The organism is Asanoa ishikariensis, assembly GCF_900107455.1.
GTDB lineage: Bacteria > Actinomycetota > Actinomycetes > Mycobacteriales > Micromonosporaceae > Asanoa > Asanoa ishikariensis.
Window position 1 is genome coordinate 57,672 of the sequence record NZ_FNQB01000003.1, and the last position, 111,832, is coordinate 169,503.

General features: G+C 71.3%; 107 protein-coding genes (2 of these 107 only partly in view). 50 read left to right on the forward strand and 57 right to left on the reverse strand.

Annotation, left to right across the window (positions count from 1 at the left end):
- On the reverse strand, nt 1-164 hold the start of the coding sequence (locus BLV39_RS24345; protein ID WP_090797902.1) for a glycosyltransferase. Its footprint begins 1,117 nt before the window's first position; 164 of the gene's 1,281 nt are visible here — the first part of the coding sequence; the start codon lies at nt 162-164; the stop codon falls past the left edge of the window.
- A 108-nt stretch (nt 165-272) separates the two neighbouring features.
- Here BLV39_RS24345 and BLV39_RS24350 point away from each other — a divergent pair, with 108 nt between their 5' ends.
- The 5 genes from BLV39_RS24350 (at nt 273) to BLV39_RS24370 (ending at nt 4,183) form a co-directional block, all read left to right on the forward strand.
- Complete coding sequence (locus tag BLV39_RS24350) at nt 273-863, forward strand: TetR/AcrR family transcriptional regulator (RefSeq protein ID WP_176985062.1); 591 nt, start codon at nt 273-275, stop codon at nt 861-863.
- Nucleotides 864-981: 118 nt separating this feature from the next.
- Entirely contained in the window at nt 982-1,881 is a 900-nt protein-coding gene (locus tag BLV39_RS24355; RefSeq protein ID WP_373315228.1) for an RNA polymerase sigma-70 factor, read from the forward strand.
- 2 nt (nt 1,882-1,883) lie between these two features.
- The gene (locus BLV39_RS24360; protein ID WP_204082653.1) at nt 1,884-2,276 is read left to right on the forward strand and encodes a cupin domain-containing protein; all 393 of its coding nucleotides are present in this window, start codon (nt 1,884-1,886) and stop codon (nt 2,274-2,276) included.
- A 2-nt stretch (nt 2,277-2,278) separates the two neighbouring features.
- Nucleotides 2,279-3,094 carry an NAD-dependent epimerase/dehydratase family protein gene (locus BLV39_RS24365; RefSeq protein WP_090797912.1) on the forward strand — a complete coding sequence of 272 codons (816 nt, stop codon included), beginning with the start codon at nt 2,279-2,281 and terminating at the stop codon, nt 3,092-3,094.
- A gap of 12 nt (nt 3,095-3,106) precedes the next feature.
- Nucleotides 3,107-4,183, forward strand: a complete 1,077-nt coding sequence (locus tag BLV39_RS24370) for a lipocalin-like domain-containing protein (RefSeq protein ID WP_090797914.1) — start codon at nt 3,107-3,109, stop codon at nt 4,181-4,183.
- Nucleotide 4,184: 1 nt separating this feature from the next.
- Here BLV39_RS24370 and BLV39_RS24375 read toward each other — a convergent pair whose 3' ends face one another.
- The 7 genes from BLV39_RS24375 to BLV39_RS24405 all read right to left on the reverse strand — a co-directional run bounded on the left by BLV39_RS24375 (nt 4,185) and on the right by BLV39_RS24405 (nt 13,127).
- Nucleotides 4,185-6,530, reverse strand: coding sequence for a caspase, EACC1-associated type (locus tag BLV39_RS24375; RefSeq protein WP_090797917.1), 2,346 nt, complete (start codon nt 6,528-6,530; stop codon nt 4,185-4,187).
- Nucleotides 6,527-7,891 carry an NAD(P)H-quinone dehydrogenase gene (locus BLV39_RS24380; RefSeq protein ID WP_090797920.1) on the reverse strand — a complete coding sequence of 455 codons (1,365 nt, stop codon included), beginning with the start codon at nt 7,889-7,891 and terminating at the stop codon, nt 6,527-6,529. Before BLV39_RS24380 ends, BLV39_RS24375 begins: the two co-directional genes overlap by 4 nt.
- Nucleotides 7,888-8,274, reverse strand: coding sequence for an effector-associated constant component EACC1 (locus tag BLV39_RS24385; protein WP_090797923.1), 387 nt, complete (start codon nt 8,272-8,274; stop codon nt 7,888-7,890). The genes BLV39_RS24380 and BLV39_RS24385 overlap by 4 nt, the downstream gene beginning before the upstream one ends.
- A gap of 53 nt (nt 8,275-8,327) precedes the next feature.
- A complete protein-coding gene (locus tag BLV39_RS24390) occupies nt 8,328-9,173 on the reverse strand; it encodes a hypothetical protein (protein ID WP_090797926.1) in 846 nt (281 codons plus the stop codon).
- Nucleotides 9,174-9,176: 3 nt separating this feature from the next.
- Nucleotides 9,177-9,758, reverse strand: coding sequence for a hypothetical protein (locus BLV39_RS24395; protein ID WP_090797929.1), 582 nt, complete (start codon nt 9,756-9,758; stop codon nt 9,177-9,179).
- Entirely contained in the window at nt 9,752-12,475 is a 2,724-nt protein-coding gene (locus BLV39_RS24400) for a CHAT domain-containing protein (RefSeq protein ID WP_143049866.1), read from the reverse strand. The genes BLV39_RS24395 and BLV39_RS24400 overlap by 7 nt, the downstream gene beginning before the upstream one ends.
- A 79-nt stretch (nt 12,476-12,554) precedes the next feature.
- Nucleotides 12,555-13,127 carry a TetR/AcrR family transcriptional regulator gene (locus BLV39_RS24405; RefSeq protein WP_090797935.1) on the reverse strand — a complete coding sequence of 191 codons (573 nt, stop codon included), beginning with the start codon at nt 13,125-13,127 and terminating at the stop codon, nt 12,555-12,557.
- An 88-nt stretch (nt 13,128-13,215) separates the two neighbouring features.
- Here BLV39_RS24405 and BLV39_RS24410 point away from each other — a divergent pair, with 88 nt between their 5' ends.
- Nucleotides 13,216-13,581: a DUF4267 domain-containing protein gene (locus tag BLV39_RS24410; protein WP_090797939.1), complete on the forward strand. Its 366-nt coding sequence runs from the start codon at nt 13,216-13,218 to the stop codon at nt 13,579-13,581.
- Here the strand turns inward: BLV39_RS24410 and BLV39_RS24415 are convergent.
- The 3 genes from BLV39_RS24415 to BLV39_RS24425 are packed head-to-tail and all read right to left on the reverse strand — an operon-like array spanning nt 13,574 to nt 15,648.
- Nucleotides 13,574-14,485, reverse strand: coding sequence for a serine hydrolase domain-containing protein (locus tag BLV39_RS24415; protein WP_090797942.1), 912 nt, complete (start codon nt 14,483-14,485; stop codon nt 13,574-13,576). The genes BLV39_RS24410 and BLV39_RS24415 overlap by 8 nt on opposite strands.
- A gap of 26 nt (nt 14,486-14,511) precedes the next feature.
- Nucleotides 14,512-14,892: a hypothetical protein gene (locus BLV39_RS24420; protein WP_143049867.1), complete on the reverse strand. Its 381-nt coding sequence runs from the start codon at nt 14,890-14,892 to the stop codon at nt 14,512-14,514.
- Between the two features lie 45 nt (nt 14,893-14,937).
- Complete coding sequence (locus BLV39_RS24425; RefSeq protein ID WP_239083496.1) at nt 14,938-15,648, reverse strand: response regulator transcription factor; 711 nt, start codon at nt 15,646-15,648, stop codon at nt 14,938-14,940.
- A 261-nt stretch (nt 15,649-15,909) separates the two neighbouring features.
- Between BLV39_RS24425 and BLV39_RS24430 the strand changes: the two genes are divergently transcribed.
- Both BLV39_RS24430 and BLV39_RS42450 read left to right on the forward strand, forming a co-directional pair.
- The gene (locus tag BLV39_RS24430) at nt 15,910-16,893 is read left to right on the forward strand and encodes a hypothetical protein (protein WP_090797947.1); all 984 of its coding nucleotides are present in this window, start codon (nt 15,910-15,912) and stop codon (nt 16,891-16,893) included.
- A 4-nt stretch (nt 16,894-16,897) separates the two neighbouring features.
- Nucleotides 16,898-17,086 carry a hypothetical protein gene (locus tag BLV39_RS42450; protein WP_143049868.1) on the forward strand — a complete coding sequence of 63 codons (189 nt, stop codon included), beginning with the start codon at nt 16,898-16,900 and terminating at the stop codon, nt 17,084-17,086.
- Nucleotides 17,087-17,129: 43 nt separating this feature from the next.
- Here BLV39_RS42450 and BLV39_RS24435 read toward each other — a convergent pair whose 3' ends face one another.
- Complete coding sequence (locus BLV39_RS24435) at nt 17,130-18,110, reverse strand: polysaccharide deacetylase family protein (RefSeq protein ID WP_090797951.1); 981 nt, start codon at nt 18,108-18,110, stop codon at nt 17,130-17,132.
- Nucleotides 18,111-18,215: 105 nt separating this feature from the next.
- Nucleotides 18,216-18,833 carry a class I SAM-dependent methyltransferase gene (locus BLV39_RS24440; protein ID WP_090797954.1) on the reverse strand — a complete coding sequence of 206 codons (618 nt, stop codon included), beginning with the start codon at nt 18,831-18,833 and terminating at the stop codon, nt 18,216-18,218.
- A 26-nt stretch (nt 18,834-18,859) separates the two neighbouring features.
- Between BLV39_RS24440 and BLV39_RS24445 the strand changes: the two genes are divergently transcribed.
- Nucleotides 18,860-19,195 carry a VOC family protein gene (locus BLV39_RS24445; RefSeq protein WP_090797956.1) on the forward strand — a complete coding sequence of 112 codons (336 nt, stop codon included), beginning with the start codon at nt 18,860-18,862 and terminating at the stop codon, nt 19,193-19,195.
- On the opposite strand, the gene BLV39_RS24450 is transcribed toward BLV39_RS24445, so the two are convergent.
- Nucleotides 19,196-19,789, reverse strand: coding sequence for a CGNR zinc finger domain-containing protein (locus BLV39_RS24450; protein ID WP_090797959.1), 594 nt, complete (start codon nt 19,787-19,789; stop codon nt 19,196-19,198).
- A gap of 21 nt (nt 19,790-19,810) precedes the next feature.
- Between BLV39_RS24450 and BLV39_RS24455 the strand changes: the two genes are divergently transcribed.
- Nucleotides 19,811-20,197, forward strand: coding sequence for a RidA family protein (locus BLV39_RS24455; RefSeq protein ID WP_090797961.1), 387 nt, complete (start codon nt 19,811-19,813; stop codon nt 20,195-20,197).
- On the opposite strand, the gene BLV39_RS24460 is transcribed toward BLV39_RS24455, so the two are convergent.
- Nucleotides 20,194-20,889 (reverse strand): alpha/beta fold hydrolase, encoded by a 696-nt coding sequence (locus tag BLV39_RS24460; RefSeq protein WP_090797964.1) that lies wholly within the window; start codon nt 20,887-20,889, stop codon nt 20,194-20,196. The genes BLV39_RS24455 and BLV39_RS24460 overlap by 4 nt on opposite strands.
- Nucleotides 20,890-20,999: 110 nt before the next feature.
- Between BLV39_RS24460 and BLV39_RS24465 the strand changes: the two genes are divergently transcribed.
- Both BLV39_RS24465 and BLV39_RS24470 read left to right on the forward strand, forming a co-directional pair.
- Nucleotides 21,000-23,741, forward strand: a complete 2,742-nt coding sequence (locus tag BLV39_RS24465) for an AAA family ATPase (RefSeq protein ID WP_090797967.1) — start codon at nt 21,000-21,002, stop codon at nt 23,739-23,741.
- A gap of 132 nt (nt 23,742-23,873) precedes the next feature.
- Nucleotides 23,874-24,632 (forward strand): EAL domain-containing protein, encoded by a 759-nt coding sequence (locus BLV39_RS24470; RefSeq protein ID WP_090797970.1) that lies wholly within the window; start codon nt 23,874-23,876, stop codon nt 24,630-24,632.
- Here the strand turns inward: BLV39_RS24470 and BLV39_RS24475 are convergent.
- From BLV39_RS24475 to BLV39_RS24485, 3 genes are all read right to left on the reverse strand, one after another.
- Nucleotides 24,629-25,657, reverse strand: a complete 1,029-nt coding sequence (locus tag BLV39_RS24475; protein WP_090797973.1) for a LacI family DNA-binding transcriptional regulator — start codon at nt 25,655-25,657, stop codon at nt 24,629-24,631. The two genes, BLV39_RS24470 and BLV39_RS24475, sit on opposite strands and share 4 nt — an antisense overlap.
- The gene (locus tag BLV39_RS24480; RefSeq protein WP_090797976.1) at nt 25,654-28,428 is read right to left on the reverse strand and encodes a glycoside hydrolase family 3 protein; all 2,775 of its coding nucleotides are present in this window, start codon (nt 28,426-28,428) and stop codon (nt 25,654-25,656) included. The genes BLV39_RS24475 and BLV39_RS24480 overlap by 4 nt, the downstream gene beginning before the upstream one ends.
- A gap of 150 nt (nt 28,429-28,578) precedes the next feature.
- The gene (locus BLV39_RS24485) at nt 28,579-29,688 is read right to left on the reverse strand and encodes an ROK family transcriptional regulator (RefSeq protein WP_239083495.1); all 1,110 of its coding nucleotides are present in this window, start codon (nt 29,686-29,688) and stop codon (nt 28,579-28,581) included.
- Nucleotides 29,689-29,802: 114 nt separating this feature from the next.
- On the opposite strand from BLV39_RS24485, the gene BLV39_RS24490 reads away from it, so the two are divergent.
- The 5 genes from BLV39_RS24490 to BLV39_RS24510 are packed head-to-tail and all read left to right on the forward strand — an operon-like array spanning nt 29,803 to nt 35,865.
- Nucleotides 29,803-31,458 (forward strand): extracellular solute-binding protein, encoded by a 1,656-nt coding sequence (locus BLV39_RS24490; RefSeq protein WP_239083494.1) that lies wholly within the window; start codon nt 29,803-29,805, stop codon nt 31,456-31,458.
- Nucleotides 31,455-32,411 (forward strand): ABC transporter permease, encoded by a 957-nt coding sequence (locus BLV39_RS24495; protein ID WP_090797979.1) that lies wholly within the window; start codon nt 31,455-31,457, stop codon nt 32,409-32,411. Before BLV39_RS24490 ends, BLV39_RS24495 begins: the two co-directional genes overlap by 4 nt.
- Nucleotides 32,408-33,289, forward strand: coding sequence for a carbohydrate ABC transporter permease (locus tag BLV39_RS24500; protein WP_090797981.1), 882 nt, complete (start codon nt 32,408-32,410; stop codon nt 33,287-33,289). Before BLV39_RS24495 ends, BLV39_RS24500 begins: the two co-directional genes overlap by 4 nt.
- A 5-nt stretch (nt 33,290-33,294) precedes the next feature.
- A complete protein-coding gene (locus BLV39_RS24505; RefSeq protein ID WP_239083493.1) occupies nt 33,295-35,235 on the forward strand; it encodes a beta-galactosidase in 1,941 nt (646 codons plus the stop codon).
- Between the two features lie 9 nt (nt 35,236-35,244).
- On the forward strand, nt 35,245-35,865 hold the full coding sequence (locus BLV39_RS24510) for an L-threonylcarbamoyladenylate synthase (RefSeq protein WP_090797984.1): 621 nt from the start codon (nt 35,245-35,247) through the stop codon (nt 35,863-35,865).
- A gap of 4 nt (nt 35,866-35,869) precedes the next feature.
- On the opposite strand, the gene BLV39_RS24515 is transcribed toward BLV39_RS24510, so the two are convergent.
- The 4 genes from BLV39_RS24515 to BLV39_RS24530 are packed head-to-tail and all read right to left on the reverse strand — an operon-like array spanning nt 35,870 to nt 39,492.
- Nucleotides 35,870-36,898, reverse strand: coding sequence for a DUF4034 domain-containing protein (locus BLV39_RS24515; RefSeq protein ID WP_176985063.1), 1,029 nt, complete (start codon nt 36,896-36,898; stop codon nt 35,870-35,872).
- Nucleotides 36,899-36,940: 42 nt separating this feature from the next.
- Nucleotides 36,941-37,852: an NADP-dependent oxidoreductase gene (locus BLV39_RS24520; RefSeq protein ID WP_090797989.1), complete on the reverse strand. Its 912-nt coding sequence runs from the start codon at nt 37,850-37,852 to the stop codon at nt 36,941-36,943.
- Nucleotides 37,853-37,879: 27 nt separating this feature from the next.
- On the reverse strand, nt 37,880-38,740 hold the full coding sequence (locus BLV39_RS24525) for a DNA/RNA non-specific endonuclease (protein WP_090797991.1): 861 nt from the start codon (nt 38,738-38,740) through the stop codon (nt 37,880-37,882).
- Nucleotides 38,737-39,492, reverse strand: a complete 756-nt coding sequence (locus tag BLV39_RS24530; protein ID WP_090797993.1) for an LLM class flavin-dependent oxidoreductase — start codon at nt 39,490-39,492, stop codon at nt 38,737-38,739. Before BLV39_RS24530 ends, BLV39_RS24525 begins: the two co-directional genes overlap by 4 nt.
- Nucleotides 39,493-39,557: 65 nt before the next feature.
- Between BLV39_RS24530 and BLV39_RS24535 the strand changes: the two genes are divergently transcribed.
- The 4 genes from BLV39_RS24535 to BLV39_RS24550 all read left to right on the forward strand — a co-directional run bounded on the left by BLV39_RS24535 (nt 39,558) and on the right by BLV39_RS24550 (nt 43,973).
- Entirely contained in the window at nt 39,558-42,167 is a 2,610-nt protein-coding gene (locus BLV39_RS24535; RefSeq protein WP_090797995.1) for a winged helix-turn-helix domain-containing protein, read from the forward strand.
- Between the two features lie 97 nt (nt 42,168-42,264).
- Entirely contained in the window at nt 42,265-42,948 is a 684-nt protein-coding gene (locus BLV39_RS24540) for a hypothetical protein (protein WP_090797997.1), read from the forward strand.
- Nucleotides 42,945-43,160 carry a hypothetical protein gene (locus BLV39_RS24545; protein ID WP_090797999.1) on the forward strand — a complete coding sequence of 72 codons (216 nt, stop codon included), beginning with the start codon at nt 42,945-42,947 and terminating at the stop codon, nt 43,158-43,160. The genes BLV39_RS24540 and BLV39_RS24545 overlap by 4 nt, the downstream gene beginning before the upstream one ends.
- Before the next feature lie 45 nt (nt 43,161-43,205).
- Nucleotides 43,206-43,973, forward strand: coding sequence for a DUF427 domain-containing protein (locus tag BLV39_RS24550; protein WP_090798001.1), 768 nt, complete (start codon nt 43,206-43,208; stop codon nt 43,971-43,973).
- Here BLV39_RS24550 and BLV39_RS24555 read toward each other — a convergent pair.
- A complete protein-coding gene (locus BLV39_RS24555; protein ID WP_090798004.1) occupies nt 43,970-45,139 on the reverse strand; it encodes a serine hydrolase domain-containing protein in 1,170 nt (389 codons plus the stop codon). The two genes, BLV39_RS24550 and BLV39_RS24555, sit on opposite strands and share 4 nt — an antisense overlap.
- Nucleotides 45,140-45,203: 64 nt before the next feature.
- Here BLV39_RS24555 and BLV39_RS24560 point away from each other — a divergent pair, with 64 nt between their 5' ends.
- Nucleotides 45,204-45,935, forward strand: a complete 732-nt coding sequence (locus BLV39_RS24560; RefSeq protein ID WP_090798007.1) for a class I SAM-dependent methyltransferase — start codon at nt 45,204-45,206, stop codon at nt 45,933-45,935.
- Here the strand turns inward: BLV39_RS24560 and BLV39_RS24565 are convergent.
- The gene (locus tag BLV39_RS24565; protein ID WP_090798009.1) at nt 45,932-46,960 is read right to left on the reverse strand and encodes a LacI family DNA-binding transcriptional regulator; all 1,029 of its coding nucleotides are present in this window, start codon (nt 46,958-46,960) and stop codon (nt 45,932-45,934) included. The two genes, BLV39_RS24560 and BLV39_RS24565, sit on opposite strands and share 4 nt — an antisense overlap.
- A gap of 144 nt (nt 46,961-47,104) precedes the next feature.
- Here BLV39_RS24565 and BLV39_RS24570 point away from each other — a divergent pair, with 144 nt between their 5' ends.
- On the forward strand, nt 47,105-49,441 hold the full coding sequence (locus BLV39_RS24570) for an AbfB domain-containing protein (protein ID WP_090798010.1): 2,337 nt from the start codon (nt 47,105-47,107) through the stop codon (nt 49,439-49,441).
- 60 nt (nt 49,442-49,501) lie between these two features.
- On the forward strand, nt 49,502-50,128 hold the full coding sequence (locus BLV39_RS24575; RefSeq protein WP_143049870.1) for a hypothetical protein: 627 nt from the start codon (nt 49,502-49,504) through the stop codon (nt 50,126-50,128).
- Here the strand turns inward: BLV39_RS24575 and BLV39_RS24580 are convergent, their stop codons facing one another.
- The 3 genes from BLV39_RS24580 to BLV39_RS24590 are packed head-to-tail and all read right to left on the reverse strand — an operon-like array spanning nt 50,129 to nt 52,822.
- Complete coding sequence (locus BLV39_RS24580; RefSeq protein WP_204082651.1) at nt 50,129-51,028, reverse strand: hypothetical protein; 900 nt, start codon at nt 51,026-51,028, stop codon at nt 50,129-50,131. It lies immediately after the preceding gene.
- A gap of 13 nt (nt 51,029-51,041) precedes the next feature.
- Nucleotides 51,042-51,536: a GNAT family N-acetyltransferase gene (locus tag BLV39_RS24585; RefSeq protein ID WP_204082650.1), complete on the reverse strand. Its 495-nt coding sequence runs from the start codon at nt 51,534-51,536 to the stop codon at nt 51,042-51,044.
- Between the two features lie 47 nt (nt 51,537-51,583).
- Complete coding sequence (locus BLV39_RS24590) at nt 51,584-52,822, reverse strand: beta propeller repeat protein (protein ID WP_090798016.1); 1,239 nt, start codon at nt 52,820-52,822, stop codon at nt 51,584-51,586.
- A 124-nt stretch (nt 52,823-52,946) separates the two neighbouring features.
- Here BLV39_RS24590 and BLV39_RS24595 point away from each other — a divergent pair, with 124 nt between their 5' ends.
- Complete coding sequence (locus BLV39_RS24595) at nt 52,947-54,515, forward strand: MFS transporter (RefSeq protein WP_275414242.1); 1,569 nt, start codon at nt 52,947-52,949, stop codon at nt 54,513-54,515.
- A 10-nt stretch (nt 54,516-54,525) separates the two neighbouring features.
- Here the strand turns inward: BLV39_RS24595 and BLV39_RS24600 are convergent, their stop codons facing one another.
- Nucleotides 54,526-54,909: a TIGR03618 family F420-dependent PPOX class oxidoreductase gene (locus BLV39_RS24600; protein WP_090798020.1), complete on the reverse strand. Its 384-nt coding sequence runs from the start codon at nt 54,907-54,909 to the stop codon at nt 54,526-54,528.
- Nucleotides 54,910-54,918: 9 nt separating this feature from the next.
- The gene (locus tag BLV39_RS24605) at nt 54,919-55,512 is read right to left on the reverse strand and encodes a dihydrofolate reductase family protein (RefSeq protein WP_090798022.1); all 594 of its coding nucleotides are present in this window, start codon (nt 55,510-55,512) and stop codon (nt 54,919-54,921) included.
- A gap of 91 nt (nt 55,513-55,603) precedes the next feature.
- Between BLV39_RS24605 and BLV39_RS24610 the strand changes: the two genes are divergently transcribed.
- Nucleotides 55,604-56,083 carry a winged helix-turn-helix transcriptional regulator gene (locus BLV39_RS24610; RefSeq protein WP_090798024.1) on the forward strand — a complete coding sequence of 160 codons (480 nt, stop codon included), beginning with the start codon at nt 55,604-55,606 and terminating at the stop codon, nt 56,081-56,083.
- Nucleotides 56,084-56,115: 32 nt separating this feature from the next.
- Here BLV39_RS24610 and BLV39_RS24615 read toward each other — a convergent pair whose 3' ends face one another.
- Nucleotides 56,116-57,531 carry an FAD-binding oxidoreductase gene (locus BLV39_RS24615; RefSeq protein WP_090798025.1) on the reverse strand — a complete coding sequence of 472 codons (1,416 nt, stop codon included), beginning with the start codon at nt 57,529-57,531 and terminating at the stop codon, nt 56,116-56,118.
- Nucleotides 57,532-57,668: 137 nt separating this feature from the next.
- Between BLV39_RS24615 and BLV39_RS24620 the strand changes: the two genes are divergently transcribed.
- On the forward strand, nt 57,669-59,522 hold the full coding sequence (locus BLV39_RS24620) for an AfsR/SARP family transcriptional regulator (RefSeq protein WP_176985064.1): 1,854 nt from the start codon (nt 57,669-57,671) through the stop codon (nt 59,520-59,522).
- A gap of 66 nt (nt 59,523-59,588) precedes the next feature.
- Here BLV39_RS24620 and BLV39_RS24625 read toward each other — a convergent pair whose 3' ends face one another.
- The 3 genes from BLV39_RS24625 to BLV39_RS43125 all read right to left on the reverse strand — a co-directional run bounded on the left by BLV39_RS24625 (nt 59,589) and on the right by BLV39_RS43125 (nt 61,451).
- A complete protein-coding gene (locus BLV39_RS24625; protein ID WP_090798028.1) occupies nt 59,589-60,356 on the reverse strand; it encodes a hypothetical protein in 768 nt (255 codons plus the stop codon).
- Nucleotides 60,357-60,364: 8 nt separating this feature from the next.
- Entirely contained in the window at nt 60,365-60,874 is a 510-nt protein-coding gene (locus tag BLV39_RS24630; RefSeq protein WP_275414245.1) for a papain-like cysteine protease family protein, read from the reverse strand.
- A 73-nt stretch (nt 60,875-60,947) separates the two neighbouring features.
- Nucleotides 60,948-61,451, reverse strand: coding sequence for a hypothetical protein (locus tag BLV39_RS43125; protein WP_176985066.1), 504 nt, complete (start codon nt 61,449-61,451; stop codon nt 60,948-60,950).
- A gap of 392 nt (nt 61,452-61,843) precedes the next feature.
- Here BLV39_RS43125 and BLV39_RS24635 point away from each other — a divergent pair, with 392 nt between their 5' ends.
- Nucleotides 61,844-62,725, forward strand: a complete 882-nt coding sequence (locus BLV39_RS24635; RefSeq protein ID WP_090798032.1) for an oxidoreductase — start codon at nt 61,844-61,846, stop codon at nt 62,723-62,725.
- Between the two features lie 23 nt (nt 62,726-62,748).
- Here the strand turns inward: BLV39_RS24635 and BLV39_RS24640 are convergent, their stop codons facing one another.
- A complete protein-coding gene (locus BLV39_RS24640) occupies nt 62,749-63,240 on the reverse strand; it encodes a hypothetical protein (RefSeq protein WP_143049871.1) in 492 nt (163 codons plus the stop codon).
- A 46-nt stretch (nt 63,241-63,286) separates the two neighbouring features.
- Complete coding sequence (dapA, locus tag BLV39_RS24645) at nt 63,287-64,177, reverse strand: 4-hydroxy-tetrahydrodipicolinate synthase (RefSeq protein WP_090798036.1); 891 nt, start codon at nt 64,175-64,177, stop codon at nt 63,287-63,289.
- 73 nt (nt 64,178-64,250) lie between these two features.
- Between dapA and BLV39_RS24650 the strand changes: the two genes are divergently transcribed.
- The gene (locus tag BLV39_RS24650; protein ID WP_090798039.1) at nt 64,251-65,135 is read left to right on the forward strand and encodes a LysR family transcriptional regulator; all 885 of its coding nucleotides are present in this window, start codon (nt 64,251-64,253) and stop codon (nt 65,133-65,135) included.
- Here BLV39_RS24650 and BLV39_RS24655 read toward each other — a convergent pair.
- The 8 genes from BLV39_RS24655 to BLV39_RS24690 all read right to left on the reverse strand — a co-directional run bounded on the left by BLV39_RS24655 (nt 65,122) and on the right by BLV39_RS24690 (nt 74,441).
- Nucleotides 65,122-66,123 (reverse strand): phosphotransferase family protein, encoded by a 1,002-nt coding sequence (locus tag BLV39_RS24655; RefSeq protein ID WP_090798041.1) that lies wholly within the window; start codon nt 66,121-66,123, stop codon nt 65,122-65,124. The genes BLV39_RS24650 and BLV39_RS24655 overlap by 14 nt on opposite strands.
- Nucleotides 66,120-66,866, reverse strand: a complete 747-nt coding sequence (locus tag BLV39_RS24660) for an SDR family NAD(P)-dependent oxidoreductase (protein WP_090798043.1) — start codon at nt 66,864-66,866, stop codon at nt 66,120-66,122. The genes BLV39_RS24655 and BLV39_RS24660 overlap by 4 nt, the downstream gene beginning before the upstream one ends.
- A complete protein-coding gene (locus tag BLV39_RS24665) occupies nt 66,863-67,474 on the reverse strand; it encodes a TetR/AcrR family transcriptional regulator (RefSeq protein ID WP_090798046.1) in 612 nt (203 codons plus the stop codon). The genes BLV39_RS24660 and BLV39_RS24665 overlap by 4 nt, the downstream gene beginning before the upstream one ends.
- Entirely contained in the window at nt 67,471-69,435 is a 1,965-nt protein-coding gene (locus BLV39_RS24670; RefSeq protein ID WP_090798048.1) for an acetoacetate--CoA ligase, read from the reverse strand. Before BLV39_RS24670 ends, BLV39_RS24665 begins: the two co-directional genes overlap by 4 nt.
- Nucleotides 69,432-70,634 carry a sugar ABC transporter permease gene (locus tag BLV39_RS24675; protein WP_090798051.1) on the reverse strand — a complete coding sequence of 401 codons (1,203 nt, stop codon included), beginning with the start codon at nt 70,632-70,634 and terminating at the stop codon, nt 69,432-69,434. The genes BLV39_RS24670 and BLV39_RS24675 overlap by 4 nt, the downstream gene beginning before the upstream one ends.
- The gene (locus tag BLV39_RS24680) at nt 70,631-71,395 is read right to left on the reverse strand and encodes an ATP-binding cassette domain-containing protein (RefSeq protein WP_090798053.1); all 765 of its coding nucleotides are present in this window, start codon (nt 71,393-71,395) and stop codon (nt 70,631-70,633) included. Before BLV39_RS24680 ends, BLV39_RS24675 begins: the two co-directional genes overlap by 4 nt.
- Nucleotides 71,396-71,450: 55 nt before the next feature.
- The gene (locus tag BLV39_RS24685; RefSeq protein ID WP_176985067.1) at nt 71,451-72,596 is read right to left on the reverse strand and encodes a substrate-binding domain-containing protein; all 1,146 of its coding nucleotides are present in this window, start codon (nt 72,594-72,596) and stop codon (nt 71,451-71,453) included.
- Between the two features lie 108 nt (nt 72,597-72,704).
- A complete protein-coding gene (locus tag BLV39_RS24690) occupies nt 72,705-74,441 on the reverse strand; it encodes a flavin-containing monooxygenase (protein WP_090798057.1) in 1,737 nt (578 codons plus the stop codon).
- 138 nt (nt 74,442-74,579) lie between these two features.
- Between BLV39_RS24690 and BLV39_RS24695 the strand changes: the two genes are divergently transcribed.
- A complete protein-coding gene (locus BLV39_RS24695; protein ID WP_090800539.1) occupies nt 74,580-75,740 on the forward strand; it encodes an acyl-CoA dehydrogenase family protein in 1,161 nt (386 codons plus the stop codon).
- A 60-nt stretch (nt 75,741-75,800) separates the two neighbouring features.
- On the opposite strand, the gene BLV39_RS24700 is transcribed toward BLV39_RS24695, so the two are convergent.
- Together BLV39_RS24700 and BLV39_RS24705 are read right to left on the reverse strand one after the other, a co-directional pair.
- Nucleotides 75,801-76,601, reverse strand: a complete 801-nt coding sequence (locus BLV39_RS24700) for an SDR family NAD(P)-dependent oxidoreductase (RefSeq protein ID WP_090798060.1) — start codon at nt 76,599-76,601, stop codon at nt 75,801-75,803.
- Nucleotides 76,598-77,878, reverse strand: coding sequence for a flavin-containing monooxygenase (locus BLV39_RS24705; protein WP_090798063.1), 1,281 nt, complete (start codon nt 77,876-77,878; stop codon nt 76,598-76,600). The genes BLV39_RS24700 and BLV39_RS24705 overlap by 4 nt, the downstream gene beginning before the upstream one ends.
- Before the next feature lie 95 nt (nt 77,879-77,973).
- Between BLV39_RS24705 and BLV39_RS24710 the strand changes: the two genes are divergently transcribed.
- From BLV39_RS24710 to BLV39_RS24720, 3 genes are all read left to right on the forward strand, one after another.
- Nucleotides 77,974-79,332 (forward strand): MFS transporter, encoded by a 1,359-nt coding sequence (locus BLV39_RS24710; RefSeq protein WP_090798065.1) that lies wholly within the window; start codon nt 77,974-77,976, stop codon nt 79,330-79,332.
- Nucleotides 79,333-79,487: 155 nt separating this feature from the next.
- Nucleotides 79,488-80,657: an MFS transporter gene (locus BLV39_RS24715; protein ID WP_239083491.1), complete on the forward strand. Its 1,170-nt coding sequence runs from the start codon at nt 79,488-79,490 to the stop codon at nt 80,655-80,657.
- A gap of 2 nt (nt 80,658-80,659) precedes the next feature.
- Nucleotides 80,660-81,820, forward strand: a complete 1,161-nt coding sequence (locus tag BLV39_RS24720; RefSeq protein ID WP_143049872.1) for a magnesium transporter — start codon at nt 80,660-80,662, stop codon at nt 81,818-81,820.
- Here the strand turns inward: BLV39_RS24720 and BLV39_RS24725 are convergent.
- Nucleotides 81,804-82,814: a hypothetical protein gene (locus tag BLV39_RS24725; protein WP_090798071.1), complete on the reverse strand. Its 1,011-nt coding sequence runs from the start codon at nt 82,812-82,814 to the stop codon at nt 81,804-81,806. The two genes, BLV39_RS24720 and BLV39_RS24725, sit on opposite strands and share 17 nt — an antisense overlap.
- Complete coding sequence (locus BLV39_RS24730; RefSeq protein WP_090798074.1) at nt 82,811-83,305, reverse strand: SigE family RNA polymerase sigma factor; 495 nt, start codon at nt 83,303-83,305, stop codon at nt 82,811-82,813. The genes BLV39_RS24725 and BLV39_RS24730 overlap by 4 nt, the downstream gene beginning before the upstream one ends.
- A 154-nt stretch (nt 83,306-83,459) precedes the next feature.
- Here BLV39_RS24730 and BLV39_RS24735 point away from each other — a divergent pair, with 154 nt between their 5' ends.
- Nucleotides 83,460-83,858, forward strand: coding sequence for a histone-like nucleoid-structuring protein Lsr2 (locus tag BLV39_RS24735; RefSeq protein WP_090798077.1), 399 nt, complete (start codon nt 83,460-83,462; stop codon nt 83,856-83,858).
- Here BLV39_RS24735 and BLV39_RS24740 read toward each other — a convergent pair.
- Complete coding sequence (locus BLV39_RS24740) at nt 83,855-85,102, reverse strand: aspartate aminotransferase family protein (RefSeq protein ID WP_090798080.1); 1,248 nt, start codon at nt 85,100-85,102, stop codon at nt 83,855-83,857. The genes BLV39_RS24735 and BLV39_RS24740 overlap by 4 nt on opposite strands.
- 140 nt (nt 85,103-85,242) lie before the next feature.
- On the opposite strand from BLV39_RS24740, the gene BLV39_RS24745 reads away from it, so the two are divergent.
- The 3 genes from BLV39_RS24745 to BLV39_RS24755 are packed head-to-tail and all read left to right on the forward strand — an operon-like array spanning nt 85,243 to nt 86,460.
- A complete protein-coding gene (locus BLV39_RS24745) occupies nt 85,243-85,689 on the forward strand; it encodes an SRPBCC family protein (protein WP_090798082.1) in 447 nt (148 codons plus the stop codon).
- Nucleotides 85,686-86,024 carry an ArsR/SmtB family transcription factor gene (locus tag BLV39_RS24750; RefSeq protein ID WP_090798084.1) on the forward strand — a complete coding sequence of 113 codons (339 nt, stop codon included), beginning with the start codon at nt 85,686-85,688 and terminating at the stop codon, nt 86,022-86,024. Before BLV39_RS24745 ends, BLV39_RS24750 begins: the two co-directional genes overlap by 4 nt.
- On the forward strand, nt 86,017-86,460 hold the full coding sequence (locus BLV39_RS24755) for an SRPBCC family protein (RefSeq protein WP_090798086.1): 444 nt from the start codon (nt 86,017-86,019) through the stop codon (nt 86,458-86,460). The genes BLV39_RS24750 and BLV39_RS24755 overlap by 8 nt, the downstream gene beginning before the upstream one ends.
- A 62-nt stretch (nt 86,461-86,522) precedes the next feature.
- Here BLV39_RS24755 and BLV39_RS24760 read toward each other — a convergent pair whose 3' ends face one another.
- Together BLV39_RS24760 and BLV39_RS24765 are read right to left on the reverse strand one after the other, a co-directional pair.
- Nucleotides 86,523-87,041, reverse strand: a complete 519-nt coding sequence (locus BLV39_RS24760; protein WP_090798088.1) for a COG4315 family predicted lipoprotein — start codon at nt 87,039-87,041, stop codon at nt 86,523-86,525.
- Between the two features lie 61 nt (nt 87,042-87,102).
- Complete coding sequence (locus tag BLV39_RS24765) at nt 87,103-88,203, reverse strand: sulfite oxidase (RefSeq protein WP_239083490.1); 1,101 nt, start codon at nt 88,201-88,203, stop codon at nt 87,103-87,105.
- Nucleotides 88,204-88,320: 117 nt separating this feature from the next.
- Between BLV39_RS24765 and BLV39_RS24770 the strand changes: the two genes are divergently transcribed.
- The 4 genes from BLV39_RS24770 (at nt 88,321) to BLV39_RS24785 (ending at nt 94,130) form a co-directional block, all read left to right on the forward strand.
- Nucleotides 88,321-90,198: a lectin gene (locus BLV39_RS24770; protein ID WP_090798092.1), complete on the forward strand. Its 1,878-nt coding sequence runs from the start codon at nt 88,321-88,323 to the stop codon at nt 90,196-90,198.
- A 113-nt stretch (nt 90,199-90,311) separates the two neighbouring features.
- Nucleotides 90,312-91,952 (forward strand): lectin, encoded by a 1,641-nt coding sequence (locus BLV39_RS24775; protein ID WP_090798094.1) that lies wholly within the window; start codon nt 90,312-90,314, stop codon nt 91,950-91,952.
- 10 nt (nt 91,953-91,962) lie between these two features.
- Nucleotides 91,963-93,156 carry an epoxide hydrolase family protein gene (locus BLV39_RS24780; protein ID WP_090798096.1) on the forward strand — a complete coding sequence of 398 codons (1,194 nt, stop codon included), beginning with the start codon at nt 91,963-91,965 and terminating at the stop codon, nt 93,154-93,156.
- Nucleotides 93,157-93,164: 8 nt separating this feature from the next.
- The gene (locus tag BLV39_RS24785) at nt 93,165-94,130 is read left to right on the forward strand and encodes an acetylxylan esterase (RefSeq protein ID WP_090798098.1); all 966 of its coding nucleotides are present in this window, start codon (nt 93,165-93,167) and stop codon (nt 94,128-94,130) included.
- Here BLV39_RS24785 and BLV39_RS24790 read toward each other — a convergent pair.
- From BLV39_RS24790 to BLV39_RS24805, 4 genes are all read right to left on the reverse strand, one after another.
- Nucleotides 94,127-94,861, reverse strand: coding sequence for an alpha/beta hydrolase family protein (locus tag BLV39_RS24790; RefSeq protein WP_090798101.1), 735 nt, complete (start codon nt 94,859-94,861; stop codon nt 94,127-94,129). The genes BLV39_RS24785 and BLV39_RS24790 overlap by 4 nt on opposite strands.
- A gap of 169 nt (nt 94,862-95,030) precedes the next feature.
- On the reverse strand, nt 95,031-95,723 hold the full coding sequence (locus tag BLV39_RS24795) for a hypothetical protein (protein WP_090798103.1): 693 nt from the start codon (nt 95,721-95,723) through the stop codon (nt 95,031-95,033).
- Nucleotides 95,724-95,733: 10 nt separating this feature from the next.
- Nucleotides 95,734-96,627, reverse strand: coding sequence for an amidohydrolase family protein (locus tag BLV39_RS24800; RefSeq protein ID WP_090798107.1), 894 nt, complete (start codon nt 96,625-96,627; stop codon nt 95,734-95,736).
- Nucleotides 96,628-96,663: 36 nt separating this feature from the next.
- Complete coding sequence (locus tag BLV39_RS24805; protein WP_090798110.1) at nt 96,664-97,437, reverse strand: M23 family metallopeptidase; 774 nt, start codon at nt 97,435-97,437, stop codon at nt 96,664-96,666.
- 101 nt (nt 97,438-97,538) lie between these two features.
- On the opposite strand from BLV39_RS24805, the gene BLV39_RS24810 reads away from it, so the two are divergent.
- Both BLV39_RS24810 and BLV39_RS24815 read left to right on the forward strand, forming a co-directional pair.
- A complete protein-coding gene (locus BLV39_RS24810) occupies nt 97,539-99,251 on the forward strand; it encodes an ABC transporter transmembrane domain-containing protein (RefSeq protein WP_090798112.1) in 1,713 nt (570 codons plus the stop codon).
- The gene (locus BLV39_RS24815) at nt 99,248-100,981 is read left to right on the forward strand and encodes an ABC transporter ATP-binding protein (protein ID WP_090798115.1); all 1,734 of its coding nucleotides are present in this window, start codon (nt 99,248-99,250) and stop codon (nt 100,979-100,981) included. Before BLV39_RS24810 ends, BLV39_RS24815 begins: the two co-directional genes overlap by 4 nt.
- On the opposite strand, the gene BLV39_RS24820 is transcribed toward BLV39_RS24815, so the two are convergent.
- A complete protein-coding gene (locus tag BLV39_RS24820; RefSeq protein ID WP_143049873.1) occupies nt 100,978-101,652 on the reverse strand; it encodes a hypothetical protein in 675 nt (224 codons plus the stop codon). The two genes, BLV39_RS24815 and BLV39_RS24820, sit on opposite strands and share 4 nt — an antisense overlap.
- Nucleotides 101,653-101,695: 43 nt before the next feature.
- On the opposite strand from BLV39_RS24820, the gene BLV39_RS24825 reads away from it, so the two are divergent.
- A complete protein-coding gene (locus BLV39_RS24825) occupies nt 101,696-102,640 on the forward strand; it encodes a YihY/virulence factor BrkB family protein (protein ID WP_239083489.1) in 945 nt (314 codons plus the stop codon).
- On the opposite strand, the gene ppk2 is transcribed toward BLV39_RS24825, so the two are convergent.
- Nucleotides 102,627-103,559, reverse strand: a complete 933-nt coding sequence (gene ppk2 / locus BLV39_RS24830; RefSeq protein WP_090798122.1) for a polyphosphate kinase 2 — start codon at nt 103,557-103,559, stop codon at nt 102,627-102,629. The two genes, BLV39_RS24825 and ppk2, sit on opposite strands and share 14 nt — an antisense overlap.
- A gap of 67 nt (nt 103,560-103,626) precedes the next feature.
- Between ppk2 and BLV39_RS24835 the strand changes: the two genes are divergently transcribed.
- On the forward strand, nt 103,627-104,409 hold the full coding sequence (locus BLV39_RS24835; protein WP_090798125.1) for an SDR family NAD(P)-dependent oxidoreductase: 783 nt from the start codon (nt 103,627-103,629) through the stop codon (nt 104,407-104,409).
- Entirely contained in the window at nt 104,409-105,587 is a 1,179-nt protein-coding gene (locus tag BLV39_RS24840) for a low temperature requirement protein A (RefSeq protein ID WP_090798128.1), read from the forward strand. The genes BLV39_RS24835 and BLV39_RS24840 overlap by 1 nt, the downstream gene beginning before the upstream one ends.
- Here the strand turns inward: BLV39_RS24840 and BLV39_RS24845 are convergent.
- A complete protein-coding gene (locus BLV39_RS24845; RefSeq protein ID WP_090798130.1) occupies nt 105,539-106,267 on the reverse strand; it encodes a Crp/Fnr family transcriptional regulator in 729 nt (242 codons plus the stop codon). The genes BLV39_RS24840 and BLV39_RS24845 overlap by 49 nt on opposite strands.
- 332 nt (nt 106,268-106,599) lie before the next feature.
- Here BLV39_RS24845 and BLV39_RS24850 point away from each other — a divergent pair, with 332 nt between their 5' ends.
- The 4 genes in view from BLV39_RS24850 to BLV39_RS24865 are tightly spaced (at most 28 nt apart) and all read left to right on the forward strand, a layout consistent with a single transcriptional unit that may run on beyond the window.
- Nucleotides 106,600-108,375: an HSP90 family protein gene (locus BLV39_RS24850; RefSeq protein WP_090798133.1), complete on the forward strand. Its 1,776-nt coding sequence runs from the start codon at nt 106,600-106,602 to the stop codon at nt 108,373-108,375.
- Nucleotides 108,372-111,137, forward strand: a complete 2,766-nt coding sequence (locus BLV39_RS24855; protein ID WP_090798136.1) for a hypothetical protein — start codon at nt 108,372-108,374, stop codon at nt 111,135-111,137. Before BLV39_RS24850 ends, BLV39_RS24855 begins: the two co-directional genes overlap by 4 nt.
- Before the next feature lie 28 nt (nt 111,138-111,165).
- Complete coding sequence (locus tag BLV39_RS24860) at nt 111,166-111,489, forward strand: hypothetical protein (RefSeq protein WP_090798140.1); 324 nt, start codon at nt 111,166-111,168, stop codon at nt 111,487-111,489.
- A gap of 19 nt (nt 111,490-111,508) precedes the next feature.
- On the forward strand, nt 111,509-111,832 hold the 5' portion of the coding sequence (locus tag BLV39_RS24865) for a Dyp-type peroxidase (protein WP_090798142.1). 606 nt of this gene lie beyond the right edge of the window; 324 of the gene's 930 nt are visible here — the first part of the coding sequence; its start codon is at nt 111,509-111,511; its stop codon lies beyond the right edge, outside the window.

The following is a 111,832-nucleotide window of genomic DNA, read 5'->3' on the forward strand; positions in this document are numbered from 1 at the left end:
GGCAGCGGCAGGAACTCGGCGCCGGTGCCTTCGACGGCGGCGCGGTAGCGGGCGCCGGTCAGGAAACGCACCCGGTGGCCGGTCGCGACCAGGTGGCTCGCCACGCTGAGTAGCGGGGACACATGTCCGTGCACGGGGGCGCTGCAGAGCAGGACCGACGACATCGACGTTCTCCTCAGGTAACATTCGGTGTTGTCACGAAGGATTCACTACGGCCCGACTGGATTCAATTGAAATCCGAAACCCGACAGCCGCGCACCTACCGCTCACCGTTGCGCAGCCGGCAGGCCGCCGAGACCCGCGACCGGATCCTGGACGCGGCGGCCGCCCGCTTCGCCGCCGACGGCTACGGACGCACGACGCTGGCCGCGATCGCCGAGCAGGCCGGTGTTTCCGTGGAGACCGTCCAGGCCAACGGACCCAAGCGGGCGCTGCTCGTGGCGTCGTTCGAGCGGGCGTTCACCGGTGACGAGGGCGCACACCAGATCGCCGAGCGCGAGGTCGGCCAGCAGATCCTCGCCGCACCGGATCTGGCCACGATGCGCGCCGGCATCATCGGGTTCGTGGCCGCGGCCAACGAGCGGACGGCGGCGCTCTGGCGCGCGTACGCGTCGGCCGCGGACAGCGACCCCGAGGTGATGGCCACCCTCGACGACATGTACGCCCGACGCCGGACCGACCTCGCCGCCGCCGTTGCCGGCCTGGTCGCACGGGGCGCACCGATCGCCGACCCCGCCCGCGCGGCCGACGCGCTCTCCTTCCTCCTGTCGCCGGAGGGCTACGAGCAACTGGTGCTGCGTGCCGGCTGGTCGCGCGAGGCGTACGCGGCCTGGCTCGACGAAGCGGTCGCCGCGCTGCGCTGACCCTAAACCGGACAAAACTCCTCCCGCGCGGCTGTCACGAATCGGCTCGCCATCCGGTCCCTCTTGAAGAGGACTTGGTCATCCAGACCACGGAGGCGAGCGAATCATGATGGGGCTGGTGCAGGACGCGACCCTTGGCGACGCGTTGGCGGCGTTCGCCGTGGTCCGGCCACGGCTGTTCGGTATCGCCTACCGGATGCTGGGTAGCGTCGCGGACGCGGAGGACGTCGTCCACGACGCCTGGCTCCGGTGGCAACAGACCGATCGGGCGGCGGTACGGGATCCGGAAGGGTTCCTGATCACCACCACGGCCCGACTGGCGGTCAACGCGGCGACCTCGGCCCGCGCCCGGCGGGAGGTCTACTCCGGGCCGTGGCTGCCCGAGCCCGTCGACACCTCCACCGACCCGGTCGCCCGGGCCGAGCGCGACGAGTCGGTCGAGCTCGCGGTGCTGCTCCTGCTGGAACGCCTCAGCCCGGCCGAGCGGGCGGTGTACGTGCTGCGCGAGGCGTTCGACTATCCCTTCCGGCGCATCGGCGAGGTGCTCGACACCAGCGAGGCCAACGCGAGGCAGCTCGCCCGGCGCGCCCGCACACATTTGGACCAGGAGCGACACGATCCCGTGCCGCGCGCGGACCACGTGCGCCTCCTGCGGTCGTTCCTCGCCGCCGCGCGGGCCGGCGACCTCCATCAGCTCGAGGACCTGCTGGCCGACTCTGCGGTGTCCTATGCCGACGGTGGCGGCACCGTCCGGGCGGCTCCCATGCCGATCGTCGGACGCGAGAACGTCGCGCGGTACATCGTGGGGCTGATGGCCAAGTTCGGACGTGACCTCGAACTCGAGATCGTCGAGGCCAACGGCGGACCCGCGGTTCTCGCCTCCCGCGACGGCGCGGCGGTCGCGCTGTTCACGCTCGACGCCTCGGCCGCCGGGATCGAGCAGATCCAGATAGTCCTCAATCCCACCAAGCTCGGCCAGTTCAAGCCGACCGTTCATGGAAAGTCAGATCAAACATGAAAATGGGCAACAACGAGATCGAGGTCCTGGACACCGCGTCGCCGCCCGCGCTGCCGGCCGGCTCGCACGTGATGACCGCGACGATCGCACTGCCGCCGGGCGACCCCGGTTCGCCGCCGCACCGCCATTCGGGTCCGGTGTTCGGCTACATGCTCGAAGGCGAGATGATCTTCGAGCTGGAGGGTGAGCCCGAACGCGTGATCAAGGCCGGAGAGGCGTTCTGGGAGCCGGGCGGGGACGTCATCCACTACCAGGCCGCCAACAACCTGGCCGACCGGCCGAGCAAGTTCGTCGTCGTCATGGTGTGCGCGCCCGACCAGCAGATGCTGGTGCTGGTCAGCCCAGAAGAGCTCGACGCGCGCAAGGACCGCCGAGCCCCGCGACCGGGAGCCTGATCATGCGAATTCTGCTCGCCGGTTCCACCGGCGTCATCGGCCGCCGGCTCGCGGCGTTGCTGACCGCGCGTGGGCACGAGGTCATCGGACTGGCCCGCAACGGCCCGGTCCCCGTCGACGTGCTCGACCGCGACGCCGTGATCTCCGCTGTCCGCGCCGCCCGACCCGACGTGGTGATGCACCAGCTCACCACACTGAGCACGGGCGATCTCGCGGCCAACGCCCGGCTGCGCCGGATCGGGACCCGCAACCTGGTCGACGCCGCGCTCGCCGCCGACGTACGCCGCATCGTGGCGCAGAGCATCGCGTGGGGCTACGCCGCCGGCGACGAGCCCGCGACCGAAGAGACCCCGCTCGACGTCGACGCCCCCGACCCGCGGCATACCAGTGTTGGCGGCGTCACCGCGCTCGAGTCGGCCGTCGCGGAGCTGCCCGAGTGGGTCGTGCTGCGCTACGGCACGCTCTACGGGCCGCAGACCTGGTACGCCCGCGGCGGCCGGATGGCCGAGCTTGCCGCCGCGGGCGCGATCCCCGCCGACGCCAACGTGAGCAGCCTGCTGCACGTCGACGACGCCGTCGTCGCGGCGGCCGCCGCGCTGCGGTGGCCTACCGGCGTGGTCAACGTCTGCGACGACGAACCCGCCCCGGCCGCGCAGTGGGTCCCCGAGTTCTGCGCGGCGGTGGGTGCGCCGCCGCCCCCGGTCGGCGCCGGCGAGCGCAACTGCTGGGCCCGCGGGGCGAGCAACCGCTACGCCCGCGAAGACCTCGGCTGGTTCCCGGCCTATCCGTCCTGGCGAGCGGGCTTCGCCACCCTGTAGCGAGGAGGAGTCATGGCAGACCGACTGGCCGCGATGAGCGACGACTACGGCCGCTTCGGGATCTCGCCCGAGGTGGTGGAGGAGTGGGAGGACGGCGCTCGCACCGACGGCAGCGCCGGGTCGTACGAGTGGTGGTACTTCGACGCCCACCTCGACGACGGTGCCAAGGTCGTCGTTGTCTTCATGAACAAGGACCTCGGCGCGGCCACCGCCCCGCTGTCACCGCAACTGCGGCTCAACCTGGAACTGCCCGATGGCACGGCGTACGACCACGCGGTCGCCATCCCGGCGGGGCAGTGGTCGGCCGCGAGCGGGCGCACGGACGTGCGGATGGGGCCGGGCAACCGGTTCGCGGGCGACAACCTGCGCGAGTACCGCATAGAGGCGACCGTGGGCGACGTCCGCGTCGACCTCACGCTGACCTCGCAGGTGCCACCGTGGCGTCCGGCCACCGGGCACATGCTCTTCGGCCCGGACGACCTCCAGTTCAACTGGTTGCCCGCCGTGCCGCAGGGAGCCGTGCGCGGCTCGTACACGGTCGGTGGGGCGCGGCACGAGACCACCGGTGTCGGCTACCACGACCACAACTGGGGCACGATCGGCCTCCAGAAGATCATCCACGACTGGTACTGGGGGCGCGGGCAGGCCGGGCCGTACACGGTGATCGCGTCCTTCATCACCAGCGTCGAGAAGTACGACTTCGCCGAGATCCCCATCTTCATGCTGGCCCGCGACGGACGCATCATCGGCGACGACCCGGCGAAGATGTCGTTCGAGCGGCAGGGCGTCTACACCGACCCGAAGACCGGCAAGCCCGTCGCCGGAGTGGTTCGATACACCTATGTGGATGGTGACGACACCTACGTGGTGACCTTCGACCGCGGACGGGACCTGGTCCGTAACCCGCTGACCAAGGACCTGCCCTGGCTCAAGCGGGCCGCGGCCCGGCTGGTCCGGTTCGACGGCGCCTACCTGCGCTTCGCTGGTGAACTCACGATCGAGCACCGTTGCCGCGAAGAGACGGTCGATCAGTTCACGGAGGAAGCGATCTGGGAGCTCATGTACTTCGGGCACGCCCGCCCCGCCTAGATCAGCGGCGGTTGGCCTCGCGGTAGTCGGCCAGGCTGACGGTCACGTCCTCGTCGTCCGGGCCGAGGTGGCGCCGCTGGTCGTCGATCAGGTCCGCGAGCAGCAGCGCCGCCTCGCGCGTGCTGCCGCCGCGCGCGAGGTATACGGCGTGCAGGTGGCGGGAGCGAAACGTCTCACGGTGGTATTCGCCGATGACCCGCTCGCGTGCGGTGATCGCCTCGGACAGCAGCGCCACGGCGCCGAAGAGGTCACCGGTCTCGCCGGTCCACCGGGCGATGTCGTGGCCGGCGGCCAGGGTCAGCGGATCGTCCACTCCGGACAGCAGGACGAGTGTGTTGCGTACCCGCTTCAGTTTTTCGATCGCCAGTGTCGGATTGCCGGCCTGCCCGTACCATCTGGCGCTCGCCCATTCGCTGGCGGTCGTGTCGCGATGCGAGGCGCCCAGCCGCACGGCGCGGGACCGCGCGTTCGCTGCGAGAGCTTCCGCCACCTCGAGCGCGCTCATGCCATCCTGCCGACCCAGGATCCGCCACCGTTCGAACTCGGTCGCCAAGGTTTCGGGATGGTGACTGCCGATCGTGGCCGACTGGATCCGTTGGATGTCGGCGAGCTCATCCGTCACGTCCGCGCCGCTCCCGCGATCGCGACACAATGCCAGGACACGTCGGGTGACCAGCGTGTCCGGGTGGTCCGCGCCCAGCACCTCGGACTGGACGGCCACGACTTCGGACAGGTCGGTCTCGACCGGCCGCAGATCGCCGGCCCGCGGTGCCGCGCAGGACCAACGGCCGTGAAGCTGACGGGCGAGCAGGGCATCCGGATGCCGTGGGCCCGCTGCCTCGGTCAGCTCAGCGACACGAACGGCAAGACCGGTGGCCGCCGCTTCGGTGTCCCCGGCGATACCCGTCCAGTGGTCCAGGTCCCGGGTCAGCAGGAGCGTCCAAGGATGGTGCTGGCGGTGCTGGCGAGCGGTGGCGTCGACGTACGCGGTCAACGCTGTGCACGCGTCCCGCGCGAGACCAAGGTCCGCTTCGTACGCCCAGATTGCGTGCTCCGACGCGATAGCTGAGGCGAGCAGGTCTCCGGATCGGGGCAACTGGCTCGCCAGTTGGGAGGCCAACTCGTATGCCCGCTGAGGGAAACCGGATCTGCCGGTCCATCGGACCAGCCCCAGCTCACTCGCCGCGGTGTCGGGGTGGTGTTGGCCGAGGACCGCCCGTCGACGCTCGGCGACCTCGGTCATCGCCTCGGCTGCGGCCAGGGCACCGCCGGCCCGCCCTGCCCACAGCGCGTGTTGATGACGCACGCTGAGCGTCGCCGGGTCGTCCTCGCCCAGCCGGCCGGCCCGCTCGGTAGCCATGGTGGCCAACCTTTCAGCGGCCGTGGCGGGATCACCGGCGAATCCGGTCCAGACGGCCCACTGGAATCTGGCGTCGTCGGCTGCTTTCGTGTCGGCCAGGCCGGCAGCCGCGAAAGCGTCGAGGATCTCGCCGAACATCGCGGCGGCGCGCGTCAGTTGGCCCTGGGCTCCAACTTCGTTGGCCAAGGCGACCCGGCGTGCCAGCGTTTCCGGGTGGTGCGGGCCGAGTGGTTCGATGATCGTCTCGCGATAGGCACGGTTGCGGGCGAGCGCCAGGTCGGCGCCAGAGTCCGTGCCGCTTCGGTGGGGCGGCGGCAGACCGCGCCGGCGGTGCGCCGTCCGCAACGCCGTGAAAAGCGAGTCGAGCGTCAACAGTGGAGTCGCGCCGTCGATGCCCTCGCGGAGCAGGCGAATCAGCTCGCCGGTGAAGGCCGTGTGAGGCTCCTCCGGAGGTGCGTGGGCGATCTCGGTGCGGCTGGTCGACGTGAGGATGTAGGTGCCCGCGATGTCGAACTGCGCGGTGAGCGCCTCGTCGCCGCCGTCCAAGGCGTCTATCGCGCGACCGGAATAGCAACAATCCATGATCAGCACCCGGGTCGCGGCCCGGGACGACAGGATCTGCCTGCGCAGCACGGTCCACGGCAGCGCGGTGAACCAGGGCAGGTTCGGTCGCGTGCCGGGCAGGGCCAGCATCAGCTCGCCCGTCTCGTCGACGAGGCCGTGGCCGACGAAGTAGATCAGCAGGACGTCGTCCGCGGCCTCAACCGCCTCCTGCAGTGCCACACCGACCGCGGCCAGGTCGTCGGGATCGGTCAGGATGCGGCAGTTGTCCGGCGTGAAGCCGCCTGCGTCCTGATCGGTGAGGGCGCTCGCCAGATCGGCCAGGTTGGTCTTGGCAGCCGGCACCGGCGTCAAGCCCGACTCCGGGGGATAGTCGGCCACGCCGATCAGCACCGCCTGCGAGACCGCCGCGTTGGGTAGCCTCATCGCCGACTCATGAGCAACTGGGCGGCTTCCGTCACGCCGTTGGACAGTGTGGGAAACACCGAGAACGTGCGGGCGACCTGGTCGACGGTCAACCGGGCCGCGATCGCCATGCTGATCGAGGTGATCAGCTCGCTGGCCCGCCGGGCGACGATGACGCCACCGACGACCGTGCCCTCGCGCTTGTCGCAGATGAGCTTGATGAAACCTTCGTCAACCTGCTGGATCTTCGCGCTCGCGTTGCCGCCCAGCGGCAACACCACCAGGCTGCGCTCCTTGAACCCCGGGTCCGCGTACGTCTCACCGACGTACGCGATCTCCGGCGAGGTCTGGACCGCGCGCGGCAGATGGGCGAGCCGCAGTGGTGTCGTCGGTGCGCTCAGCGCGTGGCGGACCGCGATCTGACCCTGGATCGCCGCGACGTTGGCCAGCGCGGGGGCGGTGCTGCACGAGCCCGCGGCGTAGATCCCGCGCGCGGTGGTCTGCGCGAATCCGTCCACCTTGATGTGTCCCGAGGCTGTCAGCTCGACCCGCGCCGCGCTGAGCCCAAGACCGCGCGCGTTGGCGACCAGACCCGCCGCGACCAGGACGCGGTCGCCGTCGACCTCGGTGCCGTCGGCGAGCACCACGCGCGCACCGTGCTCGCCCGCCACGACCCGCTCCATCGGGGTGCCCTGCACGATCGTCAGGCCGCGGGCGTGCAGGGTGTCCTCGATCAGCCGAACGGCATCGGGGTCGATACCGGGCAAGATCCGGTCATTCGCGATCAGCGTCACCTGTACGCCCATGGCCAGGTACGCGTGCGCGAGCTCGACGCCCGAGACGCCGGCGCCGACCACGACCAGGTGGTTCGGCAGCTCGGGCAGGTCGTAGAGGTCGCGATAGGTCAGGATCCGCTCGCCGTCCGGCTCGGCCATCGGCAACACCCGGGGCCGGGAACCGGTGGCGACCAGGATGACATCGGCCGGGAACTGTTCGTCATCATCCGTCACCACGGCATGACTCGTCTCGCCGCGGACGATCTTGGCCCGACCGTTGACCACCCTGACGTTCGCCTTGTGGAGAACCGTCGACATGTCGGCGGACTGGGCGCCGGCCAGGAGCTTGACACGAGAGTGCAATGCCGCCGCGTCGACGGTGACGTCCAGCCCTCCGCTGTGCACACCGTGCGCCTCAGTGTCCCGATATCCGGAAACCACCTCCGCCGACGCCAGCAGCGTCCGCGACGGCACGCAGTCCGCCAACGTTGTCGCGCCGCCGACGGCGTCCATCTCCACCACGGTCACGTCCGCGCCGAGCTGCGCCCCCACCAGCGCGCCCTGGTAGCCGGCGAGTCCGCCGCCCAGGATGACCAGCCGGGTCATGCGGGATCGGAGTCAGGACCGCCGTCGGGTGAAGGCGCGGAGAGCGCCCGGCTCAACCGCTCGGCCTCGATCGCGAGCGCCGAGGCGTCGACCGGTCGCAGCCGCTTCGCCGAGATCTCACAGGTCGCCCCGGACTCCGCGGTGACCTTGATGGTGACATCGGAGTGCCGGTTGCGGAGCCACGTCACCAGCGCCACGGTGAACGCCCCGAGGCCACCGGGCCCGACGATCACGGCGATGTCGGTGATCGTGCCGAGCTGCCCTTCCACCGGCGCCCTATGCCGCAGCGTGACACGGCCACGCAGGCTCTCGACATCGGCGAGCCAGGATCTGGCGCTCAGCAGGTCGTCGGGGTCTCCGTCAGCGAGCGCGATGAGGTACACGCTTCCCAAGATGCCGGGTGTGCGGTCCGGCCGCGTCCCCCGTACGGATGGTGTCACCAGATCACGACCGCCAGCGCGCCGCTGGCAACCACGGTGGCCGCCCAGGCGACCGAGAGTCGCAACGCCGGAGGCGCGGAGGCGACCGGCGGCGTCACCGGCGGTGCGGCGGGGGCGACGGCGGCATCGAGGGGAATGTTGCGATGCCAGAAGAGTGCGAGCCGCTGCCAGAGCTCGGGCGTCTCCGAATCGGTGTTTCCGATCTGGCGGAGCAGGTCGCGTCGATAGAGGTCGAAGGTCGTGGCGGTGTAGACGGCGTACGTCCGGGCGTTGGCGACCGCCGCCCGATACGCCGTCCACGCCGCGGCGGCCGGTGTCCAGTACCAGGCCAGGACCAGCCACCAGGGTGCGTCGGTGGCCACCAGGAAGACCGCCGCGGCGATGCCGAGGGCGCCCGACAGCACGGCGAGGGTCAGGTGGAAGGTGATCGCCGCGCGGGTGGCGGCGAGCAGGGCCGCCCAGGGCTCGGGCACGACGGCGTACAGCCTGGGCCAGGTCACCGCTGGGTCGATGCCGTACCGACTCGTGGGGTAGCGGTCGGCGCCGCGGAGCACGGTGCCCAGCACGGTGGGCCGGAACCACCGCCAGCCCCCTCGCGCGAACCTGAGGACGGCCGGAGCGGACGCGCTCAGCACCGCCGCCACGACGACGCCACTGACCAGGAAGCCGGTGGTGAGCACGGCTTTGGCACTCCCACTCTGCCGGTCCCAGACCACCAGCGTCTCGGCCAGGCCGTATCGGGTCATGGGTACGACCAGGAGCAGGCTCAGGAACGCCAGCGCGGGCAGGAGGGCGTTGACGACGAAGCGCCGGTCGAACGCGCCGGTAAGGGTTTCCAGCAACGGTCACCGCCGGCCGAGGACGAGGTCGTGGCGGGGCGCCTCGGGGCTCGCACAGGCGATGGGCGGGTCGGTGACGTACTCGACCAACTCGTTGAGATAGCCGCATCCGGCAGCCGCGCAGTGCAGCCTGGCCAGCGGCACCCGCGTCGCGGTGGGCCACGTGCCGTCCGTGGTCGGGCCATGTGGTCCAAGGCGCCGCTGTGCGGCCGCGTATCCGGGATCGGCCAGGTAGTCCACTATCGCCGACACGAGCAGGATCGCGACCGGCTCGCCGGCCGGGTCGACGAGCAGCGCAGCGGGACTGTCCAGGTCGAGCAGTGTGATCGCGGGGGAGCTGACGAGGTCCGCCATGGCCAGGTCCGCCGGAAGGATCACCAGCGGCGGCAGCAGCGCGCGGGTCGCCGCCGACGTCACCGGCAGGGGCGGGTCCGGCTCTGCGGCGTCCAGGAGCGCGATGACCAGGCCGGCCTCGGTGACGGCCACGTACCCGTGTCCGTCGGCTGCCCTGAGCAGGTCCGCCGGGGCCGCGTCGGACGGCACGGTCGCGGGCAGGCCGGTCGCGTAGTCGCGCAGGGTCCCTACCACCAGTCGCCCGCCAGGACGAAGCCCGCCCAGTAGTACGGGTGGGCGAACGGTCGCAGGTCGTCGCGACGCGGCGTGGGACGCCGTCGCGCCAGGCGGGCCCGGGCCGCGCCGGTGTTGGCGATTCCGCGTCGCTCCAGCGGCAGCCGGAGGGCAAGCTCGTCGTACGTGTTGATCGCCTCCGCGTAGTGGCCGGCCCGGTGGTGCAGGTCGGCGATGTCCTGGAGCAGCAGGAGCTCGGCCTGCTCGTCACCGTCTTCGCGGGCCGCCTGCCGGGCCGTCGCACATGCGGCGAGGACGGTATCGACGGGAAGATCCCTGATCATGAGCGCGGCGGCGCGCAGGGCGGCGGCCGCCGCCTCGCCCCGTCGCAGCCGCAGGTAGAACTCGTGCGTCAGAAGCCCGGTAGAGACGTCCTCCACCGACCACAGTGCGATCAGGGCCGTGGCGGCGCCGGCGTAGAGCACCGATCGCGTCAGGCCGATCAGCTCGTCTCCCGGCCGATTCTGGCTCAGGCCGGTGCGGCAGGCGCTGAGGGTCACCAGGCTCACGTCCAACCGTGTGTCGAGCAGATCCGCCGCGCTGAGCATCTCCAGCTCACCCTCGGCCTGGCCGGCGAGCCAGATCCCGGACGCCAGCGGGTCCTCGCTGTTGAACTCGCCGTGACACGCCAGGTGCAGGACATCAGCATCGGCCGCCGCCACGACGGCCGCGCGGTTGGCGTCCCGGCCGAGCCGGACCTCGTCGCCGCCGAACAGGTCGACGATGGCGCGTGCTTGCAGCCTCGAGTAAGGCAGCGGCGATCGAGGATCAGCGTCGGCGAACGCCGCGATCCGGTCGTAGCGGCCCGTGCGCCGCCGTTGGCAGTGGGACATCGTCGAAGCGCTCGGCGTGTACGACACCGGATTGCGCTGCAGCAGCGGCACACCGTCGACCTCGACGGCGTGCAGCGGCACGTGGTGGAGTGGGCCGTGCGGCACGATCCACACCACGTCGCCGGGCTCGGACCAGGCGCTGATCGGTGCCACGAGCGGGGCCAGACTCGTCTGCCAGTCGGCGCGCACCTCGGCACCCGGCCGGATCGTGTCCCCGGTGATGGAGGCGGCCGCCGCGGTGATGTATTCCTCGGAGATCGTCACGGTCACGAGCTCGGGGACCTTCAGGTCCTCGCGGCCCACGAGCACCACCACTAGCTCGCTGTTCATCAGGTAGTAGGAGAACAACACCGCGCGCGGCCTGGCCCCGTTCGCCGAGGCGCCCAGCAGCCGGCGCACCGCGTCGTATCCACGCGGAACCCCGTGGCGCAGCTCGGCGTAGTCGGCCTCGCGCGCGCTGCCCCGCGCCAAGCGCTCCACGACCGCATCGAGTTTCGCCCGGGTCGACCGGGCTCGGGTCAGCGCCCGCTGCCGGTCCCGGCCACCCGTCTCGGCGGCCGCCGCCAACTCCGCGGTCAGCCGCTCGCGCAGCCGCGACTCCTTGCGGACGATCCTGGACCCGGTCAGCGGCGCGACGGTGTCGCCGAGCATCTCCAGGAACGTCCGCGAACGGGCGCTCTCGCCCAGCTCGAAGGCGCGGTAGAGGGCGAGGGCCCGCAGCTTTCCCTCGGATCGGGCCGCCACGCCGAGCATCATCGTCATCGCGGTCATGTGCGGCGACAGCGCACCTCCCACATGAGACCGCGCGTCGGCGTCCAGCACCGCTCCCCGCAACAGCTCAGCGACGTCCACCGCCTCGAGGGCCGCCTCCATCGCGCCCGGCAGGTCGGTGTCTGCGAGCTCCCACGCGAGCCCGTCCCGTGCGATGAGGTGCCACCACAGCAGACCCTGCTCCGCGGCGGTGTCACCGGCGCTACGCAGCAGGGTGATCGCTTCGTCCGTCCGGTCCGCTTCGGCGAGCGCCAATCCACGCAGGACACTGTCGCGGACCGGGTTGTCGCCGAGCATGGGCGGTTCGAGCGGTCGTCCGTCGAGAGCGGCAGCACGGGCCAGCGTCGGCAAATCCCGGAACCCGCTCAGAATGGACTGCACGACGGGATGCGCCTCGACGTCCGGGATTTCCTCGTCGCCCTCCTCAGCGCGGAGCGCCTGCCACCTCGTGCGCTCGCCCGCCGGCCCGACCAGGTCCTGCGAGAGCCGCGCGAGGCGCGCACTCTCGCGCTGGTCGCCGGTTCCCAGCGCCACGAGCGCCGCGAAGTTCAACGCCTCCCGGCGGATCTCCGACACCACCGCCTCGTTCTCGTACAGGACCGCGAACTCGCGCAGCGCCCCGGCGTTGTCGCCGAACACCGCGAGGAGGCTGGCCAGGTTGATCCGCTGCACGGCCGCCTGGTTGGTGCAGCCGAGACGCTCGTACCGCGCGAGGTTGTCCTGCCAGATCGCGCGCGCCTCGTCGTCGCGCCCGATCCGCTGGAAGATCAGCCCTCGCCCGGTCTGACATCCGATCCTGGCCAGCTCGATCTTGCGGCGCACGACGGTCGCGACCGGTGGGTGGCATCGTGGCAGAAAGTCGCGCTCGAGTAGGTCCAGCACCTCCTCGCCGACCGTCACCGCGTGCAGTCCGTCCCGTGGCGGCAACATCGGCGTCGCGCTGGTGAGGTACAACGCGGGCACCAGCGACAGGTCCGGATCCGTCGTGGACAGGCCACGCAGCCACGTCTCCACCATGCGCCGCCGCTTGCCGGGCGACGCGGACAGGACCGACATTGCCGCAGCTGTGGTCACGGTCGCACGTCACCTCCACACCGGAACTGACACAGTAAGGGCGCGCTGTGCCGTCCGCTGTCCGATACGGGACAGCGCCCTATCGGGAGACGCGGCTGAGCAGCAGGGCGAGCCTGCGCTCGTGGTCCTGGCGGGGGAGCCGACCGCCCCGCGTCAGTGACACGAGCCCGTGCAGGCCGCTCCACAGCACCTCGGCGAGCAGGTCCACGTTGTCGTCCCCGGCGATGGGACGGACCACCTGACGCAGCTCGTCGAAGCCGGCGTGCAGGGCCGCCGGTGCCTCGGGGGTGGCGAACGGCAGGCTGACCAACTGGTTGAACATCGCGTCGTAGAGCGCCGGGTGCTGCTCGGCGAACGCGACATAGGCGGCCGCGACGTTGGCGAGGGCCTTCTGCGGGCTGCGGGTCGAGCCGCGGGCGGCGCGCATCTTGGCTGCGAGGTCGGCGAACCCTTCCACCGCCACGGCCGCCACGATCGCGTCCTTGCCCTTGAAGTGGCTGTAGAGCACGGGCTGGCTGTATTCGACGCGTTCGGCGAGGCGCCGGGTCGTCACGGCCTCCCAGCCCTCGGTCTCGGCCAGTTCCCGGGCCACGCTGACGATCAACCGTTCGCGGTCGGCCCGCTCCCGCTCCCGGCGCGCTTGGATGGACATGACAGCGATCCTAGCATCGCTAGCACCCATGCCGACGCTATGTTAGCGTCGTTCTTGTTCCTAGCGACGCTAGATTTTGGAGAGACTCATGCTCACCCCCATCGCGTACGGCCTGGCCATCGTCCTCGACCTGCTGGTCGTCGTGATCGGCGCCCGGTTCCTGCTGCAGCCCGAAGCCGCCGCCACCGGCTACGGCGTGCCCGCCAGGCCCGGCGCCTACCTGACGATCAAGGGCGTGCGCGACCTCAGCTACGGCATCCTCGGGCTCGCCCTGATCGCCTTCGTCGGGCCGTTGGCGGCGGCCTGGTTCATGCTCGTCGTGGCCCTCAACCCGCTCGGCGACACTCTGATCGTGCTGCGCAACGGCGGCACCAAGGCCGTCGCCTTCGGCATCCACTTCGCCACCGCGGTCCTGGTCCTCGTCAGTGCCGGACTCCTGTTCGCCGTCAGGTGAGCACCTGCGCGAGCGCGTCCTCCCACCGCACGGCGTCGTCATTGGACAGTGCGACGATGACGACGTCGTCGGGGAACCAGCCCACCAACGACTTGTAGCCAGGGTTGTCCCCGGTGTGCAGGACCGCGGGCCGCCCGTCGAAGGTCCCGACGTAGTGGCCGTAGCCGTAGCCGACGATCTCCAACCGGCCGTCGGGGCTGCGGTCGGGTTCCGGGAAGGCGACGTGCGGCGTCCGCATCAGCGCCAGCGAGGCCGGCGAGACCAGCGAGCCGTCGCGCACCGCGTGCGCGTACGCGACGAGGTCCGCGGCCGTCGAGAACATGTCACCCGACCCGATCATCGACCGCAGATCCCACGGCGCGACGGGCGTGCCCTGGTGATGACCCGGCGCCACGCCCAGCGGGGCCACGCCACTGCCGGTCGCGGCGAGACCGAGCGGCTTGAGGATCTTCTCGACCAACAGCTCGGTGTACGGGCGCCCGGCGGCGCGCTCGGCGACGACGCCGGCCAGCAGGAAGGCCGGACTGGAGTAGTGGAACTCCTTGCCGGGCGCGGACAGCAACGGCGCGCGGACCACGAGCGCCAGCCGCTCGTCCCGCGTCGCCGGGGTTTTGGGGTCCATGCCAGGCACGTCCTGCCAATGACCGATGCCGGACGTGTTGCTGAGGATGTGATGCAGAGACACGGACGGCTGCGCTTCCGGCAGCCAACGGGTGAGCGGTTCGTGCAGGTCGAGCACGCCGTCCTCGACCAGCATCAGCGCGAGCGTGGCCGTGAAGTTCTTGCTCACCGACGCGATCTGAAACGGCGTGGCCGACGTCCAGGGTCCGCGCGTGGTGGTCGCAACCGGATGCCCACCCCGCGTGACGGCGATGACACCCGAAAAGTTCTCGATCTCCGGCATCCGCCGATGCTAGCGGGCTTTCCTGGTCAGCCGACGAAGGTGTACGGGCGATCGACCGAGATGATGCTGGACGCGGACGATCGCAGGACCACGTGGTCGTCGACCCCGAACCACCCGAGCCAGCCCGGGGTGCGGAGGGTGCACCCCACGGACGAGGTCACGGTGCCGCCTCGGTGGAAGTTCGACGTGTCCGTCTCGACGGCCAAGCCGTCGCAGCGGACCGGCATGCTGTCGAGCGCGGGCCGGGTCGCGGGTTGCCCTTGTGCTGACGCCGTCGCGGCCGCCTCCGCGGCGTTGTCGATGCCCGCAGCCGCCCTCGCTATCGGGAGGCAGGTGAACCCGGCGTACACAACAAGAAGGACAGCCAACGCCACCATCGGCCTGATCCAGCGACGTCGCGCTCGCACGCGGTGAGGCTAGCCCATACGCGGCGTGTGGTGTTGCCCGTGCGCCTACTGCTCGACCGTCCCACGCGCCACCAGGCCGGCCTCGTACGCCGCGATGACGGCCTGCACGCGGTTGCGGCATTGGAGTTTGCGCAGGACCTCGGACATGTGGGTCTTGACCGTCTCCTCACCGACCAGAAGCTCGGCGGCGATCTCGGCGTTGGACATGCCCTTGGCGGCCGCGCGGAGGACGTCGAGCTCGCGTCGGGTCAGCGTCGCGACCCGGTCCGCCCAGGGTCCTGACGCGTCGACGACCGCGGCTACCGCGGTCTCCGGCTCCACAGGCGAGCCAGCTTCTCGGCGGCGGAGCACGGCTCGCAGGAGCATGGCGGTGAGCACGACGGCGGCCAGCGCGCCCAGGTACGAAGCCAAGTAGAACTGCCTCGTGCTGTCGAGCCACCGGACCGGGTCGCGGGATTCCAGGTTGACCGGCCCGACGAAAGGCACGTTCCAGTGCACGTCCGTCGTGCAGTAGACCATTGCCAGAGCGGTCACCAAGGCCCCGATCAACACCGCGTGCCGGCGTGCGCCGTCGAAGACCGCGACTCCCAACACGGCCAGGCTGGCGAGCCACCATCCCCAGGTCATCGCCCCCGGCACTGGTGAGAGCAACCAGGGAGCAGCGACCAGCCAGCCGGCCAACCCGAGCCGGTAGCGGGACAACGCGACCGCCGCCGTTGCGGCCAGATTGGCGATCCAGAACGGGAGCTGAACCACATCGTCCCTGCTCTGTGGGGTCGCCAAGAGGACCAGCCCCACCAGGACCGCGAGGGTCAGCGGTGCAACCCACGCGCCTACGGCGGATCGTAGGTCGCGCGGCGAGGTGGTGGCAGCTGCGGTGGCCATGGCTGGGAGCATGCCAGCGCATCGGCGTTCGCCACCTCCCTGGCGAGGGGGACTGGCCGTGCGCGCACCTCCCACCCAAGGGGGAGCGGTAGGGGCAGACAGGGGGTTGCGTCAATCTCTAGGATCGCCCGCATGTTCGGACTCTTTCGCAAGTCGTCCCGTCCAGACACGGACGCCAGCCAGGCCGACCTGGAGCTGCGCGCCGTGCGTGACCGGGCGTTGGCGGGTGACTGGGCGGCGGCCCGTGACCTGATCGGGGCCACCGGCCGGGATTGGGAGCTGCGTGGTCGCCGGCTCTCGGTGCTGGGCGTCGCCGCCGGGCAGTCCCCGCAGTGGCTGGACGCGTGGGAGGCCGCCGCGCCCGGCGATCCGACCGTCGCCATCCTGCGGGCGGACGCCCTGATGGACCAGGCCGGCAGGGCGCGGGGGTACGCGTCGGCAAGCAACACCAGCGAAGAGCAGTTCCGGGAGTTCGACCGCCTCTCCACCCTGGCGGCCCGGCAGAGTCAGCGCGCGGTGGACCTCAACCCTGACGACCCGTACCCCTGGGTGACCCGCCTGGCCTCGATGCTCGCCGACGGCCACCGGCAGCACGGCGAGTTCCACGCGGCGATGACGGAGTCGGTCAAGCGCGACCCGTACAACTTCGAGACCCATCTCATGGCTGTGACCTTCCTCTGCCAGAAGTGGTACGGGTCCCACGAGCTGATGTTCGAGGCCGCCCGCGAGCCCGCCGCCGCCGCGCCCGCCGGCTCGTCGGTGGCGATGCTGCCGTTGCTCGCCCACTTCGAGTACGCACTGCGCGAGTACGGCTTCGACACGCGCAAGGAGTCGCTGAGCGCGAAGGCGAACTACTTCCACCGGCCCGAGGTGATCGGCGAGATCGAGGCGTGCGCCGCCAAGTGGCGTGGGGCGGGCGAGCCTCGGCTGATCGGTCGTGGCATCACGCTGCGGCACTGGCTGGCCCTGGCCAACTTCCTGGCCGGGCATGACCGGGAAGGCACCAGGGCGCTGGTCGCGCAGATCGGCCCGTACCTGGGAAGCACGGCGACCTACGGCTACTTCTGGATGCGCCAGTCCGAGGGCTTCCGCGCCGTCGCGAACTGGGCCGGCTAGGTCCATGCCCCGACTCGTGATCGAGCGCGGCCGCACCGTGGTCCTAGCGGACGTCGCCGCCATGGTCGGCGCACCCGGTGCGGCCGCGGCAGGTCTGTGGTTCGCGGCGCGCGAGGCGCACGGCGCCCTGGTCGGGCAGTGCGACCTGACCGCCGCACACATCGCCGCCGCGATCGCGGACCTGGTGGCCTGACGGGTGGCAGGTCGGCCGAGTGGCCGACCTGCCTGGTGTGCCGTCAGCCGGCGGTGCAGGAGCGGACCTGCGCCCGGCCGCCGCTGTTGCCGTTGAACATCGTCGTGAAGCCGAACGTGTTGCCGCTGCCGTTGGAGCGCATCGTCAGCACCGTGCCGCTGCCGTCCACGCTCGCCGTGCCGTTCCAGGTCGTGGTGATTCGCTGCGGCGACGACACGGCCACGACCACCGTCCAGGAGCTCGCGCCGCTGACCGTGACCGACGTGTTGTAGCGGTCGCCCCAGACGTTCGGGTACGACAGCGACGCGGAGCAGGAGCCGCCACCGCCGGGTGGTGGAGTGCTACCGCCGTCGGGTGCGACCGCGCGACCCGTCGATGCCGAGATCATGCCGGGGCACAGGTTGCGGCTCGTCAGGTTGGCCATGATCTGCGGGATCGCGTCGCGGGTGTTCTGGATGCCGTCGTGCATCAGGATGACCTGGCCCGACTGCAGGCGGCTGGCGTTGGAGACGATCTGGGAGACGCTGGCGCCGTTCCAGTCCTGCGAGTCCACGTCCCAGATCACCTGGCGCATGCCGAGCGACGAGGCGACCGACTGGAGCGTGCCGTTGGTCTCGCCGTACGGGGGCCGGAACAGTTGCGGCCGTACGCCGGTGGCCGACTGGATCGCCGAGCTCGCCTGCGACAAGTCCGACTGCATCTGCGACTGGCTCATCCCGGTCATGTGGGCGTGGTTCCAACTGTGGTTGCCGACCCACATGCCCGCCGACACCTGTGCCTGGGCCGCCGAGCGGTTGTTCTGCGCGTTCTGGCCCGTGTTGAACATCGTGGCCCGCACGCCGTTGGCGCGCAGCACGTTCAGCAGCGTCCCGGTGCTGCCGGTAGGCCCGTCGTCGAAGGTCAGCCCGACATAGCCGTTGCACGTCGCGGCGCCGGCCGGTGTCGCGGTGACGGTGATGGCGACACCTCCGAGTGCTACCGCGGTGGCGATCACCGCCAGCCGGGCGGTGCGGATACCGAACATACCGAGGTCCTCCTCCGGTCACTGCCGCTCGGCCCGCGGTCGTGGTGAGGTCGGTGGTCCCATCGACCTCAATGGATGGAGTATTGCCACGGTGTTTCGGGCGGGTCAACGACTTCCGGAAAGTTTCGGAAACATCCGGGTGGCGTGCACCGCGAGCCAGTCATGGTAGGCCCGGTGGCGCCCGATGCGGCCGACCTCGAACCCGGCAGCGGCCAGCAGCGCGGTCAGTGCCGGCTCGCGGTGATAGGTGAACCAGCGCCGGTGTGCGGAGTTGTAGTTGCGAGCGACCTCCCAACCCTCGCTGTCGCCCTCGGCCACGTTCAGGTAGAGCGCACCGCCGTCCCGCACGACCCGGGCGAACTCCGCGAGCACCGCCGGCACCTCGGGATGGGGGATGTGCAGCAGCGCGGCCTGGCACCAGACCGCGTCGGCCGACCCGGTCCGCAGCGGAAGCCGGCGCATGTCGGCCTGCGCGACATCGGGCACCCCGCCCGCGCGGAGCTGGCCGAGAGAAAGGTCGACGCCGACCACCCGGAAGCCGGACGAGCGCAGCAGGCCGAGCTCGCGGCCGGGCCCACAGCCCGCGTCGACAACGACACCACCCGGCGGGAGCATGGCACGCATCGCGTCGAGGTCGCCTTGCAGACGGGCGTCGACGGGCGCCTTCCGCCTGGCGTACTCGGCCGCGATCAGGTCGTACGTCTCCCGGGTCTCGTCAATCATGAAGAGACCCTAGCTAGCATGGCCAAATGGACCTGTTCGCCGGAATCTCCGTCCGGGACTTTCCCACAGCGCTGAATTGGTACGAGCGGCTGCTCGGCGCCCCGCCGTCGTTCAAGCCGAACGACGTCGAGGCGGTCTGGGAGCTCGCCGAGCACCGCTTCGTCTACATAGAACAGCGGCCCGACCACGCCGGCCACGCGCTGCAGACCGTCTTCGTCGACGACATCGCGGCGCGGGTCGCCGACATCGCCGGGCGGGGGCTCATGCCCGCCGTCGACGAGACCTACGACAACGGGGTACGCAAGGTGACCTACCGTGACCCCGAAGGCAACGAGTTCGGCTTCGGCGGCGCCACGACCTGACTAGGCCCGCCGGGCGCGCAGGGCGCGGAGCTTGTGGCGGTTGCCGCACCGTTCCATCGCGCACCAGCGCCGAGCGCCGGGGCGCGACGAGTCGACGAACACCAGCGGGCAGTTGTCGCTCGCGCACTCACGGATGCGCGAGGCGAGCGGTCCGGACAGCAGGTCGATCATCTCCCGCGCGAGGCTCGACAGCGCCTGCGTCGCGCGTACCGGCGACGCCCAGAGCGCGGTCGTCCCGTCAAGGGCCAGCGATGGCTGCAGCGGCGCCCCCGCCGCGGCCCGGTTGATGGTCGCCACCACGTCCTGAGGCAACGCCTCACCGGAGGCCCGGGCGTGTGCCGCGACCCAGATCGCCTGGCGCAGGGTCTTGGCCGCGGTGAGCTCGCGGGCCGACACCGGGACCGTGACGACCACCGACAGCGGCGGCGTGGCCAGCCACGCGGCGAGATCGGCCGGCTCGTGGAGGGACTCGAACACCGCGTACTGGCCCTCGCCGCCCGTGTGGGCGAAGTCCAGGCAGACCGCGCCGGCGTCGAACCAGAACGACCCTCCCTTGGGGTCGATCAGTCGTCTTCCGGTTGCGGTCACTCGCATGACACCACTATAACTGGTGTCATGATTCGACACATCAACCCCGAGGGAATGCATCGCAGCCCGGCGTTCAGCCAGGCGGTCGTGGTCGAGCAGCCGACCAAGACGATCTACATCGGCGGGCAGAACGGCGTCGACGCCGACGGCAAGGTCGTCGGTCCCACGGTGGGGGAGCAGTCCCTGCAGGCGTTCCGCAACCTCGCGACGATCCTGGAGAGCGAAGGCGCGACCCTGGCCAACATCGTGCACTGGCGTATCGCCACGGTGGCGGGTCAGTCGTTCGACGACGGTGTGGCCGCGTTCCAGCAGGTCTGGAACCGGGAGGACCCGCCGCCGGCGATCACCGTCCACGTTGTCGCCGACCTGGCCCCCGGCGTGCTCGTCGAGATCGACGCCGTCGCCGTCGTCTAGGAGCGCTCGACCTGGCGCACCGCGTCCATCACGATGTCGACGACCGTGGCCGGCGAGGTGAGCATGGGCAGGTGGTCGACGGGTGCGGTGTGCACGTGCGCACCCATCCGCTCGGCCATGAAGCGCTGCGTCTCCGGCGGGATCATCCGGTCCTCCTCGGCCACCAGGTACCAGCTCTGGGTGTCCTTCCAGGACGGACGTGCCACCTGGACGCCGATGGCACCCGCCGCGATCGGCCGTTGCGTGGCCGCCAGCAGCGCCTGCTCCTCTTCCGTCGCGTGCTGCGCGAACGCCGACGCGAAGGCCTCCTGCGGCAACCAGATGAGGCCGTGGCGGTCGGGACCCAGCTTGGGCGCCTGCGGGTGCGGGTCGGCCCGGTAGAACACGTCCGCCACGGTCTCGCCCTCGTCCGGGGCCAGCGCCGCTACGTACACCAGGGCCGCGACGTTGCCCTCGGTCGCCGACGAGATGACCGCTCCCGCGTACGCGTGTCCCACCAGCACCACCGGGCCGTCGACCACCTCGAGCGTGCGGTCGAGCGCGGCGACGTCGTCCGCCAGGGACGTCAGCGGCAACGGGGCGGCGACCGCCCGCACGCCCTGCGCCCGCAGTCCGGCGATCACCTTGTTCCAGCTCGAACCGTCGGCCCAGGCACCGTGCGCCAGCACCACCGTGACATCAGTCTCGGACATCTCTGTTCACCTCCGGGATGGCTAATGGACGAAGCCTGCGCCGTAACGTGTGTGCCCCGCATCCGCCACTGGCCAGCCGGGAACGCCAGGCCGGGCTAGCGTGGAGGTTGATGTATCGCGGACCTGGACTCCACGGTCGGCAGGCCGAGTGTGAGGTGCTCGACCAGGTCGCCGCTGACCTGTCGGCCGGCAAACCCGTGGTGCTGGTGCTGCGTGGAGAGGCCGGCGAGGGCAAGACCGCCCTGCTCGACTATCTGGCCGCCCAGGCGGCCGACACGCGGATCATCCGGGTTACCGGCGTGGAGTCCGAGATGGAGCTGCCGTACGCCGGCCTGCACCAGTTCTGCGTCTCGATGCTCGACCAGACGGACGACCTCCCGGCGCCGCAGCGGGACGCGCTGCGGGTCGCGTTCGGGCTCGTCGAGGGAACAGCACCAGATCGGTTCTTGGTCGGGTTGGCAGTGCTTACCCTGCTCTCGGAGACGGCGCGTGGCGGGCCGCTCGTCTGTCTCGTCGACGACGTCCAGTGGCTCGACCGCGCCTCGGCCCAGGCGCTGGCCTTCGTGGCCCGGCGACTGGTCGCGGACCCGGTTGCCCTGGTCTTCGCCCAGTTGGCGCCCAGCACGGACGACGAGCTGCTCGGGCTGCCGGAACTGCTGGTGACGGGCCTGGACGACCACGCCGCGCGCGCGTTGTTGGCGTCGGCGGTGCCAACCCTGCGCGACGAGCGGGTGCGGGACCGGATCCTGGCCGAGGCGCGGGGCAACCCACTCGCGCTGCTCGAGCTGCCGGCCGAGCTGACCTCGACGGAGCCCGAGCGGCCGGCGGAGAACCGGGCCGGTCGGGTCGAGCAGAGCTACATCCGTCGGGTACGCGCCCTGCCGGTGCAGACCCAACAGTTCCTGTTGCTGGCCGCCGTCGAACCCGTCGGCGACCCGACCGTGCTGTGGAGTGCGGCGGCCCGGCTCGGCCTCGGCGAGGACGCCGCCGCGCCCGCGGAAGCCGACGGGCTTATCACCCTGGGCGCCCGGGTCAGCTTCGCCCACCCGCTGGTGCGTTCGGCCGTGCACCGCTCGGCCGGGCGGGCCCAGTTGCGCCAGGCGCACCGCGCGCTGGCGGAAGCGACCGATCGGCGGACCGACCCGGACCGCCGCGCCTGGCACCTCGCGGCCGCCGCCGCGGCACCCGACGAGGAGCTGGCCGGTGAGCTGGAACGGTCCGCCAACCGGGCGCGGGCGCGCGGCGGTGCCGTCGCGGCGGCCGCCTTCCTGCAACGGGCCACCGAGCTGACACCGAGCCTGGCCCGCAGGGGCCTGCGGGCAGTCGCCGCCGCACAGGCCGCACTGGCCGCGGGCGCGTCCGACGCGGCCGACGAGCTGATCGGCACAGCGGAGATGGCCGACCTGGACGGCCTGCAGCTCGCCCGGGTGGAACGCCTGCGCGCGGAGCTGGTGTTCGCCCGTAGCCGAGGCACCGACGCACCGGAGCTGCTGCTCGACGCGGCGCGCCGGCTCACCCCGCTCGACGTGCCGATGGCGCGGGAGACGTACCTGGAAGCGTTGCTGGCGGCGATGTTCGCGGGCGCGGGGCGCCTCGAACCCGAACACGGCATGCGCGCCGTGGCCGAGGCGGCCCGATCGGTGCCGGCCAACCCGGGCTCGCAGGATCCGGTGGACCTGCTTCTCGACGGCCTGTCGGTGCAGTTCACCCAGGGATACGCCGAGGCGGCGCCGACGCTGCGGCAGGCCGTGGACGCCGTCCGCGCCCATCCCAAGGGCACGTTGGTCTGCCTGACGTGCTCGTTGGTCGCGATGGAGCTGTGGGAAGGACCCGCGTGGCGTGACCTGCTGGGCCGACATGTGCGCGGCGCCCGCGACACCGGCACGTTGAGCCTGCTCCCGATGGCCCTGGACTATCTCGCCAGCTTCCATCTTCAGGCCGGCGACTTCGCCACCGCCACCGCGCTGACCGACGAGGCGGCCGCGCTCAACGCCGCCATCCGGGTCGTGCCGCCGCCGTACACGCCGACGATGTTGGCGGCCTGGCGGGGCGACCAGCCCGAGACCGCCAAGCTCACCGAGGTCGGCATCCAGGACGCGTTCCCACGCGGCGAGGGCAGCGCGCTGGTGCTGACGGAGTACGCGTCGGCGGTGCTGAACAACGGCCTGGGCCGCTGGGCGATCGCCCTCGCCGCCGCGCGGCGGGCGAGCAAGGGCGACCAGCTCGTGGCCAAGTCGTGGGCGCTGGCCGAGCTCGTGGAGTCGGCCGCACGGCTGGAGGAGTGGGACGTCGGCGCCGATGCCCTGCGTCAGCTCACCGAGCGGACCCAGGCGAGCGGCACGTCCTGGGCGCTGGGCACCGAGGCCCGCGCGCGGGCGCTGTTGAGCCAGGGCGCTGAGGCCGACCGTCACTATCGGAGGGCCGTCGACCTGCTCGCCGAGTGCCGCATGAACGCGCACCTGGCCAGAGCCCAACTGGTGTACGGGGAGTGGCTGCGCCGCGACAACCGCCGTGTGGACGCCCGCGACCAGCTCCGGCACGCCCACGACCTGTTCGTCCACATGGGAGCAGCGGCGTTCGCCGAGCGGGCGCGCAACGAGTTGCTGGCCACGGGCGAGACGGTGCGCAAACGTACCCCCGACACCGCCCTGGACCTCACGCCGCAGGAGTCGCTGATCGCCTCCCTGGCCCGCGACGGCAAAACCAACCAGGAGATCGGCGCCGAGCTGTTCATCAGTCCGCGGACCGTCGAGTGGCATTTGCGGAAGGTCTTCGCGAAGCTCGCCATCGGCTCGCGCCGGGAACTACGCGACACCCCGCTCGACGCGGGCGTGACCGCCTCCTCCAAGTAGCCCCCGGTACCCCTGAAGCGGACATCGGGGACAGCCCGGTCCGGTCCCCGTGCCCCCGTGAACCCGACCGGGCCTGCGCGACCGGGGTTCTCGACGGGCCTGAGCCACGTGCCGCGCCGCGACCGTGGGTGCATGACAACCCCCACCGCAAGCGCCGAGCGCAACGTCGTCCAAGCCGTCGCCAACGAGGAGCTTCGAGTGCTCTACCAGCCCATCGTGCGGATAGCCGACCGGGCTGTCGTGGCCGTGGAGGCCCTGGTGCGCTGGGAGCACCCGGAGCACGGGCTGATCACCCCGGACCAGTTCCTGCACACGGCCCACCGCGACGGGCACATGCCGCTGCTGGATCGTTGGGTCCTGTACCGCGCGTGCAGCGACCTGAAGTCGCTCGGGGCCGCCGCGCCCGAACACCTCAACGTCAACCTCTCCGCACCCACACTGGCGTCCGACTTCACCGAGCTCGTCGGCACCGCGCTCCAGCGGGCGGGGCTGCCCGCGCGGCGGCTGCGGCTGGAGCTCTCCGAAGGCGCCGACCTGGACACCCTCACCCAGGCCGGCCCGCGCCTGCAGAGCCTGATCGAGCGCGGCGTCGGTGTCGCCCTCGACGACATGGGAGCCGGGTCGACCGACCTGCGCTACCTCTCCAAGCTGGCGCTGCACGAGATCAAGATCGACAAGCAGTTCGTGGCCGGCATGCTGGACAACCCCCGCGACCACGCCATCGTCACGCTGCTCACCAACCTGGCCCACGGCCTGCGCCTGCACGTCACCGCCGAGGGCGTCGAGACCGCGGAGCAACTGGCCGCCCTCGCCCGGATCGGGGTGTCGTACGCGCAGGGCTTCCACCTGGCCCGCCCGCTGACCCTGGCCGAGCTGACCGCCTCTCTCTAGCGCTGGCGACGGTCCGTGCTCGACCTGACGGTCAGCACCGGTGTCAGGAGCGTCGCGGCGGGCGGCGGAGGGCCTGCGAGCTTCGCCATCAGCAGTGCCACCGCCTGCTTTCCGATCTCGTCCGCCGGGATCGACACCGAGGACAGGGCCGGCCGGGTACGTTCGGCGACCTGGTCCGGGCAGATCGCGATCACCGACATGTCGCGGGGGACCCGCCGGCCCAACGACGGCAGCAGCCGCATCACATGGTCGACCGCCGCCTCGTTGTGCACCACGATGCCGGTCGTGTTCGGGTGGCGCCGCAACAAGTCACGCAACGTGGTGGCCACCGACACCTGGTCCTCCTCGCACGGCCACGCGACACCGGACACCTCCGCCTTCTCCACCGCCGCCAGGAAACCGGTCCGGGTGCGGTGGGCGAAACCGGTCCCGCGGGTGTAGACCACGGCCGGCGCACCGAGCAGGGCGACACCGCGGTGGCCGAGCGCGACCAGCTCCTCGACGCAGCGGGCGCCGGCGCGGTGGAAGTCCAGGTCGACACAGGTCAGCCCGCTCGGGTCGGCCGGAAAGCCGATCAGGACGCTCGGCCGGCGCAGCTCACGCAGCACCGGCACGCGCGGGTCCGACAGTTCGACGTCCATGACCACCACGCCGTCGACCATGGAGCTGTCGGCGACCCGGCGCAGGCCGTCCGGCCCTTCGTCGGCGGTCATGATCAGCACGTCGTGGTCGTGGCCACGGGCGCCGGTGACCACGGCGGTCATCAACTGCATGAGGATCGGCAGGTGCATGCCGGTGCGCAGCGGCAGGACCAGGGCGATCACGTTGGCCCGCCGGCTGGCCAGCGCCCGCGCGCCCGCGTTGGGCTGGAAACCCAGCGTCGCGATGCTGGCCAGGACCCGCTCGCGGGTGGCGGCGGAGATGGCGCGCTTGGCCGACAGGACGTACGACACGGTGCTGACGGCCACCCCGGCGTGCTGCGCCACGTCGGCGATCGTCACCAGGTCGGGACGTTTGGCGGTCATGCGCGGAACTCGAGTCCGGCGACCCGGGTGCCGGCCGCTCCCAGCACGAGGTAGAGGTCGTGCACCGCGCCCGGGTGGACAAGCTCTCCACTGACCTCTGTCCGGCCTGCCGGCACCTCGAGGTCGGCGGCGACGAGGCCGGAGATCGGGTCGTCGAGCCGGACGGTCACCCGGGTTCCCCCGGGCGGCGCGGCGACGCGGACGACCACCTGCCGGGCCGCCGACGCGAGGTCGACGTCGTGGAAGGCCAGCCACGAACCCACCCCGGTCGCCAGGACCGCGTCGCCGCGCTCGGGCGTCTCCGCGGTCAGCACCGTCCCCGACTCGGCGTCCCGGTCCGCGGCCCGCAACGGCACGCGCAGCGGGTCGCGGGCACCGATCCGCTCGCCACGCACCCGCAGCGAGGTGACCGCGGCGGCGTCGAGACACGACCGTCCGACCCAGACGGTGTGCTCGGCGTCCTCGACAACCGGCCGGGTGTCCCAGATCGCGAGGTCCTGCGCGCGCAGCGTCAGCGTCACCGTCTCGCTCGCGCCAGGCGCGAGTCGTAACCGCCGGAATCCGCGCAGCCGGCGCAGCGGCTGCTTCACCCGCGAGGAGCGCTGTTGGCTGTAGAGCTGCACGACCTCTTCGCCAGGACGGTCACCGACGTTGCGCACGTCGACGCTGAGCTCCACCTGCCCGTCGGGGCCGACGGTACCCGCGCACCGCAGATCACTGTGGACGAAGCGGGTGTATCCGAGTCCGTGACCGAAGGGGTAGAGCGGCACGCCGCGGAAGTACTGGTACGTGGCGTCGGCCGAGATGATGTCGTAGTCGAGCAGATCCGGCAGCGCGGTCGCGTCGGCGTACCAGGTCTGCGGCAACCGCCCGACCGGCTCCGCCGGCTCGCCGTCGGCGGTCCGGCCCAGCAGCACGTCGGCGAGCGCGGCGCCGAACTCCTGCCCGCCGTGGGCCGACCACAGCACCGCCGCCACCGGGCCGATCGCGTAGGGATATCCACTCACCAGCAGCAGAACGGTGCGCGGGTTGGCGGCCTGGACCGCACGCAGCAGCGCCGCCTGAGCCGGTGGCAACGCGAGGTCGGCCCGATCCTGCGTCTCCCGGCCGCCGACCATCGGATGACTCCCGAGCGCCACGATGACCACGTCGACGTCCCGCGCGGCCGCCACGGCCGCCTCGATGCCGTCGCTGACCAGGTCGACCTGGAACGGTGTGGCCAGGTCGGCGGTCAGGGCATCGGCGCGCAGGACGCCGTCGGCGGCGACGGTGACCCAGCGGTCGGCCGCGAGCGAGCGCAGCACGGTGCCGTCGGGGCCGGTGGTCGCCTCGAACGTCTCGCGGACCACCCACTCGCCCGGCCCGGGACGGTCGTTGACCAGCACGCCCTGCTCGTCCGCACGGACGTAGCGACCGTTGCTGACTGCCCGCAGGGTGATCGCGTCGCTGCCCCAGTCGAGGACGTCGAAATGCGCCGCGTCACCCTCGTCCGTGACCCGGAGCGTCCCGCCGTCGGTGCGGACCCCGCCCCGCGCGGTCACCAGCGCGACGCGGTCGGCGCCTTCGGCGCAGCGCACCGAGCCGAGGCGCTCGGCCAGCCCGGCCACGGCGGTGACCGCGTACGGCAGCGAGCCGCTGTACCAGTCGAGCAGCACCGTGTCGCCGAGCGGGCCGACGACGGCGACGCTCTGCCCGGCCCGGATCGGCAGCACCCCGTCGTTGCGCAGCAGCACGATCGCGCGCCGGGCGGCCTCGCGGGCCAGCCTCTGGTGGTCGGGACAGTTGACCACCTCGGTCGTGACCGCGGCGTACGGGTTGCGCTCCGGCGGGTCGAACTCGCCGAGGCGGAGCCGGACACCCAGGACGCGGGTGACCGCCCGGTCGACGTCGGCCGGCTCCACCAGCCCACGCTCCAGCGCCTCGGTGATCCGGCGGATCGTCGGCACGGGATCGGCGCCGTCCTCGGTGAAGCAGTCGACACCGGCCCGCAGCGCCGCCGCGAAGCCGGTGACCTGGTCTGGGTGGGTGCCCTGCTCGCCGGCGAGGTTGCTCGCCGCCCCGGCGTCGCCGACGACGAGGAGGTCGTCGCTCGTCCATTCGCGCAGCGTCCCCAACAGCGGGCTGACGTGCGCGGGACGACCGTTGACCAGGTTGTACGAGGCCATCACGGCTCCGGCGGCGCCCGCCTCGATCGGGGCACGGAACGCCGGAAGCTCGTACTCGTGGAGGACCCGTGGCGGAAGGTCGCTGGAGGTCAGGTGCCGGTCGGTCTCGTTGTTGTAGCCGAGGAAGTGCTTGAGCGTCGGCACGGTGCGCAGATAGGTGGGGTGATCACCCCGCAGGCCCGAGGCGTACGCGGTGCCGAGCACCCCGGTCAGCCAGGGGTCCTCGGCGTAGCCCTCCTCGTTGCGGCCCCAGCGCGGGTCGCGCAGCGGGTTGACCACCGGCGCCCACACGTTGAGGCCGACACCCGGGTCCTTGCGGTGCATGCCGCGGACCTCGTCGCCGACCGCCGCACCGACCCGGCGCACGAGGTCGGGGTCCCAGGTCGCACCCAGCCCGACGGCCTGCGGGAAGACCGTCGCGATGCCGAGCCAGGCCACGCCGTGCAGCGCCTCCGTGCCGGTCTTGAACGCCGCGATGTCCAGCCGGGGGATCGCCGCCTGGTGCTGATGCAGCAACGCCACTTTCTCGGCGACGGTGAGCCGGGCGACCAGGTCGGCCAGCCGCACGGCCGGCGATGCGTCCGGGTCACGGAAAGGTTCGTCCATAAGTCGTGCTCTCCTCCCGAGGGCCTGCGGGCAGGCGTCATCGCGGGTGGTCGAAGCGCTTCGACAATGGTGCTTAAAGAACTCCGTCGGCCCGGACACGTGAATGTCTCGACGGAGTCATCCCGAGGCTGACAGTGTGGCCACCCACAGTCAAGAGGTAGCCGGGAGCGCGCCTTCTTCGAGACGTGCGAAGGCGAGGGCGGCGCCGCCGAGGGCGACGGCGTTCGGCTCCACGGTGGACGGCGCGACGACCGGACGGCGGCCGAGTCCTGCCGTCGCCGCGGGCACCAGCCATGGCGCGAGCGGGGCGAGTACGCCGCCGAGCAGGACGACCTCAGGATCGAGCACGTCCGCCAGCGTCTGGACGGCGACGCCGAGCCGGGCGCCGGCCGCGGTCAGCGCTCCGACGGTGGTCGCGTCACCGGCCTGTGCCAGGGCGACGATCCGCTCGACGGCGGCACCCCAGTCCGGCACGTCGACCTCGCCGAGCACGCCGCGGACCAGGCCCGGCAGCCCGAGGTCGAGGTCCAGGCACCCCCGCCGGCCGCAGGCACACTCGGCACCGCCGGGGTCCACGACGAGATGCCCGACCCGCCCGCCCCGCAGCGGCCGGCCGTCCGCGATGATCCCGGCGGTGACGCCGATCCCACCGTGCAGGTGGACCAGGTCGGTGCAGCCCGGGCGTTCGCGCTGGTCCGCGAGTGCGGCCAGGACGGCCGCGGGCTCGACGACGACCTCGAACGCCGGATCGTGCAGGCTTCGGTTCAGCAGCGCGGCCAGGCCCTCGACCGCGCCTTCGGGTGCGCCGAGCGTGAGGCCGAGCACCGTGCGGCCCTGGCCGGTCACCTTGCCGACCACGCGGGCGGCCAACGCCGCGACCGCCGCGACGGTGCGGCCGGGTGGCGCGTCCGGCCCTGGCGCCGCCCGGCGCCAGGTCAGCAGGCGGGTGCCGGTGAAGTCGACCGCGACCGCGTTGAGGTGGTCGGCCGCGATCTCGATGCCGATCGCCGCGTACGGCCGGCCTTCGAGCGTCAACATCGTCGCGGGCCGGCCGATCCGGCTGCCGACCAGGCCCGACTCGCGGAGCAGCCGGCGCTCGATGAGCTCGGTGACGAGGCTGGACACGGTCGCCTTGTTGAGTCCCGTCGCGGTGGCGATGTCCGCGCGTGAGCACGGGGCGTGCACGCGGACATGCCGCAGGACGAGGGCCAGGTTGGTCGCCCGCACGTCCATCAGGTCGGCAGGCCGGGTCGCGGTCACGGGTGCAACTATGCCGCACCCGACGGCCGTACCGTCATCGTCTCTTGTGGTGGTTCTGACCGTCGTCTATTTTGTTTGGCTACAAGCCAAACTAAATCCGGAGAGGAGCGCGCCGTGAAGGTCGACACGGGCGCCACCACCAGCAGGCGGGCCTTTCTGGGCCTGGTCGGAATAAGCGCCACCGCGGGGCTCCTGGGCGGCTGCGGTGACAAGGCCGCCCCGGGCGGCGCCACCCAGAAGCTCGACGCCCTCGCCGGCGTCCTGCCCGAACAGGGCGCACTGCCGGCGGGCATCCCGAAGCCCGACGTCATCAGCACCCGCCCGGTCGCCGACGGCTACACGCGGTTCCCCAGCGCCCTGGTCGACGCGATCTCGCAGCAGCCCGGTGCCGGTGGCAAACCCGTCACCGCGATGACCCCGGCCTGGGGTCCGGCGCCACCCAGCGGGGCGAACAACAACTACCTGACGGCGATCAACGCGAAGCTCGGGACGCCGGTCGAGTTCAGCGTCCAGGACGGCAACACGTACGCGGAGAAGCTCGGTGCGATCCTCGGCGCCCGCGACGTGCCGGACCTGCTCTGCGTGCCGGGCTGGGAGGTCGCGAAGCTGGCGCGCTTCTCGGACGCGGTGAAGGCGCTGTTCGAGGACCTGACCCCGTTCCTGTCCGGAGCCGCGGTCAAGGCCTACCCGATGCTCGCGACCCTGCCGACGGGTGCCTGGCGCAACGCGTGCTGGAACGGCCGGCTGATGGCCGTGCCCAACCCGACCGACAACCCGTTCCCGTACACCCTCTTCTATCGCAAGGACCTGCTCAAGGGGCCGGCACCGACCTCGATCGACGAGCTGTACGCGACCGGCAAGGCGGTCACCGACGCGCGCAAGGGTGTCTGGGCGTTCGACAACATCTTCGCGATGGTCCAGATGTTCCACAAAGCCCCCGGCAGCAAGGACGGGTGGCGGCGGCGATCCGACGGGACGCCCGAGTTCAAGTACGAGACGCCCGAGTTCCGCCAGGCCGCCGAGTTCATGGCCAAGCTCTACGCCGAGGGTCTGGTGCACCCGGACGTCGTCGCGAGCCGGGGCGCCGACGCCAAACAGCTCCTGCAGAGCGGGAAGATCCTCTTCAAGCAGGACGGCATGGGAATGTGGCAGCCCATGCAGGCCGAGCAGCAGAACGTCACGCCCGGCTTCGAGGTGGCGCCGGTGCCGTTGTTCGCCGTCGGTGGCGGCAGCCCGCTCGCGTGGGGCGACGACGAGCCGATCTCGTACACCTTCGTCAAGAAGGGTCTCGGCAAGGAACGGGTCGAGGAGCTCCTGCGGCTCGTCAACTGGTGCTCGGCGCCGTTCGGCACCAACGAGTACAACCTGCGGGAGTTCGGCGTCGAGGGCAAGCAGCACACCCGCGGGCCGGATGGCCCGGTCAAGACGGACCTCGGCTTCAAGGAGATCCAGAACCAGTACTTCTTCATCAGCGGCCGGACCCCGGTCGTGCAGCCCACACCGCAGACGCCGAAATACGTGCCGGACATGCTGGCGTACGCGAACGCCTCTGTCGCGCACCTCGAGAAGGACCCGTGGGACGGTCTCAAGTTCGAGATGCCGGCGAAGTACAAGGCCGGGCTGGTGCCCTCGGACGACCAGATCAACGACATCCTGCGCGGCCGCCGGCCGTTGGCCGACCTCGACGCGGTCGTCAAGGAATGGCGGGCGAACGGTGGCGACGAGGCCCGCGACCTGCTCGGCAAAGCGTTGGCCGACAACGGGCGATGACCCGGACAGGTACGACCCGGCGGCGCGCGCCGTTGCGGGCCAGGCTGCGGCGCGACTGGCCGCTGCTGGTGATGGTCCTGCCCGGCGCGCTGCTGCTGCTGGTGTTCCACTACGTGCCGACCCTCGGCAACGTGGTCGCGTTCCAGGACTACAACCCGTACCTCGGCGACAGCGCGCTGCAGGCGCTGGTCAACAGCCCCTTCATCGGTCTCGACAACTTCCGCGCCCTGTTCGCGACGCCGGCGTTCTGGGACGCGCTCTGGAACACCCTGTCCATCACCGCTTTCCAGCTCGTGTTCTTCTTCCCGTTGCCGATCGCATTGGCGCTGCTGCTCGACAGCGTCCTGTCGAGGCGGGTGCGCACGCTGGTCCAGACGATCGTCTACTTGCCACACTTCTTCAGCTGGGTCCTGGTCGTCACGTTCTTCGTGCAGATGCTGGGCGGGGCCGGACTGCTCGCCCAGGAGCTGCGCCAGGCGGGCATCTCCCCGCCGGAGATCATGACCAACCCGGACACGTTCCTGCTCCTGGTCACCGCCGAAGTCGTCTGGAAGGACGTCGGCTGGGGCACCATCGTCTTCCTGGCCGCACTGTCCACGATCGACCCGCACCTCTACGAGGCCGCCGCGGCCGACGGCGCCGGACGGTGGCGGCGGCTCTGGCACATCGCCCTGCCCGGGCTGCGCCCGGTCATCGTCCTGCTGCTGATCCTGCGGCTCGGCGACGCGTTGTCGGTCGGCTTCGAGCAGTTCCTGCTGCAACGTGAGGCGGTGGGCCGTCAGGCCGCCGAGGTGCTCGACACGTTCGTCTACTACCACGCCATCACCACCGGGGACTACGGGTTCGGCGCCGCGGCCGGGCTCTTCAAGGCGGCCGTCGGGCTGGTGCTGATCCTGCTGGCCAACAAGCTCGCCCATCTGTTCGGGGAACGGGGGGTCTACTCGCGCTCATGAGACCTGTCTGGGAGGAGAAGCCCGGCGTCGCCGGCCAGGCCGCGAAGGGAACGGTGCTGACCGCCGTCGTGCTGGTCGTGCTGGTCCCGCTGTGGGTGGCACTGGTCACCAGCCTGTCCTCGCGCGCGACCATCAATGCCGCCGGTGGCCTCGTGTTCGTGCCGCGCGGGATCGACATGTCCGCCTACCGGATCATCTTCGCGGGCGGGCAGATCAGCCAGGCACTGTGGATCAGCACGCTGGTCACCGTGTGCGGCACCCTGGTGAGCCTGCTGGTCACCATCCCGGCCGCGTACGGCCTGTCCCGCCCCGGCTCGGTCGGCCATCGCGGTCTGCTGTTCTTCTTCCTGCTGACCTTCCTGATCTATCCGGGACTGGTCCCGAGCTACCTGGTGGTGACCGGTGTCGGCCTCAAGGACAGCCTCTGGGCGCTGATCCTGCCCAGCGCGATCAACGTCTTCAACTTCGTCGTCGTACGGGCGTTCTTCCAGGGACTGCCCGCCGAGTTGCTCGACAGCGCCCGGGTCGACGGCGCCGGGGAGTTCCGCATCCTGTGGCGGATCGTGCTGCCCCTGTCGAAGGCGGTCGTCGCGGTGGTCGGGCTCTTCTACGCCGTCGGCTACTGGAACGTCTGGTTCTCGGCGCTGCTCTACATCGACGACAACGAGAAGTTCCCGATCCAACGCGTGCTACAGACGTTCATCCTGGCCGGCCAGACGCCGCAGACCTCCGGCACTGCGGTCGGCACGGCGCTGCCACCGACCCTGGCCATCAAGATGGCGGTCGTCGTCGTGACCGTCGCACCGATCGCCGCCGTATACCCCTTCGTGCAACGCCACTTCACGCGCGGCGTGATCCTTGGCGCCGTCAAAGGCTGACGGCGGTGTTCTACGGCGGCGACTACAACCCCGAGCAGTGGACCGCGCCGGTGTGGCACGAGGACATCGCGCTCATGCGGGCGGCCGGGGTCACGCTGGTCACCGTCGGCGTCTTCGCCTGGTCGGCACTGGAACGCGCGCCGGGCCGGTACGACTTCGGGTGGCTCGACACCGTCCTGGACGGGCTCGCCGACGCCGGCATCCGCGTGGCCCTGGCCACGCCCACGGCCGCACCGCCACCCTGGTTCAGCCGGCGGCATCCGGAGTCGCTGCCGGTCGGACCCGACGGCGTGCGGCTCAGCCCCGGCAGCCGGGACACCTACTGCGCCAGCGCACCCGCGTACCGGGCCGCGGCTCGCCGCATCGCTCTGGCTCTGGGTGCGCGCTACGGGGGTCACCCCGCGCTGGCACTGTGGCGGGTGCACAACGAGTACGGCACGACCTGCTACTGCGACCTGACGGCCGCTGCGTTCCGGGCTTGGCTGCAGCGGCGCTACGGCAGCCTTGACGCTCTCAACGACGCGTGGACGACGGCCTTCTGGAGCCAGCGGTACGGCGACTGGGAGCTCGTTCTGCCGCCCCGTCGAACGCAGTACCTGGCCAATCCGACGCAGGTGCTCGACTTCCGCCGCTTCACCTCCGACGAACTGCTCGACGCGTACCGGGAGCAGCGGGACGTGCTTCGCGCCGCGGCCCCGGGCATCCCGGTGACCACGAACTACGTGCTCGGCGACTGGGTCCCGGTCGACCACGTCCGCTGGTCGAGGGAGGTCGACCTGGTCGCCGTCGACCATTACCCGTCTTCGTCCGGACCGTCGGCCGAGGAGGAGGCCGCCTTCCTCGCCGATCTCGCCCGCGGCTGGTCCGGGGACAAGGGTTGGCTCCTGATGGAGAGCGCGCCCAATCTCATCTACACACCCGGCCGGATGCACACCAAGGAGCCCGGCCGGATGACCCGCCAGGCCCTGGCGGCGGTCGCGCGAGGCTCGCGCGGCGCGATGTTCTTCCAATGGCGGGCGTCACGGGGAGGAGCCGAGCTCTTCCACTCGGCCCTGGTGCCACACGCCGGCACCGACAGCCGGGTCTTCCGCGAGGCGCTTGCCCTTGGCCCGACCCTGGCCCGGACGACCGAAGTGCTCGGTGCCGCTGTGGAAGCCCGGGTCGCCGTCGGCTACCACGAACCGTCCGCGTGGGCGCTGGCCGCGACCGTGCTGCCGTCGGACGCGGTCGACCACCGGGCCGAGGCCCGGCACGCCCACCGCGCACTGTCCCGTCTTGGCATCACCTGCGACGTGGTCGGCGACCTCGACGACCTGTCCCGCTACGCCGTCCTCGTGCTGCCCTGCTGGTACCTGCTCACCGACTCACAGGCCGCCGAGCTGACCGCGTGGGTCACGGGCGGCGGCCGGCTAGTCGTGACCTACCTGTCCGGCGTCGCCGACGAGCACGCCCGCGTGCGGCTCGGCGGATATCCAGGAGCGCTGCGTGAACTGCTGGGGGTGCGGGTCGAGGAGTTCCACCCGCTGGCCAGCGGCTGGAGTGAGACCGTGCACTTGGCCGGCGCTGTCGCCACGGTCTTCTATGCGGGCGGCGGCCCCGCCGTCACGCGGCACCGCGTCGGGTCCGGCGACGCGTGGTACGTCTCCACTCGGTTGGCCGACGACGCCTACGCCGACCTGCTCGGTGCGATCGCGACGGAGGCCGGCGTGGCGCCGGTCCGACCACGTCCACCGGCCGGGGTGGAGGTCGTCCGACGCACGGCGGGCGACCGGAGCTGGCTCTTCGCGATCAACCACGGCGAGATGCCGTACGACCTGCGCGCCGAGGGAATCGATCTCCTCACCGGCGAAACCGTCACCTGGAACACGGTCCTTCGGCCCGGCGCGGCGATGGTCGTACGGGAAGCGTCGGCATCCGCCAGATCGGCCCCGGGCGTCGGGGACTAGGCTCCCGCCGTGGCCAGGTATTTCGACGTACATCCGGACAACCCGGCGCCGCGGACGGTCGGCCAGGTGGTCAGCCTGATCGACAGCGGCGGGCTGGTGGCCTATCCCACGGACTCGCTCTACGCGTTCGGCTGCCGGCTCGGCAACGTCGACGGCATCGACCGGATCCGCCGCATCCGCCACCTCGACAGCGGCCACCACTTCACGCTGGTCTGCCGGGACTTCAGCCAGCTCGGCCAGTTCGTGCAGATCAACAACGCCCGCTTCCGGGCGGTGCGGGCCGCGACGCCGGGCAGCTACACGTTCATCCTGCCGGCGACCAAAGAGGTGCCTCGGCGGTTGCAGCACCCGCGCAAACGTACCGTCGGCGTCCGGATCCCGGACCACGTCGTGGCGCAGGCGCTGCTCGCCGCCCTGGGCGAGCCGCTGGTGTCGAGCTCGCTGCTCCTGCCGGGCGACGAGGAGCCGATGACCCAAGGCTGGGAGATCAAGGAACGGCTCGACCACGTGGTGGACGCGGTCGTCGACTCCGGTGACTGCGGCACGGTCCCGACCACGGTGATCGACTGGAGCGACGACGAGCCGGTCATCCTCCGCCGGGGCGCCGGCGACCCCGCCCGCTTCGAGTAGGCCCTCAGGCCTTCAGCGCGGCTTTCCGGGCCTTGAGGAACGCGTGGGCTCCGGTTTTCTCGCTGGACCAACCCCACGGCAGGTCGCTCATGTAGGGCCCGATCGCCGCGATGACGGCCTTGTTGTCGGCGTGCCGATCGGCCCGCCAGAGCGCGTAGGCGAGCTGGTTGAGGTCGTCGTACCAGCAGCCGTGCCGGCGGGCCGGCCGGGCGAACCAGCGGTGGAGCGCGGCGTCGAGCTCGGCGTGCAGCCCCGGGTCGCGCCTCCAGTGGCCGGTCTGGGCGACCGACTGCTTCAACGTCAGCTCCCGCCTCATCATCCACATGTCCCATTCGGCGGTCGCCTTCAGCGGCAGCACCTTCAGCGGCGATCCGTCCGGCGCGGTGGCGGCGGCCTCGCGGGCGAAGGCGAACATCTCCTCGTGGGAGCCGTGCCACTTGTGGCACAGGTACATGAGCTTGAAGTTGTGCGCCTCGACGTGGCCCGGCTCCCGCATCACGACCTCCGACCAGCAGCGCTCGAGCTGGTCGCGTGGCGCGTTGAGCGCGGTCGCGAGGATCAGGCGGTGCACCCAGGGCAGCGGGTCGGCCTCGGCCAGATGGGCGGCCCGGTCGTAGAGCGGCACCGCGAGCACGAGCAGGCGGTGGAACTCGGAGACGGCGTCGGCGCCGACGGTGGAGGCCCAACCGCCGCCGCGCACCTCCCAGGCCCGGCTGATCAATGACCGGCCCCGCACCAGCAACGCGTCCGGGTTGCCCGGCTCGGCCCGCGCCCATGCGTCGACCCAGGTGGCGTCCTCCACCGGCCCAGGGGCGGCCGGAGCACCGTTGACCGTCGCCTCCGACAGCACCCACACGTAGCGGGCCCGCCGGTCCTCGTCGCCGGCGGTCGTGGCCAGCAGATCGCGGGCCACCGCCCAGTCACCGCCGGCCACGAGGTCGTCATGCGCCTTGCGCAGCGCGTCGTCGTCCTGCGCCGGATGTGCGTCGAACACGATGTCAGGAGCGGCAGCGGCGCGTTTGAAGAGACCCACGGGCGCGCACACTACCAACGGATGCGCGCCCGCAGGGGGCGGTCAACCCGCCGTCAGCACGATCTTGCCGCGCAGGCCGCCGGCCTCGACGAGGCGGTGGGCCTCGGCCGCTTCGGTGAGCGGCATCGTGGCCGCGACCCGCGTGCGCAGCGTGCCCGCGGCCATCAGCCCCACCAGGTCGGCCAGCACGTCCCGGTCGAGGTGGATGAGCTGGAGCTGTTGGCGCACCTTGCGATCGGTCGGCGGCGTCGGTCGTGTGGTCACGACGACGCCCTCGTCCGCGACGGCGGGGAGCGCCGCGTCGCCCAGCGGGATCGCGTCCAGCACGGCGCCCGCCGGGCCGACCGTGGCCAGGTCGGTCGTTCGCGCGATCACCTCGGCCGCGCCGAGGCTGGCGACCCACTCCTCGTCGTCGTGGCTGGCGCCCCCGAGCACGCGGTGACCCCGTTGGGCGGCGAGCTGCACGGCGAACCCACCGACCCCGCCGCTGGCGCCGGTGACCAGCACCGTCGAGGCCTCCTCCAGCGACAGTGCGGCCAGGGCCTGGTGTGCGGTGACCGCGTTGAGCGGCGCCGTGGCCGCGGACACGAGGTCGAGCCCGGCCGGCACCGGGACGAGCCATCCCGCGTCCGCCGCGACCAGCTCCGCGTAGCTGCCGGGCGTCCCGCGGGTCAGGTACCAGGGGATCATCCCGACGACGCGGTCGCCGACCTGGAACTCGGTGACCTCCGCGCCCACCGAGTCCACCTCGCCCGCGACGTCCCAGCCGCACAGGAAGGGCGGCGGCACCGGGCCGCCGGGGATCATCCCGATGCGGGCCGCGATGTCGGCGGGCTGCACGCAGACCGCCCGCACCCGCACCACGACCTGCCCCGGTCGCGCGACCGGATCGGGAAGTTCGGCCACCTTCAGCACCTCGGGTCCGCCCGGTGCCGTGACGATCACTCCATACATCGGTCCAGTATGGAGACAGGCTCACGTCTACGAAAGACGTACGTCGCTCAGCTCTAGCAGTGCGGTCGGTCGCGGTTCCTCGGCGTCCCGGTCCGGCGGCCGCATCGGGTCGAAGCCGCGCAACGGGCCGAAGTCGATGCCGGTGCGCGCTTCGGCGTCGCTGACCTGGATCTGGTACGTGCGGTACGGCCCGAGCGGCGGTTGCTCAGCCTCGCGCTCGAGCGCGTCGAGCAACTCCGTCTGTGCGATCAGGTACGCGGTGGCGTGCACCGCCTCCGTGGTCGCCACCGCGACGACCTTCCAGTACGCGCGCGGGATGCGTACACCCCGGTAGATCGGGTCGTCGGGGTGGAAGATCGGTCCGGTGTAGACATTGGCGCGCAGGCGGTCGTCGGCCACGGCGGAGAGGATGTAGTCCTCGAGCCCTTGCCACGTGGCATTGTTCTGGTTGAAGTCGCGGTGCTGCGGCGCGCAGTTGGTGTAGTGGTAGGTGTCGGCGACCGCCGCGGTGGCCTCCGCACGCGTCTCGCCCCAGAGCATGTCCGCGCGGCGGTTGAGGTGGCCGCGGTCGAGGTCGTTGCCCGAATAGAGGGCGTTGCCGGCCTGTGCGGTGGCCGGCAGGCGCGGGTCGAGACTCCAGCGGTCGCTGGACGGGACCTGCGCGAAGCGGCGGCTCCCGTCGACGTTGGCGGCGACGAAGACGGCCAGGCGGCGCGAGACGTGCATGACCACCGAGAAGTGGTGGTAGCGCAGGGCCGCGCCCGCGTCGGCCTCGACCAGGGGCAGCGGCAGCGCCAGGCCGAGGAACTTGTCGTCGAACCCGGGCCTGGACGCGTAGTCGGGGTCGATGCGCAGTGCGCGTGGTTCGAGCGCGGTCATCCTCTTCATGCCAGTGGTCCCTCCTCGATGCGGGCGGCCGAGTCGTCGCGCCACCAGCCGAGCGCCTCCACCCACCAGGTCAGACCGGCGTCCGCGTACGGCGTGATGTGCTCGCGCGCCGACGCCGCCTCGGTCGCGCCCTCTGCGGCGACCTCGAACCGTTGGCCGGCGAGGCCGCGCACGAACGACGTGGCCGCGGCGACCTCTTCGACGGGCGAGTTGCGCGTGTGGTGGCCCTCGAACGTCGCCAGCACACCGTCGAAACGTGCGGCCCGCCGCAGCCCGACCCGCCGCGGCCAGCGGCCACCGCACCAGATCGGGATGTCGTCGACGCCCCACTCCGCCCAGAGCCGTTTCAGCGTGTCGAGGCGGTCGTCCAGCGCCTTTCCCCGCGTACGCAGGTCAGGGTCGAGCCCGAAGTCGGTGTATTCCTTGTCGAACGCTCCGATCGTGGCGAGCACGGTCAGCCGACCGCCGGAGAGCGCGTGGATGGCCGCGGTGTCCTGGGCGACCTCCTGGACCTGCCGGCGGGGGAGCACCACGGTGAGAATGATCCGGATGCGCGAGGTGCGCGCCGCGATGGCCGCCGCCGCGACGGTCGGGCTCGCGACCGGCCAGCCGGGCTCGTCGGACAGCAGATGGTCCCAGAGTTGCACGCCGTCCCAGCCGTGGCGTTCGGCGCTGACCGCCAGGTCGGTCAGTGTCCGCACGTCGCCGAACTCGCCGACCGTCGGCAGCCCGACGGCGAACTTCAGGTCCATGGACGAACGCTGTCACGCCCGGGCGACGATGCCAAGTCGCATCTTCGGGCTTCTATCATCCCGACATGGTGGTTCTCGCGACCAAGCTGTTCGCGCCGGCCCGGCGCGCGCGGTTGGTCGCCCGGCCCCGGGTCACGCAGCGGCTCGACGCCACGCTCGACGCGGGCAACCGGTTGACCCTCGTGTCGGCGCCGGCCGGCTTCGGCAAGACCACCGTGCTCGGCGACTGGCTCGCCGGCCTCGAACAGCAGGTGGGTTGGCTCTCGCTGGACGACGGCGACAACGACCCGGCCCGGTTCCTGGCGCACCTGCTGGCCGCGCTCGCGCGAGCCGGCCTCGACGTCGACGCGGCGATCACCGACCTGACGTCGCTCGTCAACGACATCGTTCGGGCCGGTGCGGAACAGGGTGCGCGGTGGATCGTGGTCCTCGACGACTACCACTGCATCGTGGCGGCCGAGGTCCACGAGTCGGTGACCTTCCTGCTCGACCACCTCCCGCACCAGGTCCGGCTGGTCATCGCGACCCGCGCCGACCCGCCGCTGCCGCTGGCCCGGTTGCGCAGCCGTGGGCAGCTCACCGAGGTGCGCGCCGCCGACCTGAGGTTCACCCCGGCGGAGGCGGGGGAGTTCCTCAACCGGGTCATGGCGCTGGACCTCACCGCCGGAGACGTCGCGGCGCTGGAGGACCGCACCGAGGGTTGGGCCGCCGGTCTGCAGCTCGCCGCACTGTCCCTGCGCGGTGTCGCGGACCGGGCCGAGGTCGCCGGTTTCATCGCGGCGTTCACCGGTAGCAACCGGTTCGTCATCGACTACCTGGCCGACGAGGTGTTGGCCCGCCAACCTCCGGAGGTACGCGACTTCCTGCTCCGCACCGCCGTCCTCGACCGGCTCACCGGCCCGTTGTGCGACGCCGTCACGGGCGGCACCGACGGCACGCGGACCTTGGCGGACCTCGAACGCGACAACCTCTTCGTCGTGCCGCTCGACAACGACCGCTCCTGGTACCGGTACCACCACCTGTTCGCCGACGTGCTCCGCGCCCGCCTGCTCGCCGAGAGCCCCGAACCGCCGGCGCGCCTGCACGAGCGGGCCAGCGCCTGGTTCGCCGCACACGGGCTGGTCGCGGACGCGGTCCGGCACGCACTCGCCGCGGCGGACTTCGCCCGGGCCGCCGTCCTGATCGAACAGGCGCTGCCCGAGCTGCGCCGGGCCCGGCAGGACACCCTGCTGATGACCTGGATCCGATCCCTGCCCGAGCCGATGATCCGCCGCAGCCCGGTCCTGAGCATCGTCTCCGGCTGGTCGCGCTTGATGGCACGTGATCTCGACGGGCTCACGTCGCGGCTCGACGACGCCGAGTCGGCGCTGGCGGCCGGCGCGCGTGACCCTGACCTCGCGACCACCTGGGCCGACACCGAGGACCTGCGGACGGCGCCGGCGACCATCGCGGTCTACCGTGCGGCGCTGGCGCAGGCCCACGGCGATGTCGACGGCACGGTGCGCGAGGCCCGGCATGCCCTGAGCCTGGCCGGCCCGGACGACCATTTCGTACGCGGCGCCGGCGGCGGCTTCCTCGGCCTGGCCGCCTGGGCGGCGGGGAACGTGCAGGAGGCACTGTCCACCTTCGCCGCCGCCGTCCGCAGCCTGCACGCGGCGGGCAACGTCGTCGACGAGTTGGACAGCACGGTGGTGCTCGCCGACATGTGGATCGCCGCCGGCCGGCCGGGTCAGGCCCGCCGGCTGCTCGAGGAGGCGCTGCGGACCGCTGTCGCGGGCGGACCGCCGTACCCCCGGGCGACCGCCGATCTCCATGTCGGTCTGGCCGATCTCGACCGGGAGTTGGACGACCTGGCGAGCGCCGAGGCGCACCTCGAGTCGGCCCGCGCGCTCGCCGAGAAGGCGTCCATCACGGAGAACCAGCACCGTTGGTACGTCGTCATGGCCCAGGTCCGCGCCGCGGCCGGCGACTACGACGAGGCGGCGCTCCTGCTCGACCAGGCGGCGGCGCTCTATCGGCGCGGGTTCTATCCCGACCTGCGCCCGATCGCCGCGCTGAAGGCGCGAATCCAGATCGCCGGCGGTTCCCTGGGGGCCGAGGGGTGGGCCGCGCAGGTCACCCTGGACGACGAGCCCGACTACGCGCGTGAGTACGAGCACCTGACGCTGGCCCGGCTGCTGCTCTTCCGCCGCTCGTCGATCCCCGCGGTGCTGGCTCTGCTCGACCGCTTGCACGCCGCGGCGGTGGCGGCGCGGCGGGACGGCAGCGTGCGGGAGATCCGGGTACTGCAGGCGTTGGCGCACCAGGCGGGTGGCGACCTGCCCGAGGCGCTCGCCGCGCTCGAACGAAGCTTCGACACGCCGGAGCCGGCCGGCCAGGTCCGCCTGTATCTGGACGAGGGCGCACCGATGGCGGCTCTGCTGGGGCGCGGCGGCGAGCTCGCCCGGGCCTTGCTCTCACGCCGGACCACCGTCGTCGAGCCGGGCCTGTTGAGCCACCGGGAACTGCAGGTCCTGCGGCTCCTCGACAGCGGACTGACCGGGCCGCAGATCGCCCGCGAGCTGTTCGTCACGGTCAACACCCTGCGTACCCACACCAAGCGCATCTTCACCAAGCTCGACGTGACCACCCGGGCGGCGGCGGTGCGGCGCGCCCGGGACCGCGGGCTTCTGTAGGTCACATCGTCGGTCACATCATGTGGTGACGCGCGGTCACCCGGTCCGCTCCTAGGTTTCGGGACATGCAATGGGCAGACCTGAAAGAGGAGCGGACATGACCATCACACCCACCACCCTGAGCCGGGCGGCCGGCGTAGCAGCCGTCCTGGCCGGACTGATCTTCGTCGGTGTCCAGATCGGGCACCCTCACTCCGACGTCACCTCCGTCGGGACGACCGAGTGGGCCGTGCGCAACTCGCTCAAGGTGCTCATGGCCGCCCTGGCCCTGGCCGGCATCACCGGCATGTACCTGCGCGGGGTGACCCGGATCGGTGTGCTCGGCCTGGTCGGTTACCTCGTGCTCGCCGTCGGCTACCTCTCCATCGTGAGCACCGCCTTCATCTCCGCGTACGTGCTGCCGGCGCTCGCGGACACCAACCCCGGCTATGTCAACGACGTGCTCGCGGTGGGGACGAACGGCACCGCCGAGGGCGACATCGGCCTCCTAGGCGGCATCATCCGGGTGCAGGGCTTCGCCTACCTGGCCGGCGGCCTGATCTTCGGCATCGCGCTGTACCGGTCGCGGGTCCTCGCCCGCTGGGCCGCCGCGCTGCTGGCCGTCGGGGGCGTGGTCACCGTCGTGCTCGCGATCCTGCCGGACGCGTTCTACCGGCTCCTGGCCTTCCCGAACGGCATCGCGATGATCGGCCTGGGCTGCGCGCTGTGGCGTGCCGGCACCACGACCGCATCCGCACCGGCCGGCGGTCACCGCGCGGTCGTGACGGCCGATGCCGAATGAACCCGCGCCACTACGAGCTCCGGGTCGAGGGGCACCTCGACGAGCGCTGGTCGGCCTGGTTCGCCGGGCTGACCGTCGTCCACGAAACCGACGGCACCACCATCCTGCGCGGCGCCCTGACCGATCAGGCGGAACTGCACGGAGTGCTCGCCAAGGTCCGCGACCTCGGCACCCCGTTGATCTCGCTCACGACGATCGAGGCTACCGATTGATCGGAACGGGCCAGGTTGTCGCTTCAAGGTTTTTACGATGACCCGATGGACGACTTTCCGCGGATGGCAGCCGAGACCGACCGGATCGAGCCGGCGCCGCGACGGCTGCGGGCCGTCCTCGGCGGCGAGCAGATCTTCGACACGACGGCGGCCTTGTACGTGTGGGAGGCGCCGTACTACCCGCAGTACTACGTCCCGCTGGGCGACGTCGTGTCCCGGTTCCTCGTCGACGAACAGCACGAGCAGCACCTGAAGCGCGGCACCGCGCGGCGCTTCGGGCTGACGGCCGGCGGCCAGGAACGACCGGGAACGGTGTGGGTCTTCGGCGCGGACGCGCTGACGGGCCTGTCCGGGTACGTGCGCTTCGACTGGGCCGCGTTGGACGCCTGGTACGAGGAGGACGAGCGGATCTTCGTCCACGCGCGCAACCCGTACGTCCGGGTCGACGCGCTGCGCTCACACCGGCACGTGCGCGTCTCGCTGAACGGCGTCGTGCTCGCCGAGACCACGACGCCGGTGCTGGTGTTCGAGACGGGCCTGCCGACGCGCTACTACATCGACCGCGCCTCGGTCCGATTCGCCAACCTGGTCCGCACGGAGACGGAGACGGCCTGCGCCTACAAGGGCACGACGAGCGACTACTGGTCGCTGGCGGGCGGCGGCGACGCGGAGTCGGACATCGCCTGGTCCTACACCTTCCCGACCCGGGCGCTGTCGCCGATCGCGGACCTGGTCGCCTTCTACAACGAGAAGGTCGACATCCACCTGGACGGCACGCTGCTGGAGCGCCCGCGGACCCATTTCGTCCGCTAGCTCGTCAGCAGGGCGCCGATCCGGTTCGCGACCGTCTCGGCGGAGTTCACCTCCGTCGTCGTCCGGCCGCGGGTGGTGGCCACCGCTATGGCGATGTCCTTGCCCGGCAGGTAGGTCTGCACCGCCGAGTATCCGGCCAGCGACGGCTTCTGCAGGATCCAACCGTTCTGGACGATGACGCCGAGCCCGAAGTGATGCTGCTGGGTCTGAGGCACGCACAGGGTCGCGGGGCAATCCTTCGTCGGCCCGCCCAGGCCGACCGTGCCCGGGTTGAGCAGTTCGCGGAACGACTTCGCCGAGATCAGCCGGCCGGTGCCCACGGCCCTCGCCGAGACCGCCAGATCACAGATGTTCGAGGTGAGGATCGCGCCGTCCGCCGTGCTCCAGGACGGGTTCCAGTAGGTCGCGTCCTCGAAGAACCCACGCTCGATGGTGTAGCTGTGCAGGACCGGCCCCGGGATGACCGCGCTGGTCTCGCTCACGGTCGCCGACAGGCGCAGCGGGTTCAGGACCTGCCGGCGCAACAGTTCCTTGAGCGGCGTACGCGTGACGCGCTCGAGGATCTGGCCCAGGATGATGAAGTTGGCGTGGGAGTAGCTCCAGTTCGTGCCGGGCTCGTACCACGACGGGCGATCCAGGGCGAGGTCGAGCAGCTCCTGCGCGGTCCAGTGCCGGAACGGGTCGGCGTAGAGGCGTTTGACGAACGGCGCGTAGCTCTCGAAGTCCGGGTAGCCGGACGTGGTGCTGCCCAACATGCGCAACGTGACCTTGTCGGCCTGGCGAAGTGCGGGGAACCAGCGCGCGATCGGGTCGTCGAGCGAGACGACGCCCTTGTCGACGAGCTGGAGCAACACCAGATTCATATACGCGATGCCGACAGATCCCGCGCGGAAGCGCATGTCCGTGGTCGCGGGCACGTCGGCCATCGACTCGCCCACCGCGGCCGTCACGACCTCCCGCCCGCGGACCGTCACGCGTACGACGGCCGCGCTGAGGTCGAGGTCCCGCCGCACCGACTCGGCGACGCCGACGATCCGCGCCGCCGTCCCGCGCGGCTTCGCGGTCGCGACACATCGTGCGCTCTCGACGGCCCCGGCCGGCCCGACCCAGCCGCCGGCGGCGACCAGGACGGCAATGATCACCATGGACAGCGCGATGCGTCTCATTTGGCCACTTTAAGCCGACTTGCGACGTTGACTCCGCGCCTCGCCGCGTAGTTGGCTTCCGGGCATGGCGCGCATCGCATACGACGACGCGGACGCCGCGGCGTTCGAGGCGGCCCGGCACCTGACCGACGACGGGCTCGCCGCCTGGCGGACCGCCGTCGCCCGGCATCTCTCGCCACGGCCGGGCATGCGGGTGCTCGACCTGGGTGCCGGCACCGGACGTTGGGCACGGGCCTTCACCACGTGGTTCCCCGGCATCGAGGTCCTCGCGGTGGAGCCGTCCGAGGCGATGCGCACCCGTTCCGTGTTCGCGCCTGTCGTCGCGGGCGACGCCGCGCACCTCCCGCTCGACGACGACAGCGTCGACGGCGCGTGGATGTCCACCGTCATCCACCACGTCCCGGACCTGGCAGCCGCCGCACACGAGTTGCGCCGGGTCCTGCGCCCGGGCGCACCGCTGCTGATCCGCTCGGCGTTCGCCGGCCGGCACGAGGGGATCACCCTGTTCCGCTGGTTCCCGGAAGCGATCCGCGTGCTCGACACCTACCCCAGCATCGCCGAGGTCGAAGACGCCTTCTCGCGTGCCGGATTCGAGACGGCCGCCCTCGAACAGATACCGCAGACCACCGCCGCGTCGCTGCGGGAGGCAGCGACTGCCCTGCGGCGCGACGCACACACCCCGCTGAAGCTGATCACCGATGACGAGTACGCCGCCGGCCTGCGGCGGATGCATGAGGGGACCCGGGTCGAGAACAGACCTGTGGTCGACGTGCTGGACCTACTGGTGCTGCGCTAGGTGCGGACCGGGCGCTGGCCGCCGAGGGTGCTTTCCCGCGTGACCAGTCGGAACGGGGGCTGGACGTCGTACGGTGGCTCGACCGGTTTGCCCTCGATGCGGGCTACCAGCGACTGCACCGCGAGCCGGCCGATGTGTTCCTTGTCCGGGGAGATCGTGGTCAGGGTCGGGTTGCTGAACCGCCCTTCCTCGATGTCGTCGATGCCGATCACCGCGACGTCCTCCGGGATCCGCAGCCCCGCCTCGGCCACCGCGCGCATCGCGCCGATCGCGACCAGGTCGTTGTAGGCGAAGACCGCGTCCGGTGGTTGGGTGCGTGCCAGCAGGTCGCGCATCGCCATCAGGCCGTCGGCCCGGCCGAACGCGGTCGTCGGCGCGGCCAGCGCCGGGTCCCAGGGCAGGCCGGCGCCGGCCAGCGCCTCCCGGTAGCCGCGTAGCCGCAGGTGCGCCGACTGGCGGTGGTCGCCGGCCTGCGCGCCGATGAAGGCGATCCGGTAGCGGTCCAGCGAGACCAGGTGCTGCACCGCGACGTGGCTCGCGGCGATGTTGTCGATGGCGATGTGGTCGTGCGGCACGTCGTAGACGCCCTCGCCGATCAGCACCATCGGGGTCGCCGGTGGGCGGGCCAGCACGTCCTCGCGGGAGACCGCGACCGGGCTGAAGATCAGGCCGTCGACGATCTGCCGTCGGGAGTTGTCGATCATCGAGAGCTCGTGCTCGTACGAGCCGGCCGTGTCCTCCATGACCAGCGTGTAGCCCTGGCTCGTGGCCTCGCGGATCGCGGCGCCGGCGAGCTCGGCGAAGTACGGGTTGTCGAGCTCGGGAATGGCCAGCGCGATGATGCCCGTGCGGCCCAGCCGCAGGTGCCGTGCGCTGAGGTTGGGCGCGTAGCCCAGCTCGTCGATCGCCGACTGCACCCGCACCCGGGTCTCCTCACCGACCGGCCGGTAGCCGTTGACCACATTGGACACGGTGGACAACGAGACGCCGGCCCGCGCGGCGATGTCCTTCAGGCTGACGACCACGTGTGCACTCCAAGGTTCAGCGCAGCCGTCGCGCCGCGCAGACATCGACTGTCGTCCATTGACTGGCAGGTCAATCGGGCTCTATAACGTTATACAGGCGACTATCGATGCCCTCAAGGCTTGAGCAGAAGGAACGGAGCAGGTATGAAACCGTCCCGTCGTACCTCCCTCGTCGCGGTCCTGGCCCTCGTGACCGGGCTGTTGGCGACGCCGACCGCCGCGCGGGCCGCACCGGCCAAGACGCCTCCGCTGACCACGCCGTGGACCGCGCAGGCGCTCAGCGGCACCCCGTTGCCGGAGTACCCGCGCCCGCAGATGACCCGGCCCGACTGGCAGAACCTCAACGGCGAATGGCAGCTCCGCCAGTCGGCCACCGACGACGCGCCGCAGTTCAACACCACCCTGCCGGAGCGGGTCAACGTGCCTTTCCCGGTCGAGTCGGCGCTGTCGGGCGTCATGCGCGCCGCCAACGACAACCGCAACTACCTCTTCTACCGGCGCACCTTCACCGTCCCGGCGGGCTGGTCCGGGCGGCGCGTGCAGCTCAACTTCGGCGCCGTCGACTGGCAGACCACGGTGTGGGTCAACGGCCAGCAGGTCGGTGGGCACACCGGCGGCTACGACGCCTTCACGTTCGACATCACGGATCGACTGAACGGGGCCACCAACGAGCTCGTCGTCAAGGTCTGGGACCCGAGCGACACCCGCCAGAACGGCAGCCTCCAGCCGATCGGCAAGCAGACCAAGACACCCAACGGCATCTTCTACACGCCGAGCTCGGGCATCTGGCAGACGGTCTGGCTGGAGCCGACGCCGGCCGCGTCGATCAGCTCGGTCGACCTCTATCCCAACCTGTCCAACAACACCATCCGGGTGCGGGTGTTCACCCGCGGCACCGTCACCGGCCACACCGTGCTGGCCGAGGCGCTGAACGGGTCCACCGTGGTCGGCACCGCCACCGGCGGGTTCACGGAGTTCTCCGTCCCGGTGCCGTCCGCGCGGCGCTGGTCGCCGGACGACCCGTTCCTCTACAACCTGCGGGTCACGCTGCACAACTCCGGTGGGTCGCAGGTCGACCGGACCACGCACTACTTCGGGATGCGGGAGATCACCACAGGCCTGGTCAACGGGGTGCGGCGGCCGCTGCTGAACGGCCAGTTCGTGTTCCAGACCGGCACGCTCGACCAGGGCTACTGGCCGGACGGCGTCTACACCGCCCCGACCGACGCGGCGCTCGCCTTCGACCTCCAGAAGCACAAGGACCTGGGCTTCAACATGGTCCGCAAGCACATCAAGGTGGAGCCGCAGCGCTGGTTCTACCACGCGGACCGGCTCGGCGTGCTCGTCTGGCAGGACGTGCCGTCACTGACCGCGCAGAACATCGACGCGAACGCGGCGCAGCAGGCCCAGTTCGAGGCGGAGGCGCGCGAGATCGTCGACGAGCACCGCTCGTCGCCGGCAGTGGTCGCATACACGGTTTATAACGAGGGCTGGGGCGAGCGTTCCTTGGCCGACACCCAACGGGTGGGACAGAACGTCAAGAACCAGGACTCGACCCGGCTCGTCAACGTCCACAGTGGCTACAACTGTTGCCAGTCACTGGGCAACCCCGGCAACGGCGACATCGACGACTGGCACGTCTACCTCGGCCCCGATGCGCCGCTGGCCTCCAACCGCATCTCGGTGCTCGGCGAGTTCGGCGGGCTCGGCCTGCACACCCCGGGGCACGAGTGGAGCCCGAGCGGAGGGTTCTTCGCGTACGAGTGGCAGGCGAACGCCACGGCGTTGACCGACCGCTACGTCGGGCTGGTCGCCGGCGTGCAGAACCTGATGCTCGGCCGCGGGCTGTCAGCGGCGATCTACACCGAGATCACCGATCTCGAAGGTGAGCTCAACGGCTTCGTCACCTACGACCGGCAGGTGGTGAAGATGGACCAGGCCCGGGTACGCGCGGCCAACCAGGCGGTGATCGCGGCCTCCCGCGCCCTGCCCGCCCTGGCCCCGACCGCGCTGCCGGTCAACCAGCGCCGGTCGCTCCAGGTGACGACACCCGGCTTCACCAACCGCTACCTGCGGCACCAGAACAGCCTGGCGTACACCGAGGTCGTCACCGCGGCGTCGTCGGCGCTGCTGAAGAGCGACGCCACGTACACGATCCGGGCGGGTCTGGCCGACGCGTCCTGCTACTCGTTCGAGTCGGTCAACTTCCCGGGCCAGTTCCTCCGCCACGCCAACTCCCGCGTGCAGAACTCGGTCAACGACGGCTCGGCCCTGCTGCGCGCGGACGCGACCTGGTGCGCCCGCACGGGGCTGACAGGTTCCGGGGTCTCCCTGGAGTCGTGGAACTTCCGGGGCTCGTACCTCCGCCACCACAACTCGGAGGTCTGGCTCGCCAACGGCTCCGGCGGCGCGACCTACAACTCCCCGTCCTCCTGGACAGCCGACAGCACCTGGAACATCGCAACACCCTGGGCGCCATAGAACCACCGACGGGTGCGGCGGCGTCGGCTCCGCCGCACCCGCGGGTGGGAGACTGTGTCCTTGATTGATCGATACCAGGAGCTCTGGCGGCAGGGCCGCCGCGCCGTGCTGCGCGGAGACGTGGACGTCCAGCCGTTCGGCACAGGGTGCTGGCCGCTGTCGGTCGCGCTGCGCCTGGACCCGCCCACCCGCGCCCGGTTCGCCGACCTTGCCGCGGAGGCGGCCGCGCTCGTCGGCGACGCCTACCTTTTCGACCACCATGTGACCGTGCGGGCCGTCGACGACGGTGGGCTCGCGCTCTACGAAAGCGCGTTACGGGAGGCGACCGCCGGTCTCGGGCCGGTGCGGTTGCGTTTCGACGGCGTCGTCCTGACCCGGAGCAACCTGATGGCCTGCGGCTACCCGGTCGACGACACGGCATCGCGATTGCGGGCCAGGCTCGCGGAAGCACTGGCGGCCAGGGGAGCCGACGGCTTGGAACGCGGCCGCAGCCGGGACATCTGGCACACCACGCTGGTCGGGTTCGGTGGCCCGGTCGCCGACCCGCGTGGCCTGGTCGAGTGGGTCACGGACCGACTCGACCAGCCGTTCGGAACCGCGCGGTGCGACGTCGCGGACCTGAACCGCTGGACGGCCGCGGAGCGACAGCAGCACGCCATCCCGATCTTCAGCGCCCCGCTGGGGTGATCAGGAGCAGTCGAAGCGGTAGTCGAACGGGCGGTCGGGGCAGGTCGGGCAGACGAACAGGTAGATGCCGCCGACGTCGCCGAGCATCAGGCCGGCCGGGTTCTGGATGTGTCGCCACGGATGATCATCGGAGCCGGCGACGTCCCAGCCGGCCATCGCCGGGCGGTCCTGCAACGGGATCCAGCGCTTCTCGTCGCCTCGGCTGAACTCCCAGCTGGCCACGGTGAGCAGGTGGGCCATCCGGGCGCCGCAGCCGCAGGTCGGCCAGTCCGGTTCCTGGGTCCAGCCGGGATAGCCGCCGACCTTCGTACCCGATGCGACCGCCAGGTCGGTCTCGTACTCCCAACCGGTCTCCCGCTCGACCCGCTCGATCGTGTCCTTGATCTGAGACCAGACGGCCTCCGGCAGGTCGTCGCTCGGGTACTCGGTCACCCGTTCCGGATGCAGGACGCACGGGTCGGGCACGTGCTGGACGTCCGCCTCCTCGTCCGGCTCGGGCTGCTCCGCCAGCCGTGCGCCAACGTCGGCGCGGCGCCGCCACCTCAGCTCGGGCCGCGGCGAGGTCCACGGTTCGTGATCGAACGGGCACCACAGCACCTGCAGCACGTCCGTGCCGGCGGGAAACGGGAGTTCCGGAACGTCCTCGGCGAAGAGTTGCAGCACCGGGACGAGCGGCACCTCGGCCTCGCCGGGCTCACCGTCGAGGTGGTCGGCCGGCTCGGGTCCGTCGCAGACCGGCCACGGCTCCCGCGCGGGCCACAGCAGCGGGCCGCCCATCGAGCTCTGGTCCGCGGTCGGCGCTCCCGGGCGGGGATGCAGCCGGACCGTCGTCATCGCGAAGGGCACGACCTCCGGAAAGACCTCGGGCACGTCGATCGGGCTGGCGGCGGTGGTATGCACGGCGACGATCATCTCAGTCTGTCTTGAGGGACACCTCGTACAGGTAGACGTCGCCGAAGGTGCCTGTGCGGCGGAAGCCGGCGCGTTCGAGGGTGCGCTGGGAGGCGACGTTGTCCGCGGTGGTGTCGGCGACGACTCGGGACAACCCGTGATCGGCCGCGACGTCGAGCAGCGCGCTGAGTGCCTCTGCCGCGTAGCCGTGTCCGCGCGCCGACGGGGATAGGCCGTAACCGACCTCCACACACCCGTCGGCGGGCTGGCCCTTGAAGCCGATGCCGCCGATGGCCCTCCCGTCAGCGGCCCGGGTGATCCGGTAGTGCCCGAACGGGCGCTGGTCACCATGGGCGGCCGTCGTTCTGAGAAAGGCCGTCACACCGATGACGTCGCCGTCGAACGGAAAGTCGTCAGCCCAGGTGTCTTCGGCTTCGGCGCGCCGACCGATGATGCGTTCGCCCTCCGCCGCGTCGATGGCGTGCAGGCGCAGGCGTGGCGTGTGAAGTTCGGTCACGGGCGACAGCGAAGCAACCCTCGGCCCTTCGCACAAGCCGATTAATCTCAGAGGAGGCTCGACGCGGGCAACGGGGTCGGCAGGGGCGCCGGCAACGGGGCCGCCACGTACTCGAGCAGCACCGCCCGCACGTAGCGCGGTGTGGTGGGGAGGTCGGCCGACCCGACAGCGAACATCGTCGTGCTGTCCGGGCTCGCGGTGATCGCGTTGAGGCTCATGCCGATCGCGTCCGGCGGCTGTGGCGCCCGCTCGCTGACCCAACCGCGTTCGTTGTACGTGACGAGGTCCGCCTTCGGCTCCAGGGACGTTCTGGTCAACCACGCCCGTCCGGCCGGGTCCGTGGCCACGTCGGGCTGGGGGCCGTCCGGAGCGTCGCGGAGCACTTCGAAGGACTTACCGCCGCCGCGTACGGCCAACCCGTGCTCGCCGACCGCCCAGAGCTCACCGGGCGAGCGACCCGACAGCGCGTTGAACGCGGTCTCCTGGTTGTTGATGCCCACCTGGACCGTACGCCAGCCTGAGCCGTTCCAACGGAAGAGCAGCGGACCCTTGAAACCCTTCCACGCCCCGTTGCCGGCGGCCCAGATGTCGTTCGGGCCGAAGGCCTTGATGGCGGTGAAGTTGCAGAAGTTCGGCATGCCGCCGAAGGACGTGCCGCCGGTGCGGCATTCGGCGGGGGACCGGTGCGACCGCCAGGATCGGCCGTCCCACTCCTCGATGAGCACGTCGCTCTGGTCGTTGCCCACCAGCCAGGCATGTCCACCCACGACGGTGAGCCCGGTGATCAGCGAGTAGCCCTTGCTGCCCTGCGGGAACGGCACCTCGCGCCAAGCGGTCCCGTCGTAGTGCAGGACGTGCGCCACCTGGTCGTCCGGGCTGGGTGCGGACTCGTTGCCGACGACCCAGACGTCGGTGGGCGAGTCGGCCGCGACCAGGTTGAACCCACCGTGCCAGGCGATCGGCGGCAGCGCCGCGCGGGTCCAGCCCGTGCCGTCCCGCTGGAGGATCAGCGGCTTTCCGGTGTCGTCCGGCTTCTCGGGCGAGTAGGACTCGCTGCCGACGGCCCACGCGTGTGTGGCGTCCACCGACACGACGTCCCACAGCGCACTCGTCGGCCCGCCCAGTTCCGGCAGGCGGGCGAGGCGCCAGGTCGGCGGCGGCGCGGTGACGACGACTTCAGGTGACCCGGTGGGGGAGGCCGGGACGGGTTGAGACGGAGATGTGCCGGTGCCGGTGCACCCCGATACGAGCAGAACGGCGGCCAACGCCGCGGCAATCTTCCGCATGGCGCTGATGATCGCAGGACGCCGCCATAGCCGAGGTCCCCGCATTTCGCCACTTACCCAGATAAAGTGACTCACCATAGCGACGAGTGATGCGGCGGGGGCCATCTCGTGGCGGCCGCTGGCCGTGTTGGGACTGGCCCAGTTTCTGATGGTCCTCGACACGTCGGTCATGAACGTGTCGATCAGCCAGCTTGTCGACGACTTCGACACGGACGTCACCGCGATCCAGTCCGTCATCACCCTCTACACACTGGTGATGGCGGCGTTCATGATTACCGGCGGCAAGCTGGGGGACCTGTGGGGTCGCCGCCGGGCTTTCGTGGTCGGCATGGTCATCTACGGCGTCGGCACGACGCTCACCGCCGTCGCTCCGACGCTGTTGGTTCTGGTGCTCGGATGGTCGGTCATCGAAGGGCTCGGCGCCGTGCTGGTGCTGCCGTCGCTGGCCGCGCTGGTCGGCGCCAACTACACCGGATCGGCCCGGGCCACCGCCTACGGGGTGATCGGCGGCGTGGCCGGAGCCGGCATCGCGGTGGGACCGCTGCTGGGCGGGTGGGTCACCACGTACCTCACCTGGCGGTTGGTGTTCGCCGGCGAGGCCGTGCTGGTCGTCGTCATCCTGCTGCTCACGCCCTGGATCCGCGACGTCGAAGGGGCCGCGCGGCGGACCCGGCTCGACGGCGTCGGCGCGGCGCTGTCCGCGGCCGGCATGGCGCTGGTCGTGCTCGGTGTGCTCCAGAGCAGCACCTGGGGGTGGCTCCGGCCGCGCGACACGCCCGTGGAGATCTTCGGCTTCGCGCCGACCCTGTTCGTCGTCGCGGCGGGTGCCGCTCTGCTCGCCTGTTTTCTGGCCTGGATACGGCGTCGGCAGGCGGCGGGCCGCCAGCCGTTGGTCGAGCCGGAGCTGTTGGCCGCTCCACCGTTGCGCGCCGGCCTGTCGATGCTGTTCGTGCAGAACCTCGTCCTGCTGGGCGTCTTCTTCGCGATTCCGTTGTACGTGCAGGTCGTACTCGGGCTAGACGCCTTCGAAACGGGGTTGAGGCTGCTGCCCGCGTCGGTGGGGATGTTGGTCGCGGCGATGTGCGGGTCGTTCCTCGGCCGCCGGGCCGGCCCGCGCCTGATCGTCCAGATCGCCGTCGCGACGGTCGTGGCAGCGGTGCTCTGGCTGGTGAGCACGGTGCGGCCCAGTCTCGACGAGGTCTCGTTCAGCCTGGCCCTGGCATTGTTCGGGATCGGCATGGGTCTGCTCGCGTCGCAGCTCGGCTACGTGGTGCAGGGCAGCGTGGGGGAGAAGGAACGCAGCGAAGTCGGCGGCCTGCAGTACACCGCGCAGAACCTGGGGTCCTCGCTCGGCACCGCGCTGGTCGGCGCGGTGCTGATCGCCGCGCTCAGTGGGACCTTCACCGACCGCATCTCCGCCGACCCCCGCATCTCGGACGCGGTCGAGCAGCAGGCCACCGTCCGGATCAGCGCCGGCATCACGTTCGTGTCCACGACCGACCTGCGGGCGGCGCTCGACCGCACCGCCGTGCCGCCGGCCGAGGTGGACGCGATCGTCGACGGGTATGCCGAAGCCCAGTTACGCAGTCTGCGGGCTGCGCTGCTGGCGGCCGCGGTGTTCGCGGCGGCCGGCTTCCTCGCTACCCGACGCCTGCCGACCGGCGTACCCACACCGCTAGGGACCGCCGATTGAAATGACTCCATCACGAGACGCCCACCTTCTGGCGGTCGATCTCGATGAGCGCGACGACCCGCTCGTCCTCCCGGGGGTACGGCTGACCGACGTACTTGGTGGACAACTCGTCGACGACGGCCCAGGCGGCGTCGCCCTCCAGCCACCGCACGACGTGGCCGCGGATGATGACGGGCTCGAACGGGTTCTCGGCCGGCGCCAGGGACAGCGCGACGCGTGGGTCGCGGCGCAGGTTGCGGGCCTTGCGGGAGCCCGGTCCGGTGAGGAACACGACGTGGTCGCCGTGCGTGCCGACCCAGACGGGCACGGTGTGCGGTGCGCCGTCGGGCAGGACGGTGGCGAGGTGGGCGATCTCGGTGCCGTCAAGTGCGCGGCGGACGGTGGGGTCGAGCATGGTCAGCTCCTAGCGTTCGATGGCGTAGCGCAGGTGGGTGACTCCGGGCGCGGGGACCGCCTCGACGAGGCGCAGGCGCACGTGCTCCGGCAGTGACTGGAAGAAGGGCCGGCCGCCGCCGAGCAGGATCGGCACCTGGTGGAGCACCACCTCGTCGACGAGGCCCGCCGCCAGCGCCGAGGTCAGCGCGCCGCCGCCCATGAGGCCGACGTCCCGGTCGCCGGCGACCTCGCGGGCGGCGCCGATCGCGTCCGCGATGCCGGTGGTGACCAGCGTCTGCCGCTCGCTGAGCTCCGGCACGGGTCGGTGGCTGAGGACGATCAGCGGAGCCGTCGGGTGTGGACTGCCGCCGCCGAAGTGGTCCGAGTCGTCGTAGGTGTTGCGACCCGCCACGACCGCGCCCAGATTGCCGGCGACCGCGTCGAACAGCCGGGCGCTGGGCTCGCTCAGCTTGAACCCGTCGAACACCGCGCTCGGCGTGTCGCCGTCGAAGTACCAGTCGAAGAGCATCGTGCCGTCGCCGAGTCCGCGCCCGGCGCCCGGCGCGTGCCCGGTGATGTAGCCGTCGACCGACACCGCGTGGCCGCTGATGACCTTGCCCATTGTCACGATCCCTTCTGGAGTTCCTTCGGGGGACTCTGTGACCATAACAACGTAAGTTCCCTCAGGGAACCCCAATTGCTAATGTCGGCTCATGCAACGCACGGACTTCAGCGCGATGGCGTGCTCGATCGCGCGCACGCTCGATGTCATCGGCGAGCCCTGGTCCCCGCTGGTCCTGCGCGACGTCTGGGTCGGCCTCAACCGGTTCGAGCAGCTCCAGGCCGACCTCGGCATCTCCCGCAAGGTGCTGACCGAGCGGCTGAACCACCTGGTCGAGCAGGGCGTGCTCGAGCGCCGTCCCTACGACCGTAGACCGCGCTACGAGTACGTGCTGACGGAAAAGGGCACTGAGCTCGTCGACCTGCTGATGGTCATGGCCGGCTGGGGAGACAAGTGGCTGGCGGGGGAGGCCGGCCCGCCGGTGCTCTATCGGCACCACGCGTGCGGTGAGATCAGCGGCGTCGACCTGCGCTGCACCGCCTGCGGCGAGCCGATGCACGCGAACGACATCGACCCGCTGCCCGGCCCGGGCGCGGCGCCGACCACGGCTCGACCACCTGCCGGCAGGTAGCCACCACCCGTGGTCGGAGCCGCGTCCCATTCTTACGACCGGTCGGCGAAGCGGCCGTCCGGGTCCCAATGCCGCTTCAGTGCGACCAGACGCGCGTGGACGTCGGCCGGGTACGCCGTCGCCAGGTGTTCGGCGCGGCCGTCACCCGGGGTGAGGAAGTTGGCGAAGGTCCGCCCCGTCGTCCAGGCACCGAGCTCGGACAGGACCCGTTCGTGGAACGCGGTGTGTGCCGCCGCTTCGTCGGCCGCCGCGACACTGGCCAGGAAGAGCAGGAACGGCGCGTCCCGGTTGGCGACGGCGTTCGGTTCCCGTGGCGGCCGGCGCAGCGCGCCGGCGAGGTGGCGCAGCTCGACCAGCGTGACGGGCACGTCGGCGTTCTCGACGGCCACGTCGACCAGCCGGTCGACCGCCTCGGCCGGGAGGTCGCGCAGCAGCGCCGACCGCTCGTAGACCGGCATCGGATCGACCGGGTCGGAGTGGATCGCGGCGACCGCGGTGTACGGCATCTCGCCGACCGCGTCGATGATCGCGGGCGCCGCGGCCCGGATCGGTGCGACGTGGCGCGCGCCGTCGTCCGCCGAGCCGAGGTAGGCCACCCGGACGTGCACGACGAGCCGCCCGCGCAACGGCTCGGGCACCGCCGCGATCGGTGGCATGCGCAGCACCGCGATCGAGGAGCTGAGCTCGTCCGGCGTGCCCTCGACCCAGTCCCGCCACGCGTGCAGCACGGCGCCGGCGTGCTCGCCGTCGAAGAAGATGGCGCCGCCGTAGAGGTGGGACAGCGGGAAGAGCCGGAACTCGATGGCGGTGATGACCCCGAAGCCGCTCTTGCCGCCCCGCAGGCCCCAGAACAGCTCAGGGTCCGATGCAGCCGTGACCGTACGGGCGACGCCGTCCGCGGTCACGAGGTCGATCGAGATGACGTTGTCGGCGGCGTATCCGCGGGTGCGCCCAAGGATCGGGCTCAGGCCTCCACCAAGCGTGTATCCCACGACGCCGACGGTGGGCGACGATCCGTTCGCGGCGGCGAGCCCGTGTCGAGCGGCCGCGTCGATGACCTGTTGCCACCGGGCTCCGGCACCGACCCGGGCGGTCCAGCTCGCGGGGTCGACGGTGACCTCGGTCATCCGTTCGGTGTTGATCAGAAGTCCGCCTTCGGTCGCCGTGCCCGGTCCGTGACCGGTGGACCGCACCGCGACGCGGAGGCGGTGTTCGGTGGCGAAGCGGACCGTCTCGGCCACGTCTTCCGGGGTGGCCGTCGCGACGACGACCAGTGGGCGATGGCGCACCGTGAGGTTGTAGCCGACCAGCGCGGCGCTGTGGCCGTCCTCGCCGGGCAGGTGGACCGCGGCCCCCTCGGACAGCCGGCCGGCCAGGATAGTCGCCGCCGCGGCGGCGGCCGTCTCGTCGGGCGTCAGGGTCGTCAGGTGCGTCGATGATGTGGTCATGACCCGAGCCAACGCCGGTCCCGTCGATGATCGGCGGGCGCGCGTTGGACGTTGGGTTGACGTTCGATTGACGACGGCGGTTCGGCACTCGGGCGTTCGGCGGCTAGCGTGGGCGGAGCCAGCGCTTGGGGGAGATGATGACGACGCGGCCCGACGTCCGGTTCGAGGTCCTCGGTCCGGTCCGGATGTGGCGAGGCGGTCACCAGGTGCCGCTGGGGTCACCGCAGCAGGTCGTGCTGCTCGCGATGTTGCTGCTCCGGGAGGGGCGGCCCGCGTCGGTCGACGAGGTCACCAGTGCCCTCTGGGACGGCGACCCTCCCCGCGCGGCCACCAGCACCATCCGCACCTACGTCTCCCGCCTGCGGCGCGTTCTCGACGGCACCTCCGCGACGATCGAGACCGTCGGCGACGGGTACGCGCTGCGCGTACCCGAGGCGTCGGTCGATGTCATGCGGTTCCGGCGGTCCGTCGCGCGTGGCCGTGAGCTCCAGGCATCCGGTGATGCCGCCGGGGCGGCGGCCGTCCTGGCCGAGTCGCTGGAACTGTGGCGTGGGCCCGCGCTGGCCGGTCTGCCGGGCCGGTTCGCGGGCCGTCAGCGGACGCGCCTGGAGGAGGGCCGCCAGGCCGCCGACGAGTCCCGACTCTCCGCGCTGCTCGACGCGTTCCCGAACCAGCAGGCGGAAGCGGTGCTGGACCTCGTCGCGATGGTCGAGGCCTTCCCGCTGCGCGAAGGGCCGCGGCTCCTGCTCATGCGGGCCCTGCACGGCAGCGGCCGCCAGGGCGACGCGCTCGCGGTGTATCGCGAGGGTCGCGCGTGCCTCAAGGACGATCTCGGACTCGAGCCGGGTCCGGCGTTGCGCCAGCTCCACGAGCGGATCCTGCGCGGCGACCTGACACCGGCCACCCCTTCGCCGGACGCGGTCAGCGGACCGACCCGGCTTCCGCACGACCTGGCCGACTTCACCGGGCGCGAGACGGAGCTCGCCGCGATCAGCGCCGGACTGCTGGACGGACCGGGTTGGGTCGGCATCGCCGGGATCGACGGCATAGGGCGCACGGCCACCGCGGTGCGGGCCGCGCACCGGCTTCGCGACCGGTTCACCGGTGGCCAGCTCTACGCCGATGTCGCCAGTTCCGTCGACCTCGCCGACATCCTCGCCACGTGGCTGAGCGCCTTCGACCTGCCGGCGTCCGACCTGCCGGAGTCGGTCAACGGTCGCCTGGCAATGCTGCATCGGGCCGCGGCCGGCCGGCCGCTGCTGATCGTGCTCGACAACGTCGACGATCCGGCGCTCCTGGAGCCGCTGCTGCGGTCCCGGCCGCCCGGCGGCCTCCTGATGACCACCCGCCGCAGGCATACGGAGCTCGCGGCCGTGTGGGTAACGATCGGCGGCCTGCGGACCGACGACGCGCTGGTCCTGCTGGAGCGGATGGCGGGCGCGGATCGGGTCGCGTCCGACCGACCGGCGGCCGAGCGGCTGACCCGGCTGGCGTGGGGCTGGCCGCTGCCGTTGCGGCTGCTCGGAGCGCGCCTACGCGACCGGCCGATGTGGAGCATCGCGGACATCGCACACGAGCTCGACCGCGAACTGCACAACGTCACGGGCGTGTTGCACGACGAGTGCCTCGCGGCCGAGGCGCCACTGGTGCGCGCCTACGACCGGCTGCGGCCGGCGCAGGCGCGGGCGTTGCGGCTCGCGGCGGTCATCGAGCAGGAGGAGTTCACCACCCAGGACGTGGCCGCGTTGCTGGCCGTGTCCGTCGGTGCGGCCTTCAGCGCCATCGACCCGCTGGTCGATCTGGGCCTGATCGGGGAGGCCGCGAGTCCCCACAGCTATCGCCTCCATCCGATCGTCCGCGCGTTCGCCCGCCGGCTGGCGCACACGGTCGAGGGCACCGCCGGTGTCACCGCGGCACGTGACCGGCTGTCCGTCCTGCGTGCCGGCGCTGACCTGCCGGCGCTCGAAAGCTCGTTGACCGTCGCTTCGTAGGCCGGCTCCGGGGAGCGCGACGCTGGCGCGCCCGCTCCCCGGCCGTCTGACCAACTCCATGCGCGGTCAGGCGGGCTGCTGGCGCCTCCGCAGGACGAACCAGAGCACCATCCCGCTGAGTACGACCATGAGGACCAGCGCGAGCGGCTGGGTGTCAGTGGGTTCCGGCGCCGGGCCGGCGCCGGTCTCGGTGCCGGTGGGCAGCCAGTTGCCCGGAGCGTGCGCGGCCGCGACGGCCTTGTGCAGGTCGCCCTTGCCACGGATGGCCGGCAGCTTCCCGGCGGCCACCTTGGACAGACCCTGGGCCGAGCCGTCCGACCGGACGTCGACGAGACCGCCGACCCGGGCGTCCTGGACCACCTGACCCGACACCATGCCGGAGGCCAGTGCCCTGCCGCCCACCGCATCGTCGTCCACGTAGGTCATCGAGACCTGGCCCGTCGCGGAGACGGCCGCCGCGATCGTCCCCACCACGACGCCGGACTGGTAGAGCGGGGCCACCCACTCGTCGCTCGCGACCACCGGCTGGCCGGCGCCGCCTTCGACGAACGCGTCGTTCCAGGTGTGCAGCCGCACCGGCGTGCCGGCCCGGTAGCCGTTGACCGGCTTGCCGGGTTGGATGGCGCCGGGGCCGGCCTCGATCGCCAGGTTCGCCGCCGGGCGGCCGAGCACGTCGCCGGCGACCCGTGGTGCGTCCTGCGCGAACCAGGCTCCGACCTCCGTCGGCGCGGCAGCGTCGCCTGGCTCGGCGAGTGCCGGTGATGCGAGCAGGGTGAGACCGGCGGCGACGGACAGGGCCAGGCCGGCGGCGCGGAGCAACCTCATCGCGGTCATCGGTGTCCTCACTTTCGGTAGAGGTGGATGAGGGTGCCCGAGGCGGCGTAGAACGAGGTGTTGTTGGCATAGCTGCCCCACTCGCGCGACGTCGAGGTCCCGGTCGCCGGGTCGATGTAGGACAGCCCGTACGAGTAGCCGGTGTTGTAGTAGCCCCGCACCACGTGGGCATGGCCGGCGCCGTTGGACCGCCACACGATCCGGCTGTAGACCGGGCGGTTGACGTCCATCTCGGAGACCACGTACGCCCAGCTCAGCACCACCTCGGTGCCGGGGTTGACGCCGCGCTTGTTGAGCGCGTTCATCACGTTGGCGGTCGTGCCCGTCACGTTGCCGCACGACGAGGAGTTCTTGCCGTCCTTGACGAGTTGGCATTGCGCGATGGTCGAGCCGGTCTGGTAGCGGATAATCATTTTTGCGGACGCCGCCCAGCACCAGTTCGAGTTTTCCTGCGCATAGGCCGTGACACTGAGAACTTTTTCGACCGCGTTCGCGGCCGATGGCGCGGTGAAGACCATTCCGACGGTAATCGACAGCACTGCGAGTACGCGCGTGGCAAGACTCCGTTGCAGGTTCACATGAAACCTCCGGTTAGGTTTTCCGAACCGTGAAAGTGGCGGCGTCGGGGAATGCGACCGGCTCTGCCTTGACGCCGCAGAAGGCGAGGAACGTCGAGAGCTTTGTGGGGAGTCCGGCTTCGACCTCGAACGGGTCGGGGTTGTCGTCGACGATGCCGCGGGCGGTGAACGTGTCCGCCTCGGTCTCGCTCGCGACCAGCCGGGCGCCGCCCGGGAGCGTGACGGCATAGCGGTTCGGGGTGATCGACTCCTGGACTAAAGCGGTCCCTTCTGGCCACAGCGGCATCCGCTCCACGCCGTCCACGACGACGGTGACGCAGCCGTTCGCGCGGAGCGCGAGCCGCCCTTCCAGTGCTTTCGATGGCGCGGTGAAGTGGTCGGGCATCGGGGGATCGCGGAGATCGGCGACGTCGACGAAGCCCGTGCCGACACTGGTGTCGGCCGGTGTGGTGCCCGGCGCCGCACCGAGCGCGGCCTCATCGCCGCCGCCGGTGGCACACGCCGCCAGGAAGCTCAACAGTCCACAACAGACAAGGGCAGGCCAGGGCAAGCGTCGTCGCATGGTGGTACCGCTCTTCCGATGTGATGGATACGCGGTCGCCTGCGAACGGCCGCTTTTCCGGCCGTGATTGTGGGCGACCGCGCGCGCAGTCGCTTTGTGCTTATCGTCCTAAGGGCAGGCGAATAGGCGCGCTCTCGCTGGCCCCCGTCCGCCGCGCGTCGCAATTGCCTTGCTGAGAAAGCCGATCCCCTCAAGCAACGTAGCTTGTTAACGCTCACATTTCAAGGCGTGAATGGCTGGTGTGGACCGGCAGAAGTCAATGTCGTACGCGGCGACCCATTCGTCCGGCTCGGCCGCTTTCGCCGCCCTAGGTGGCGGCAGAAGCGCGCTCCGCCTATGTTCGTCCGGTGTCTCCTGACAAGATCAACGCGGCTTCGGCCGGCACGTGGACCCTCGGCCGCGACCTGACCGTCAACCGGATCGGGTTCGGCGCGATGCGGCTGACGGGCAGCGCCGCCTTCGACCTCGGCACACCCAGCGACCGCGACCGCGTCATCGGCGTGCTGCGCCGTGCGGTCGAACTGGGCGTGAACCACATCGACACCGCGGCGTTCTATTTCTCCCGGCTGCGTTCGGCCAACGAGCTGATCAACCGCGCGCTGGCGCCGTACCCGGCCGATCTGGTCATCACCACCAAGGTCGGACCTGGCCGCGATCCCTCCGGTGACTGGCTCCCCCTGGCCCGGCCGGACCAACTGCGCGGCCAGGTCGAGGAGAACCTGCGCCAACTCGGCCGCGACCACCTGGACGTGGTGAACCTGCGCCAACACGGCCTCGACTCGATCGCCGAGCACTTCGGTGCGCTCGCCGACCTGCGCGACGCGGGCCTGATCCGGCACCTGGGCATCTCGAACGTCCGCCCACACCACCTCGCACAGGCCCAGGCGATCGCCCCTGTCGTCTGCGTCCAGAACGCGTACGGCCTCCACAACCGCATCAGCGACGGCACCCTGCGCGCGTGCGGCGAGCAGGGCATCGCGTTCGTGCCCTTCTTCTCGATCGCCGGCGACGGGCGTGACGCCGGAGGTGTCGCCGAGGACGACGCGGTCCTCGCCGTAGCCCGCGCGCACGGCGCCACGCCGGCGCAGGTCCGGGTCGCCTGGACGCTGAGCCGCGGACCGCACGTGCTGGCCATCCCGGGCACGGGCAACCCGGACCACCTGATCGAGAACCTGGCCGCCGGGGCGCTTCGGTTGTCCACGGAGGAGCTCGCGAGCCTCGACGGCTAAGGCGCGGCTGTCTCGATGATCCGCTAGTGGAGGGCCGCCTTGAGGCCGACCACGACGAGCCCGAGGACGCCCGCGAAGGCCGTCGCCCCCCAGCGCGGCCATCCCGTGAGGCCGGCGCCGCGGGCCGCCAGCCAGCCGAGCACAACCAACAGGAACACGGTGTACGCGAGCGCGGCGTCGAGCGCGGCCGCACTGCTCGCGCCGGCAAGGCGGGACAGCAGCAGCACGAGCAACGGGGTGATCGAGGCCTGGATCAGCGCCCAGCCCGCGGTCAACACGTGGAGCACGTCCGTGCGGGTCACCGACGCGCCCCGGGCAGCCAGGCCCAACAGTTCCGAATAGCGTTCGGCCAGCCAGTAGACCAACAGCGTGACCAACACCGTCGCAGCAACCCGGCCAACGCCGTAGTTGCCCGACGCCGCCAGAGTCGAGGCGCAGATGACCGTGCCATAGATGCCGGCCGGCACCCACGGCGCGGCGACCCACATCCCCTTGCGGGCTCCGGCTTTGTCCATCGGCACCGATTATCACCGCCAAACCACCACCAAGCCGAACAAAAGGTCAGGCCGGCGCGGCGATGCTTTCCAGCGCCTCCGCGAGCCGCCGCACCTGTGGCGGCGTGGCCTCCAACAACGGAGAGCGCACCGTCGGGTGGGGAATGATCCCCAGTTCGGCTAGTGCCGCCTTGGCCATGACGGCGCCTTGGGCCGTGCCCATGACGGCGTCCACCAACGGGGCCAGCGACCGCGCGATAACGCGCCCCGACGAGAGGTCCCCGGCACGCACCGCGCGGATCAGCGAACCCACCCGGTCGGCGGTCACGTTGCCCACGACGCTGACCACCCCGGCAGCGCCGCTGGCCAGGTAGGGCAGGTTGAGCTCGTCGATCCCGCAGTAGTAGGCCAGCGACGAATCCGCCATCACCGCCATCGCCGCGGCCAGGTCGCCCTTGGCGTCCTTGACCGCCCTGATCCGTGGGTGCCCGGCGAGCTCGACCAGGGTGGCCGGTTCGAACGCGATGCCGGTGCGCACCGGTACGTCGTACAACATCACGGGCAGTTCGGTGGCGTCCGCCACCGCCACGCAATGGGCGATCACCCCCGCCTGGGTCGGCCGCGAGTAGTAGGGGCATACGAGCAACAGCGCGTCCGCGCCGGCGGCCGCCGCAGCCTGGGCCCGCCGGATGCTGTCCGCCGTGTCGTACGTGCCGACACCGGCGACCACCCGAGAGCGACCAGCCGACCGGGCGACTACCGCACCGACCAGCGACGATGCCTCCAAAGCGGTCAGGGTCGGCGACTCACCGGTGGTCCCGCCCACCACGAGGCCGTCACACCCGGTGGAGACCAGGTGGTCGACGAGCCCGGCCACGCCGGTCGAGCAGATCGCGCCGTCGGGCCGCATCGGGGTCACCATCGCGACGAGGTTCGTACCGAACAGAAGATCCGTCATGGCCCGAGCCTGCCCGCGACCCATACCTAAGGTCCAGCGATGCTTTATTGCCAAAACCGCGTAGCATCGCTTCATGATCGATGTTGCTGCTTTGCGGGCTTTGCGGTCCGTGGCCACCCGGGGGACGCTCGCGCGGGCCGCCGACGATCTCGGCTTCACCGCCTCCGCCGTGTCGCAGCAGATCAAGCGCCTCGAACGCCAGGTCGGTGTGCCCGTCCTGGCCCAGGCCGGCCGCGGCGTCGTGCTCACCCCCGCCGGCCAGGCCATCGTCGACTCGGCACCTGACGTCTTCCAGGCCCTGGAACGCTGCGCCGAGGCGGCCCGGTCGGTCGCCGACGGCGCGCCAAGGGGTGTCCTAAGGGTGGTCGCCTTCTCGACCGCCATCCGCGGCCTGCTCGCCCCGGCCATCAAGGAACTCCAGAAGCGCTGCCCGGACCTCAAGGTGCACGTCACCGAGCAGGACCCAGACCAGGCCCTGCACAGCGTCGACGCCGGGACCGCCGACCTCGCCCTGATCCACGACGCCGATGGGCTGCCTGCCCAGTTGCCACCGTCAATGACCCAGCGACACCTGCACACCGACACCGGCGACGTCGTCATGAGCCGGACGCATCCGTTGGCGCAGCACGAGAAACCCCTCGCCAGTGAAGACCTCGCCGGCCACGCCTGGGTCACCAGCCCGCCCGGCACGGTGTGCCACCAGTGGTTCCGGCGACTGTTCGCCAACGCGCCCGAGGAACCGGAAGTGCGCCACCTGGTCGACGACTTCGCGACCCAACTGGCACTCGTCGAAGGCGGCGCGGTCCTCGCCCTCATCCCGCGCCTGGCCCGCCCGCCGCTGGGCGACGGGCTCGTCGCCCACCCACTGCTGAGACAACCGAAGCGCGAGGTGTACGCCGCCTGGCGGCGCAGTGCCGACGCCAGCCCCGCGATCCAGGCAGTGGTCAGCGCGCTGTGAGCCCCGCCGCGAGCAGCGGCGCGACCGCCTCTTCGGCCTGCGCCGAGGTCGCGTCGGCGGCCGCACCCTGGCGCGCGCGGTAGCTGATGCCCTGCGCGATGACGGCCAGCTTGAAGTTGGCCAGCGCCAGGTAGAACGGCCAGTGATCGAGATCGACCCCGCGCCGCCGGGCGTACGCGGAGGCGATCGCGTCGGCGTCGGGGAGCCGGTCGCTCGCCCACGCGGCGTCCAGGCCGAGGATGGGGTCGAGCTGCGGCTGCCGGTACACGCACATGAGGGCCACGTCGGTCTGCACGTCGCCGACCGTCGCGAGCTCCCAGTCGACGACCGCGAGCACCTTGGTGATGTCGGAGGCGTCGAGCAGCGTGTTGTCGATCCGGTAGTCGCCGTGCACCACGCCGATGTGCGCCGGCCGGTCGGGCAGCGTGGAGAGCAGGTGGGCGTGCAACCGGTCCGCGTCCGGCAGGTCGTGGCTCTTGACCTCGTTCCACTGCCGCCACCACAGCGCGACCTGGCGCTCGAGGAAGCCGTCGGGCCGGCCAAGACCACGCAGCCCGACCTCGTCCACGTCGACGGAGTGCAGGTCCGCCAGGACCCGGACCAGCTCCGTGACACAGGACTCCAACTCCACCGACGGATAAGCGTCGAGCTGCTCCCGCGTACGCACGACCTGTCCCGAGACGAACCCGGTCACGGCGAACGGGGCGCCGAGCACCGACGTGTCCTCGCAGAGTGCGACCACCGGCGGCACGGGGACGGCGCTGTACTGCAACGCGCGCACGACCCGCCATTCCCGCGCCACGTCGTGCGCCGACTGGGTCAGGCCCGACACCGGCGGACGGCGGACCACCCAGCGGTGCGTGCCGTCGGTGACGGCATACGTCAGGTTGGACCGGCCGCCGCTGATGAGATCGGAGGAGAGCGGACCCGCGACGGGCACACCCGCAGAAGCGAGGAACCGGCCCAGGGCCGCCAGGTCGAGGCTCATGCCTCGTACCCCTTCGTCCCGGCGCGGCTGAGCACGAGCTCGTTGACCACGGTGCGCGGCGACAGGGAGAGCAGGGCGCTGACCGCGGTGACCACGTCTGAAACGGGGATCATCGCCGACGGCGGCACCGAGTCGTGCACCCACGCGCTCATGTCGGTGTCCACATAGCCGGGTGCGATGGCCGTGGCGGTGACGCCGGCGCCCGACTCCTCCGCGTTGAACCCGCGGCACAACGCCAGCAGCGCCGCCTTGGTGGCGCCATAGACCGCGAGCGACGGCTCCGCGTACACCCCACCGATGGACGCGAGGGCGATCACCTTCGCACCGTGGGAAGGACGCCGCGACGCCGCGGTACGCAGCATCGGCAGCGCGTCGCGGATCAGCAGGAACGGCGCGCGGGTGTTGAGCGCGAACTGCTTGTCGTAACGGTGGGTCTGGTAACCGTGCAGCGGAGCCGCCGAGCCGACCCCGGCGGCGAGGACGAGCGCGTCCAACGAGTCGTGGTGGACGGCGTGGGCGGCGACGACGGCGGCCGGCGCCTCGGGTGCAGCCAGGTCGACCTCCACACACTCCACATGGGACGCACCGGCGGCGGTCAGCTCCAGGGCCGCCGCGGCCAGGCGGGACGGGTCCCGTGCGACGAGGGTCAGCCGCCAGCCCCGCTGGGCCAGGTCGAGCGCGATGCCCCGCCCGATCCCGCGGGACGCGCCGGTGACCACCGCGGACCGCGCCGCGGCCGTCACCGCGGTGTCTCTTCGCTGATGCCCACGATCGAGCGCGCGATGGTCAGGTAGCGGTCGAGCAGCGCTTCGACCGGCAGGCTGCCGTCCGGCCGGTACCACGACGCGACACCCACGCACAGCGACGCGATGGCCCGGCTGGCGTCCTTCGGGTAGGACGTCGAGAAGTCGCCGTCGCGCACGCCGGCCAGGATCACCTCGTCGAGCATGTGCTGCTGCTCGTCGCGCTTGGCGACGTAACGCTCCCGGTTGCCGGGCTCCAGGCTGCGCAGCTCGGCGGTCGAGACCATCGCACCCGTGCGCCGGTACATGTGGAACCGCAGCATCGACTCGACCAGCGCGTCGAACTGCGACCGGGGGTCCGGCGTCGCGCCGGACAGCGCCGCACGGCTGCGGGTCAGCAGCTCGTCGATGATGACCGTCATGAGGTCGACGAGGATGTCCTGCTTCGACGGGTAGTAGTGGTAGACCCCGGGCACCGACAGCCCCGAGCGGCGGGCCAGGTCACGCGTCGTCGTGCCGTGGTAGCCGTGCTCGTAGAAGGCCGACAGGGCCGCGTCGAGGATGCGCGGGAAGTCGAGGGTTTCGTACTCGCGCCACTGCAACGTCATCGCTGTCCCCGCTTCGTGCGTGCGGCGGCGACGAGGGCGTCGAGCGCCTCCGGATCGTCGACCGCGCCTCGGTTGATCACTTGCTCCGGATCGGCGCCCTGGAGGATCCGCTTGACCGGAACCTCCAAACGCTTGCCGGTACGCGTGTGCGGCAGCCGCGAAACGATGACCACGTCGTCCGGCGCGTGCCGTGGCGAAGCCCGCTCCGTGATGCGCTGCCGGAGAAGGGAGACGAGATTGGCCGGGTCCGGCGAGCCGTGCGGGACGACGAACAGCGGCAGCCAATAGCCGCCGTCGGGCTCTTCCACACCCACGACCAGGGCGTCCGCCACCTCGGGCAGGTCGCTGATCGCGTCGTAGATCTCCGCCGAGCCCAACCGGACCCCGTGGCGGTTGATGGTCGCGTCCGAGCGCCCGAGGATGACAACCGTGCCACGCTCCGTGCGCACGGTCAGGTCTCCGTGCCGCCAGACACCGGGGAAGTCCGCGAAATAGGTGTCGTTCAGCTTCCGGTCGTCGGGGTCGGCCCAGAAACGCAGGGGCATCGACGGCATCGGCTCGGTGATCACCATTTCTCCCGGCGTGCCGGCCGGGACCTCCTCGCCGTCAGCGTTCCAGACCTGGACCGCCGCTCCGAGCGCGGGGGCACTGATCTCCCCGTCGTAGACGGGTGTGGTCGGTGCACTGGCGACGAAGATCCCGCAGATGTCCGTACCTCCACTCATCGATCCTAGTTGGACGCTCGCGCTGACGTGGTGCCGGAACCAGGCGTTGGCGGAGGCCGGCAGCACCGATCCGGTGACGCCGACCAGCCGCAGCTTTGACAGGTCGAGCTCCCGTCCAGGTTCGAGGCCGGCCCGCTGGGAGGCCTCCAGAAAGCCCGGGCTCGTGCCGAACACGGTGACGCCGAGGTCGGCGACCAGTGGCCACAACGCGTCCGGGCGCGGCCGGCCGTCGTAGAGGACGATGGTCGCGCCGTGCAGCAGCCCGCAGACCTGTGCGTTCCACATCATCCAGTTGGGCGTGGTGAACCAGAAGAACACGTCGTCGCCGCGTACGTCCATGTGGAGGCCGGGGGAGACCAACTGCTCCAGGAGTACGCCGCCGTGCCCGTGGACGATGCCCTTGGGCTTGCCGGTCGTGCCCGAGGTGAACAGCACCCAGAGCGGGTGCGCGAACGGCACGGCGACGGCGGTCGGGTCGGGGTCGGCGGCCAGGGCGTCCGCCCAGGTGCTGGCGTCGTCGAGGGGATGGGTGAGCCCGGCGGTCTCGACCGTGATGGTGTGCTGGAGCCCGGGCAGCAGGTCCCGCAGGGCGTGGGCGTCGGCGCGACGGTCGTGCACCGTGCCGCCGAAGTGGTAGCCGGAGCCGGCGATCAGGACGCGGGGCTCGAGTTGGGCCATCCGGTCCGCGGCCGAGGGCGCCGCGTAGTCGAGTCCCGTCTGCGCCCAGACGGCGCCGACCAGTGCGGTGGCAACGAAGGCGACCACACCCTCGACGCAGTTGGGCAGGTAGGCGGCGACCCGGTCGCCCGGCTCGACCCCGAGCGCGCGCAGCCGGCCCGCCACCGCGAACGCTTGCGTCCGCAGTTCGGCGTACGTGATCGCGGTCCGCGAGCCGTTCTCCGCGACCAGGACCACGGCGTCCTGGTCGTCGGCGCCGGCACGCAGCAGGTGCGCGCCGAAGTTCAGCGTGCCGTCGGGGAACCAGACCGCACCGGGCATGCGACGTTCGGTGAGCGCGCCGGTGGGTGCCGTGGACCAGTCGACCTCGAAGAACTCGGCGACCGCCGCCCAGAACTCGCCCGGGTGGGCCACCGACCACGCGTGCAGCGCGGCGTAGTCGGTGACGTCGTCGAACGACGCGTAGCCCCGTGTGCCGAGCCAGGTCGCGAACCGGACGATCCGGGTCTTCCCGACGAGCGACGGGTCCGGCACCCAGTCCGGCTGGATCACCGTCATGCGCGGCGTCCCGGCAGCAGGGAGCCGCGGGTGAGGACCACGTCGACGGCCACGGCGATGATGAGGACGGCACCGGTGGCGAAGTACTGGACCTCGGTGGACAGGCCCAGGAGCTGCACGCCGTTGCTGATCGAGCCGATGACCAGCGCACCGAGCAGCGCGGACCAGATCGAGCCGCGCCCGCCGAAGAGGCTGGTGCCGCCGACGACCGCCGCGGCGATCGCGTTGAGCATCAGAGGACCAGCGCCGGAGGTGACCGAGACGCCGAGCTGGCGGGACGAGTCGACCATGCCGGCGATCGCGGCGCAGGCGCCGAGGATCAGGAAGGAGTAGAGCACCATCCGGCGCACGGGGATGCCGGCGCGCTGGGCCGCCTCGCGGTCGCCGCCGACGGCGTACATGTGGATGCCGTAGCGGGTCTGGGTCGTGGCGTACCAGGCGATCAGCAGCATGACGGCCAGGATCAGCAGCGGCATCGGCAGGCCGCGCTGCTGGGTCAGCGTGAAGACGCCGCCGAACAGGACGACCGCCACCACCGCCGCGGGCACGAGGACCGTGGCCAGGGAGGTCAGGGAGCCGGTGGACACCCGCTCGCGGTGTTGGAAGAACCGGTAGGCCGCGTAGGCCAGGGTGCCCGCCGCCGCCAGGCCGTAGCTCGCGCCGGCCGGGATCGCCGTGCTCGCGATCTTCGCGAACGGGGTGCCGGCCACGCTGATCGTGAACTCGGGCGGGAGCACGACCAGGATGAGGCCCTGGAGGATGACCATGCCGCCCAGCGTGACGATCAGCGACGGCACGCCGAACATGATGATCTGGGCCTCGACGAACGTGACGACCATGCCGGTGGCCACGCCCGCCGCGATGCCGACCACCAGCGGCAGGCCGTGGTTGACGGTCAGTCCGGCCGCCACGGCCGCGCAGACGCCGGACAGCACCGCTGATGACAGGTCGATCTCGCCGACGATCAGGACGAACACCACGCCCAGGGCGAGGATCGCGGTCGTCACGATCTGCAGGGTCAGGTTCGTGATGTTCTGGAAGCTGAGGTACGCGGAGCTCTGGCTGTAGAAGACGGCCCAGATGATCGCCAGGACGACGAGCACCGGGATGCTGCGGTGTCCGCGGGCGGCGGTCTCGATCGCCCGGCCGATCGTGCGGGAGGCGGTGGGCGCCGTCGCCGCGGTTTTCGTCGTCGTCACTGGTCTCCGCCCTCGTTCGTGGACTCGTGTGCGCCGGTCATCGCGCCGACCAGGTCTGCCGGCGTGTAGCCGCCGCGCGCGAACTCGGCGACCTTCGAGCCGAGCCGCAGCACCACGATCCGGTCGGCGACGCGCCGCACGTCCTTCATGTCGTGGGAGATCACGACGACCGCCCGTCCCTGGTCGCGCAGGCGGTCGATCAGGTCGAGCACCTCGCCGCGTTGGGAGACCCCGAGGGCCGCGGTCGGCTCGTCGAGGATCACCACGGCCGGGTCGCTGATCAGCGCGCGGCCGATCGCGATGCCCTGGCGCTGGCCGCCCGACAGCGCGACCACCGGGGTGTTGAGGGCGCGCAGCTTGACCGACAGCGACTCGAGCACCCGCTGGGCCTGTTCCTCCATGACGTGGCGCCGGACGCGGCGGCCCGACCACACCGGGCCGTAGCGTTCCTGGCCCAGGAACAGGTTCTGCACGGCGTCGAGGTTGTCGCACAACGAGAGATCCTGGAAGACGGTGCGGATGCCGGCCTCGGCCGCGGCCCGCGGTGACTCCAGTCGCCTGGCCTCGCCCCGGACCTGGATCTCGCCCTCGTCGGGGGACTCCACACCGGACACGATTTTCACCAATGTGGACTTTCCGGCGCCGTTGTCGCCGACGAGCGCCACGACCTCGCCCGCGTGCACCGCCATGTCGACCTCGTGCAGGGCGCGGACACCGCCGAAGTGCTTCGAGATCTTCGTCAGCTCGAGTAAAGCGGTCATGGTTTCCTCCGCCGGGCGGTCGGCGTCGCCGCCGACCGCCCGCTAGCGATGGGGGTTACTTGTTGCGGGTCTTGCAGGTTTCGGTGTCGGCGGCCGGTCCTGTGCAGATCTGCTGCCAGGTGAACATCCCGAGGTCGACGGCCTGCTGCACCGCGTCGCCGGGGTCCTTGCCGTCTTCCAGGTGGATCAGCGTCGCGTCCAGCTTGGCCGTCGGCACCTGCATCGCACCGTTGTCGATCTTGTCCTTGACCAGGTCGGCCGGGGGCTGCTGGCCACCGATCGCCGCGATCGCGATCTTCGCCGCGGCCTCCGCCTCGACCTTGAACGCCTTGAGCACGTTGTCCTGCTGGTCGCCGGTCAGCATGTACTGAAGTCCGGTCAACTCAGGGTTCTGTCCTCCGTACACCGGAACCTTGATGTTCTTGCCCTTGAGCGCCGCGATGATGCCCGCCGTGATGCCGTCGTAGAAGCCGAAGAAGGCACCGACGCCGTTCTGCGTCTTGGTCAGGCACTGCTCGGTGGCCTTGGTCGCGTTGTCCGGCGCCCAGTCCTTGATGTAGTCCTCGCAGACCACCTGGATGTCGCCGCTGGCGATCAACGGGTCGATGATCTTGTTCTGCCCGGCCAGCATCTGGGTCGTGTAGACGTCGCCCTTGTTGCCGTACTGGCGCGCGACCTTGACCGGCTTGGCACCGAGCTTGCCGCTGGTGACCTGCTCGGCGAAGTAGGTGGCCTGCTGCGCGCCGACCTTCTCCGGGTCGAAGATCACCTGGCTGTAGAGCGTCCCCTTGACCGGCGGGTTCTCGTAGCCGATGACCGGGACCTTGGCCTGCTCGGCGGCCTGGAGCAGGCCCGCGCTGGTGTTCGGGTCGGCGGCGACGACGACCAGTGCCTTGGCGCCGGCGGCGATCGCCGCGTTGGCCTGGGCGAGCTGCTGGTTGGAGTCGCCGCCGGCGTTGACGAACTTGACCTCGACGGTCGGGTCCAGCGCCTTGATCGCCTTCTCGAACGCCGGGCCGTCCTGCTGGATGTACCGGGTAGGTGTGGTGTTGGGTGCCATGAAGTAGACGAGCTTCGAGCCGGAGCCTGAGCCGCCGTCGCCGGCGGCGTCGTTGCCGCCGCACGCGGCGACCAGAAGGATGCTGGCGCTGGCCGCTCCGGCTATGACTGCCCGGAGGGTGGCGCCACGGGAACGCTTCACTGGGTACTCCTTTCGGCTGCGCGGTTTATCGGTCGGGCCCGGGCGGTCGAGGGCGCGCGGCATCGGGGTGGCCTTGGTCAGGCCACCCGCTTTGCCGGCGCTCGGCCGTCAGGGCGTGTGGAGTTCCGCGTGCTTCGCGGTGATCTGCAGGGCGAGGTGCTTGGAATAGATGCGGACCCAGGCGAGCGGTCCACCCATGTACCAGAACGCCGGGTGACCGGTGCGTCGGTAGAGCCCGCCGATCTCCCCGTCTTCCCCGATGCCGAGGACGAGCGGCAGCCGGTCGGCGACCTCGTCGCCGAAGAGCCGGCGCGCGGTCTCGCGCATGTTCTGGTAGCCGGTGGCGAGCACCACGAGGTCGGCGTCGAGCGTGCGGCCGTCCTCGAGGCGGATGCCCTCCGGCGTGAACTCCGCGAGCCCGGAGCCCTGGGCGAGCTTGATCTTCCCGTCGGCGATGAGCCCCGAAGCACCCACGTCGATGTAGTAGCCGCCGCCGTACGCCAGCGCGTACCCCATCAGGCCGGTGCCGTCAGGGCCGTCGTTGCGCTTGAAACCGACGGCGTCGAGCGCGGCGAGCAGGTCGGCGTCCTTCTTCGCGGTCTCCTTGACGCCGTCCTTGGCGAACTCGAGGACCAGCGGCCACGGTGTGCCGGCGGCCAGCAGGTCCGCGTACGCGGTCGGCGGGCCGCCCTCGACGAAGTTGCTGCCGAAGATGGCCGGGATGCCGTGCTCCTGGCTGATGATGTGCGTCGACGAGCGCTGCACGAGCGTGACGTCCGCGCCGGCCTCGTAGAGGTCCTGCGCGATGTCGTGGCCGCTGTTGCAGGCGCCGACGACGACGGCCTTCTTGCCGGCCCACTGGCGTGCGTCGGCGTGCCGGCTCGAGTGGTAGGTGGTGCCCGCGAACTCGTCGCGGCCCGGGACGGCGGGGATGTTCGGCTCGCCGGCGGCACCGGTCGCGAGAATGACGTCGCGCGGGTGGAGCTCACGCTCACCGTCCGGCGTGCGGACGTGCAGCGTCCACCGGCCGGTCTGCTCGTCGAAGACGCTGCTGGTCAGCTCGGCCGAGGTCCAGACGTTGAGCTCCATGGCGGCCGCGTACGACTCGAACCAGTCGGCGATCTTGTCCTTGGGGCAGTAGACCGGCCACGACTCGGGATAGCGCATGTACGGCAGGTGGTCGGCCCACACGGGGTCGTGCAGGACCAACGAGTGGTAGCGCTTGCGCCACCCGTCGCCGACCCGCTCGCTCTTCTCGAGGATCAGCGTGTCGACGCCCATGAGGCCGAGGTTCGCGGCGACCGTCAGGCCGCCCTGGCCGGCGCCGATGACGACGACGTCGGGGTCTTTGCTCTCGTATCGGACGTGGTCCTGGCGCTCTTCCCGCCAGTTACGGCCGTTGTCCGCCGGGTTGTGTCGGGGGCCGCGCGACCGGTGCGGGCCGATCGCCCGCTCGTGGCCGCGCAGGTCGTCGAGCTCGGTCAGGATCGTCCAGGCGACCCAGTCGCCGTCTTCCTGGACCAGCCGGACGGCGCCGCGGCCGAAGCCCAGCGGGGTCTCGAACGTGATGAAGCCTTCGACGACGCCGTCCGCGTCCCGGGGGCCGAACTCGGTGGTCATCGTGATGTTGGTGATCGCGCCCGGGGTCGCGTGCTTGTCGAGCAGCTCCGCGACGCGCTCCTGGCCGTGGTAGGTGCCCAGGTCCCAGGTCAGTGCCAGCAGGTCGCGCCACCAGCAGTCGCGGGCGAGCAGCGCGGTGGTGCCCGCGGCGTCGGCGTTGCGCAGTGCCGCGGTGAATCGGTCCAGCCACGTGGCGAACGTGGTTTCGGGTGTCTCCGTCGCCATTGACGCGCCCTTCCGTCCGTATCAGTCTGATACAGGCCGAGCGCTCGCTCGGTAGCGAGAGTCTGGACCTTGGACCGAGTGACGAGCAACACCTACATGAAACTTTTTTGAAACTTGGTCCCCGACAGCGAGGTGCCCATGACCAGCCCATCCGAAGATCTCGTCACGCGTACGAGGGCGTTCGTCGAGTCCGAGGTCCTTCCCCTGGAGGACGCGTTCGACGGAGATGTCGCGGCCGCCGGCGGTGACCGGCTCCGCGTCGACCTCCAGAAGCTGGCGCGCGCCGCGGGAGTTTTCGCGCCCCATGCCCCCGAGGAGTTCGGCGGGCTCGGCCTGGGGATGGTGGAGCGGGCGCCGGTCTTCGAGGCCGCCGGGCGCGCCCTGTTCGGGCCTATGGCGCTGAACATCAACGCTCCCGACGAGGGCAACCTGCACCTGCTCGACCAGGTCGCGTCCGGCGACCAGCGGGCGCGCTACCTCGCGCCGCTGGCCCGGGGCGAGCAGCGTTCGGCGTTCGCGATGACCGAGCCGCCGCCCGGTGCCGGGTCGGACCCGGGCGCGCTGCTGACTGTCGCCCGACGCGCCGGCTCCGGGTGGCTGGTCACGGGCCAGAAGAAGTTCATCACCGGGGCCGACGGTGCGGGGTTCTACATTGTCATGGCCCGAACTCCCGGCGGTGCAACGATGTTCCTGGTGCCGGCCGACCGTCCCGGGATCTCGATCACTCGCCATGTCCCCACAATGGACAGGTCGATGGTCGGTGGGCATTGCGAGCTGTCTTTCACCGATGTGGAGGTCGGCGACGAGGATGTGCTCGGTGCGGTCGACGAAGGGTTCCGCTACGCCCAGGTCCGCCTCGGCCCCGCGCGGCTGACGCACGTGATGCGCTGGCTGGGTGCGGCGCAGCGGGCCCACGAGGCGGCGGTCTCATACGTCAGCACGCGCTCGGCCTTCGGCGCCCCGCTGGCCCGGCAGGGCATGGTCGAGCTCATGATCGCGGACAACGAGATCGACCTGGCGGCCACCCGTTCGCTGCTCCTGACCGCGTGCCGGGTGCTCGACGCGGGTGGTGCCGGCCGGGAGGAGACCTCGTTGGCCAAGGTCTTCGGCGCCGAGGCCCTGCACCGGGTGGCCGACCGCGCGATGCAGATGTGCGGCGGAGCCGGCGTCTCCGCCGATCTGCCGGTCGCCCGGATCGCCCGCGAGCTCCGGCCGTTCCGGATCTACGACGGGCCCTCGGAGGTGCACCGCATGTCGCTGGCCCGGCGCGCCGTCCGCCGCTACGGCGCGTCCGCCTGAACCGCAAGGAAGGGACCCTTGTTAACGCTATGCGTTAACAAGGGTCCCTTCCTTGCTCGGTCAGCGGCCCGCGCGGCGGCGGAGCCCGGCGGCGAGGGGTGAGTCGTCGAACGAGCCTGTGGCGAGGCGCTTCGCGACCGTGCGGTTGACCATTCGCCGGGCCAGGGCGGGGAAGTGGCGGGCGATCGCGATCTCCAGCCGGCCTCGGCGGGTGGTGGCGAGGTTGGCGGGGGGCCGGCGGGCCGTGGCGGCCCGGACCACCGCGGCCACGACGCCCTCGACGGGTTCGTAGTGGGAGACCCCGTCCAGCGACAGGCCCGCGGCGGCCGTCGAGTCGTGTATCGGCGAGGCGATCATGCTCGGGTAGACCACGGTGACGCCGACGTGGGTGCCGACCTCCAGCCGGAGGGCGTCGGCGTAGGCGACCAGGGCGCGTTTGCTCACGCCGTACGCGGCGGCCAGCGGCAGCGCCAGGGCCGCCATGCGGCTGGCGATGAAGACGACCCGGCCGCGGGCCGCCTCCAGCGCGGGCAATGCGGCCGCCGTCGTCGACCAGGCGGCGAGCAGGTTCACCTCGAGCTGCCTTCGGACGGTGTCGTCCGGTGCGAGCTCGGCCGGGGCCGGCCCGCCGATGCCGGCGTTGTTGACGAGCAGGTCCAGGCCGCCGAGGCGGGCGATCGCCTCGGCCACGGCCGTCGCGACCTGGGCCTGGTCGGTCAGGTCGCAGGCGAGGATCGGCACGGGCGCGTCCGGCGGCACCGTCAGGTCCAGGCCGATCACCTGGGCGCCGGTGTCGCGGAAGCGCTCGCACAGTGCGCGGCCGATGGTCCCGCCGGCGCCGGTGACGATGACCCGCCTCATCGCGTACCCCTGCGCAGTTCGTCGGCGGCCAGCTTCTGATAGGCGTCGAAGTCGATCCGCATGGCGGTGCGCCGGTCACCCCACCGGCGATGGGCCTGGCGCAGCCGGTCTGCCCGGTCGGCGCGCTGCTGCTCGGGCGACGGCAGGGTGTATGCGCCGGCCAGGTGGGCCGCGACCAACCGGGCCTGGGATTCCACGATGGGCAGTGCGGATCCCGTGGACTGCATGAGACCTACGAAGTACAGGCCGGGATCGTCCAGGTGGAAGATGTGCCGGTACAACGGGACCTCGTCGCCCGCGACGTCGAGGAACGGGATCTCCGGCCGGTAGCCGGTGCACCACACGACCAGGTCGACCTCCTCGCGGGAGCCGTCCTCGAACTCCACCGTGGAGGTCTTCGCGTCGGTGATCCCACCCCGGACGGTGATCTCGCCGTGGCCGATACGAGAGATGAGCACATCGGACAGCGTGGGGTGGTCCTGGAGGAACCCGTGCTGCGGGCTGGGCAGGCCGTGCGCGCGGGGGTGGCCGGCGGCCAGGCGGAGCATCGTCTGGCTGACCCCCTGCCGCAGCCGCCACGGCAACCGGGTGGCGAGCGCGCCGTTGAGCGTGTCCGACGGCCGGCCGAAGAGATATTTGGGCACCACCCACACGCCACGGCGCAGCGACAGGATCGTCCGGGCCGCCACCTGTGACGCGTCGGCGGCGATGTCCATGGCCGAGTTGCCGCCGCCGACGACCAGCACCCGGCGGCCGGCGAGCTGCTCCGGGTCGCGGTAGTCGTGACTGTGCAGTTGGTCGGCGGTCAGTCCGGCGGGCGGGGGATCGGGCCAGCGCGGGACGCTGTTGTGGCCGGAGGCGACGACGACGGCTCGCGCGTTCGTCGACACCCGGCCGTCCGGCCCGTCCGCGTCGACCGACCAGCCGCCGTCGTCGGTGCGGCGGACATTGGTGACGACGTGCCGGTGCCGGATCGCCTCACGCAGGCCGAACTTCTCCGCGTACGCCGTCAGGTAGTCCAGGATCCGGTCGTGGCTCGGATAGTCGGGCCAGTCGGTCGGCATCGGGAAGTCCGCGAACTGCGTCCGGGTCCGGCTGGTGTTGAGGTGCAGCGTCCGGTAAGCGCCGGAGCCCGGGCCGCCGAAGACCCACAGCCCGCCCGGCCGGTCGCCCGCGTCGAAGCACACCGCGTCGATGCCGCGGTCGGTCAACGCCTTGAGGGTGGCCAGACCCGCGGGCCCCGCACCGATCACGACGACCTCTGGCCGTGCAGCCATTGCATACCCGATCCGTAGACAATTAAGTTCGCCAGTGGATCGTGCTGGCAGCAGGTGGGTCCGGTCAATCCTCCAAACCACGCCGAGGAGTGCGCATGACCCGGACCCCGACCGAGCCGGTCACCGAGACCGGCACCGTCAGCCTGCCCCGCACCGGCCTGCTGGCCTTCGCCGGCGGCTCGATCGGGATGGGCGTCTGGATCACCGTGCCGGGCCTGCTCCTGCTCTACTTCCTCACCGACGTGCTGGCCGTGGCGCCACTGGCCGCCGGCTTCGCCCTGCTGGTGCCGAAGATCGCCGACGTGCTGCTGCACCCGTTCGTCGGTCACGTCTCCGACGTGCAGCGCGCCCGGCACGGCCACCGGCTGACCCTGATGCTGCTGGCCTGCGTACTCCCGCTGGCCTTTGCCGGCCTGTTCGCCGTGCCCGGCGGGCTCCACGGCAACGCCGCCGCGATCTGGGTCGCCGCCTTCTACGTGCTCGGCAACCTGCTCTTCGCGGCGTACCAGGTGCCCTATCTCTCGACCCCGGCCGACCTCGCGATCGGCTACCACGAGCGCACCCGGCTCATGTCGTTCCGGATGGTCGTGCTCACCGTCGGCATCCTGCTCAGCGGCGTGCTCGCCCCGGTCCTCGTGGGGGGCGACGACCCGACCCGCACCGGGTACGTGGTGATGGGGTGCGCGCTCGCCGCCGGGATGCTGGCCGCGATGCTGGTGGGCATCAACGGTGTACGCCGGCTCGGTGCGGTGGCGGGAACGCCCGTGAACGCGGCGCCGCCCCCGCTGCGCGGCATCCGGGTGCTGCTGAACTCGCTGCGTGACCCGCAGTTCCGCCCGCTGGTCACCGCGTACCTGCTGACCGGCACCGCCACCCACCTGGTGCTCGCGGCGGTGCCGTACTACGCCACGTACGAGCTTGGCCGTTCCGGGTTGACCACCGTGCTGATCGCCGCCTTCCTCGGGCCGGCGCTGGTGGCCACGCCGGTCTGGCTCGCGGTCACCCGGCGGATCGGCAAGCAGCGCGGCCTGCTCGTCGCCCAGGGCGTCTTCGCGGTGGGCGGGCTGGTCCTCGCCCTCGGCGGCCGCGTCCCACTGGCCGTGCTGGTCGCGGTCGTGGCGGTGCTCGGCGTCGCGTTCGCCGCGTTGCAGCTGCTCTACTTCGCGATGCTGCCCGACGTGGTGGCCGCCGCCTCGGGGCGCAAGATCGCCGACGCCGGCAGCTACACGGGCGTCTGGACGGCCGCGGACTCGGCCGGCGGAGCGATCGGCCCCTATATCTACGCCGCCTGCCTGGCCATCGGCGGCTTCGTGGGTTCGAGCGGCGATGACGTGACGCAGTCGGCGTCGGCCCTGGACGCGGTCCGCTACGGGTTCGGCATCGTGCCGGCCGTGCTGCTGGTCGCGGCGCTTCTGGTGCAGCGCCGCTACACCCTGGACCGCACTCACCGTTAGAATGCCCGTGTGATCCCCGCTGCCGCCTTCGCACGCTGGATCACTCCGCCGCTGCCGCTGTATGGCAACGATCACAACCGCGGCGACTTCGCTCCCTGAGACCGGGGCTTTTTCTGGCCCCTCGTCCATTCCCCTTTTTCCGGGAGCGATGTCTTATGTCTACAGTCACGTCCTCTCCACCCGGCATCCGGACCGTGCTGCGCGCGCCGCGCGTGCCGAGGCTGCTGCTCGCCAGCCAGGTCGGTCGCCTGCCGCTGGCCTCGGGTCCGCTGGCCCTGCTGCTGTTCGCCCGCGAGTCCGTCAGCCTGACCCTGGCCGGCGTGGTCGTCGCGGTCTACACCGCTGGAATGGCCGTCAGCAGCCCACTGCTGGCCCGCTCGGTCGACCGCTGGCGCCAGCCACCGGTGCTCTACGGCTCGTCGGCTCTGTCCGCGGTCGGCTTCCTCCTGGTCGCGGCCGGCGGGGGTGCTCTTACGCCGACGTTGGCCGGTGCGGCGCTGGCCGGACTTGGCACACCGCCGCTGGAGGCCTGTCTGCGGGCGCTCTGGCCGGCGCTGGTGCCGCCACCCGCGGTTCCGGCCGCGTACACCCTCGACATCGCCCTCCAGGAAGTGATCTTCGTGGCCGGCCCGTTGGTGACGCTGGCGGCGGTCGGGATCGCGGGCCCGCCGGCGGGCCTGATCGCGGCGGCCGCGTGCCAACTCGTGGGTGCGATCGTGTTCGCCCTGGCCCGCCCGGTGCGGGTCTGGCGCGGTGAGCCGGCGCCGCGGCACTGGGCCGGTCCGCTGCGGGTGGGGCGCTTCGTCGTCCTGGTGGCGGGCGTGGCCTGCGCCGGTGCGGCCGTGGGCAGCCTGCCGGTGGTCCTGACCGGCTACGCGGAAGCGACCGGCGACCGAGGCCTGAGCGGCTGGCTCCTGGCGGCGCAGGCGGGTGGGGCGTTGCTCGGCGGCCTGCTCTACACCCGCGCGAAGCCCGGCGGGACGGGTCGGCTGCCGTGGCTGGCGGTGTGCTTCGCCGTCGGCTACCTGCCGTTGCTGTTGCTGCCTGGTGTGGGCACGATGGCGGTCCTGGTTGCGGTGAGCGGCTTCGCCCTGCCGCCGCTGCTGACCGCGGTCTTCCTCACCACGGACGAGCTCGCCCCGCCTGGCACGGTCGTGGAGGCGTTCGCCTGGATCGTGACCGCGTTCACGGTCGGCAGCGCGACCGGGGCGGCGCTGACGGGCCCGCTCGCGGCCGCCGACCTGCGGGCCGGGTTCGCCCTCGCACCTGTCGTCGGCGTGCTGGGCATCGTCGCGATGACCACGGTCCACCGCCGGGCGGCGTGAAGATGAGCTGGGTGCACGGGCTGGTCGCCGCGGACGAACGCGTCCGGTCGGAGGCGCTGGCCCGGCATCTGGCGCAGATCGAGGCTTCGGGAACGGGCACGTTGCCGGGCCTGCTGGCCGCGTTCATGGCGTCGGCGGGACGGCCGGGCGTCCCGGATCCGGAGGCCTACCCGCGGCTGGCGCCGCACGCGGTGCTGTTCCTGGAATGGGAACGCCGCTTCCCGAGCGAGTGGCGGGAGTCGTGGACCTACTCGCCCTGGACGGCGAAACTGGTGCTGCTGCGGACCTTCACCCGGTCGGGCGTGCCCGACGGCGTCCGGCCCGCGCTGGTCGACCTGCTGCTTTCCGTGGTTCACCGAAGGCAGCGCTGCCAGGACCACTGGTACACGAAGCTCGCCCGCCGGCTCGACGACGCACCGCTGCGGGAGCGGCTCCGGGCGGCCGCGGACGGCGGCGACGAGCGCACGCGGCTCCGCGCGCGCTTCGTCCTCTGGGCGTTGGACCACCCGACCGCGAACGTGGACGGTCGCGCCTGGCGGCGCTGGTTGCGGGAGGTGGTCCGGCCCCTCACCCAACCGGCCTCGGCCGCGGAGCTGTCCGCGATGGCACCGGCCGCGGTCGCGTCTCTCCTGGCGGAGATGACGCCAGGAGAGATCGGGCGGGTGCTCGAAGGGCTGCACACCGGTCCCGCCGCACGGGTCCTCGCCGCCATCCGGCCACTGCGGCTCGCGGCCTCCGCCGTGGCGTCGATGGATGCCTCGCTGGCCAGGCGGGTGCTCAGAACGGTGGACCAACCGGCCGCCGCGGCCATCCTCGCGGAGCTGGGGCCGGCCGTGGCGGGCCCGCGCTTTCCGGGTCCGGGCCGAGCCGACCTCCTCGAGCTGATGGGCAGCGAAGCCGATTTTGCCCTGCTGGCCGCCATGCCAGCCGCGACCGCGGCGGAGCACATCAGGCACCGTCCGCCGGATTCCGTGGCCGCGATGCTGTCCCGGATGGACGCCGAGGCCGCGGCCGCGATCCTCACCTGGCGAGGGGAGCGGGCGGAGGTGCTCAACGCCATGGGTCCGCCGGCGTCACATGCGGTGTTCGCGGCTCTGCCCGCCCGGATCAGGGCGAGATACGAGCGTGGCGGACCGATGTCGGCGGTCAGTCAGCGGGTCTGAAGACCACCTGCCATTCGCCGGTCTGGTGTTCGGGGACGATCTCGATCGTCACCTGGTCGCCGGGTTTCGGGTCGAGGCGGAACTCGTCCTTCCATTGGCCGCCCTGGTCGCCGTACATGCCGTGGCCGCCCAGTTCGTAGTCCCACCATTCGCCTGTGGCGATCTCGACGTTGTTTACCTTGAGGTGCAGGAAGCCGGGCGTCTGGCCGACCATGTCGATGTCGCTGATCGGCTTCCAGGTCAGGGTTCGCCGCACCGGGAGGGTCGGGTCGTTCGGGTCGGAGCGGATGATGACCGCGTCCGGGCAGCTTTCCTGCGAGCAGGTGCCGGGGTGCTCGTCGAGCGGGCGGAGCGTGCCGGCCGGTCGGGGCGGCAGGGGATAGCTGTCGAACGGGATCCGTTCGCCCAGGGCGAGCCCGAACGTGCCGGTCGCGGGGATCGCCGCCGCGACGGTCTGTTCCCCTTCGGAACGGCGGGCGCCGGTGACGGTCATGACGAAGGTCGCGGGCTTGCCCACCGCCACGCCCAGCTCGGGTGTCCAGCTCCACCACCGGGCGGCGCCGCCGCAGCTTCCGCTCGTCAGCTCGTGGTTGTTGACGGTGACGGTCATGTCCATGACCACGTTGTCCGCGGGGCTGTCGCAGCGGGTGAACACGGTCAGGTCGAGGGTGCTCGGCACCATCGTGACCTCGACGCGTCGGACGGAGAGGTCGGCGGACGCCGCGGCGGCGACTCGGGTGCCGCGCGCGTACTCCGGGAAGCCTTCGATCGTGTGTGTCGCCGGGGGACCGGGTGGCGTCGGGCGCGGGAGGAGCGCGACCCCGGAGACGGCACCGAGGACGACCAGCACGCACGCGGTCCAGGTGGCCACCCGACGGCGGCGGCGCCTGCGGACCTTCGTTGCCACGCCGTGTAGCCGTAGGTGGTGCATGACCTGTTCGGCCGAGTGGCTGGAGCGCTCGTCGAGTACCTGCCGGAGGTCCGTCGTGTTCATCGCAGCAGTCCTTCCGGTGCGAGCGTCTCGTCGAGGCGGAGCTTGGCCACGGCGCGGCTGGCCTGGCTTTTGACGGTGCCGATCGAGCAGCCCAGCGCCTCCGCGATCTCGGCCTCCGAGAGGTCCTCGAAGTACCGGAGCACGAGCACTGCCCGCTGTCGGCGGGGGAGTCGGCCGAGGGCGCGCCACAACGAGTCCCGGTCGTCGAAGTCGCCGTTCGGGTCGGCGCCAGGTGGCTCGGGCAGGTCCGCTGTCGGCAGCTCACCCCGCCATCGGCGGCGCCACGCGGAGGCGTACGTGTTGACGATGATCCGCCGCACGTACGGCTCCGGGTCGCCCTCGATCCGGGACCAGGCCTCCCATGCTCGCGCCAGGGCCGTTTGCAGCAGGTCCTCAGCCAGTGCCCAGTCGCGGGTGAGCAGGTACGCGGTGCGCAGCAGGCGTGGTGAGCGGCCGACGACGAAGTCCTCGAAGCCCTCCGGTGTGATCACGTGCGCGCCTTCCTGCCGAGTCGGTCACGGGGTAGTACCGGCTGGGATCAGGAAAGGTTGCATGACCAGGCACCGTGGAACTACGGGCCGGATCGGTGATCAGCTACGGTAGGCGGAGCAAAACGCTCGTTCATCCAGGTAAGGGACGCGCTCAGTGGCGAAAGAGACCATCGTCAAGCTAGTGGACGACATCGACGGCAGCACCGCCGATCAGACGGTGACGTTCGCTCTCGATGGCGTGACCTTCGAGATCGACTTGTCGGACGAGAACGCCGGCAAGCTGCGCAAGACGCTCCAGCCGTTCGTCGAGGCCGGCACCAAGGTGACCGCCGACGGCACCCGCCACACCCGGACCGTGATCTCCGCCCAGGGTGCCAGCCTGCGCGAGGAGACCAAGGCGATCCGGGCGTGGGGCCAGAAGTACGCCACCCAGCTCGGGCTCGAGCAGGTCGGCGACCGCGGCGCGATTCCGCAGCGGGTTCGCGACGCCTACGAGAAGCACGAGGGCCGTGCGCCGCGCACCGCCCTCGCCTCTCCGTTCATGGCCCCCTAGGAGACCGAGGCCAAAGCGCGGTCGAGGATGTCGAGTCCTTCGGCGAGCTCCTGGCGGGTGGCGGTCAGCGGTGGCGCGATCCGGAACACGCCGCCCATGCCGGGTAGCTGCACGACGTTCATGTGCAGCCCGAGTTCCAGGCATTTCCTGGTGACGGCGGCGCCCAGCTCGTCGGAGGTCAGTTCCAGACCGACCAGCAGACCCCTCCCGCGTACGTCGGTGACCGTCTCGTGCCGGCTCGCCAGCTCGCGCAGGCCGTCCTTGAGGAAGGCGCCCGACTCGGCGGCCCGCAGGTCGAGCTTGTCGCGCTCCAGGACGTCGAGCACGGTGTTGCCGACCGCGGCGACCAGCGGGTCGGAGACGTGCGTGGTGAAGAACAGGTAGCCGCGCTCGTGTGCGGTCTCCTCGATCTCGGTCGAGGTGACGACCGCGGCCAGCGGCAGGCCGGCACCCAATGTCTTGGAGACGGTCAGGATGTCGGGTACGACGCCGTCGCGCTCGAAGGCGTACCAGGTGCCGGTGCGGCACAGGGCCGTCTGCGCCTCGTCGAGGATGAGCAGCATGCCGCGCTCGTGGCACTTGTCCCGCAACGCGGCGAGGTAGCCCAACGGCAGGTCGATCACGCCGCCGGAGCTGAGGATCGGCTCGACGATGCAGGCGGCCAGGGCGCCCACTGACTGTGCGTCGACGAGGTCGAACGAAAGGTCGAGCTGGCGCTGCCAGTCGAGCTCACCGTCGGCGCCGAAGGGGACCGGGATCGCGAAGTTGCCTGGCACCGCCGGGCCGTACCCCTTGCGTCCGGAGCTGTAGGTCGCGTTGGCCGCCGCCTGGGTCATGCCGTGCCAGGAACGCGCGAACGACACGACCTCGTGCTTGCCGGTGACCAGCTTCGCCATCCGGATCGCGGCCTCGTTGGCCTCTGCGCCGGTGGTCAGCAGCAGCACCTTCTCCAGCGGGTCGGGCAGGGACTCCGCGAGCCGGCGGGCCAGGTCGACCACGGGATGGCTCAACATGCCGCTGAACAGGTGGTCAAGGGTCGCCGCCTGGCGTCGCAGCGTCGCCACGATGTCAGGGTGCGAGTGCCCGAGGATCGCGCTCATCTGCCCGGAGGTGAAGTCGAGGATCCGCCGGCCCGACTCGGAGAACAGATAGCTGCCCTCGGCCCGCACGATCACCTCGGGCGTGAACCGCCCGGCACCGGAGTACCGCACCATGTGTCGCTCGACGTCGTCCCAGAAGCCCATGGCCACACGCTAAACACCCTGCCGTCGCGCCACGAGGGCCAAACGGGGTTCAGTGGCCAGCCATGGGCAACCAAAGGTTGCGCAAAGCCAAGCGCCGAGCTAGCGTTACATGCAACAAAAGGTTGCGGAAGGGCAGAACTGTGGAGTACGGATCCATCGAGCGCGACATCCTCGTCGACGCCTCGCCCGACGTGGTGTTCGACGTGGTCAGCAAGCCCGAGCACATCCAGGAGTGGTGGCCCGACGAGGCCCGGTTCGAGTCGGTCCCGGGCGCGCCCGGCGAGCTGGTCTGGCGAGACGCGGACACCGGCGAGACCAAGACCGTCGCGCTCACCGTCGTCGAGGTCGACCCGCCGAAGCGCTTCTCGTTCCGGTGGTGCTACCCCGAGCCGGACCGCACGGAGCCGGCGTTGCTCGTCACCTTCGACCTCCTGCCCAGCGGCGATGGCACCCGGATCCGGATGACCGAGACCGGGTTCCGCGAGATGGGTTGGGAGATCGCGGTTCTGGAAGAGGCCTACAACGATCACGTGTCCGGCTGGGACCACTACATCCCGGCGCTGGGCGCATACCTCGCGCAGAAATGAACGACGACCTCTGGTCCGCGATCGGCGACCCGACCCGGCGCACGATGATCGATCTGTTGCTCGCCGGCGGATCGGGCACCGCCACGTCGCTCGCCGAGAAGCTGCCCGTCACCAGGCAGGCGGTGGCCAAGCATCTGGCCGTCCTGGACCGGGTCGGGCTGGTCACCGCGAAACCGGCCGGGCGCGAGCGGCACTACCAGGTCGACGAGGCCCAACTCGCCAAAGCCGTCGCCCAACTCGCATCGGTCGGCGCGAGCTGGGATGCCCGACTGCGCCGGATCAAGCGCCTCGCAGAGGCAATAGAGCGAAAGAGCAAGGGAGATCAAGATGGTTGACATCCTGCACCGGGTCGGCGCGATCGCGCCGCTCGACGACTTCTACCGCGCCGTGGCGACCCCCGAGGGTCTGGCCGGCTGGTGGACCACGGACACCGTGGGCAAGAGCGAGGTCGGTGAGAAGCTGGCCTTCCGGTTCGGCGACCTCGGCGGCTTCGACATGGAGATCCTCGAGCTTGACCCGGCGGGCCACGTGCGGTGGCGGGTCGTCGAGGGACCGCCCGAGTGGATCGGCACCGAGATCGACTGGCGGTTCGAGCAGCGCGACGACTACACGATCGTGCTCTTCAAGCACGAAGGTTGGAAGGAGCCGGTCGAGTTCATGCACCACTGCTCGACCAAGTGGGGCTCGTACCTGTTGAGCCTGCGGGAGCTCGTGGAGACCGGGCGCGGCCGTCCGGCGCCGCACGACGTCAAGGTCGCCGACTTCGACTGAGGCGTTAGCAAGGGTCCCTTACGCTGCGGAAAGCGTTAACAAGGGACCCTTGCTTAACGTCCTCAGTAGACGACGCCGCCCGGTGCGTTGCCGCTGCGGGCGGTGATGGCGTCACCGTTCGGGTTGACCGTCCACCACAGTGCGCCGAACGCGTTCACGCCCTGGCCGTTGGTCTGGCCTGGCGCGGTGTCGGCGATGAACGTGTAGAGCGGGTGGTTGTTGTACGTCGCCTGCTTCGTGTTGTCCTGCCGGGTCGACGTGGCCAGCTTGGCCGCGTCGACACCGCTGCCGGCGACGACGGCGCCCTGCGTGACCAGCGGCGGCCACTGTGCGGCGCACGCGTCGTTGCAGGTCGACTTGTTGCTCGTGTCAGCCACGAACAGGTACAACGTGTTTCCCTGGCTGTCGGTCAGGTAGGCCCCATTGGGACCGTTGCGGGTCTGCACGGTGACGCTGGCCGGCGGTGCGGCCTTCGCGTCGTTCGCACTCGCGGTGGTCGCGGCCGTGAGACCGGTGACCACCAGCGCCGCACCGGCAACACCGGCACCGACCTTCACCCAGAGCCTGGAAAACCCAGACATGGTGCTGTCCTTCCCCCCGTGAACAGTTACCCCGACGCTAGCCCGGGTAGGGGGAGGGTTCTCAGGCTTCCAGGCAGGTCACCGGGATCTGGTGCGCGGCGTTGTTGACGAACCCGCCGCGGTTCCAGGGCGCCTCGACGGGCTGCGTCTCGCCGTCTGCCGTCACCGCGCGCGCGGTCACCACATGCGCCCCCGGCGTGGCCAGCCACTCGTGGCTCCACCGCCGCCAGGCCCACCGATGCCCACCGTCCGGCGCCAGCGCGGCCGACGACCAGGTCGAGCCGCCGTCGACACTGACCTCGACCCCCGTCACCGGTGCGCGGCCGGACCAGGCGCGGCCCTCCAGCGTCACCAACCCCGGGCGGACCACCCGGCCCCGGGTCATGAAGTCGGGGAAGCCGGGCGGGATCACCAGTGCGCGCGGCGCGATCCGGGTGATGGGCTCACCGGGCTCGTCGGTGCTCTGGCGCACCACATACGCCTTCTGCTGGAAGCCGTTGAACTCGTGGTCCAGCACCTCGACGCGGGTCAGCCACTTGACGTTGGTCATGCCGTACCAGCCCGGCACCAGCAGCCGCACCGGGAAGCCGTGCTGCGGGGCCAGGGGTGCGCCGTTCATCGCGTACGCCAGCAGCACGTCGGGGTCGAGCGCCTCGGCGACGGTGAGCTTGCGCTGGTAGTCCTGCTCGACACCGCGTTCGACCCCGTGGTCGGCACCGGTGAAGACGACATCGACGGCACCGGCGGAGACGCCGGCCGCGGTCAGCACGTCACGCAGGGGCACGCCGGTCCACTCCGCGGTGCCGACGGCCTCGACCAGCCACGGCTGGCTGACCGGGCGGGGTTCGAGCCGGGCGCGGCCGTTGCCGGCGCACTCCATGGTCGACCGCACGGTCCGGGCCGGGAGGGCCTTGAGCGTGTCCAGGTCGATGGTCAGCGGGCGGTCGACGAGCCCGTCCAGGCGCAACGACCACGTCGCCGGATCCACGAACGGGATGTCGTAGTGGATCAGGAGGTAGTGCAGGCCGGGCGGCGTGAGGTCGTAGCGCATCGCCTCCAGCGGCATGCCGTGGTTGCGTGCGGCCAGCCCGAGCTCCGCGGTGCTGACGCCCTCGTCGACGCCGGCGACCCGGCTCGGGGTGCTGATCTGGTCGAGACTCACCGCATGAGCGTACAAGGGCGAGCAGACGTGGATTGACATCGATCTGTTAGGGGTGTTTCCTATTAAGCACCCTGTCGGCGAGGGGCAGTGACATCCATCGATCAAGAAGGGACGAGCATGTCACGAGCACGGATCGCCGGCAGCATCGCGCTGGGCCTCGTGATAGCGGCCGTAGTCGTCGGGCAGCCCGCGTACGCCGCCAACGAACCCGTCAATGTCTGGCTCACCACCACCTCCGACGGCGGCGGCCGCACCGTCACCCGCGGCCTGCAACAGCAGGCGTCGGTCGCGTTCGCGGCCAGCAGCCCCGGCGCCACGCACACCATCACCGTCAACGAGAACACCCGCTACCAGACGTTCGAGGGCGCCGGCGCGTCGATCACCGACACCACCGCGTACCTGTTGCGGGGTGGTCCGATCAGCGCGGCCACCCGCGACAACGTGATGCGCGCCCTGTTCTCGCCGACCGACGGCATCGGGCTCTCCTTCGTCCGCAACCCGATCGGGGCGTCGGACCTGTCCCGGCCCGGCAACGTCTCGCTCGACGACACGTGCTGCAACCTCAACGACTTCCACGCCAACGGGTACGACAACAACGTGCGGCTGCTGACGCAGCAGGCCCGGCAGCTCAACCCGGCGCTGCGGGTCAAGGGTGTCCCGTGGAGCGCGCCTGGCTGGATGAAGGACAACGGCCGGATGGACCAGATGGGCTGGCTGCAATCGCAGTACTACCCGATGTACGCCCAGTACTTCGTGCGCTACGTGCAGATGTACCAGGCGGCCGGCATCCCGGTGAACTACGTGTCCGTGCAGAACGAGCCCAACTGCTGCCAGGCCGGCAATCCGCCCGCGATGAACTACCCGGGGATGAGCTGGAACTCGTCCGGGCTGCTGGAGTTCACCAAGAACCACCTGCTGCCCGCGTTCCGGGCCGCCGGCATCACCACGAAGGTGATGGTGCACGACTGGAACTACGGCGACTGGGGTCAGATCGGCGCCGGCATCGTCTCCGACGCCACGTTGCGCAACGACCCCCTCTTCGGCGGGATCGCCTGGCACGGGTACGCCGGCAGCCCGTCGGTCGGCTCGCAGGTGAAGAGCCAGTACCCGGCCGTGCACCAGTTCTCGACCGAGCACTCCGGCGGCACCTGGATCGGCAACCAGCACAACGAGGACATGGCCGACATCGTCAACTACACCCGGAACTGGAGCGAGTCCGTCGTCAAGTGGAGCCTCGCGCTCAACCAGTCGATGGGTCCGCACAACGGCGGCTGTGGCACCTGCACCGGGCTGATCACCGTGCAGGAGGGCGGTTCGCGGGCCGGCCAGGTCGACTACACCATCGAGTACTACACCACCGGGCACCTGACCAAGTTCGTCCGGCCGGGCGCGCAGCGGATCGACTCGACGGCCAACGGCACGGTGCAGAACGTGGCCTGGCGCAACAGTGACGGCTCGAAGGCGCTGATCGCGCACAACGGAGGCACCGGCAGTCAGTCGATCCGGGTTGTCTGGGGTGGACAGTCGTTCACGTACACGCTGCCCGCGCGTACGACCGCGACGTTCACGTGGTCCGGAACCCAGGGCGGACCTTCGAACCCGCCGACGGGTGGGACCGGGCCGATCACCGGCCTGGGCGGCAAGTGCCTCGACGTGGCAGGTGCCAACAGCGCCGACGGTACGGCGGTGCAGGTCTACGACTGCAACGGCACCGCGGCCCAGCAGTGGACGGTCGGCAGCGACGGCACCGTGCGGGCGTTGGGCAAGTGTCTCGACGTGCGTGACAACTCGACCGCCAACGGCGCCCGGGTGCAGATCTGGACCTGTGGCGGCGGGGCCAACCAACGCTGGACGGCGACCTCGGCGCGGGACCTGATCAGTGCCAGCGCCAACAAGTGCCTGGACGTCACGGGCAACACCTCGGCCAACGGCACGCCGGCGCAGATCTGGACCTGCACCGGCGCGGTCAACCAGAAGTGGAACGTCCCCGCTTAGGCATCGACGAACGTTGACTGATCGGACCTCTCGGGTCTACCTTGGGGTCCGGTCAGTTAACAAACCCGACGCAATGCGGCCATTCGGCGGTGGCCCGAAAGGGGAAAGGCCCGATGGGTCTCACACGCCGAACCGTGCTCGCGGGCGCCGGTGCCACCGCGCTCGCCGTCAGCTCGTCCACCACGTCCGCGGCCGCTGCTGCGGCGAGCCCGCCGGGTGACGTGGTGGGCAAGATTTCCGTCGGTTACCAGGGGTGGTTCGCCTGCCCGGGTGACGGCGCCCCGATCGGTGGCTGGTGGCACTGGTCGCGGGACCGGTTCCAGCCGCCGTCGCCCTCGAACACGACGATCGTCTCCTGGCCCGACATGCGCGAGTACACGCGCGGCTACACCACCGCCTACCCCAACCTTGGCAACGGGCAGCCGGCCCAGTTGTTCTCGTCGTACGACGACCAGACCGTCGACACGCACTTCAAGTGGATGCAGCAGTACAACTGCGACACCGCCGCGCTGCAACGCTTCAACCCGGTCTCGGGGGAGGGGCCGACCCGGGACGTGATGGCGCAGAAGGTGCGGGCGGCCGCCGAGCGTTACGGGCGCAAGTTCTACATCATGTACGACGTCACGAGCTGGACGAACATGCAGTCGGAGATCAAGACCGACTGGACGTCGAAGATGTCGGCCCACGTGGCCTCGCCGGCTTATGCCCGGCAAAACGGCAAGCCCGTCGTCTGCATCTGGGGCTTCGGCTTCAACGACCCGGGCCGCCCGTTCACCCCGGCGCCGTGCCTGGACGTGATCAACTGGTTCAAGGCGCAGGGTTGCTACGTGATCGGCGGCGTCCCGACGTACTGGCGGCAGGGGATCAACGACTCCCGGCCGGGCTTCTCGGCGGTTTATCACGCGTTCAACATGATCTCGCCTTGGATGGTCGGCCGCACGGGTGATCTGGCCGGGCTGGATTCCTTCTACGCCAACGTGAACGTGCCGGACCAGGCTGACTGCAACGCCAACGGGATCGACTACCAGCCGTGTGTGATGCCGGGCGACCTGTCGTCGGGGCATCGGCGGCACGGTGACTTCTACTGGCGGCATCTCTACAACATGATCAGGGTCGGTGCGGCCGGGTTGTACGTGTCGATGTTCGACGAGTACAACGAGGGCAACCAGATCGCCAAGACGTCCGAGACACAGGCGAGCACGCCGGCGGGGGCTGGTATCCGCGCGCTCGACGAGGACGGCACGTTCTGCTCGTCGGACTACTATCTGCGGATCACGGCGGACGGCGGCCGGATGCTCAAGGGCCAGCTAGCCCTGACCGCCACCCGGCCCACGCAGCCGGTGGTCGGCACGACCCCGCCTCCGCCGACCGGTGCGTCGGGTCTGCGGTCGCGGGCCAACAACCTCTGGGTGCAGGCGGGCGACAGCCCCCTCATCGCCCGCGGCACCGCCCTGGGCGCCTCGGAGGGATTCGACATCGTGCAACTCAGCGGCGGCAACGTGGCGTTGCGGGCGCGGGTCAACGGCCGCTACGTGTGCGCGGAGAACGCCGGCGCCAACCCGCTGATCGCCAACCGCACCGCCGTCGGCGGCTGGGAGACGTTCCGGCTGATCCGCAACGCCAACGGCACGGTCAGCCTCCAGGCGACGGTCAACGGCCGCTACGTCTGCGCGGACAACGCGGGCGCGAACCCCCTGATCGCCAACCGCACCGCGATCGGCCCGTGGGAGCAGTTTGATCTTGCCACGGCGTAACATCGCGTAGGTGACTTTTCCGCTCGAGCCGGCGCCGATCCACGTGTCCGACGAGGTGCTCGATGACCTCCGGCGCCGGCTCGACGGGGTCCGTTGGCCGGACGATCCCCACGATGGCTACTACGGCGTCGACAGCGGTCAGCTACGGGACCTGGTCGACCATTGGCGCGACGGGTTCGACTGGCGCCGGGCCGAGGCGGCGATCAACGCGTACGAGCACTACCGGGTCGACATCGAGGGCGTGCCGATCCACTTCATGCGCCGGCCCGGCGTCGGTCCCGCGCCGACCCCGCTGATCCTCAGCCACGGCTGGCCATGGACGTTCTGGCACTGGTCGAAGGTGGTCGACCCGCTCGCCGATCCCGGCGCGTACGGCGGCGACCCGGCCGAGGCGTTCGACGTCATCGTGCCGTCGCTGCCCGGTTTCGGTTTCTCCACGCCGGTGCCGCCGGACCTGAACTTCTGGAAGATCGCCGACCTCTGGCACACGCTGATGACAGACGTGCTCGGGCACCCGCGGTACGCGGCCGGCGGCTGCGACGTCGGCGCGCTGGTCACCGGCCAGCTCGGCCACAAGTACGCGGACGCACTGCACGGCATCCACATCGGTTCGGGCCTGAAGCTCACGTTCTTCAACGGCGACCGGGCCTGGGACCTCACCGGCGGCCGCCCGATCCCATCAGGTCTCCCACCAGAGACGCTCGCCCAGCTCATGGCGTACGAGAAGCGATTCGCCGTGCACCTGGCCGCGCACGTGCTGGCACCGCAGACGCTCGCCTACGGGCTGACCGACTCCCCGGTGGGGATGCTCGCCTGGATCCTGGAGCGGTGGGCCAAGTGGAGCGCGCCCGACACCGTGCTCGACCCTGACGACGTGCTGACCCACGCCATGATCTTCTGGGCCGGCAACGCGATCGGCCCGTCGATGCGCACCTACGCCAACAACAACCGCTACCCGTGGACTCCGGCGCACGACCGGTGGCCACCGGTGGAGGCGCCGACCGGGATCACCTTCGTCGGCCACGAGAACCCGCCGGGCGTGTCCACCGACCAACGTGTGGCGCACTTCCTGGCGAGCGACCGCGCGGACTGGTACAACCACGTGAACCTGACCGCCCACGACCGGGGCGGCCACTTCATCCCCTGGGAGCTCCCCGACGCCTGGGTCGACGACCTGCGCCGGACCTTCCGTGGTCGCCGCTAGGAGCTTGAATGCAGCTCGACCTCTCCCTCGACGAACTCGCCGCCTACCGCTACGCCGACGAGCCCGAGCCGGCCGACTTCGACGCGTTCTGGTCGCGCACCCTTTCCGAGGCGGGCCGCATCCCCGTGGCCGCTGAGTTCGCGCCGTACGACGCGTTGCTGCGCACTGTCGACACGTTCGACGTCACGTTCGCCGGCTACGGCGGCGACCCCATCAAGGGCTGGCTCATCCTGCCCGCCGACCGGTCCGGTCCGCTGCCCACGGTCGTGGAGTACATCGGGTACGGCGGTGGCCGCGGTGAGCCGCTGGAATGGCTCGCGTACGCCAGCGCCGGCTACGCGCACTTCGTGATGGACACCCGTGGGCAGGGCAGCACCTGGCGCACCGGCGACACCGCCGACCCGGGTGCGTCCGGGCCGGCGGTGCCGGGTTACGTCACGCGCGGGATCCTGGACCCGCACGACTACTACTACCGGCGGCTCTACGTCGACGCGTACCGCGCGGTGGACGCCGCGGCGGCGCACCCCGACGTCGACCCTTCCCGGATCGCGGTCACCGGCCGCAGCCAGGGCGGCGCGTTGTCGGTCGCGGTCGGCGGGCTGCGCCACGACATCGCCGCGGCCATCCCGCACGTGCCGTTCCTGTCGGCGTTCCGCCGGGCCACGTCCATCACCGACGCCAACCCCTATGCGGAGATCGTGCGCTGGTGCGCCACCCACCGGACCAAGGCGGAGCAGGCGTTCGCGACGCTGGCCTACTTCGACGGCACCTCGTTCGCGACCCGGGCCACCTGCCGCGGCTCGTTCTCGGTTGCCCTGATGGACCCGATCTGCCCACCATCCACCGTGTACGCCGCGCACAACGTCTGGGGCGGCCCGAAGGACATCGCAGTGTGGCCGTACAACGACCACGACGGCGGTGGCCCCGAGGATCAGCTCCGCACGATCCGAGTGCTGCGGGAGCTGTTCGGCTAGCTCCTCAGATGCCGGACGAAGAAGCGGACCGCGCTGTCGGACTCGAACCTCGGCAGGTCCTTGTGCCGACCCGGGTTGGCGTGCAGCGTCTTCTCCGTCGAGGCGAAGGCGTCGAACAACGCCAGCCCGGACTCGCGCGGGATGTGCTCGTCGTCCCACTGCATCGCGTACTCGATCGGGATCGTGATCTTCCTGGCGGCCTCGGCCAGGGCGTCGGGCCAGTGCAGGCCGAAGACGGCGGCGGTGATCCTGGGTTCGGTCGCCACGAACGGCACCCCGATCGCGGTCGCCATGTTGAGACCGTAGAAGCCGACGGGGCCGGCGATCTCCGGAACCTCTTCGAGGGCGTCCAGGGTCGCCCGCCACTCGGGCACGGCGCGCTCGGCCAGGTGGGCGTTGTAGCGGACGACGACCGGCCCCTCCGGCTCACCGGCCGCCCTCGCCCGGAAGAGCTCCGCGACCTCCCGCTCGTCATGGGCCGTGCGGGGGCGGTCGCCGTGCCCGGGAGCGTCGACGACGGCGACATGGAAACCGCCGCCGGCTACGAGGAGCGCGGCCCGGCCGGTCATCGCCGGCCACCGCTTGTGGGTGCCGCCGCCGTGGCCCATCAGCACCAGGGGCGCGGGTTCGGAGCGGTCGGCCGGCGACCAGAGCACGCCGGGGACGTCGCCCACGATGAAGTCGCGTTCGAGAACGCCGTTCGCTGACGTCTGCGCGGTGAACTGAAGCATCGGTGTTGCCTTTCGGGAGTGCCTTGTGTCGGGCGCTCCCGGCGACACCTATGCGGGTCGCTGGACCATGACGACGAGGGGGAGCACCCATCCTGACAGCGCGTGCATGGGGTCTCACCTCCTCGGGCAGGTCACGATCACCCGAAAGCTATCAGCCCGGCCAACTGATTTAGAAGATGCGCGCCCGCGTGGTCGGGCCGACGCGCTGCTCCGGCGGGCGCAGCGTGCAACGGCCGTCGGTGTGCGCACGAAGGCGCTCGTCGGCGGCCTCGACCAGATCGGCGGGCAGCAGGTACGGGTTGATGACGATCGGCGTGCCGTAAGTGACCAGGTGGAGGAGCACCGGCGAGTCCTCGTCGACGCCCGCGGACCGGGCGAGCTGCCGGCGTTCGGCCTCCATGCGTTCCGGGTCGAGCGGCCACTCCCGCGGCAGGAACGCCGGCCGGCCTTCGAGGCCTTCGACGACCGGTGCGTACAGGCACCAGAAGAAGCCCGTGTTGTTCACACCCTGCCGATAGGCGCACGTCATCGGCACCGCCCACGAGACGTGCAGCTCGAACTCACCCGTGTACGCGGCGCTGTAGTCCAGCCCGGCCTCCGTGAGCCGCATGGCCGGCAGCGGGCTGCCGCGCCACCGCAGCCACGTGCCGACCTGCCGGAGATGAACGCCGAGCGCCCGCAGCGCGACCAGACCGATCAGCCCGAGCAGGATCGTGGCGGTCCACCGGATCCGACCGGGTGCGTCGGCGAGCCGCCAGATGCCCCAGCCGACGCCGCCGAGCACGCCGGCCATGACGACCGCCGTGATCGCACTGGCGGCCGCCCGCGGCCGGGGCGTCACCAGGACCAGGTCCGCGTCCATGTGCGCATTATCAGCCTTCGAGGGCGAAAAGGTGAGCCGCGTTCTCCCAGTAGACCGCGCGCAGCCAGGCGTCGCCGAAGTCCAGCCGGGCCAGGCCTTCGAGCTGGCGTGCGTACGGGTAGGGGATGTTCGGGAAGTCCGAGCCGAGCAGCACCTTGCCCGCCGTGCCGAGGTCGCGCAGCCGCGGCAGCGCCAACGCAGGAAACGGCTGAGCCAGGTCGAAGAAGCCCGTGAACATCATGGTGGTGTCGAGCGCCACGCGCTCGTAGGTCTCCGCGAGCCGCAGGAAGTCGAGGTATTCGGGCGCCCCGAGGTGCGCGATGACCGCGCGCAGCCGGGGATGCCGCGCGAGCACTGAGCCGAACGGCCCCGGCCCGGTGTGCCCGTGTGCGACCGGACCAGAACCGGCGTGCACGATCACCGGCACGTCGGCCTCGGCCAGCAGCCCCCACACGTCGTCGAGCAACGGGTCCGCGGGGTGGAAGTCGGCGACCTGGAGATGCAGCTTGAACAATCGCGCACCCCGCGCCAGAGCGTCCCGCGTGTAGTCGAGCACGCCCGGCTCGGGGAAGAACGTCGCACAGGGCAGGCATCCGGGTGTACGCGCGGCGAAGTCCAGCGTCCACGCGTTGAGGTCCAAAGCCATCCCGGGCCGGTGGGCGTACGCGAGCGCGCTGAACGCCCGTACCCCCAGGCTGCGAAGCACCGCCACCCGGGAGTCGTCGGAGCCCCGGTAGCGGATCGGCCACGGCATCCCGACCAATGGCCCGGCCTCGTCGAAGTGCGCCCATACCCGGCGCATCATCCGCTCGGGCAGGAAGTGGGTGTGCACGTCGGCCAGACCGGGCAGACCGAGCGCCGCCCAGAACCGCGGCACGTCCTCGTCGGAAACGGGCGGCGCCATGACGATCGAGCCTAGCGCCGCCCGCTTCGACGTGCGTCAGCAGCGGGGCACGCCGGGTATGAAGCCGTCGTGGCCGGTGTAGACGTACGCGTCCGAGATGAAGCGGCCGGAGCCGATCCGGTCCCAGATCGTGCTGGTGCCGTACGTGCCGGTCACCGAGGTCCCGTTGGTCTGGCACGAGATGGTCACGCCCGCGCCGTCGGCGACCGTGCCGACCGACGCGTACGAGGTGCCCGGGCCGGAGCGCACGGTCAGCGGCGAGCCCGCGGTGTTCACGGTGCCACTTGCCGTGCCGCCGCCGGAGCAGGCGTTGTCGCTCGTGTAGGTCCTGGTGCCCCAGTACAGCCCGAGGGTGCCGTTGAACCGGACCTGCACGGCGGAGCCGTTGAGCCGCTGCTCGTAGTGCAGGTGCGGGCCGGTCGACCCGCCGCTCGTGCCGACGTAGCCGATGACCGAGCCGTAGCCGACGGACTGCCCGACCGAGACGTTGAACGCGCTCAGGTGCGCGTAGTAGGTCGTGTAGCCGCCGCCGTGGTTGATCCGGACGTACCGGCCGTAGCTGGTGTTGCCCAGGTTGGTGACCACGTCGACGGTGCCGGCCGCGCTGGCCACGACCGGGTCGCCGTCGTCGTTGGCGCGGTTGAAGTCGACGGCGTTGGCCGGGCTGTGGTTGGTGCGGGTCTGGCCCTCCCAGGCCTGCCCGCAGGGGAACGGGACCTTGAACGTCGGTGCCGCGAGCGCCGGTGCGGTCGGCAGCAGGAAGAATGCGACGCACACGGCGCCGAGCAGGCGCCACCAACGGTTTCTCATACACGGACCTCCACTCATATGAAGAAATACTTCAATGCGTGGATATGATCCTGGCAGAAAACTGCGTGGGGCGAAACAGCGGCCGACGGTAGGTTGAACTCGTGCCCCCGCAGATCCCGCATGCCCAGCCCGGGGTGCCCGACATACGGGGACCGTTCCGCTACATCTGGTGGCTCATCCGCAGCCAGCCGTGGCGGGTGCTGCGCGGTGGCTTCTTCGGCACCGTCTGGATGGTCGGCCTCGCGGTGCGCCCCTACCTGATCTCCCGGGCCGTCGACGACGGGCTGCGCGCCGGCCACCGCCGCGACCTGCTGCTCTGGGTCGGCGCGATCGTCCTGTCCGGCCTGCTGCTCGCCTGGCTCGGCATCATGCGGCACCGCACGATGACGTTCGTCCGGGAGGACGCCACCGCCCGCTCGGCCGAGGTGGTGCTGCGCCACCTGTCCCGGGCGGGCGCGGCGCTGCCCCGCCGGCTCGACGCGGGCGAGGTCGCCACCGTCAGCGGGCGCGACATCAACTACGTCTCCCACGTGCTCACCTTCACCGGGCCGGGCATCGGCGCGCTGGTCGCGTACGCGGTGGTCGCCGTCGTGCTCTGGTCCGCGGCACCGGTCCTCGCGCTGCTCGTGCTGGTCGGCGTGCCCGTCGTGGTCGCCGTGATCTCGCCGCTGCTGCGGCGGCTGGAGACGGTCGAGACCGACTACCGGCGCCGGCAGGGCGCACTGACCGCACGGGCCGCCGACATCGTCGCCGGGCTGCGGGTGCTGGCCGGGGTCGGCGGCCGTGGGCTGTTCGCCGACCGCTACGACCGGCAGTCGGCCACGCTGCGCACGGAGGGCTACCGGGTCGCCTCCGTCAACAGTTGGATCGAGTCCCTGGCCGTCGCGGTCCCGGCGTTCTTCGCGGCCATCGTCGTCTGGGTCGCGGCCCGGCTCGCCGCCAGCGGCCAGATCACGGTCGGCGAGATGGTCGCCGTCTACGGCTATGTCGCGATGCTCACGATCCCGTGCTGGATGCTGCTCGGCAGCGCGTACGACGTGATCCGCGGCCGGGTCGCGGCCCGCCGGATCATCGCGCTGCTCGCCGTCGAGCCTGACGACCACGCCGGCGGCGCTCCCGTGCCCGCTCCGGCCGGACCGGCCGACCTGCACGACCCGGACAGCGGCCTGACCGTGCCGGCCGGCCGGCTGGTCGCGGTCGCCGCCGACGACCCCGCGCACGCCACCGCGCTCGCCGACCGGCTCGCCCGCTTCGCGACCAGCGACGTCACCTGGGGCGGCGTGCCGCTGGGCGCGGTGCCGCTGCCGGACGTGCGGCGGCGGATCCTGGTCGGCGACCACGACGCCTACCTGTTCGCCGGTCCGCTGCGCACCACGCTCTCCCGCGACGCGCCCGGCGAGGTCACCGCCGGCGTCCACGCGGCGGCCGCCGAAGACGTCGTCGACGCGCTGCCCGAGGGTCTGGACACCGACCTGAACACCCAGGGGCGCACGCTGTCCGGCGGGCAGCGCCAGCGGGTCCGGCTCGCCCGCGCGATGCTGGCCGACGCCGAGGTGCTGATCCTGGTCGACCCGACGTCCGCGGTCGACGCGCACACCGAGGCCCGGATCGCGCAGCGGCTGCGGGCCGCCCGGTCCGGCCGCACCACGGTGCTGGTGGCGACCTCGCCGCTGCTGCTCGGCCAGGCCGACGAGGTCGCGTTCCTGCGCGGAGGCCGGGTCACCGCCACCGGTAGCCACGCCGACCTGCTCGTCCGCGACCCGGCCTACCGCACCCTGGTCGCCCGGGACGCCGACGCCGAGGTGGCCGGATGACCGGGCTGCCCGTCGCCGACCGGGCCACCACCCGGCGGTCCAGCCGCGACCTGTTGCGCGGCGAGCGCACGGCGGTGCTGACGGTCCTGCTGCTCCAGGCCGCGGCGGCGGCCGCCGCCCTGGCCGCGCCCCGGCTGCTCGGCGCGATCGTCGACGACGTCATCTCCGGCGCCGCGATGGCCCGGATCGACCGGCTCGCGCTGGCGATCGCCGTCTGCACGCTGGTGCAGGGTGTGTTGCTGCGCTACGGCTACCTGGTCGGCTACCGCCTGGGCGAGCGGGCCGTCGCCCGGCTCCGGGAACGGTTCGTCCGCCGCGCGCTCGACCTGCCGACCGCGGTCGTCGAGCGGGCCGGCACCGGCGACCTCGCCAACCGCAGCTCGGTCGACGTGTCCCAGGTCGGCACGACGGTGCGCGACGTGGTGCCGATCCTGCTGATCGCGGCGTCGCAGGTGGTGCTGCTGATCGGCGCGGTCTTCCTCATCCATCCCGTGCTCGGCCTGGTCGCGCTGGCCGGGCTGCCCAGCATCCTCGGCGTCACCCGGTGGTACCTGCGCCGGGCCAGTCCGGCCTACCTCGCCGAGGGCGCGGCCGCCGCCGACCTGACCGAGGCGCTGACCACCACCGCCGAGGGCGCCCGCACCGTCGAGGCGTTCCGGCTCAGCGGTGAGCGGGTCACCAGCGGCACGGTCCGGGTGAAGCGGCAGTGGGCGACCCGGCGGGCGACGCTGGCGCTGCGCTCGGTGTTCTACCCGGTCGTCGAGGCCAGCTACGCCGTGCCGATCGCGGTCGTGCTGGTGGCCGGCGGTGCGCTGGCCCGACGTGGTGCCGTCAGCATCGGCGACGTCGTCGCGGCCGCGCTGCTGCTCCAGCAGGCGATCGAACCCCTCGACCGGGTGCTCCAGTTCATCGAGCAGGCCCAGCGGGGCGTCGCCTCGTACGCCCGGGTGCTCGGGGTCGGCTTCGGTGTGCCCGAGCAACGCGGCGTCGCGCCCGCACCCGGCGACGAGCGGATCGAGGTCCGCGGAGCCAGGTTCGCCTACGCCAACGGCCATGACGTGCTGCACGGCATCGACCTCGACCTGCGCCCGGGGGAGCGGCTGGCGATCGTCGGGCCGTCCGGTGCCGGCAAGTCCACTCTGGCCCGGCTGCTGGCCGGCAACGAGGCGCCCCACCACGGTGCCGTCACGCTGGGCGGCGTGCCGGTCGCCGAGATCGACCCGGCCGAACGCCGCCGGCTGGTCGCCCTGGTCACCCAGGAACACCACGTCTTCATCGGTACGCTTCGCGACAACCTGTCGTTCGCCGCGCCCGACGCCACCGACGGCGACATGCTCCGCGCGCTGGTCTCCGTCGGCGCCGACTGGTACGCGACGCTGCCCGACGGGCTCGACACCCCGCTCGGCGAGGGCGCCGCGCACCAGCTCGGCCCGGCCGACGCGCAACAGCTCGCGCTGGCCCGGATCGTGCTCGCCGACCCGCACACGCTGATCCTCGACGAGGCCACGGCGGCGCTCGACCCGACCACCGCGCGCCGCACCGAGCGGGCCCTCGCGGCGGTGCTCGGCGGCCGCACGGTCATCGCGATCGCGCACCGGCTCAACACCGCCCGGGACGCGGACCGGGTCGCGGTGCTCGCCGACGGCCGGATCACGGAGCTCGGGACGCACGACGAGCTGGTCGACGCCGGCGGCGCGTACGCGGCCCTATGGCGTTCCTGGCACGGCTAGGAAGGGCTGTTCCGGCACAGGTTCTCGAGGAACTGCACCCAGAACTTCGCGCCGATCTCCACCGGGGTCTCGATGGTGCGGGTCTGGCCGTCGGCGGTGCGGACCCGCAGCCGCAGCGGCAACGGTTCGCCGGAGATCGTGTGCCGCGCGCAGGCGAAGCTGATCGAGACCGCGACGGTGCGGAAGCCCGGGCGGATGGTGGCCTGCTGGGAGGCGTTGCGGAAAACGAGGCCGTTGCGTTCGCCTTCGAAGTCCTCCACGTCGATCGGCAGTGGACCGAGGTTGACCAGGGTCAGGTTGGCCACCATCGTGGAGTCGGTCCCGTCGCTGCTGCCGCTCAGGTCGCTCGGGTCGAGCAACTGCGCCCGCACGATGACGGTCGACACTTCGGCCGCGTGCGCCTGCCGCGCCTCCCAGCGGTGCACGCCGACCCCGCCGGCCACCGCGCCGACCACCGCGGCCAGTGCGACGGCGCCGACCTGGAGCCGGGCCGTGCGCATCCGCCGCCAACCGGCGCGCAGCCGCTCGCGCGGCTCCCGCGTCGGTCGCTGGGGTGGCGGGCGGTCGAGATCGACCATCGGCTCCCGCCCGTAGGCATCGACCATGGCGAGCAGGGTACGCGGCACGCCGCGCCCGCCGTGATCCTCGGGTGTCCCGTTGAAAGGACGCATGATGGGGTTGAACCGCCCGCAGCGGGGCAAATGGGAGGTGCCGGTGAGGAAGGACCGTCCCACCGCACTGCCGCGGTCGGAGTGGCTGGCCAGCGCGAAGCGCGCGGTCAAGGAGTTCTCGGCCGACGGCGTCAGCGACTGGGCGGCCGCCCTGACCTACTACGGCATCCTGTCCATCTTCCCGGGCCTGCTGGTCGTGGTGTCCATCCTCGGCCTGCTCGGCCCGGACACGGTCAAGGCCGTGCAGGACAACCTGAGCGACACGCTGCCGGGCGCCATCGCCGACTTCGTCAACAGCGCGATCGACCAGGTGGCCGGCAACTCCTCGCTGGCCAGCGTCGGCGCCGTGATCGGCGTGGTGGTCGCGTTCTGGTCGGCGTCCGGCTACGTGTCCGCCTTCATGCGCGCGGCCAACACGATCTACGACGTGCCCGAAGGGCGGACGATGTGGAGGATCCTGTCGACCCGGGTCGCGCTCACCGCCGCGGTCGGACTGCTGCTCATCGCGTGCTGCCTGATCGTGGTCTTCACCGGCCGGTTCGCCCAGTCCATCGGCGACGCGATCGGGCTCGGCTCGGCCGCCGTGACCGCCTGGAACATCGCCAAATGGCCGGTGCTGGTCGTGCTGGTGAGCCTGATGTTCTCGATCCTGTACTACGCCTCGCCGAACGCCCGGCACGGCAGTTTCCGCTGGGTCACGCCCGGCGGCCTGGTGGCCGTGCTCCTGTGGATCGTCCTGTCCGGACTGTTCGCCCTCTACCTCACGTTCTTCAACTCCTACAACAAGACCTACGGTGCCGTCGCCGGCATCATCGTGTTCCTGGTGTGGCTCCAGCTCTCGAACATGGCGGTCCTGCTCGGTGCGGAGTACGACGCGGAGCTCGAGCGTGGGCGGGCGATCGCCGCCGGACACCCGGCCGACGAGGAGCCCTATCTGGAGCTGCGGGACGACCGCAAGCTCGAGGACAAGCGGCCTAGAACTGGGTGAACGCCCGGGCGGGCGGCTCGCCGTCCTCGAACAGCTCGCTGGCCGGCCCGACGATCTGCGGATCCGGCTTGCCCACGATCTCCTCGTCCTTGTTGTCGTAGGGGAACCGGGTCAGCACGTGGCGCATCGCGGCGAGCCGGGCACGCTTCTTGTCGTTGCTCTTGATCATCGTCCACGGCGCGTCGGCGGTGTGCGTGTAGAAGAACATCGCCTCCTTCGCCTCCGTGTACTCGTCCCACTTGTCGAGTGACGCGAGGTCGGTCGGCGAGAGCTTCCACTGGCGCACCGGGTCGACCTGGCGGATCAGGAAGCGCGTGCGTTGTTCGTGCCGGGTGACCGAGAACCAGAACTTGATGAGGTTTATGCCCGAACGCACGAGCATCCGTTCGAGCTCCGGCGTCTCCCGCATGAACTCGAGGTATTCCCCTCGGGTGCAGTAGCCCATCACCCGCTCGACGCCGGCGCGGTTGTACCAGGACCGGTCGAACAGCACGATCTCGCGCGCCGCCGGCAGGTGGGCGATGTAGCGCTGGAAGTACCACTGCGACATCTCGCGCTGGCTCGGCTTCTCCAGCGCCACCACGCTCGCGCCGCGCGGGTTGAGGTGCTCCATGAAGCGCTTGATCGTGCCGCCCTTGCCCGCCGCGTCCCGACCCTCGAACAGGATCACCAGGCGCTGGTCGTTGGCTTTGATCCAGTTTTGCAGCTTGAGCAACTCGATCTGGAGCAGCCGCTTGTCCCGCTCGTAGTCGGTGCGGTCCAGCCGCTCCTCGTACGGGTAGTTCTCGCGCCAGGTGTCGACCACCTCGCCGTCGGACTTGAGCAGCACGGGGTCGTCATCGTCGTCGTCGAGCACCCGGTAGCCGTCGTACCGGTTGAGCAGGTTCGGTGTGCCGCCGTTGCCGCTGTCCGCGCTCATGTGGTGACGCTACCCAGCCTTGGTGACGACCAATCGCGCATCGGGTGAACAGCGGTAGCGTGGTCACATGATGATCGACCTTTCGGGAAAGACGGCCGTGGTGACCGGTTCGTCCTCCGGAATCGGGCTGGCCATCGGGGCCGGCCTCGCGGCCGCCGGTGCGCAGGTGGTGCTCACCGGCCGTGACGAGCAGCGGCTGGTCGCGGCGGCGGAGCCGCTGCGGGCCTCCGGCGCGGTCGTCCGGACCGTCGCGGTCGACCTCGCGGCCGACGCCGGCCCGCTGCTCGACCAGGAGCCCGAGACGGACATCCTGGTCAACAACCTCGGGATCTTCGAGGCGCGGCCCCCACTGGAGATCTCCGACGACGAGTGGCAGCGCTACTTCGAGACCAACGTGCTGGCCGGTGTCCGGCTGACCCGGCACTACCTGCCGGGCATGATGGACCGCGGCTGGGGCCGGGTGCAGTACATCGCCAGCGACTCCGCGGTGGTGACGCCGGCCGAGATGATCCACTACGGGATGACCAAGACCGCGCTGCTCGGCGTCTCGCGCGGCTTCGCGAAGGCCGCCGCCGGCACGGGCGTCACCGTCAACACCGTGATCGCCGGGCCGACGCACACCGGCGGGGTGGAGACCTTCGTCCGCCAACTCGTGCCCGGCGACCTCCCGTGGGAGGAGGCGCAGCACCGGTTCATGCGAGAGTATCGGCCGCAGTCGCTGATCCAGCGGCTGATCGAGCCGGAGGAGATCGCGAACATGGTGGTGTACCTGAGCTCGCCGCAGGCGTCGGCGACCACGGGCGGAGCGCTGCGCGTAGACGGCGGTTACGTCGACGCGATCCTGCCCTGATGACGGCCGAGCCGGCGCCGGACACGTCGGCGGCGGAACGGCACGCGTCCTGGCTGGAGCTGTTCTTCGACCTGGTCGTGGTCGTCGCGGTGGCACAGCTCGCGCACCAGCTCGAGGGCGAGCCCAGCCTGCGCGACGCCGGCCTGTTCGTGGTGCTCTTCTACGCCGTCTGGAGCGTGTGGACCAGCTTCACGTTGTACGCCAACGTCGCCGCCACGAAGACCCGTACCCGGGCGATGCTCGTCGCGATGTTCGGCATCGCGGTGATGGCCGCGGCGATCCCCGAGGCGGCGGGGGAGCGGGGCGAGGCGTTCGCCATCGCGTACGTCCTCTGCCGGTGGTTGGGCATGCTCTCGTGGCGCCGCACCGGCCGACTGCTGTTCAGCTGGCCGGCGGCGCAGGCGGGCGCCGGCTTCGTGCCCTGGGTGGCCTCGATCTGGGTCCAACCGCCGGCCCGCTACTGGCTGTGGACCGCGGGTGTCGTGCTGGACATCGCCATCTCGGTGTACCAGGGCAGCCGCGGACCCGCGATGCTCGCGCGGATGCGCCGCTCGACCTCCCGCCGCCGGCAGTCCGTGCCGCTGGTCCCCGCCAGCCTGGACCCGGCCCACTTCGGCGAGCGACTCGGCCTGTTCATCATCATCGTCCTGGGCGAGGCGGTGGCCCAGGTCGTCCTCGCGGCCTCCGAGGTGGACTGGACCCGGCCGCTGTTCATCGCCGCCCTGGCCGGCTTCGGCCTGCTGGTCTGCCTCTGGTGGCTGACCCTGGAATACGGCGCCCTGGCCGTGCCCCGCTTCAGCGAGCACCGCATCGAGGCATGGCTGGGGCTGCCCGCCCACTTCGCGATCACCATGGGCATCACCGCCGTGGCCGCCGGCCTGGGCATGCTGGCGGAGGACCCGACCGAGCCGCTGTCGTTCGCGTCCCGCTGGGTCCTGTGCGGCGGCCTGGCGCTCTACTTCCTGACCGCGACGGTGGTCGGCTTCGTGACCCGGGCGCCGAAGGGCTGGCTCTACGGCCGGGTCCTGCCGGCGACGGCGGCCTGCGTCCTGCTGGCGACCTTCGGCTGGTTGCTGGAGGCCCGCTGGCTGGCCCTGATCCTGGTGGCGGTCGCGATCTGGCAGGTCCGCTACGCCCGCCGGCACAACGTGGCGTCAGCCGGGTCGAGCCCGGCGTAGCGGTTCAGGGCCGGCACGTCGACCAGCAGGATGCGGCCGGGTTCGAGGATGAGCCAGCCGCGGCGTTCCAGGCGGGACAGCACGGCGCTGACCGACTGGCGGGCGCCGCCGGCCACGTTGGCCAGGACGGTGACGCCGATGTCGACGCTCATCGGGTCGGTGTGCCGCGCCATCCGCAACAACGCCTTCGCCACGCGCCGCGCCAGGTCCAGAATCATCAGGTCGGCGCGTTGCTCGGCCAGGGTGCGCACGTGTCCCGCGAATTGCAGGATGACATTGCGGGTGAGTAACACCGACGCCGCAGCCATCGTCACCACCGGCTGCGCGGGAATGGCGAGAATGACGCTATCCCGGATTGCTTCCACCGACGCCAGGTGCGGACGGCGGTCGAATATCGCGATGTCGCCCACCGCGTGTGGTGGCCCTTTCACGTGCAACACGGAACGGCGCCCGGATCGGCTCGGCTGGAACTCGCAGAGCTGGCCGCTGTGCACCACCACCAGATCGAGCGGCTCGTCGCCCTGGTCCCAGAGGATCGTGCCGGTGTGCACGTCGAACGGCGTCACCTGCGTCGTCAGGTCCGCCAGCGCCTCCGGCGGCAGGCCGCGGAAGAGCGGGCAACGGGCCAGGGTGGCGGTGATCTGGCGGTCGGTCGGGATGCGCGCGGAATCGTCGGCCATCGGGCTCCCTCGGTCGGGTGGCGCTGGTGGTCGTTCCGGGTGAATCACCGTGTCGCGTGAGCTGAATTTGTAGGTTCATCCGCCGGCGGAGCGAATGTGAACCAACCAGGATCGCAGGTGGATAGGTGGTCGGTAAACCACGTCGTCCGATGTCCAGTATGGATGATGACGAACGCAAGTCAATCGCACACGATGGGGTTGCGCCAATGGCAATTGTCATTGGCGCGACAGAAACTCCGGAGGCATTACTGGGGGTGGCCGCCGTGGCCCGACGGCGGCCACCGCGGCCGGGCACACGAGATCGCCGGTCGGGCGGTAACTTGGGCACCGCCATGGACGCTCACCGCACTTTCCAGGTTGACCTCGCCGGCCTGGTCGACCTGCTCAGCCACCATCTCTACGCCAGCCCGCGGGTCTACGTCCGCGAGCTGCTGCAGAACGCCGTCGACGCGATCACCGCGCGGCGCCTGCGGGAACCGGGCGCACCGGGAAGCGTCGAGCTGGACACCGCCGGCGACGGGCTGCGGGTCACCGACTCCGGCGTCGGGCTCACCGAAGCCCAGGTCCACGAGCTGCTGGCCACCATCGGTCGCAGCTCCAAACGCGACGACCTCGGCTTCGCCCGGCACGAGTTCCTCGGCCAGTTCGGCATCGGCCTGCTGTCGTGCTTCCTGGTCGCGCGGGAGATCGTCGTGCTCACCCGGGCCGCCGGCCACGCCGCCGTGCGCTGGACGGGCTACGACGACGGCCGCTACCTGGTCGAGAAGGTTGACGGCGAGCACCCCGTCGGCACCACCGTCACCCTGCTGCCCCGGCCCGGCGCCAAGATCTGGTTCGCCCCGGCGACCGTGCTGGAGCTGGCCCGGCTCTACGGCGACCAGCTTCCCGTCGAGGTGACCGTCGACGGCACACCGACCACCGGCCCGGTGGTGAGCGCGCCGTGGGAGGTGACCAGCACCCGCGCGTGGACCGCGTACGCCGAGCGCACCATGGGCCTGACCCCGTTCGACGTGATCCCGCTGTCGGTGCCCGAGGCGGGGCTGACCGGCGCGGCGTTCGTCATGCCGCAGCCGCTGAACCCGGCCCAGCGCGGCGGCCACCGGGTCTACCTCAAGCACATGCTGCTCGCCGAGAGCGCCGAGGGCCTGCTGCCCGAGTGGGCCTTCTTCGCCCGCTGCGTCGTCGACACCAGCGAGCTGCGGCCGACCGCCAGCCGCGAGGCGCTCTACGAGGACGGCCTGCTCGACAGCACCCGCGAGGCGCTCGGCGACCAGCTCCGCGGCTGGCTGGTCCGGCTGGCCCGCACCGACCCGCGCCGGCTCGGCGAGTTCCTGCACGTGCACCACCTCGGCGTCAAAGCGCTGGCCCTGCACGACGACGTGATGCTCGACCTGGTCGCGTCCTGGTGGCCGATGGAGACCAACGTCGGCCGGATGACGCTGCGCGAGTTCCACGAACGGCACGGCGTGATCCGCTACAGCGCCACCACCGACCAGTTCCGCCAACTCGCCGGCATCGCCGCCGCGCAGGACCTGGCGCTGGTCAACGCCGGCTACACCTACGACGCCGAGATCATCGAGCGGTGGGCGCAGGTCGAGCGGGACGTGCGGATCGAGCGGCTCGACCCGACCGACCTGGCCACCCGGTTCGAGACCGTCGACCCGGCCACCGAGGTCGGCCTGCGCGGTTTCACCGTGGCCGCGCAGCGGGCCCTCGACCGGCTCGGCTGCGAGGTCGTGCTGCGTGCCTTCGACCCGTCCACCGTGCCGGCCCTCTACCTCATCGACCGCGAGACCACGTTCCGCCAGGAGCTGCGCGCCACCCGTGAGAAGGCCGACCCGGTCTGGTCCGACGTGCTGGCCGCCCTCGACGACCGCCGCGCCGACACCCGGCCGCAGCTCGTGCTCAACCACCGCAACGCGCTGGTCCGCCGGATCACCGTGCTGCCCACCGCCGACCTGGTCGAGCTCGCCGTCGAGGCGCTCTACGGCCAGGCCCTGCTGCTCGGCTACCACCCCATCCGCCCGGCCGACGCCGCCCTGCTCAACCGATCGTTCCTGGGGCTGCTCGACCGCGCCGTGCCGACCGATCCGGAGGCCGGGCCGTGAACGTCACCGAGATGCTCGACCGGGCACGCGAGCTGCCCTACGGCGCCGCCCAGATCGCCCTGCTGGAGCAGGCGATCGCGCACGCCGACGCGCAACGGCTCGTCGACGAGGCGTTCGAGGCGCGGGTGCTGGCCACCACCGGCTACGTCTACGGCGGCGAGCCGGCGCGCTCGTTCGTCACGTTCAGTTGGTGCCTGTCCGAGTTCGATCAGGACCCGGTGCGCCATGGCCGGTGGACGCACAACCTGCTGTGGTCGTTCAAGGCGATGGTCAACGCGATGACCAAGTTCCCGGAGATCCCGCTGGGCCGCACCACCGACGTGCTCGACGACATGGAGCGCCGCTGGCGCGCCGGCGGCCACAGCCTCCACGCCGTCTACGCGCACCGGCACATGCTGGCCCGCCACGTGGGCGACCTCGACGCCGCCGAGCAGTGGTTCGACCGCTGGAACACCGCGCCGCGCGACGACCTGTCCGACTGTGTCGGCTGCGACCCGACCAGCAAGGCGCACTGGCTGGCCGCCAGCGGGCGCGACGAGGAGGCGGTCGCCCTCGCCGAACCCGTGCTCGCGGGCCGGCTGACCTGCACCGAGCAGCCGCAGTCGATCTACACCACGCTGCTGCTGCCTTACCTGCGCACCGGGCGCGCCGACGCGGCCCGCGACGCGCACCGGCGGGCGTACCGGCTGCACCGCACCCACCTGGCCGACCTGGCCGACATCGCGCAGCACGTCACGTTCTGCGGTCTGACCGGCAACGAGGTCCTCGGCCTGGAGATCGTCGAACGGCACCTCGGCTGGCTGGAGCGCTCGCCGACCCCGTACGCGACGATGACCTTCGCCGCGGCCGCGGCGCTCGTGCTGGGCCGCCTCGACACGTCCGGCCACGGCGGCCTGACCGTCGCCGGCCGGCCCGTGGGCGCGGTCGCCGAGGAGCTGTCCGCGCGGGCTCTGGACCTCGCGGCCCGGTTCGACGCCCGCAACGGCACCGACCACCAGTCGGAGCGCATCCGGGAGACGCTGGCCGCCGCGCCGATCGATGCCGGCTTCCGGTTGGCCGCGCCGGGTTCCCGGCGGGCGCGACCGATGCCGGCCCCCGCTTCACGGGTGCCCGAGCGTCCGGTGTGGACCGATCCGGTGCCCGCCACCGACGGCCCGGACGAGCTGCTCGACGCGGCTGAGGCCCATTTCCGCACTCGCCGCGAGGGAGCCGCGTTCGCCGCCTGGGCGGCCTTCGACGAGCGTTACGGCGCCGACCCGCTGACCGACCTGCAACGCGCCCGGCGCGCCGACGGTGCCGGCAGCCGGGCGGCGTCCGACGATGACGACGCCGGAGCCGAGGCGGCCTGGCGGGAGGCGGACGCGCTCTTCGCGGCGGCCGGTGACGAGGTGCGCCGCCAGGTGGTACGCGGCCGGCTCGGGATGGGGCTGCTCCGCTCCGGCCGGGCCGACGAGGGCCGGGACCTGATCGAGGAGTCCACCGCCTACCTGGTCGCGGACGGCGCGCCCGAGCGGCTGGCCCGGGCCTACCTGCGGCTGGCATACGCGCAGGCGGCCACCGGCCGGATCCCGGAGTCGGTGGCCACCGGCCGGGTGGCGCAGCAGCACGCCGGCGCGGCCGACGACCCCTCCGTGCTGGGCCAGATCCTCGCGCTGCGCGCCCAGGTGCTCAGCCGGCTCGGCGAGAGCGAAGAGGCCGAGTCAGCGGCCGCCGAGAGCCGTGCCCGGTTCCGGGCGGTCGGCCTGCCCGACGAGCTCGCGCACGCCTGCTTCCTGCACGGCGTCACACTGCGCCAACTCGACCGGGGCGAGGAGGCACTGGCCGCGTTCGACGAGGGGCTCGCGGCGCCGTGCGGCCCGGCCCTGCGCCGGCTGGTCACGCGCCAACGGGCGGGCCTGCTCGCCAACTCGGCCCGCGCCGCCGAGGCGATCGCCCCGCTGGCCGAGGAGATCGCCGCGCTGACCGCCGCCGGCGACCGGGAGACCGTCCCGCACACCCAGTACGAGCTCGCGATCGCCTACCTCAACGCCGGCCGGCCGCTGGACGCGGCGGAGGTCGGCGAGGAGGCGCTCGCCGCGTTCGACGCCGCCGCCGAGCCGCAGGCGCTGGCCGTGCGCGACCTGCTGGTCGCCGTCTACCACGAACTGTCCGAGCATGATTCGGTGCTGGCCCAGTTGACGGCGATGGCCGAGACGATCGCGGCGGGCGGCGACCCCGAGGCACTGGCCCAGGTCACGGAGCGGCTGGCGGAGGCGCTCGACCGGCTGGACCGCGACGCCACCGCGGCGGCTCGGTTCGCCGACGCGGCCGCCGCCTGGTCCACCGCCGGACGGGCGGTCGACGCGCTGCGCGCCCGCCGCCGGCACGCCACCTCGCTGCTGTGGGCGGGGCAGCCGGAGGCGGCGCTGGCGGCGCTGGCCGAGGCCGACGCCGCCGCGGCGCCGTTGCCCGACGAACCGCACGCGGTGTGGGAGCGGGCGATGCTCGACTACGACGGCGCCCGGCTGTTGGACCGCCTCGACCGCTCGGCCGAGGCGATACCGCGGGCCGCCCGGGCGGGCGAGGGCTTCCGCGCGCTGGGCGCCGGCACCCAGGCCGGCTTCGCGGGCCTGCTGCACGGCGAGCTGTTGCGCTCGGCGGGCCGACCCGACGAGGCCGGGCCGGTGCTGTCCGCCGCGCTGGCCCAGGTGCCCGACGACGAGCCGGCGCTCCGGGGCCAACTCGAGCGTGCGCTGTCGGGCCTAGCAGAAGACCGGTTTTGATCGGTCCGGATCGGGGCATTCCCCTTTTATGTCGACCATCGAAGCGACCGACGAAGAGCCGCCCGCCATCGCCCAGGTCTCCCCGGGCATGGAGGTCCACGACGCGGGCGGGGTGCCGGTCGGCATGGTCGACGCGGTGCAGCAGCCCGACACCGACATCCGGCCGCAGTTGCCGGCCGGCCCGGCCGAGCTCTACATGGCCACCGGCTACCTGCTGGTCGACCGGGGCGAGCAGTTCGAGAACGACGTGTACGTCAGCGGCGCGCAGGTCGACCACGTCAGCGGCACGGGAGACGGCGCCCTCGTCACCCTGAACGTGAGTTGGGCCGAGCTGGACCGCGCCGTCGATTGAGGCGTTGTAACGTGGCGCCATGATCGAACCGCAGGCGGTGCTCGCGCCGCTCAGTCGCGCCGCGTTCGTGCTCGTCGTCACCATCGACGACGGTGCCGACGCCGCCGCGCGTACCCGGGACCTCTGTGGCGACCTGCCGGGTCTCGTGCGTTCCGTCGGCTTCCGCGACCTGGAGGCGCAACTGTCCTGTGTGGTCGGCTTCGGCGCGGCTGCCTGGAGCCGCATCTTCGACGGGCCCAAACCCGCGCGGCTGCACGCTTTGCCGTTGATCCGCGGTGCCAAGCACGAGGCCGTCTCCACCCCCGGCGACCTGGTGTTCCACATCCGTGCGACCCGGCCGGAC

What these genes read in the sequence shown, in the direction of transcription:
- BLV39_RS24360 (WP_204082653.1), top strand. Translation starts at nt 1,884, where the DNA reads ATGGGCAACAACGAGATCGAGGTCCTGGACACCGCGTCGCCGCCCGCG.
- BLV39_RS24365 (WP_090797912.1), top strand. Translation starts at nt 2,279, where the DNA reads ATGCGAATTCTGCTCGCCGGTTCCACCGGCGTCATCGGCCGCCGGCTC.
- BLV39_RS24370 (WP_090797914.1), top strand. Translation starts at nt 3,107, where the DNA reads ATGGCAGACCGACTGGCCGCGATGAGCGACGACTACGGCCGCTTCGGG.
- BLV39_RS24375 (WP_090797917.1), bottom strand. Translation starts at nt 6,530, where the DNA reads ATGAGGCTACCCAACGCGGCGGTCTCGCAGGCGGTGCTGATCGGCGTG.
- BLV39_RS24380 (WP_090797920.1), bottom strand. Translation starts at nt 7,891, where the DNA reads ATGACCCGGCTGGTCATCCTGGGCGGCGGACTCGCCGGCTACCAGGGC.
- BLV39_RS24405 (WP_090797935.1), bottom strand. Translation starts at nt 13,127, where the DNA reads ATGTCCATCCAAGCGCGCCGGGAGCGGGAGCGGGCCGACCGCGAACGG.
- BLV39_RS24410 (WP_090797939.1), top strand. Translation starts at nt 13,216, where the DNA reads ATGCTCACCCCCATCGCGTACGGCCTGGCCATCGTCCTCGACCTGCTG.
- BLV39_RS24415 (WP_090797942.1), bottom strand. Translation starts at nt 14,485, where the DNA reads ATGCCGGAGATCGAGAACTTTTCGGGTGTCATCGCCGTCACGCGGGGT.
- BLV39_RS24430 (WP_090797947.1), top strand. Translation starts at nt 15,910, where the DNA reads ATGTTCGGACTCTTTCGCAAGTCGTCCCGTCCAGACACGGACGCCAGC.
- BLV39_RS42450 (WP_143049868.1), top strand. Translation starts at nt 16,898, where the DNA reads ATGCCCCGACTCGTGATCGAGCGCGGCCGCACCGTGGTCCTAGCGGAC.
- BLV39_RS24435 (WP_090797951.1), bottom strand. Translation starts at nt 18,110, where the DNA reads ATGTTCGGTATCCGCACCGCCCGGCTGGCGGTGATCGCCACCGCGGTA.
- BLV39_RS24440 (WP_090797954.1), bottom strand. Translation starts at nt 18,833, where the DNA reads ATGATTGACGAGACCCGGGAGACGTACGACCTGATCGCGGCCGAGTAC.
- BLV39_RS24445 (WP_090797956.1), top strand. Translation starts at nt 18,860, where the DNA reads ATGGACCTGTTCGCCGGAATCTCCGTCCGGGACTTTCCCACAGCGCTG.
- BLV39_RS24450 (WP_090797959.1), bottom strand. Translation starts at nt 19,789, where the DNA reads ATGCGAGTGACCGCAACCGGAAGACGACTGATCGACCCCAAGGGAGGG.
- BLV39_RS24455 (WP_090797961.1), top strand. Translation starts at nt 19,811, where the DNA reads ATGATTCGACACATCAACCCCGAGGGAATGCATCGCAGCCCGGCGTTC.
- BLV39_RS24460 (WP_090797964.1), bottom strand. Translation starts at nt 20,889, where the DNA reads ATGTCCGAGACTGATGTCACGGTGGTGCTGGCGCACGGTGCCTGGGCC.
- BLV39_RS24465 (WP_090797967.1), top strand. Translation starts at nt 21,000, where the DNA reads ATGTATCGCGGACCTGGACTCCACGGTCGGCAGGCCGAGTGTGAGGTG.
- BLV39_RS24470 (WP_090797970.1), top strand. Translation starts at nt 23,874, where the DNA reads ATGACAACCCCCACCGCAAGCGCCGAGCGCAACGTCGTCCAAGCCGTC.
- BLV39_RS24475 (WP_090797973.1), bottom strand. Translation starts at nt 25,657, where the DNA reads ATGACCGCCAAACGTCCCGACCTGGTGACGATCGCCGACGTGGCGCAG.
- BLV39_RS24480 (WP_090797976.1), bottom strand. Translation starts at nt 28,428, where the DNA reads ATGGACGAACCTTTCCGTGACCCGGACGCATCGCCGGCCGTGCGGCTG.
- BLV39_RS24495 (WP_090797979.1), top strand. Translation starts at nt 31,455, where the DNA reads ATGACCCGGACAGGTACGACCCGGCGGCGCGCGCCGTTGCGGGCCAGG.
- BLV39_RS24500 (WP_090797981.1), top strand. Translation starts at nt 32,408, where the DNA reads ATGAGACCTGTCTGGGAGGAGAAGCCCGGCGTCGCCGGCCAGGCCGCG.
- BLV39_RS24520 (WP_090797989.1), bottom strand. Translation starts at nt 37,852, where the DNA reads ATGTATGGAGTGATCGTCACGGCACCGGGCGGACCCGAGGTGCTGAAG.
- BLV39_RS24525 (WP_090797991.1), bottom strand. Translation starts at nt 38,740, where the DNA reads ATGAAGAGGATGACCGCGCTCGAACCACGCGCACTGCGCATCGACCCC.
- BLV39_RS24530 (WP_090797993.1), bottom strand. Translation starts at nt 39,492, where the DNA reads ATGGACCTGAAGTTCGCCGTCGGGCTGCCGACGGTCGGCGAGTTCGGC.
- BLV39_RS24535 (WP_090797995.1), top strand. Translation starts at nt 39,558, where the DNA reads ATGGTGGTTCTCGCGACCAAGCTGTTCGCGCCGGCCCGGCGCGCGCGG.
- BLV39_RS24540 (WP_090797997.1), top strand. Translation starts at nt 42,265, where the DNA reads ATGACCATCACACCCACCACCCTGAGCCGGGCGGCCGGCGTAGCAGCC.
- BLV39_RS24545 (WP_090797999.1), top strand. Translation starts at nt 42,945, where the DNA reads ATGAACCCGCGCCACTACGAGCTCCGGGTCGAGGGGCACCTCGACGAG.
- BLV39_RS24550 (WP_090798001.1), top strand. Translation starts at nt 43,206, where the DNA reads ATGGACGACTTTCCGCGGATGGCAGCCGAGACCGACCGGATCGAGCCG.
- BLV39_RS24555 (WP_090798004.1), bottom strand. Translation starts at nt 45,139, where the DNA reads ATGAGACGCATCGCGCTGTCCATGGTGATCATTGCCGTCCTGGTCGCC.
- BLV39_RS24560 (WP_090798007.1), top strand. Translation starts at nt 45,204, where the DNA reads ATGGCGCGCATCGCATACGACGACGCGGACGCCGCGGCGTTCGAGGCG.
- BLV39_RS24570 (WP_090798010.1), top strand. Translation starts at nt 47,105, where the DNA reads ATGAAACCGTCCCGTCGTACCTCCCTCGTCGCGGTCCTGGCCCTCGTG.
- BLV39_RS24590 (WP_090798016.1), bottom strand. Translation starts at nt 52,822, where the DNA reads ATGCGGAAGATTGCCGCGGCGTTGGCCGCCGTTCTGCTCGTATCGGGG.
- BLV39_RS24600 (WP_090798020.1), bottom strand. Translation starts at nt 54,909, where the DNA reads ATGCTCGACCCCACCGTCCGCCGCGCACTTGACGGCACCGAGATCGCC.
- BLV39_RS24605 (WP_090798022.1), bottom strand. Translation starts at nt 55,512, where the DNA reads ATGGGCAAGGTCATCAGCGGCCACGCGGTGTCGGTCGACGGCTACATC.
- BLV39_RS24610 (WP_090798024.1), top strand. Translation starts at nt 55,604, where the DNA reads ATGCAACGCACGGACTTCAGCGCGATGGCGTGCTCGATCGCGCGCACG.
- BLV39_RS24615 (WP_090798025.1), bottom strand. Translation starts at nt 57,531, where the DNA reads ATGACCACATCATCGACGCACCTGACGACCCTGACGCCCGACGAGACG.
- BLV39_RS24620 (WP_176985064.1), top strand. Translation starts at nt 57,669, where the DNA reads ATGACGACGCGGCCCGACGTCCGGTTCGAGGTCCTCGGTCCGGTCCGG.
- BLV39_RS24625 (WP_090798028.1), bottom strand. Translation starts at nt 60,356, where the DNA reads ATGACCGCGATGAGGTTGCTCCGCGCCGCCGGCCTGGCCCTGTCCGTC.
- BLV39_RS24630 (WP_275414245.1), bottom strand. Translation starts at nt 60,874, where the DNA reads ATGGTCTTCACCGCGCCATCGGCCGCGAACGCGGTCGAAAAAGTTCTC.
- BLV39_RS24640 (WP_143049871.1), bottom strand. Translation starts at nt 63,240, where the DNA reads ATGGACAAAGCCGGAGCCCGCAAGGGGATGTGGGTCGCCGCGCCGTGG.
- dapA (WP_090798036.1), bottom strand. Translation starts at nt 64,177, where the DNA reads ATGACGGATCTTCTGTTCGGTACGAACCTCGTCGCGATGGTGACCCCG.
- BLV39_RS24650 (WP_090798039.1), top strand. Translation starts at nt 64,251, where the DNA reads ATGATCGATGTTGCTGCTTTGCGGGCTTTGCGGTCCGTGGCCACCCGG.
- BLV39_RS24655 (WP_090798041.1), bottom strand. Translation starts at nt 66,123, where the DNA reads ATGAGCCTCGACCTGGCGGCCCTGGGCCGGTTCCTCGCTTCTGCGGGT.
- BLV39_RS24665 (WP_090798046.1), bottom strand. Translation starts at nt 67,474, where the DNA reads ATGACGTTGCAGTGGCGCGAGTACGAAACCCTCGACTTCCCGCGCATC.
- BLV39_RS24670 (WP_090798048.1), bottom strand. Translation starts at nt 69,435, where the DNA reads ATGACGGTGATCCAGCCGGACTGGGTGCCGGACCCGTCGCTCGTCGGG.
- BLV39_RS24680 (WP_090798053.1), bottom strand. Translation starts at nt 71,395, where the DNA reads ATGACCGCTTTACTCGAGCTGACGAAGATCTCGAAGCACTTCGGCGGT.
- BLV39_RS24690 (WP_090798057.1), bottom strand. Translation starts at nt 74,441, where the DNA reads ATGGCGACGGAGACACCCGAAACCACGTTCGCCACGTGGCTGGACCGA.
- BLV39_RS24695 (WP_090800539.1), top strand. Translation starts at nt 74,580, where the DNA reads ATGACCAGCCCATCCGAAGATCTCGTCACGCGTACGAGGGCGTTCGTC.
- BLV39_RS24700 (WP_090798060.1), bottom strand. Translation starts at nt 76,601, where the DNA reads ATGAGGCGGGTCATCGTCACCGGCGCCGGCGGGACCATCGGCCGCGCA.
- BLV39_RS24705 (WP_090798063.1), bottom strand. Translation starts at nt 77,878, where the DNA reads ATGGCTGCACGGCCAGAGGTCGTCGTGATCGGTGCGGGGCCCGCGGGT.
- BLV39_RS24710 (WP_090798065.1), top strand. Translation starts at nt 77,974, where the DNA reads ATGACCCGGACCCCGACCGAGCCGGTCACCGAGACCGGCACCGTCAGC.
- BLV39_RS24715 (WP_239083491.1), top strand. Translation starts at nt 79,488, where the DNA reads ATGTCTACAGTCACGTCCTCTCCACCCGGCATCCGGACCGTGCTGCGC.
- BLV39_RS24720 (WP_143049872.1), top strand. Translation starts at nt 80,660, where the DNA reads ATGAGCTGGGTGCACGGGCTGGTCGCCGCGGACGAACGCGTCCGGTCG.
- BLV39_RS24725 (WP_090798071.1), bottom strand. Translation starts at nt 82,814, where the DNA reads ATGAACACGACGGACCTCCGGCAGGTACTCGACGAGCGCTCCAGCCAC.
- BLV39_RS24740 (WP_090798080.1), bottom strand. Translation starts at nt 85,102, where the DNA reads ATGGGCTTCTGGGACGACGTCGAGCGACACATGGTGCGGTACTCCGGT.
- BLV39_RS24750 (WP_090798084.1), top strand. Translation starts at nt 85,686, where the DNA reads ATGAACGACGACCTCTGGTCCGCGATCGGCGACCCGACCCGGCGCACG.
- BLV39_RS24755 (WP_090798086.1), top strand. Translation starts at nt 86,017, where the DNA reads ATGGTTGACATCCTGCACCGGGTCGGCGCGATCGCGCCGCTCGACGAC.
- BLV39_RS24760 (WP_090798088.1), bottom strand. Translation starts at nt 87,041, where the DNA reads ATGTCTGGGTTTTCCAGGCTCTGGGTGAAGGTCGGTGCCGGTGTTGCC.
- BLV39_RS24770 (WP_090798092.1), top strand. Translation starts at nt 88,321, where the DNA reads ATGTCACGAGCACGGATCGCCGGCAGCATCGCGCTGGGCCTCGTGATA.
- BLV39_RS24775 (WP_090798094.1), top strand. Translation starts at nt 90,312, where the DNA reads ATGGGTCTCACACGCCGAACCGTGCTCGCGGGCGCCGGTGCCACCGCG.
- BLV39_RS24785 (WP_090798098.1), top strand. Translation starts at nt 93,165, where the DNA reads ATGCAGCTCGACCTCTCCCTCGACGAACTCGCCGCCTACCGCTACGCC.
- BLV39_RS24790 (WP_090798101.1), bottom strand. Translation starts at nt 94,861, where the DNA reads ATGCTTCAGTTCACCGCGCAGACGTCAGCGAACGGCGTTCTCGAACGC.
- BLV39_RS24795 (WP_090798103.1), bottom strand. Translation starts at nt 95,723, where the DNA reads ATGGACGCGGACCTGGTCCTGGTGACGCCCCGGCCGCGGGCGGCCGCC.
- BLV39_RS24800 (WP_090798107.1), bottom strand. Translation starts at nt 96,627, where the DNA reads ATGGCGCCGCCCGTTTCCGACGAGGACGTGCCGCGGTTCTGGGCGGCG.
- BLV39_RS24805 (WP_090798110.1), bottom strand. Translation starts at nt 97,437, where the DNA reads ATGAGAAACCGTTGGTGGCGCCTGCTCGGCGCCGTGTGCGTCGCATTC.
- BLV39_RS24815 (WP_090798115.1), top strand. Translation starts at nt 99,248, where the DNA reads ATGACCGGGCTGCCCGTCGCCGACCGGGCCACCACCCGGCGGTCCAGC.
- BLV39_RS24820 (WP_143049873.1), bottom strand. Translation starts at nt 101,652, where the DNA reads ATGCGTCCTTTCAACGGGACACCCGAGGATCACGGCGGGCGCGGCGTG.
- ppk2 (WP_090798122.1), bottom strand. Translation starts at nt 103,559, where the DNA reads ATGAGCGCGGACAGCGGCAACGGCGGCACACCGAACCTGCTCAACCGG.
- BLV39_RS24835 (WP_090798125.1), top strand. Translation starts at nt 103,627, where the DNA reads ATGATGATCGACCTTTCGGGAAAGACGGCCGTGGTGACCGGTTCGTCC.
- BLV39_RS24840 (WP_090798128.1), top strand. Translation starts at nt 104,409, where the DNA reads ATGACGGCCGAGCCGGCGCCGGACACGTCGGCGGCGGAACGGCACGCG.
- BLV39_RS24845 (WP_090798130.1), bottom strand. Translation starts at nt 106,267, where the DNA reads ATGGCCGACGATTCCGCGCGCATCCCGACCGACCGCCAGATCACCGCC.
- BLV39_RS24850 (WP_090798133.1), top strand. Translation starts at nt 106,600, where the DNA reads ATGGACGCTCACCGCACTTTCCAGGTTGACCTCGCCGGCCTGGTCGAC.
- BLV39_RS24860 (WP_090798140.1), top strand. Translation starts at nt 111,166, where the DNA reads ATGTCGACCATCGAAGCGACCGACGAAGAGCCGCCCGCCATCGCCCAG.